This is a genomic window from Empedobacter stercoris (assembly GCF_025244765.1).
In the GTDB taxonomy this organism is placed as follows: Bacteria; Bacteroidota; Bacteroidia; order Flavobacteriales; family Weeksellaceae; genus Empedobacter; species Empedobacter stercoris.
The window spans coordinates 1,384,116-1,499,458 of sequence record NZ_CP104209.1 but is presented as its reverse complement, the minus strand read 5'-3'; the positions used below and the strand labels follow the sequence as shown (position 1 = coordinate 1,499,458).

Genomic DNA, 115,343 nt, shown 5'->3' with positions numbered 1-115,343 from the left:
TCAAACTGTAGATCCTACATTAGCAAAAGATGTTGAAGTGAGTAATGATAAACTTAAAGTTAAGTTTTCGCCAAAAGGAGCTCAGATTGCTGATGTTCAAATTATCGGTTATGATGCTTTTGATGCGAAAAAAGATGGAAACAAAGATCCTTTACATTTAGTAAAAAATGGATCAAGTAAATTCAACTTATCATTCAAAACGAAACAAGGAGCTGTTCTTAATGTTTCGGATTTGGTATTTGTACCACAGGTGCAAAAAAATGCGAACAATACAATTGTGACGTTTACAGCCAATGCGGAAAATAGTCAAATTCAATACATCTATACATTAGGAGATTCTTATGGGATTGATTTTGAAGTAAAAACTCAAGGTTTATCTAATATTACTTCAGAAAATAAAGTCGATTTAGCGTGGACGATGGACGGTTTCAGTACAGAGAAAGGGAAAGATCAAGAGAAATATTGGTCACATACTTATTTTCAGTTCAAAGGAAACAAAGACATCGAATACGAATTATTTGGAGCTGATGAATGGCAAGAAGAGGAAGCAATTTCTTGGGTAGCAAATAAACAACAATTCTTTGCGACAGTTTTATCTAATGACGAAGGGTTCAAGAATACAAAAGGTGGATCTATCAATTCGGCTGAAGAAGACTTAACGTATAGTAAACATTATAATTTAAGTTCTCAAATCGATTTAAAAAATAGTGAAATCAATTCAAAATTCACATGGGATTTTATTCCATTGGATTATAAAATGTTGAAAGATTACAACGACAAAGGATTCCAAAACTTAATCGATTTTGGTTGGGGATTATTTGGTTGGTTGAATAAATATTTCTTCTTGAATATTTTCAAATGGTTAGCTTCTGTAGGAATCACTTACGGATGGGTAATCTTCTTGATGACAATCGTTGTGAAATTGGTTTTATCTCCAATTATGTACAAACAATACCGTCAATCAGCATTGATGAAAGTTGTTCGTCCTGAATTGAATGAAATCAACGAAAAATACAAGGATCCGAAAGATGCAATGAAGAAACAACAAGAAACGATGGCTATTTATCGTAATGCAGGAATTAATCCATTAGCAGGATGCTTACCAGCTTTACTACAAATTCCTATTTTCTATGCGTTGTTCCGTTTCTTCCCAAACTTAATCGACTTAAGAGGTGCTCCTTTCTGGTTCGTAGAAGATTTAACAGCTTATGATGATATCATCAGTTTGCCAGAATGGGTTCCGTTCTTAAATGGTCACTTAAGTGTATTTGCTTTATTATATATCGTTGCAATGATGGTTTATTTTAAAGTATCAGGATCTATGGACAACTTCCAAATGCCACAACAAGAAGGAATGCCAAATATGCAATTCATGAAATACATGATGTATGTAATGCCAGTTTTCTTCTTTGTATTCCTTAATAATTACGCCTCTGGACTATCATGGTATTATTTAGTTTCTAATACGATTAACATCTTTATCGTCTTATACATTAAGAGGTTCATGATTCATGAAGCAAAAATTCATCAAATTATTGAAACGAATAAAACGAAACCTAAAAAACAAGGTAAATTTGCTACTCGTATGCAAGAAATGATGAAGCAAGCTCAAGAGATGCAAGAGCAACAACAAAAAAATAAAAAGAAATAATAATTTCTAAAAGATCATTCTAAAAATCCGTTAATAATAATTAACGGATTTTTTATTCATTAAAGACAGTAAGGTTTTTATATAATTAATCTATTGTTAATAAAATGGTTAGTGTCTTTGTAAAATGTTTGTAGTGTATAAAATACACTTTTTTTGAATAAAATGTTTTTTATTTATTATTTTCAGATTATTATTGTCTTTAAATAATAAATAAGATGAATAATATTTACTCAATTAAAGACCAAACAGCAAATCCTGGACCGCTTGGTTTGTATGGATTTGCCATGACTACAATTTTACTAAATATTCATAACGCAGGTTTTTTTCCCGTCAATAGTATGATTATGGGAATGGGAGTTTTCTTTGGAGGCGGAGCGCAGTTTGTAGCTGGAGTGATGGAATGGAAAAAAGGAAATAACTTTGGTAGCATTGCTTTTATGTCTTATGGAGCATTTTGGTTATCACTTGTTTTTACTTGGTTAGCACCAATGTTTGGAGTGGAAAAAGCCGACGGAAATTCGATGGGTTGCTATTTAGGAATGTGGGGATTTTTTTCCTTAATAAATTTTTTACAAACGTTAAAAGGTAGTTTGGTTGGTAAATTACTATTTGGATCATTAACCTTATTATTCTTTTTATTGGCTGCTGCAAACTTTACGGGTGACGAAGCTATCCTAAATTTTGCTGGTTGGACCGGAATTATTTGTGGATTTATAGCTTTTTACGAAGCATCGGCAATTATGATTAATCAGAAGTACGAAAAAACAATTCTTCCATTATAAAATAAACATAAAAAAAATCCTTTCGCAAAACTGCGAAAGGATTTTTTTATATAAAGAATAACGAATTATTTATTAAACATTGGTGCTAAAAATTTTTTCCAAATAAATAGTAAAATCAACGCTCCTAAAATAGAGAACATCCAATCAAATGGACTAAAGAAACTTACTTCTCCATCATGAGAAATTCCTAATATAGTTCGCATATAAGCTCCTAAATAAGCACCAACAATACCAATTAAAGCTGTTACCCAAAAACCTCCTGGATCTTTTCCTGGCATGATGGCTTTTGCAATTCCTGCACAAATAAGCCCGAAAACAAGGTAAACTAAGAAGCTCCACACTCCTGTAATAGTCAACATAATAAATGAAGTTGTCATCATAATTAATAATATTTTTAAAGGTTGTAAAATAATGTTAAGCAAAACTTAACTAAAATCGTTCCAAAAAGATAAGAAAACTTTTTTGTATTTTTGTATTACTTATAAAATAAATTATATGTCTTTAATAAAATCAATTTCGGGTTTTCGTGGAACAATCGGAGGAAAGCCAGGAGATAACTTAACGCCCATTGATGCAGTAAAATTTGCTGCTGCTTACGGAACATGGTTAAAAAATCAATCAACTCAATCAGAGTATAAAGTGATTGTTGGCCGTGATGCTCGTATTTCAGGTCAAATGGTTTCTCAATTAGTTTGTTCTACTTTACAGGGATTGGGTATAAATGTGGTTGATTTAGGATTGTCTACTACCCCGACAGTCGAAGTAATGGTAACACATTTACACGCAGATGGAGGAATAATCTTAACAGCTTCTCATAATCCAAAAGAATGGAATGCTTTGAAATTGTTAAATGCCAAAGGTGAATTTGTTTCTGCTGAAGATGGTGCACAAATATTAGCTTTTGCTGATAAAGACGATTATACATTTGCAGAAGTCGATAATTTAGGATCTTACGAAACATTTGATGATGCAATTGACTTACATATCGAGAAAATTTTATCTTTACCTTTAGTTGACGCAGAAGCTATCCGTAACAAAAATTTTAAAGTTGCAATTGATGCAGTAAATTCGACTGGAGGAATAGCAATTCCCAAGTTGTTACAACGCTTAGGAGTGATTCATTACGATATGTATTGTGAACCAAACGGACATTTTCCACACAATCCAGAACCGTTAAAAGAACATTTAGGCGACATCTGTCAAAAGGTGGTTGATGAACAAGCTGATTTTGGAATTGTGGTTGATCCAGATGTAGATCGTTTGGCGATTATAGATGAAAAGGGTGAAATGTTTGGTGAAGAATATACATTGGTTGCAGTGGCAGATTATGTATTGTCCAAAACACCTTCAGTAACGGTTTCTAATTTATCTTCTTCTCGTGCTTTACGCGATGTGACGGAGAAATATGGTCAAAAATATTCGCCTTCAGCAGTTGGAGAAGTGAATGTTGTGGTGGAGATGAAAAATGTTGAAGCTAAAATTGGTGGAGAAGGTAACGGAGGAATTATTTATCCAGATTTACACTACGGACGCGACTCTTTAGTTGGTATCGCTTTATTCATGACACATTTAGCTGAACGAAATATTCCAGTTTCTGAATTGAGAGCATCTTATCCTGCTTATTTTATGGCAAAAAAGAAAATCGAATTAACTCCAGAAATTAACGTAGACGAATTGTTAATGAAGATTCAAGAAGTTTACAAAAATGAAGAAATCAACACTGTTGATGGTGTTAAAATAGATTTTCCAACCGAATGGGTACACTTAAGAAAATCGAATACAGAGCCAATTATTCGTATTTACACAGAAAGTACTTCAGAAGAAAATGCGAATAAATTAGCAGATAAAATGATCGAAAGTATCAAAAATATTATTTAAAACAATCTGTTTTAATTGTTTAATAAATGTGCAAAACTCTTACAATTCGTTGTGAATTTTGCACATTTTATTTTGTAAATTAGTTTGATATTATGGACGAAGATTTTTTTAATAACGAACTGATTGAACGTTTTGAACAAATGCTTGAGAATCGTGAGTATAAATATTACGATTCGGAAGATTTGGTCGAAATAATTGAATTCTACATTGAAGTAAATGATAGCGAATATGCCAAACGTGCATTGGATTTTGCAGAGAAAATGCATCCTGAAAATATAGAAATCAAGATAAAGAAGATAGAATATCTACTTTTGATTAATGAGTTGAAACGTTCGGCGAAATTAATTCAAGAACTAAAAGTAATTGCGGCTAATGAATTGGATTATTTATTAGTACAAGCACGTTTTTGGGGAATGAAAAATATGTCTCGAAAAGCAATTCGTTTTTATGAAGAGGCGTTGTCGATAGATGATGATGAAACTGATTTTATTTGCAATTGTATCGGAAACGAATTTTTAAATTTAGATGAAGTTCAGTCAGCTTTAATCGCATTTAGAAAAGCTTTAAAATTTAATCCAGAAAATGACTATTCTTTTTATTCGATTATACAATGCTTCGAAGAAATTCATAATCCAGAAGAATGCATCGACTTTTTGAAAGATTTTATTGATGATAATCCTTATTCTGAAGTAGCTTGGTTGCAACTTGGGTTATTGTATAATCATAAAAAGATGTTTAAAGAAGCTATAAACGCATTAGATTATGTTATTGCAATTAACCCAAACTCTATAGTTGGTCATACGAATAAGGCGTTTTCTTTTGAAGAGTTAGGGGATTACAACAAAGCTATTGAAACGCTAGAAGAAACTTTAGAGTATGATGATTCTCCTGCGTTGACGCATTTTAAAATTGGGGAATTGTATGAAAAATTGAAAAAACCTCAAAAGGCATTAAAAGCTTATCATATTGCCATAAAAGAAGACCCGCAATTGGATAAAGTTTGGGCAAAATCTGCTGCATTGTATGATAAGATGGGAAATTTGGATGAGGCAGAGTATTATATTCAGCGTGCAATTGAGTTAAATGATGACAACTCTGAATATTATACCAATTCTACGTATTATTTCTTGAAACAAATGAAGTTTGAGGAAGCATTAAGTAGTTTAGTAAAATTGGTTGAATTGAAACCTTTGGTTTTTAATACTTGGTTTGCCTATGTAGAGACCTTAATTGCAATTGGCGAACATGAGCAAGCAATTGCAGTTTTGTTAACAGGGGCTTTGAAGAACTTTAACCGAGCCGAATTTTTTTATCAACTAAGTAATGTTTATTATTTGATAGATGAGGATAGACTTGGGAACGAAGCATTAAGAAATGCTTTGAGTATGGATATTACAATCAAAAAAATGATGTTTGAAAATTATCCGATTCTTCAAGATAAAATAAACGATATCTTTGAAAATGATGATTAATTAAATCAAAATAGGTGATCAAATTTGACCGCCTATTATATTATGTTTAAAATTTTTTGTTCTAGAAAAATAATGTGAATAGGAAGTAAAAACCACTAGCTATAAGTGCAGAAACAGGAATTGTCAAAATCCAAGCCCAAAGTAAACTTATTGTTACACCCCAACGAACAGCAGAAACTCGTTTTACCATTCCAACACCAATGATAGAACCTGTGATGACGTGTGTTGTTGATACAGGCATTTTGATGTGTTCTGTAAAGAATAATGTAATTGCTGAAGCTGTTTGTGCAGTAAAACCTTCGATAGGGGTTATTTTTGTAATTTTGTTACCCATTGTTTTAAGAATTTTCATTCCTCCTCCTAATGTTCCTAAAGCGATTGCGGAGAAACATAAAATTGGCACCCAATCATGAATATCAGTACTACTTGAAGTGATGAACCAATCTTTCCAATGAAAGATATCATTCAAAACCCAGTCATTCATATCAGTATTTGCAATGGCAGTTTGGTTTGCAAGTAAAGCGAACGTGATTACTCCCATTACTTTTTGCGAATCATTTAATCCATGACCAATACTTAGCATAGCAGAAGAAAGCAATTGCAATTTTTTGAACCATGCATCAGCTTTATGTGGTTTAGCATTTCTACAAAGATTAAGTGTGATAATGTAAATTACGTTTCCGGCAATTAAACCAATAATCGGTGCAACAAAGATGAAAGCAATTATGGTTAAAATAATTGTACTGTTAACAGCCGAAAAATCGAAACCAGTTGCAGCTAAAGCACCTCCAGCTAATCCTCCAATTAACGTATGCGAGGAAGAGGAAGGAATACCTAATTTCCATGTTAAAATATTCCAAGTAATTGCAGCAGATAGTGCGGCCATAACGACAACAGATGGATTAGATCCAAATGCTACAACGACATCTTCTTTAATAATTTTAGCGATTGTATCTGCGACTCCAAATTCTCCGATGATATATTTTGCTATGAAAAAGGCAACAAAGTTGAAAAATGCAGCCCAAATAACTGCTTGAATTGGAGTGAGTACTTTAGTTGTAACGACTGTTGCAATAGAGTTTGCGGCATCATGAAAACCATTCAAGAAATCAAATAAAATGGCTAAGCCGATAATGATAAATAATACAGTTAGTTGCATTGCGCAAATTTAACAATTTCTTAATTTTAAAATGTCGATTTTGTGAAAATATTTTAAATAAAAAAGGAGCTTAATTTTAAGCTCCTTTAGAAATATAATGTGTTATATAAATAATGTGACAACGTAGTAAATTAATGCAGCTAATAGCGCTGAAACTGGAATGGTTAGTACCCATGCCCAAAGTAAACTAATTGTTACTCCCCAACGTACTGCAGAAACACGTTTTGTTAAACCAACACCAATGATAGATCCTGTGATGGTATGTGTTGTAGAAACTGGGATTCCGAAATGTTCAGAAATGTAAAGTGTCATTGCACCAGAAGTTTCAGCAACTACACCTTCTAATGGTGTAACTTTTGTAATCTTAGATCCCATTGTTTTGATGATTTTCCATCCTCCACCCATCGTACCTAAAGCGATTACGATAAAAGATGTAATAGGAACCCATCCCCAATGCGCAACAAAATACTGAAATTTATCTTCAGCTTGCATGTATTCTGGATCAAAATCCACATTCATATGGTAAAAAATCACTGCAGCTCCAATGATACCCATTACTTTTTGCGCATCATTCATACCGTGTCCTAAAGAGAATAGGGCAGAAGAGACTAATTGTAATTTCTTGAACCACCATTCAGCTCTTGCGGGTTTTGCTTTTTTACAAATATGAAGTGTAAGAATGGTTAAAATCGATGCGATAATCATACCGATTAAAGGTGCTAAAACGATAAAGCAAATAATTGGAATTACTTTTTTGTAAACAATCACATCTTCTCCGCCTGCTGAAAAACCTCCTGCGTGCGCAAGTGCAGCACCAATAAATCCTCCAATCAATGTATGAGAAGAAGAAGATGGTATACCGAATTTCCAAGTCAAAAGATTCCATGAAATGGCAGCGATAATTCCAGCAAGAATAACTTCTAAAGTAATAAAGTTCTCATTTACTGATTTAGCAATCGTATTACCGATTTTAAATTCTCCAATCCAATATACTGAAATAAAGTAGGCAGCAAAGTTAAATGCGGCAGCCCATAAAACAGCTTGGAAAGGGGTTAAAACCTTAGTTGCAACAATTGTCGCAATAGAATTTGCAGCGTCATGAAAACCATTAATATAATCAAAAACAAATGCTAAGAAGATAATAGTAATCAATAAGATTCCTGGCGTAGACGTGAGCATGCTCGAAAACGCTGTGAAAAATTCAGTCATATCTTAATGTTTAAGATTTAATTTTACGAATGTTTAACTGCTACTGCTTCTAATACATTTGCAACACTCTTACATTTATCTGTAGCAGATTCTAAAGAAGATAAAACCTCTTTGTATTTGATGATGTTTTTAACATCTGTTTCGTTTTCGAAAATTTCTTGTACTGCTTTATCAAAAATACGATCAGATTTGTTTTCTAACTTATTGATACGTTCACAAATTTCATAAATACGATTCACGTTGCTCAAATCTTTCAACTGTTCGATTCCTTCACCGATTAATTGACAAGCTTCTAAGTTAACAGCCGTAATTTTACGAATAGACTTCGTGATTTTATCAACCTGATAAATATTGATGCGATTCGCTGCGCCATTCAAATTGTCAGCAACATAATCAATCGATTTTACCAATTGGTAAATATCTTCTCTGTCAAAAGGAGTAATAAAATTTTTGCTTAACTCTATATTTGTTTTTTGAGTTAAATATTCAATTTTACTTTCGATTTTAGATATTTGAGCAATGTAATCTTCGCGTTCCTCAATTGGAGCATTTACACATTCATGTAACAACTCAGCTAATTTGATTAAACTTTTTGAAGCCTCCTCAAACAAAGGATAAAATACCTTATCCTTTGGAGTAAATAATTTGAAAAATGAGTTTACCGACATTTAAATAATGTTTTGAGGTGCAAAATTAAAGTAATTAATGTTAAGTTAATGTAAAATTAATATGGTTTAAATCATTTAACTTATTAGTCATTAATTTGTTTGTCAATATCGATATATAAACGAACTAATTTTTCGATTCTGTCAACCGTATATTCTACTTCTGTAAGGATAGTAAAATATAATGTCGAACTTTTTTGACTAACATTTTCTTGCTGTATACGTTCAATTTGATTATTCAATGCAATCGAAATTTTATTGTCAATCGATTGGCGCAATTTATCAAATGATTCCAATTCATTCAAGTTGTTATTCGCAAAACTCTTAGAAGTATAATTTAATAATTTTTTGTACTCAATATTAATTGATTTTAAATCAATTAATTGTTCTTCGTTTAACTTACGATGATTGTTATAGATATAGGTATGAATGGATGTGTTGATAAAATTGATACTCGTCGTGATATTTTGTAAATAGCCAAAAGATTGCACGAATACTTTACACGAGTTAATATTCTCTCTATCCATATCACGCAAAATACGATAGAAATTAGATTTTAATTCTTCGATAGAACTGATTAATTTCTTGATTTTCTTTTTATTTTCTGCTGCGTGCGTTAGGTTTTCAAATTCGATTCCGCGAATACTTAATTCAAAACTATATGCTGATTTTGATAAAGCTTTGCTGATCTGTTTTTTGTTTTTCGTAAAGATTTTTTGAATAGAATCAATATCTTCTTCTGTAAAACTGATGATAATTTCCTCTTTTTCCTTCTTCTTTTTCTTGTAGCTTTGATTTGATTTGAATAAGATAAATCCTAATAACAAAATCATTCCGATAATACCGTACGCTTGTCCAAAGAACATAATTACGGCAACAATAGCAGCCATTGTGAATGCAGAAATTCCAGTTAAAAACCATCCTCCAATAACGTTGAATACTCCTGCTACACGGAAAACAGCACTATCTCTATCCCATGCACGGTCTGCAAATGATGAACCCATTGCAACCATAAAAGTAACGTAAGTTGTAGATAAAGGTAACTTCATCGATGTTCCGATCGAAATTAAGATTGAAGCGACAATTAAATTGATTGAAGCACGAATCATATCAAAAGCTTCTTCATCAGTTGTTTGATCTTTGATAGAAAGATTTTTTTTCGGATTTTCGAAACGTTTGTCTACTTTTAATTGCAATGATTTAGGTAAAATTTTATCAATCAAACCTCCTAATATAATTACAGCTCGAACAATTCCACGTGATAAGAAGTTGGGTTTAAATTTTTCTTCTCCGTCGCTTTGTTTACTTAAATTAAGTTCTGTTTCAATTACATTTCGTGCTTTCTTCGATGTCCAAAGTGTTACAATCATGATAAGACCTGCAATTACTAAATAGTAGGACGGAGCAACAATATCATTATTTGCTAAATCTCCCATCATAAATCCTGTTGGATCTGTAACGCCAGAGGCTGTGAAAATATCGTAAGACTGAATAGCGGCAATTGGTACACCAATAAAGTTAACCAAATCATTTCCAGCAAAAGCTAAAGCTAATGCGAATGTCCCGATGAGGATAATGATTCGTAAAATATTGACTTTAAAGTAGATTAAAGTTTGTGAAACAATTGTCCATAAAACAAAATTAATTCCGATTAATAAAATTTGATTAGCTGAAATCCAACTTTTAATATCTCCACTTAAGAAGGTTAAGTTTTTAGCTCCTTTGATTAATAAGAAAAATGAAATTGCTGTAATTGCAATTCCTCCAAAAATTCCTCCATATTTTTTGATGCGAGCTTCTGAGTTGAATGTAAAGATTAAACGTGTGATGTATTGTATAATCGAACCTAATAAAAAAGATAAAAAGACAGAAAGTATAATGCTAAAAACAATTTCAGATGCTTTTTCTGTATTGATATAATTAAGTATTGTAATGAATGAGTCGTCATTTGTAATAACTTTTATTAAAGCTAAGCAGGTTGCAGCGCCTAATAATTCGAAGATAATAGAAACGGTTGTTGAAGTAGGAAAACCAATGTAGTTAAATAAATCTAAAAGAATAACATCGGCAATCATCACTGCTAAGAAAATAATCATTACATCGTAAAATGTAAACATGGAGGGGGTGAAAATTCCACTTCGGGCAATTTCCATCATTCCACTTGAAAAAACTGCACCAATCAGTAAACCGAATGATGCGATTATCATAATTGTTCTAAAACTTGCAGCTTTAGATCCTATCGCTGAATTTAAAAAATTAACAGCATCATTACTAACTCCTACCATAATGTCTAAAATGGCTAATAGAACGACTGTGACAAGGATAATGATAAATATGAGTTCCATGAAAATGTTTTAAAAATACATAAAGTGCAAAATTCTATGTTTTATTTATATTTAATGTTAATTAATTGTTACTAATGTAAATTTAACTCTAAATGTTTTTTTAAAAGTATCAAAATCAATAGAAAAAAACGAATTATATTTTGTTTTTGAAAAATTAATTGTAGATTTGCATGCCCAAAAAATGGGTTTAATCCAAATTTAAAAGGAAATTTAATTAGTATGCCAACAATTCAACAATTAGTTAGAAAAGGTAGAAAAAAACTAACCAAGAAGAGTAAATCGGCTGCATTGGAATCATGTCCACAACGCCGCGGTGTTTGTACACGTGTTTACACTACAACTCCTAAAAAACCTAACTCAGCAATGCGTAAAGTTGCTCGTGTTAGATTAACAAACGGGAAAGAAGTTAACGCGTACATCGGTGGTGAAGGTCATAATCTTCAAGAGCACTCGATAGTATTGGTTAGAGGTGGTAGAGTTAAAGATTTACCAGGTGTGCGTTACCACATTGTACGTGGAGCGTTAGATACTGCGGGAGTAAACGGACGTACTCAACGTAGAAGTAAGTATGGAGCGAAACGTCCTAAAGATGCTAAAAAATAAATTTAAGGTAAGATGAGAAAGACAAGAGCTAAAAAAAGACCTTTACTTCCAGATCCTAAATTTAATGATCAGTTAGTAACTCGTTTCGTAAACAACTTAATGTACGACGGAAAAAAATCTGTAGCATTCAAAATCTTTTATGATGCGTTAGAAATCGTAGATTCTCGCAAAGAAGATGCTGAAAAAACTTCATTAGACATTTGGAAAGAAGCATTATCTAATGTAATGCCTCACGTAGAAGTACGTTCTCGCCGTGTAGGTGGAGCTACATTCCAAATTCCAATGGAAATTCGCCCAGATCGTAAAATTTCAACAGCAATGAAATGGTTAATCAAATATTCTCGTAACAGAAACGAGAAATCGATGGCTCAAAAATTAGCTGGAGAAATTATTGCAGCTGCTAAAGAAGAAGGTTCTGCCGTTAAAAAACGTCAAGATACTCACAAAATGGCAGAAGCAAATAAAGCATTCTCTCACTTTAGATTCTAATACACGATGGCAAGAGATTTAAAATACACAAGAAATATTGGTATTGCTGCTCACATCGATGCAGGAAAAACTACGACTACAGAGCGTATCTTATTCTATTCAGGTAAGAACCACAAGTTAGGAGAAACTCACGAAGGATCAGCTACAACTGACTGGATGGAGCAAGAAGCAGAAAGAGGGATTACAATTACTTCTGCTGCTGTTACTGTTGATTGGACTTTCCCAACAGAGCAAGGTAAACCATTACCAGATGCTAAAGGATACCACTTTAATATTATCGATACTCCTGGTCACGTTGACTTTACAGTAGAGGTAAACCGCTCTTTACGTGTTTTAGACGGTTTAGTTTTCTTATTTTCAGCAGTAGATGGAGTTGAACCTCAGTCTGAAACAAACTGGCGTTTAGCAGATAACTATAAAGTTCCTCGTTTAGGATTCGTTAACAAAATGGACCGTCAAGGAGCTGACTTCTTAAATGTTTGTCGTCAAGTACGTGAGATGTTAGGATCAAATGCTGTTCCTATCGTTTTACCAATCGGTGATGAAGCTGACTTTAAAGGAGTGGTTGATTTGATTAAAAACCGTGCAATTGTATGGCATGATGAGAATCATGGTTCTACATTTGATGTTGTTGAAATCCCAGCTGATATGGTTGACGATGTAAGACAATTCCGTGGTCAATTAATCGAAGAAGTAGCTGCGTACGATGAAAACTTATTAGAGAAGTACATGGAAGATGAAAATTCTATTACTGAAGAAGAAGTTCATGCTGCTTTACGTGCTGCAACATTAGATATGTCTATCATCCCAATGACTTGTGGATCTTCGTTCAAAAACAAAGGTGTACAGTTCATGTTAGATGCTGTTTGTCGTTACTTACCATCTCCGATGGACAAAGAAGCGATTCCAGGGACAGATCCAAAAACAGATGAGGAAATCTCTAGAAAACCATCTGTAGATGAGCCGTTCTCAGCATTAGCATTTAAAATTGCTACTGACCCATTCGTAGGTCGTTTAGCTTTCTTCCGTGCTTATTCTGGACACTTAGATGCGGGTTCATACGTGTTAAATACTCGTTCTGGTAATAAAGAACGTATTTCTCGTATCTTCCAAATGCACGCTCAAAAACAAGAGCCAATCGAATACATCGAAGCTGGTGACATTGGAGCTGCAGTAGGATTCAAAGATATCAAAACAGGAGATACTTTATGTGACGAAAAAGCACCTATCGTATTAGAGTCTATGGACTTCCCAGATCCAGTAATTGGTATCGCAGTTGAGCCTAAAACAAAAGCAGACGTTGATAAATTAGGTATGGCTTTAGCTAAATTAGCTGAAGAAGACCCAACATTCCAAGTAAAAACTGATGAGGCTTCAGGTCAAACAGTTATTTCTGGTATGGGTGAGTTACACTTAGATATCATCGTTGACCGTTTAAAACGTGAATTCAAAGTAGAGGTTAACCAAGGTGAGCCTCAAGTAGAGTACAAAGAATCATTCTCAAGACCAGCAGATCACCGTGAAGTTTACAAAAAACAATCTGGTGGACGTGGTAAATTTGCTGATATCGTTTTCACAATGGGACCAGCAGATGAAGGTAAAACAGGTTTAGAATTCGTTTCTGAGATAAAAGGTGGTAACGTTCCAAAAGAATTTATCCCTTCTATTGAGAAAGGTTTCAAAGCTGCAATGAAGAATGGACCTTTAGCAGGATTCGAAATGGATTCGTTAAAAGTTACTTTAAAAGATGGATCTTTCCACCCTGTGGATTCTGACCAATTATCTTTCGAGTTAGCTGCTCAAATGGGTTACAAAGCTGCTGCTAAAGCTGCAGGTGCTCAAATTTTAGAGCCTATCATGAAGTTAGAGGTTTTAACTCCAGAAGAAAACATGGGTGACATCGTTGGTGACTTGAACAGAAGACGTGGACAAGTTTCTGGTATGGATGATAGAAATAACGCAAAAGTTATTAAAGCTATGGTTCCATTAGCAGAAATGTTCGGATACGTAACATCATTACGTACATTATCTTCTGGTCGTGCTACATCGACTATGGAATTCGATCACTATGCTCCAGCGCCAACAAACGTGGCTGAAGCTGTAATCGCTAAAGCAAAAGGTAACGCTTAATTCAAGAAAAATGAGTCAAAAAATTAGAATAAAATTAAAATCTTACGATTATTCTTTAGTTGATAAATCAGCTGAAAAAATCGTAAAAACTGTTAAAGCGACAGGAGCTGTTGTGAATGGTCCTATTCCATTACCAACTCACAAAAGAATCTTTACAGTTTTAAGATCTCCACACGTAAACAAAAAATCTCGTGAGCAATTTCAATTATCAGCTCACAAAAGATTATTAGACATCTATTCATCTTCATCTAAAACAGTTGATGCTTTGATGAAATTAGAATTACCTAGTGGTGTTGAAGTAGAAATTAAAGTGTAGTTAAACAACGCTTTAAATAAATATAAGCCTCGAGACGTGCACATCTCGAGGCTTTTTTGTAAGATATATTTGGAATCAGTTTTTAACATCGTTTTTCTCGGTTTGTAATCTTTTGAAAAATAATTAATTGAAAGTTTGTGGTTTACAAAATAATTCTTACATTTGCATGCTAATTTTAGAGAAGATCTCTAGTGTTCGAAAGTGCACATTCTCTAAAATAATAAACAAATTATTAACATATTTTAATCAAATGTCAGGTATCATTGGTAAAAAAATCGCGATGACTAGCTTATTTGATGAGAACGGGAAAAATATTCCTGTGACTATCGTAGAAGCTGGGCCATGTGTGGTTACTCAAGTCAGAACCGTAGAGAAAGATGGGTACGTTGCTGCTCAGCTTGGTTTCGATGACGCAAAAGAAAAAAACACGACTAATGCTTTAAAAGGTCACTTTAAAAAAGCAGGAACTACTCCAAAACGTAAGTTAGTTGAGTTTTACGGTGAAGAATTCGTAAACTCTTTAACATTAGGAGGAGAAGTTAACGTTGAGTTATTCAACGAAGGAGAATTTGTAAGTGTTACAGGTACTTCAAAAGGAAAAGGTTTCCAAGGTGTAGTTAAACGTCATGGTTTCGGTGGAGTAGGTCAAGCTACACACGGTCAACATAACCGTTTAAGAGCTCCAGGTTCTATCGGTGCTGGTTCAGATCCATCTCGTGTATTCAAAGGAATGCGTATGGCTGGAAGAATGGGTGGTAAACAAGTTACTGTTCAGAACTTAAAAGTACTTAAAGTGGATACTGAGAAAAATCTTTTAATTGTTAAAGGTGCTATCCCAGGTCCTAAAAATTCATACGTAATCGTTAGAAGATGGAAGTAGTAGTATTAAACATCAAAGGTCAAGAAACTGGAAGAACAGTATCTTTAGACGAGGCAGTTTTCGGAATTGAGCCTTCTACACACACAGTGTACTTAGAAGTTAAGCAATATTTAGCCGCTCAACGCCAAGGAACTCACAAAGCAAAAGAAAGAGCTGAGATTGCGGGATCTACTCGTAAAATCAAAAAACAAAAAGGAACTGGTACAGCTCGTGCAGGTTCTATTAAATCTCCAGTGTTTAGAGGAGGAGGAAGAATTTTTGGGCCACGTCCAAGAAACTATTCTTTCAAATTAAATAAAGCACAAAAGAGATTAGCTAAAAAATCTGTGTTATCACAAAAATTAGCTGAGAACGAAATCAAAGTTGTTGAGAACTTCTCATTTGAAGCTCCAAAAACGAAAGAGTTCAAAACAGTTTTAGCTGATTTAGGATTAGAGAACACAAAATCTTTATTCGTTTTAGGAGAGTCTAATAACAATGTATATTTATCTTCTCGTAACTTGCAAAAAGTTAAAGTTGTTACAACTGAGGAATTAAATGTATTTGATTTAATCAATGCTTCTCAAATCGTATTTTTAGAAGGTTCTTTAGCAACAGTTCAAGAAAATTTAACAAAATAAGACGAAGAAAATGGGAATCATAATTAAACCAGTAATTTCAGAAAAAGCTACAAATAACAGTGAGTTATTAGGGCAATATTCGTTTTATGTAGACACAAAAGCTAACAAAATTCAAATCAAAGATGCTGTAGAAAAAACGTACGGTGTATCTGTGGTTTCTGTTAGTACTTTAGTTTCTGCTCCAAAAGTGAAAACTCGTTACACAAAAACAGGTTTTCAAACTGGAAAAACAAATAAGTTGAAAAAAGCGATCGTTAGCTTAGCTGAAGGTCAAGAAATAGAGTTGTTCGGATAATTTAAGAATTAAAAAATGTCAGTAAGAAAATTAAAACCTATCACCCCGGGACAACGTTTTAGAGTGGTTAATGAATTTGCGGCAGTAGACAAAGGTGCTAAGCCAGAAAAGACATTAGTTGAAGGAAAATCTAAATCGGGTGGACGTAACAACACTGGTAAAATGACAATGCGTTATATCGGTGGTGGACACAAACAAAAATATCGTATCATCGACTTCAAACGTGATAAAGAAGGTGCTGCAACTGTAGAATCTGTACAATACGATCCAAACAGAACTGCATTCATCGCTTTATTATCTTACGAAGATGGTGAAAAACGTTACATTATTGCTCAAAATGGTTTGAAAGCTGGACAAGTAATTGTTTCAGGAGATAACGTAGAACCAGAAGTAGGTAATGCTATGAAGCTTAAAAACATTCCATTAGGTACAGTAATCTCTTGTATTGAGTTACGTCCAGGGCAAGGAGCGGTTATGGCAAGAAGTGCAGGTACTTATGCTCAATTAGTTGCGCGTGATGGTAAATATGCTATCGTTAAGTTACCAAGTGGTGAATCAAGAATGATTTTAGTGGAGTGTAAAGCAACAGTAGGTGTTGTTTCTAACACAGATCATCAGTTAGAAGTTTCTGGTAAAGCAGGACGTTCAAGATGGCAAGGTCGTCGTCCAAGAACTCGTGCAATGGTTATGAACCCAGTTGATCACCCAATGGGTGGTGGTGAAGGTCGTGCGACAGGAGGTATCCCTCGTTCTCGTAACGGTATTCCAGCTAAAGGTTACAAAACTCGTGACAAAAAGAAAGCGTCTAACAAATATATTGTTGAAAGAAGAAAAAAATAATTTATGGCACGTTCATTAAAAAAAGGACCATTCATCCACTATAAATTAGAAAAGAAAGTTTTAGCTAACGTAGAAGCGGGTAGCAAAAACGTGATCAAAACATGGTCAAGAGCATCTATGATTTCTCCTGATTTTGTTGGTCAAACTATCGCAGTACACAACGGGAAACAATTTATCCCAGTTTATGTAACTGAGAATATGGTAGGTCATAAATTAGGTGAGTTCGCTCCTACACGTACTTTTAGAGGTCATGCCGGAGCTAAAAACAAAGGAAAAAAATAGTAGAAGGCCATGGGATCTAGAAAAAGATTAAGTAACGAAAAAATCAAAGAAGCTAACAAGCAGTTGGCTTTTGCGAAATTAAATAATGTTCCTACTTCTCCTCGTAAGATGAGATTAGTAGTAGATATTATCCGTGGAGTTGAAATTCAAAAAGCTTTAGGTATTTTAAAATATACTAAAAACCACGCTTCAATCCGTTTAGAAAAATTGTTATTAAGCGCTATCGCTAACTGGCAAATCAAAAACGAAGGAGCTGATGTAGAAGAAGCTGGATTATATGTAAAAGAAATCTCTGTTGACAGTGCACGTCAATTAAAAAGAATTCGTACTGCTCCTCAAGGTAGAGCACATAGAATCAGAAAACGTTCAAACCATGTGACTTTGGTTTTAGGAACTAAAGAAGATAAACAAAAAGTACAAGATTAATAGATATGGGACAAAAAACTAATCCAATCGGAAATCGTTTAGGAATCATCAGAGGATGGGATTCTAACTGGTACGGTGGAAATGATTACGGTGATAAAATTGCAGAAGATGCAAAAATTCGTACTTATTTAAGAGCGCGTTTATCTAAAGCCGGTGTTTCTCGTATTTATATCGATCGTACTTTAAAATTAGTTACAGTTACAGTAACTACTGCTCGTCCAGGTATCATCATTGGTAAAGGTGGACAAGAAGTTGACAAATTAAAAGAAGAGTTAAAGAAAATCACTGGTAAAGAGGTTCAAATTAACATCTTCGAAATTAAGAGACCAGAATTAGATGCAATCTTAGTAGGTGATAGTATCGCTCGTCAAATTGAGAATCGTATTTCTTACCGTCGTGCAATCAAAATGGCTATTCAATCTGCAATGAGAATGAACGCTGAAGGAATTAAAGTTCAAATCTCTGGTCGTTTAAACGGTGCAGAGATGGCACGTTCTGAAACTTATAAAGACGGACGTATTCCTTTGTCTACATTCCGTGCAGACATTGATTACCACATTTCAGAAGCTCATACAACTTACGGTCGTTTAGGGATCAAAGTATGGATCATGAAAGGTGAAGTATATGGTAAGAGAGAATTATCTCCATTAGTTGGTTTACAGAAAAAACAAAAAAAATCTGATAACAACAGAAAAGGAGGTGAGAGATCTAATAATAGAAAGCGATAATTTAGTTTAACAACTAACATAAAGAATTAAGTAGATATGTTATCACCGAGAAGAGTAAAGTTTAGAAAAACCCAAAAAGGTAAGATGAAAGGTGTTTCTCACAGAGGAACTCAATTAGCTTACGGGACTTTCGGGATCAAATCTTTAGACGAAGCGTTTATTACAGCACGTCAAATCGAGGCAGCTCGTATTGCTGCAACTCGTTTCATGAAGAGAGAGGGTCAATTATGGATTAAAATATTTCCAGATAAACCAATTACTAAGAAACCAGCAGAGGTACGTATGGGGAAAGGTAAAGGTGCACCAGAATATTGGGTAGCTCCTGTACAACCAGGTCGTATCTTATTCGAAGTAGGAGGTGTGCCAGTAGAGGTTGCATCTGAAGCATTGCGTTTAGCAGCTCAGAAGTTACCTGTTAAGACTAAGTTTATCGTTGCACGTGATTTCCAAAATTAATAATTTCAAAAATTAAGAAAAAATGAAAGCAGCAGATATTAGAAATCTAAGTGTAGAGGAGTTACAAGCTAAAATAGCTGAAGAACAAGCGAACTACGATCAATTAAAATTGACGAACGCTGTTTCTCCTGTAGCAAATCCAATCGGTATTAGAGACTTACGCAGAACAATTGCTCGTTTGAATACCGTGTTAAACGAAAAACAATCATAACAGTAATCTGTAACTGATGGAAAGAAAATTAAGAAAAGAAAGAGTAGGTTTAGTTACATCTAACAAAATGGAAAAAACCATTGTTGTAGCTGAAACGAAGAAACAAAAGCACCCATTTTATGGGAAATTCGTTTTAAAAACGAAGAAATATACAGCGCACGACGAATCTAACGAATGTAACGAAGGTGACACAGTGCGTATCATGGAAACTCGTCCTTTGTCTAAAAACAAAAGATGGAGATTAGTAGAAATCATTGAAAGAGCTAAATAATATAAGTTATGTTACAACAAGAATCTAGATTAAAAGTTGCAGATAACACAGGAGCTCGTGAAGCATTAGTAATCCGCGTTTTAGGTGGTACTAAAAAAAGATACGCATCAGTAGGTGACAAAATCGTAGTTGCAATCAAGGAAGCTACACCTGCAGGAAACGTTAAAAAAGGTGCTGTATCAAAAGCTGTTGTAGTTAGAACTAAAAAAGAAGTTCGTAGAAAAGACGGTTCATATATCCGTTTCGACGATAATGCATGTGTATTATTGAACACTCAAGGAGAAATGCGTGGAACTCGTGTATTCGGTCCAGTTGCTCGTGAGTTACGTGATAAAGAATATATGAAAATTGTATCATTAGCCCCAGAGGTATTATAATAGAACAACATGGCAAAGTTAAAAATTAAAAAAGGAGACAAAGTAGTCGTATTATCAGGTTCTTCAAAAGGACAAACTGGTACTGTGTTACGCGTATTCCCTGACAAAGCTAAAGCTATCGTTGAAGGGGTTAATATTGCAAAAAAACGTGTAAAGCCAAGCGCACAAAATCCACAAGGTGGAGTTGTTGAAAAAGAAGCTCAAATCTATTTATGTAAATTGGCTTTAGTAGATCCTGAAACTGGAAAAGCGACGAAAGTAGCAATAAAAGAAGAAGGAGGTAAAAAAGTAAGAATTGCTAAAAAATCTGGTAAAGCTATTTAAGAATGAGTACAACAACATACACACCTCGTCCGCAGGTTAAATATAAAGAAGAGATTGTAGCTGCTCTTAAAGAAGAGTTCGGGTACAAATCTATTATGCAAGTTCCTAAATTAGAGAAAATTGTATTATCTCAAGGTTTAGGTGCTGCTACAGCTGACAAAAAAATCGTTGATTACGCTATCGAAGAGTTAGAATTAATCACAGGTCAAAAAGCAGTAGGAACAATTTCTAAGAAAGACGAAGCAGCTTTCAAATTACGTAAAGGAATGCCAATTGGTGCTCGTGTAACTTTACGTGGTGAGAAAATGTACGAATTCTTAGATCGTTTAGTATCTGCAGCTTTACCTCGTGTACGTGATTTTAACGGTATTTCTTCTACAGGTTTCGACGGTAGAGGTAACTATAACTTAGGTATCAAAGAGCAAATTATCTTCCCAGAAATTAATATTGATAAAATCAAGAAAATTCAAGGTTTAGATATTACCTTTGTAACTTCAGCGAATACAGATAAAGAAGCGAAAGCTTTATTAGCTAAATTCGGATTACCATTTACAAAAGAAAAATAAGAAGTCATGGCTAAAGAATCAATGAAAGCGCGTGAGCGCAAAAGACAAGCATTAGTTGCTAAGTATGCTGCGAAACGTCAAGCTTTATTAGAAGCTGGTGACTATGAAGCATTACAAAAATTACCTAAAAACGCTTCTCCTGTACGTTTACACAACCGTTGTAAATTAACAGGTCGTCCAAAAGGATACATGAGAACTTTCGGGATCTCTCGTGTTACATTCCGTGAAATGGCAAACGAAGGGTTAATCCCAGGTGTTAAAAAAGCATCTTGGTAATCTACCAAACGCTTTAGAAATATTAAATCCTTACTCTTTTATTGAGTAAGGATTTTTTTTTAATCAATTTCTTTATAAGAAATATTTTTAATAACACTATAACAAGGTTTCGCTTATGCCTTAATGGATTAAAAATAAATTATTGAGATAAATAGTTTGTAATTAAAAAATATGCAATATATTTGCAACCCAAATGCATAGTGCATTTTGGTGAAACTTTAATTTTAAAAGTAGTGCATCAGCGCTATACTATAGAATTATATTATGTATACAGACCCAATTTCAGATTTTCTAACACGCGTTAGAAATGCAATGATGGCAGGACACAAAGTAGTGGAAATCCCTGCATCTAAAATTAAAAAAGAGATCACTAAGATCTTATTTGAACAAGGTTACATCTTGAACTACAAATTCGAAGGACAAGACAAACCTCAAGGAACAATAAAAATCGCTTTAAAGTACGACAAAGTAACTAAAGAGCCAGCTATCCGTAAAATAAAAAGAGCATCTACTCCAGGTTTACGTCAATACGCAGGATCTAAAGAATTACCTCGTGTTTTAAACGGATTAGGTGTTGCTATTATTTCAACTTCTAAAGGAGTTATGACAGATAAACAAGCTCGTCAAGAGAATGTAGGTGGTGAAGTTTTATGTTTTGTTTATTAATCTTTTAAAAAATTAAGAAATTATGTCAAGAATAGGACACGCACATATCAACATCCCTGCAGCAGCGACTGTTGAATTTAAAGATAACGTAGTTACGGTTAAAGGTAACAACATTACAATGACAAGAGAGTTAAACGAAGGATTTGATGTAACTATCGAAGACGGAGTTTTAACTGTAGTTCGTCCAAATGATTCTAAAGATAACAAAGCTTTACATGGTTTGTACCGTGCATTAATCAATAACATGATTATCGGTGTTACTGAAGGTTTCAAAAAACAATTAGAATTAGTTGGGGTTGGGTATAGAGCTTCTAACCAAGGACAAAAATTAGATTTGTCATTAGGTTTCTCTCACAACATCATTATCGAATTACCAACAGAAGTTAAAGTTGAAACTTTAACAGAGAAAGGTAAAAGCCCTATTATTACATTATCATCACATGATAATCAATTATTAGGAATGGTTGTAGCTAAAATCCGTTCTTACCGTAAGCCAGAGCCTTACAAAGGAAAAGGAATTAAGTTCGTAGGAGAAATTATTAGAAGAAAAGCAGGTAAATCTGCATAAAAATCATTGAAAAATGGCATTATCTAAAGTAGAAAAAAGACAAAAAATAAAAAGACGCGTGCGTCGAAATATTTTTGGAACAGAAACTAAACCTCGTTTGTCAGTTTACCGTTCTAACAAAGAAATTTACGCTCAAATTATTGACGATAACAATGGAGTAACTTTAGCTTCTGCATCATCTCGTGAAAAAGGTGTTGCTGTAGAAGGTACAAAATCTGAAGTTTCTGTATCAGTTGGTAAAGCTTTAGCTGCAAAAGCTATCGCAAAAGGAATTGAAACTGTCGTTTTTGATCGTAACGGTTTCGTGTATCATGGTAGAATCAAAGCTTTAGCAGACGGTGCTAGAGAAGGTGGATTAAAATTCTAAAAAAGAGAAAGAAATTATGTTAGGATTTAAAAACGTAGAAAGAGTAAAACCAACAGGTTTAGATTTAAAAGATCGTTTAGTTGGAGTACAACGTGTTACTAAAGTAACAAAAGGAGGTAGAGCATTTGGTTTCTCTGCAATCGTAGTAGTAGGTGACGGAAACGGAGTAGTAGGTTACGGATTAGGGAAATCTAAAGACGTAGCATCTGCAATCGCTAAAGCTATCGAAGATGCTAAGAAAAACTTAGTACGTATCCCATTATTTAACAATACAATTCCTCACGCTCAAGAAGCTCGTTTCGGTGGTGCACAAGTGTTCATCCGTCCAGCAGCAAAAGGTACAGGAGTAATTGCAGGTGGTACAGTACGTGCGGTATTAGAATCAGTTGGTGTACATGATGTATTATCAAAATCAAAAGGTTCTTCTAACCCTCACAATGCAGTAAAAGCTACATTCAGCGCTTTATTAAGCTTACGTTCTGTAGAAACTATTGCACGTCAAAGAGGTATTTCTGTAACTAAAGTGTTCAACGGATAAAAAAAAGTAAAATGAGCAAAGTAAGAGTAAAACAAACACGTAGTGCAATCAACCGTGATAAATCTCAAAAAGCTACATTAGTTGCTTTAGGTTTAAGAAAGTTGAATCAAGTAGTAGAGCACGAATCAACTCCTCAAATCGAAGGAATGATTCGTAAAATCTCACACTTAGTAGTAGTAGAAAGAGCTTAATCGCTTTAACCTTTTAAAAATTATTAAAAATGAATTTAAGTAATTTAAAACCAGCTGCTGGTTCAGTACAAAATAAATTCCGTAAAGGTAGAGGTGAAGGTAGTGGAAACGGTTTGACTGCAGGTCGTGGACACAAAGGTGCTAAATCTCGTTCTGGTTATTCAAGAAAAATCGGTTTCGAGGGAGGACAAATGCCTTTACAAAGACGTTTACCTAAATTTGGTTTCACAAACATCAACCGTGTTGAGTACACTGGAATCAATTTAGACACAATTCAACAATTAGTTGACAACAATAAAATTACAGATACTTTAAACAAAGAAACATTAGTAGAATTAGGTTTAGCTCACAAAAATGACTTAGTGAAAATTTTAGGTCGTGGAGAGTTAAAAGCTGCTGTTAATGTAACTGCTGATAAATTCTCTCAATCAGCTCAAGAAGCTATTGAGAAAGCAGGAGGTAAAGTAGAATTAGTTAACGCTTAAGAATATATTTTATAGATGAAAGGGTTTATACAGACCATAAAAAATATCTGGAGCATAAAAGAATTGAAGGATAAGTTACTTGTAACTATCCTTCTATTGTTGGTTTATAGATTCGGTTCTCATATTCCACTTCCAGGTGTCGATATTAACGAGGTTAATCGTTTTGTTGCAGACCAAACAAATGCAAATTCAGGAATTTTAGGATTATTAAACTCTTTTACCGGAGGTTCTTTTAGTAGAGCTTCCGTATTTGCGTTAGGGATTATGCCTTATATCTCTGCTTCAATTGTTGTACAATTGATGGGATTAGCAGTACCTTACATCCAAAAACTACAAAAAGAAGGAGAAAGTGGAAGAAATAAAGTAAATCAAATTACAAGGTGGTTAACGATAGGTATATGTTTGGTACAAGCACCAGCATATTTAACGTTAATTACTTCTCAGATTTTACCTTACGATCCAGCTTCGTCATACGCTATTTATGTTATTCCTCCAACAAACTTTTGGTTCTGGTTTCCTTCAACAATCATTTTGATTACGGGGACAGTCTTTGCCATGTGGATGGGAGAAAAAATTACAGACAAAGGTATAGGTAACGGTATTTCAATCTTAATTATGATTGGTATCTTAGCCGATTTACCTAAAGCAGTTTTCAATGCATTTGAAGTTGACGATTCAAATGGTATTTTCTTCTTGATAGAAATGGTAGGGTTAATCCTAGTTATTGCAATGTGTATTATGATTGTAGCAGCTGTGCGTAAAGTACCTGTGCAATATGTAAGAAGAGCGCAAACTTCTAGTAGTTCTTATATGAGATCTGTTACAGATTCTGTACGTTCTTATATTCCTCTAAAAGTAAATGCGGCAGGTGTAATGCCTATTATTTTTGCGCAAGCAATTATGTTTTTACCAGGAACATTAGCAAGTTATTTCTTAGACGAAGGAAGTGCCGTGAAAGCATTTTTTGCAAAAATGGCTGATCCATTTACATGGGAATACAATCTGATCTTCGGATTACTAATTATTATCTTCACATATTTCTATACTGCGATTACAATCCCAGTAAACCAAATGGCTGAAGATCTAAAACGTAACGGAGGAATTATCCCTGGAATACGTCCTGGAAAAGAAACTGCAAATTATTTAGACGAAATTTTATCAAAAATTACGTTACCTGGAGCAATTTTACTAACTTTGCTTGCTGTTTTGCCAGCGATTGTAAAATTATTAGGTGTAGAACAGAGCTTAGCAATGTTCTTTGGAGGTACATCAATGTTAATTATGGTGGGAGTTATCTTAGATACTGTACAACAAATTAATACATATTTATTAAATCACCGTTACGATGGTTTAATGTCTTCAGGTAGAACTTCAAGAGATATCTAATAAGATTTTATTAAAAAGATTTATGGCTAAACAAAAACATATTGAACAAGACGGTACGATTACAGAAGCATTATCTAATGCAATGTTTCGTGTCGAATTAGAAAATGGGCATGTTGTAACATGTAACATATCTGGTAAAATGCGAATGCACTATATCAAATTATTACCAGGTGATAGAGTTAAAATAGAGATGTCTCCTTACGATTTATCAAAAGGTAGAATATCTTATAGATACTAAAAGAAATAATAACGACTGGTGATAGAGTTAATGTAAATACGTTAACTCTATCGGATTATAAATAAATTTACAAAGATGAAAATTAGAGCATCCATTAAAAAGAGAAGTGCTGACTGTAAAATTGTGCGTCGTAAAGGACGTTTGTATGTGATCAACAAAAAGAATCCTAAGTTTAAACAAAGACAAGGTTAATTATTTAGAATTATGGCAAGAATTTCAGGTGTAGATTTACCTAAAAATAAAAGAGGGGTAATCGGACTTACATACATTTACGGGATCGGAAGAAGCAGTGCTTCTAAAATCTTAGCTGAGAACAATATCTCAGAAGATACTAAAGTTAGCGAATGGACTGATGAAGAAATCAACGCAATCCGTGCATCGATCAATGAAACTTTCAAAGTTGAAGGTGAATTAAGATCAGAAATCCAATTAAACATCAAACGTTTAATGGATATCGGATGTCAGAGAGGTATTCGTCACAGATTAGGTTTACCATTACGTGGTCAAAGAACAAAAAATAACTCACGTACAAGAAAAGGTAAAAAGAAAACAGTTGCTAACAAGAAAAAAGCCACTAAATAATAAATAGGATCATGGCAAAAAATCAGAAAGTAGTAAAGAAAAGAAAAGTAGTTATTGAAGCTACTGGACAAGCTCATATTCAAGCATCGTTTAACAACGTTATCGTTACATTAACGAACAAAAACGGTGAAGTTATCTCTTGGTCTTCAGCAGGTAAAATGGGATTCCGTGGATCTAAAAAGAACACGCCTTACGCTGCTCAAGTAGCTGCTCAAGATGCAACAACAGTTGCATACGAAGCAGGATTAAGAAGAGTTAAAGTATTCGTGAAAGGACCAGGTCAAGGTCGTGAATCTGCTATTAGAACAATTCATAACGGTGGTATCGAGGTTTCTGAAATCGTTGATGTTACTCCATTACCACATAATGGATGTCGTCCACCTAAAAAGAGAAGAGTTTAATCATTTTTCTCAATTTAATTATTTAATATATTTAATAGTAACAAATCATGGCAAGATATACAGGACCAAAAACTAAAATTGCAAGAAAATTTGGAGCACCAATTTTCGGAGACGATAAATCTTTTGAGAAAAAGAAATATCCTCCAGGGCAACACGGACCTAACAAAAGAAGAGCTAAAAAATCAGAATACGCTATTCAGTTAACTGAAAAACAAAAAGCGAAATATACTTACGGTATCTTAGAGAAACAATTTGCTAACTTATACAAAAAAGCAAATGCTTCTAAAGGAATTACAGGTGAAGTATTATTACAATTATGTGAATCTCGTTTAGACAACGTAGTATACCGTTTAGGTATTGCAAACTCACGTAGTGCTGCACGTCAATTAGTATCGCACAAACACGTAACTGTAAACGGAGAAATCGTGAACATCCCATCTTATCAATTGAAAGCTGGTGACGTTATCGCTGTTAGAGAAAAATCTAAATCTTTAACTGCAATCACAAACTCTTTACACGCACGTAGCGAGTACGATTGGTTAGTTTGGAATGATGAGCAAAAAGCTGGTACTTTTACAAAAGCTCCAGAAAGAGTTCAAATCCCAGAAGATATCAAAGAGCAATTAATCGTCGAGTTATATTCTAAATAAACCTTAAAATCAGACTAATAAAATGACTATTTTAAATTTCATCAAACCTGACAAAGTAATCTTAGTAGAGTCTGACTCGCAATTCGGACAATTTGAGTTCCGTCCATTAGAGCCAGGATACGGGATTACAGTTGGAAATGCTCTACGTAGAGTTTTACTTTCTTCTTTGGAAGGATATGCCATCACTTCGATCAAAATTGAAGGTGTTGAGCACGAATTTTCAACTATTCCAGGAGTAGTGGAAGATGTTACAGAGATCATTTTAAATCTGAAAAAGGTTCGTTTTAAGAAACAAATTGATGAATCAGATGCTGAAACTGTAACTGCTACTATCTCAGGGCAAGATCAATTAACAGCAGGTGATTTAGGGAAATTTATTTCTGGATTCCAAGTTTTAAACCCTGAATTAGTAATCGCTAACTTAGACGCTAAAGTTAATGTAACTATTACATTTACAATCGAAAAAGGTAGAGGATACGTACCAGCTGATGAGAATAAAAAGGCTTCTGCGCCAATCGGGACTATAGCAATTGATTCTATTTACACTCCTATTAAGAATGTAAAATACGCAATTGAAAACTATCGTGTAGAACAAAAAACAGATTACGAAAAATTAGTTTTCGAAATTACTACAGATGGATCTATAACACCTCAAGATGCTTTAACTGAAGCAGCTAAAATCTTAATTCACCACTTTATGTTGTTCTCAGATGAGAGAATTACATTAGAAGCGGAAGAAGTTGCATCTGGTGAAACTTACGATGAAGAAGCGTTACATATGCGCCAATTATTGAAAACAAAATTGGTAGATATGGATTTATCAGTAAGAGCATTAAATTGTTTAAAAGCAGCTGAAGTTGAAACATTAGGCGAATTAGTTTCTTTCGCTAAGTCTGACTTAATGAAATTCAGAAACTTTGGTAAGAAATCTCTTACAGAGTTAGAAGAATTGGTGGACAGCAAAGGTCTTAACTTTGGAATGGACATCGTAAAATATAAGTTAGACGTAGAATAATTTTATTAAAAAATGAGACACGGAAAAAAATTTAACCATTTAGGTAGAACTGCCTCTCATAGAAGAGCTTTATTATCTAATCTAGCTATAGCGTTGATTACTCACAAGAGAATCAACACAACAGTAGCAAAGGCGAAAGCATTACAAACATATGTTGAGCCTTTATTGACAAAGTCTAAAACAGACGATACGAACAACCGTCGCGTTGTATTTTCATACTTACAAGATAAAGAAGCTGTATCTGAATTATTCAGAACTGTAGCTCCTAAAATTGCTAATCGCCCAGGAGGATACACTCGTATCATCAAAACTGGTTTCCGTTTAGGTGATGGTGCTGATACAGCAATGATCGAGTTAGTAGATTTCAATGATATCTACACTAACACGAAAGTTGAAAAGAAAGCAACTACACGTCGTAGTAGAAAAAGTACGAAAACAGAAGAAGCTGCTCCAGCTGCTGAAACTGAAAGTACAGAAGAAGCATAATCTATTCGATTATAATATGAAAAGCCTCCCAAATTGGGAGGCTTTTTTTATATGGAAGATTAAAAAAATAAGTATATTTTTACTTTAAAATATTATTGTATGAAACAAATCTATACTTTATTAACTTTTTTAAGTTTTATTACTATTTCTCAAGCACAGACTACATTAGGAATGCGATTAGGAGCTAATTTGTCGAATGTTAATTTTTCGGACGATAATGATTTAATAGATTCCAAATTCAAATTTGGTCCTACAGTTGGAGTATATTTTAATATACCAGTTAATAAATCAGTTGCTATTCAACCAGAACTTTTATATTCTTCTCAAGGTTTCAAAACCAAAGAGACTATTCATCTTGATGGTTTAACTTATGAATCGGAAGGTAAATTTAAAACAGATTATATAACTTTACCAGTTCTTGCAAAGTATAAAATAGAAAACGGAATGACGTTCGAAGTTGGTCCTAAACTTTCTTATTTTTATTTAGGAAAATATACACGTCAAATTGATATCAGAAATAACCAAGGAATTATAGAAACAATTTCTGATAATATAGATTTGAAAAATGATACAGATGATTTTAAAGATTTAGATTTCTCTATTGTAGGTGGAATTGGTTATGATTTTAAGTTTGGTGCTTCTATTAATGTACGTTATACGTACGGAATTACAAATTTCAACAAAGCTGATGATTTAAAATCACGAAACAACTATTTTAGTTTGTCAGTTGCAGTACCATTTAATTAAATAAAGAAAAGTCATTCAGTTGAATGGCTTTTTTGTTTTTAAATAGAAAATACTGTAAATATTTATGTATGATAGTTTTAGAATCTTAGTGTTAAAAAATCAACTAAAATCCTTATTTTTGGATTGATTTTGGCAATAAACCAATTATCACATATAAATTTGATATGAAAAAATTACTATTCATGATGGCTGTCGCAATGACAGTAGTTTCATGCAAAAAAGAGGATAAAGTCGTAGGTAAAGATAAAGATGGTAAAGAATTAATTGTAAATGAAAAAGGTGATACTGTTACCAAAGCAGAAACAACAGATTCTTTAGTAGTCGAATCACCTGTAGTTGCAGAAGTTGTAGCTATAGCAAAAGGTGCTGATGACAAATATGCATACAAATATAATTTAGAGATCGGAAAAACGTATCCGATGACATTAGGTATTAAAACAACACATTCAGCTACTGACGGGAAGCAATCTCAGAAAATGTCAAGCGAAAGTAAAAAACAGATTGATTATACCGTAAAAGATTTTAAAAATGGTGTATATACATTAGAAGTAAAATCAAAACAGTATAGCGAAAAAATGACTGATCCATCTGGAAAATCAATTTCGTATGATACAAATGCTGCAAAACCTGCAAATAAAGATATTGCCGTTTCTTGGTCAATCTATAAAGCGATGACGGGAAAAACGTATACAATGAAAGTTGATGAGAAAGGAAAAGTTGTAAGTGTTGATGGATTAGAATCTATCAAAACGTCAATTCTTAATTCTGTAAAATCGCAAGTAAATGCAGAAGAATTTAAATTCTTTACGCAAGTCATCAATAATTCATTAAACAAAGAAGCGATTTCATCTCAATTTGAGGAAACGATGAATATTTTTCCGAATAAAACATTGGCTTTAAAAGAATCTTGGAGTGATAGCCAAAAAATTGATCAAGGTCCAATGAAAGGAAATATTTCGATGAAAAGAACTTTAGCAAGTGTAGAACCTACAAATACGACAATTACGGTGAATGGAACACAGAGTTTGAAAGGTAATGAGTCACAAGAAGGTGTTACAATGTTAGCGAATAGTAGTGCGAATGTCGATGGGAAAATTTTGTTGGACACTAAATCTGGTTGGATCAACAAAGTTAATTTAACGAAAAAGGAAACATTAAAACGTACAGTAGAAGCACAAGGTCAAAAACAAACAATGACGGAATCGGTTACTACTGTCACAACAGTCAACTAAAATGAAAACAATTCTTTGGATTTTAATTTTAAGTATTATTTTCTTATTCATTTTTAGATTTTTAAGAAAAGTATTTGCTGTTAAAAAAGTTTTTCAAGAAGCCATTAATCAGCAAAGAAATGCTTATAATCAAAGTCAAAATTCGAATGATTCGTACAACGAATCGAAACAAAATACGTCTTTCGATAAGCCGAAATACAATATAGACGCCGAAACGGTAGATTACGAAATAATCGAGGAAAAAAAGCATGAAAAATAAAAAGAATTTACTCTACATTCTTATCTCATTGCTACTTTTTGTGGTGATTGCATTGGTGTATTGTGCGCCAGTTTTATCGGGAAAATCTGTTATTCAACCCGATATTATCAATTACAAAGGTAGTGCGCAAGAAATGTTGACTTACCAAGAAAAAACGGGTGAGAATGTCTATTGGTCTGACGCTATGTTTGGTGGTATGCCAACCTATCAAACAGGTGCTAAATATAATTTTGATGTAATCAAAACGATTGATGGATTATTTAGATTTTTACCACGTCCAGCAGACTATATTTTCTTAGTATTTACTGGTTTTTTTATTCTGGGTTTAACTGTTTTTAAGAAGTGGAAATACGCTTTAGTTGGTGCAATTTTCTTTGCATTTGGTTCGTATTATTTCGAATTGATTGCAGCCGGACATAACGGGAAATTACATACAATAGGCTATTTTGCACCTTTAGTTGCTGGTATTCTTTTGTTGTATCGTAAAAAATATATCGCAGGTTTTGTTTTAACGACGCTATTTATGGGCTTGCAATTACAAGCGAACCATATTCAAATGACCTACTATTTGTTTTTGGCGATGTTAGTTTTTGCAATTGTTCAGTTTGTAGACAGTTTCAAGAGAAAAGAATTACCCGATTTCTTCAAATCATCTGCATTGGTTGTTGTAGCGGTTATTATTGCTGCGGGATTAAATGCAAATCGATTATTATCGACATACGAATACAGTAAAGAGACGACGCGTGGAAAATCTGAAATGACGTTGTTGAAAAAGAATTCTAACGGATTAGATCATGATTATATCACACAATGGAGTTATGGTAAATTAGAAACATTAAATCTATTTATTCCAAATTTAATGGGTGGTGGTTCACAAACTGATCCAGAGGATTTACAACATTATATATCCGAATTACAAAATACACAATATAGTTTAGGAGAAGACGAGTTTAATCAACAAGTTTTTCAAGCGGTAGCAAGTCAACCAAGAAGTGCTTATTGGGGAGATCAACCAGGAACCTCTGGTCCAGCGTATCAAGGAGCTGTTGTTGTATTTTTATTTATTATCGGAGTTTTTATGGTTCGTGGAAAATACTCGACCTATAAAAAATGGTTAGTAGGTGCAACGATTTTAAGTTTCATTTTGGCTTGGGGTAAAAACTTACCATTCGTTACCAACTTATTCATCGATTATTTCCCAATGTATGATAAATTCAGAGCAGTTTCTTCCATCTTGGTGATTGCCGAATTTACAATGCCTTTCTTAGCAATTTTGACGCTATATTATTTCTTTAATTCAGATGAATCTGACGACTTCAAAAAGAAAGTACTTTATATAGCTGGTGGTTCTACAATCGGAATTTTGATTATTTTCTTCTTATTTGGTGGAATGATTTTTCCATTTACATCAGAGAATGAAAAGTTCATGACTGAGCAATTAATCGGACAAATTCAACAAGCTAATCCAAATGCAGTTGGACTATGGGATGGCTTAATGAAACGTTTAGATGAAGCATTAATTCAGGATAGAATTTCAATGTTTAAAGCAGATACGTTACGAACACTAATTTTTGTGTTGTGTACAATGGGATTATTGTTAGCTTATTTATTCAAGTTGATCAAAAAACCAATTGTTGTGATATTAACGATAGGTGCTTTGGCATTTATTGATGGATTTACAGTGAACAAAAGATATTTGAACGAAGATAATTTTGTGTCAAAATATATTGTTGACAACCCTTTCCCAACGGAAATGTCACCACGTTTACAAACCGAAGCAGAAAATAACAATAATGTTGCACAAATAGCTTACAAGGTTCCGTTGAATAACTTATTGTCGAATATAGCAAAACAAGATCAATCACATTTCCGTGTGTACAATACGGTTTTGAGTACGTTTAACGAAGCTGGAACTTCATATTTTGTTCCTTCAATTGGTGGTTATCATGCCGCTAAATTAGGGAAATACCAAGACGTTGTAGATATCTATTTTTCGCAAGATCCGCAATTAAAAAAATACGGAATCAAAGATGAAACAGGTTTGATTAATGTATTGAATATGATGAATACGAAATACATTATTCATGGAAGTCCTACAGAACCGCAGGTTCAACAAAATCCAACTGCTTTAGGTAGTGCTTGGTTAGCTTCGAACATCAAATGGACAGATAATGCAAATGACGAAATCTTAGCCATAAATTCTACACCAATTAATAATACAGTTATTTTACGTAAAGATTTGGTTGAGAATAAAAACCTAAATGTTTCAGCTGATGCAAACGCGAAAATTGAATTGGTTGATTATTCACCAATGAAAATTACCTACAAATCGTCTTCTAATACAGATCAAATTGCAGTTTTTTCAGAAGTTTATTATCCACATGGATGGACTGCAACAGTTGATGGAAAGGAAGTTCCGATCGAAAAAGCGAATTACGTATTGCGTGCAGTACCAGTTCAGAAAGGAAATCATACGATTGTCATGGAATTTAAGCCACAAGTTATTTCTACAGGAAATATGATTGTGATAATTTCAAATATCTTACTTCTAATCATTGTGTTGGGAGGTGTTTATTTGGGATATAAAAAATGTTCACCAAAAGAGAATGTAAACTTAGCCACTCAAAAGGCTTAATTTTAGAATGAAAAAAATATTAATCATCACCTATTACTGGCCTCCTGCGGGAGGTCCTGGTGTTCAAAGATGGTTGAAATTCACAAAATATCTTCCTGAATTTGGATATGAAACCTATGTATATATTCCAGAAAATCCTTCTTATCCAATTCTCGACGAAACTTTAGCGAAAGACATTAATCCGAAAGTTAAAATCGTTAAAAACAAAATTTGGGAACCTTATCAGTTGGCTGAAAAACTGAATCCAAAAAATAAAGCTTATAAAGGTGGACATTTCGAGAAAAATGAAAACCAATCTTTTTTGTCGAAATTGTCAGTTTTTGTGCGAGGAAATTTCTTTATTCCTGATGCGCGTAAGTTTTGGGTGAATCCTTCTGCAGAATATTTAAAAGATTTTTTACAAAAAGAAAATATTGACACCATTGTAACTTCTGGTCCGCCTCATAGTTTACATTTGATCGGTTTGAAATTAAAAAAACAATTACCAAATCTTAACTGGTTGGCAGATTTTAGAGATCCTTGGACACAAATTAGTTATCACAAAGAATTGAAATTAACGTCTTGGGCTGCTAAAAAACACGAAGATTTAGAGCGAGAAGTGATGCAAAAAGCCGACGTTGTTTTAGCAACAAGTTATGCAGATGGTGAAAACTTTAAAAAAATTGGAGCAAAGCGAGTAGAAGTGATTACAAATGGTTTTGAAGAAGTAAAACAGCAAATAGAGAAAGAGCATAATCATTTTCATTTGACGTATTCTGGAGGTTTGGAAATGCTTCGAAATCCTGTTGCTTTGTGGAAAGCTTTAGCTGAAATTAGTAACGAAAATCAATCTTTCAGAGAAGATTTTAAACTTAATTTTTATGGTTCTTTAGCTGATGATGTCAAACAATCAATTGTTAAACAAGGTTTACAAACTAATTTAATTGTTCACGGATATGTTTCGCATCAAGAATCGTTGAACGCGATCAATTCAGCAAATATTTTAATTTTGACAAACTTTGATAATGTTGCTTCGAAAGGAATAATTCCTGGTAAATTATTCGAATATATGGCTACTGGAAATCCAATTTTAGCGATTGGACCTGCTGATGCAGATGTCGAAAAAATACTTCATAAAACTAAAGCCGGAAATTATTTTAGTCACGAACAAGTGGCGGAAATGAAAAATTATATTCTCTCGATTTATAATCAATGGTTAAAAAATCCAAACCAAAAATTTGAAACGAACGAAAATGAAGTTCAACAATTCAATCGTAAAAACTTGACTTCTAAATTAGTTGAAGTGGTCAATAGTTTGTAAAGTTGTTAAATTTAAAAAAATAGAAAACCATCTTTTGTATATCATGAAAGATGGTTTTATAATTTATTATCAATTCGAATTAATTTTATATTCTTTTACAATTCTATTATTATTCATTCCTGTTTCAATTTTAATAATAAATTCTGGATATTTAGTTTCATTAATTTCTACTATTTTCGGAAAAATTAGTTCATCTATTTTATATAATTTACTTGTTGTATAATAATCGCCGTCTGGAGATACAGATATTATTAGCGCTTGCAAAACTTCGTCAGTTTCGTTAAAAGAATCAGTAGAAGTTCCTTTAGAATCGTTTATCGAAAAAATATTCAAAAAAAGACTTCTGTTATAAATTTGGTAATTTAGGTAATCTGTTCGGTATATAGTTGCCAATATATAGTTGGAATAAGAATCAGAAATCTCTTTTATTTGTGCAGAACAAATAGAAGAGATTATGATTGTGTATAGAATTAATAACTTCTTCATAAAATCCTCATTGTTTTAATTAATATAAAGATAATCAAAATATTAGGTGCTATCCCTTATAATCCGCTATAATTGGAATGAATTTAATATAAATTATTCGTTTTTAATCACTTAAATTACTCAATGATTTGTTTTCTATTATTATTATTATTATTATTATTATTATTATTATTGATGTAATTAACGTTAAGACAACAATTATAGGTTGCAAACTATAATTGAAAATTAAAAACTAAAAATTACATTAAAATGAAGAAAATGTTATTAGCAAGTGCTTTTGCACTTACCGGAACGTTTGCAATGGCAAATGAAGTAGAGTTTGTAGATGAAGAATATAATAATAGGCAATGTACAGGAGTTAAAAATGATTGTGGAATTGCGCTTATTTATTGTTGGCAAGGAGAACTTGATCCTGATAAATTAAGTAATTTTAGAGATAAAGCTTGTGAAGATATAGAAAATGAGCAAGATGCACCAGAAATTGAAGATTAATTAAATATTAATAATTATAGTATATGACTTAGGAATTTTCTTAAATCATATCTATATAATTTATTCGTAAATGAAGTATTTAAATAAAATAGTATTAGTTATAAGTTTTATACTTATTAGTATAAATGGTTATTCTCAATATGAGTTTACATACTTATATGAATTTAAAAAAGATAGTGTCAGTAAAAAAAAGTATACTGATATTATGAATGTTATCATTGAAGGTGAACAACGGATTTACAGAGGGGAAAATCATATTATTTATGATTCTATAGCTTATACAAAGCGAAAAGTTGATGCAAGTAATATTAGTTCTGTCATGGAACAGACTATGGGTTTAAAAAATAATGTGGAAAATTATACTTTAGAAATTGATTTAGAAAAAGAAATACAAAAGCACTATATCTTTAATTTAGAGTTACCTTTTTATAATGAAGAAAAAATAGAACTACCAATATGGAACATTTCTAATGAAACATCTGAAATTGATGGAAAAAAAGTGACAAAAGCAACAACATTTTTTTTAGGTAGAAATTGGATAGCTTATTATTCAGAAGAATTACCTATTCAGGTTGCACCATACTTATTTTATGGTTTACCTGGAGTTATCATAAAATTAGAAGATGAGAATAGTAATTATAAATTCGAATTAACGAGTTATAAATCAAAAAAAGATTTCATTAATTTAAAAGAAACAACAATATCACAAAGAAGAAGAAATGATTTTGTTAAAATGAATAAAGATGAAGTTTATAACTTTGGTAAATCTTTTCAAGAAAATAAGACTAATATTCTTATGCAGGCAGGTTTGCAACTGACAGAACAAGAGATAAAAGAAAGACAAGAAAGAAATAAAAAAAGAAAGTATATTTATTTAAACCCATCCATACCATTTGTTTTATAATTTTTGAAAACCCAATTAACACTATTATTTGCTTTACTTTCTCACTTTATTTTTGCACAACTTACCATTTCTGGCGTTGTAAAAAATGAAGAGGGGAAACCTGTCTTTGCTATTAATGTAGAATATATTTAATATAAATTATTTGTTTTCTATTATTATTATTATTATTATTATTGATGTAATTAACGTTAAGACAACAATTATAGGTTGCAAACTATAATTGAAAATTAAAAACTAAAAATTACATTAAAATGAAGAAAATTTTATTTGCAAGTGCTTTTGCACTTATCGGAACGTTTGCAATGGCAAATGAAACTAAAAATTCAGAAGTAAAAGAAGAATATAAGTCTGAAAAAGCAGAGGCTTTAGAGATTATATGTATACCTATTGAACTTTCTTGTACAGAAGATTGTTTTAATGTGGATACAGGAATCAATTACACTCCAATTCAGATATTAATGGAATTAGCTGCTCAAGAAGCATATGTTTGTGGTGGTGGATAAAAATGGATAAAACAAGTAAGTAAGGGGACTAAATAAGTTCCCTTTTTTTTAAAAAAAAATTATGAGAAAAAATATTTTAATATTATTAATTAACTTTTGCTGTACTTTAATTTTTGCACAAAATGATAATTTTTTAGTAGAATATAAATATAATTATACAAATGATTCATTAAATAAATCAAATAAAAAAGAAGAAGAAATGGTCATGCGTATTAATGAAAAAGGATTTGTTTTTCTTCCAAAAAATGATTTTAAAAATGATACACTTAAAGGAAATATAAATGATTTAATGGTGGATGGAAAAATTATAATGAAAGATATTTTCGCAAAATACGGAAAGACAGATAATAATATAAGGATGTTCTTTTTAAAAGATAAAAAGATCTACTTGATTCAAACAAATGTAGCATTAACCATGATAGATTTTGAAGATGTTGTACCAAATATTTCTTGGAAATTATTAAAGGAAGAAAAAGAATTAAATGGTTATAAAGTAAAGAAAGCAACTACAAATTTATTTGGTAGAAATTGGGAAGCATGGTACACAGAAGATATTCCAGTTTCTTATGGTCCCTATAAGTTTAATGGTTTACCAGGATTAATTTTAGATATAAAAGATTCTGAAGATTTTTTTCATTTTGAATTTATATCTTTTGCAAAAAGTAAATCATCTATTCCAAAGGCTTTTGATTCTGGAAGAGTAAAAATGACAAGAATAGAATTTATGGATTATATAAAAAAGTATAAAGAAAATCCATTAATTGTTTTAGGAGAAAGTAATAGTGTTGTAAGAGATGATGAAACATTCTTTAAAAGGAAAAAAGCACTTTTAGAATTAAATAATAATTCTATAGAAAGAGGAATACAATTTAACTTAAAGTAATTTTTTGAAAACCCAATTAACACTACTATTTGCTTTACTTTCTCACTTTATTTTTGCACAACTTACCATTTCTGGCGTTGTAAAAAATGAAGAGGGGAAACCTGTTTCTGGTGCTAATGTTACTATTTCGCCAAGCATTTCAGATGAAACATTAGCATATTTTATCACAAAATCTGATGGTAAATATTCTATCAAAATAGATCATCCATCGCACGAAATGTATGAAATAAAAGTTCGTGCGATGAATTATGCGTTTACTTCAGATTTGGTTAACGAATCTTCTACAAATTTTGATTTCACTTTACAAGAAAAAGCAATCGAGCTAAAAGAAGTTAAACTAAAACAATCACCAATTCGAAAAAAAGGCGATACAATTGCATATGATGTCAGTAACTTTAAAGATATCCAAGATCGATCTATTGCAGATGTGATAAAAAAAATGCCTGGAATAGAAATCGAAAATTCTGGTCGAATCTTGTATCAAGGCGAACCAATCAATAAATATTATATTGAAGGAATGGATTTATTGGGCGGAAAATATGCTTTAGCAAACGAAAATCTTTCTGCCGATGCAGTGGATAAAGTGCAAATTTTAGAGAATCATCAACCCATCAAGATTTTAGACAGTTTGGTTTATAGCTCTAAAGCTGCATTAAATATCAAACTAAAAAGCAAAATTACCTATTCTGGTAAAGCAGAAGTTGGTCTTGGCGCTTCGCCTATGTTGTATCAAGCGAATATTACGCCTATGTTGTTCACAAAAAAGCAACAAATGATTGGTTCTTATCAAGGAAATAATCGTGGAAATGATGTTTCTCGACAATTAAGAACATTAAGTTTAGAAGATTTTTTAAATGAATCTGAAAAGTTTTCTAATGAAAGTTGGTTATCTATTGCTGGAGTACAAACACCCAATTTTGATAGCGAACGTTGGTTGGATAATGCTATAAATATTGGCTCTTGGAACCATCTTTTCAAGTTAAAAAAAGAGTTAGATTTACGTATTAATTTGTCTTATCACAACGATTTTCAAAAGCGATTCGGAGAAACAAACACACAATATTTTTTACCAACAGGAGATATATTTCTCAACGAAATCAAACAAAATTATTTGCAAATAGAAAGTCTTAATCTTAAAGCTACATTATCTCAAAATAGTTCGAAAAATTATCTTGAAAATGTCTTAGAGTTTAAAGGTGATTGGAATAGCTCGAGAGGAAATCTCAATCAAAATAATAATTTTATACAACAAAAATTAACTCAACCTAATCGAGAATTTTCAAATCAATTTAGAACCATTCGTAAGATTGGTAAACAATTGATTACTTTAAAGTCTACGTTAGCTTATAAAAATTACAATGAAAATTTAAGCGTTTCTCCGGGAGTTTTTACTGATTTTATTAACAACGGGACTGATTATCAAAATGCATTTCAACAAATTAATTTTGAGAAATTTTCGACAAATAATTTCGCTGAATTTTCAAAAGGAATAAAGGCTTTAACGCTACAATCAAAAATTGGAATTAAATATACCAATCATACAATGAAAAGTGATTTGTTAGCTGATGAACAACTTACAAATTCCACTTTTACTAACAATACACATTGGTCAACCTTTAATCCTTATGTAGAAAATAGATTTTCGTACAAAAAAAATCGACTTAGTTTGTCTTTTGGAATTTCGTTTCAGTGGTATAATTTAGAGAATAATTCTTTTGGAACTAAAAATTCGTACAATCGTTTTTACATCGAACCAAAATTTAACATAGGTTTAGAATTTTCAAAATTCTGGAAAGTTTCAACTTCGCATAATTTTAGCAATGATTTGGGTAGTTTAACACGATTACACGAAGGATTTATTTTGTATCGATACAACTCTATTCAACAAAATGATGGAAATTTCAATGAAGTAAAAAAATGGAATTCGTCTTTACGTTTTGAATATAAAAATCCAATTAAATCAAGGTTTTTTAACTTTGGATATTCATATAGTTGGAACGAAAACAACTTGTTGTATAATTACAAATACAATTCAGACGCAAGTGCCATTTTAGATGTTATCAATCAAAAAAATCATCAACAAACACATTCTGTTAATGCTAAAATAAGTCAATATTTCTCTAAAATTAAAACGACTTTTAATTTAGCTGGAGGTTATAATTTTACGACTTATGATCAATTGTTGAATAATGATTTAGTAGAAATTGACAACACTATTTTAACTTCAAATTTTGATGCTTCTTTCAGATTATTAAGTTGGATGACGTTTGAGTATAAATATGGTGTAACCAATTATAAAAATAAGTTTTCAGAAGAATCAAAATCTCGATCAATAACTAATCAAATTCACCAAATAGGATTACATTTTTTTCCAGCAGATCAACATTATGTAAAGTTTAATTTTGATTTGTATGTCAATGATGATAAAAGATTAAATCCTAATTCAACTTTCGGAGATTTGATGTACCGTTATTCATTAAAAAAGAAAAAAATAGATTTTGAATTGTCTGCTTATAACCTTTTTAATGAGAAATATTTTTCACAAAATAGCTTTTCATCTAATTTCGAACAACGATTTCTATATAAATTGAGACCAACTCAAGTAATGTTTACAACACGATTTAATTTTTAACACTAAAATTTATCAACTCAATAATTTATCATCATTAACTTGTTTAAGTTGATAATATTTAAATAGAAAAATCATCAAACTATATGATTTGTCATACTTTTATTAGTTTATTTTTACCTAAATTTATTTTGAAAAAATATATACCACAAAGAAATGAATGACAATCGTAAGAAAGATGCATTGAATTACCATTCGATGGGTCAACCCGGAAAGATTGCGGTAGTGCCAACAAAACCTACGAACACACAGCGCGATTTATCGCTTGCTTATTCGCCAGGTGTTGCAGAACCATGTTTAGAGATTGAAAAAGATCCAGAAAATGCGTATAAATATACGGCAAAAGGAAATTTGGTTGCTGTCATTAGTAACGGAACAGCCGTTTTAGGTTTAGGAGATATAGGTGCAGTCGCTTCGAAACCTGTGATGGAAGGAAAAGGTCTTTTGTTTAAGATTTTTGCGGATATTGATGTTTTTGATATCGAATTAGATACGAAGAATGTCGATGAATTTATCAATACTGTAAAAGCTTTAGAGCCAACTTTTGGAGGAATTAATCTTGAAGATATTAAAGCGCCAGAATGTTTCGAAATTGAAAAGCGCTTAAAAGCTGAAATGAATATTCCTGTAATGCACGATGATCAACATGGAACAGCCATTATTTCTGGTGCAGCATTAATCAATGCTTGTGAATTACAAGGAAAAGATATTTCTAAAGTTAAAATTGTTGTAAACGGAGCAGGAGCAGCCGCAATTTCTTGTACAGCAATGTACATTTCTGTTGGTGCAAAAAAGGAGAATATTGTGATGTTAGACAGTAAAGGAGTAATCCGTTCTGACCGTGATAATCTTGACGCTTCGAAAGCTGAATGGGCAACAGATCATGATATTTCTACGTTGGCAGATGCAGTAAAAGATGCTGATGTTTTCATCGGTTTATCCGCTGCAGATGTTTTATCTGCTGAAATATTGAATACAATGGCCGAAAATCCAATTGTGTTGGCAATGGCAAATCCAAATCCAGAAATTGCGTACGATTTGGCAATTTCTACTCGACAAGATATTATTATGGGAACAGGTCGTTCAGATTATCCTAATCAGGTGAATAACGTTTTAGGTTTTCCATACATTTTTAGAGGAGCGTTAGATGTTCGTTCGACAACGATTAACGAGGAAATGAAAATTGCGGCTGTTCGTGCGATTGCAGAATTGGCAAAAGAACCAGTTCCTGAAGTTGTGACGCAAGCGTATAATAATCATTCAATCAAATTTGGAAAAGATTACATTATCCCAAAACCAAACGATCCGCGTTTGTTGCCAGAAGTTTCGGCTGCAGTTGCAAAAGCTGCCATAGAAACTGGTGTTGCAAAGAATGAGATAACTGATTTCGAAGCCTATAAATTGTCATTAATGAAGCGAATCGGAAAAGAAAGTACGATTATGCGCAATTTGACACAAACAGCAAAATCAAATCCAAAACGAGTTGTCTTTGCAGAAGGGGATCGTTTCGAGATTCTACGAGCGGCACAAATTGTAAAGGAAGAAAAAATTGCAATTCCAATTATTTTAGGAAAGAAAAATAAAATTCAACAAATGATCAAAGATTATATGTTGGATTTAGAAGATGTGGAAATTGTTGATACAAATGCAGAAGAAGATTCGGATCGTTACAATCAATTTGTAGATTTTATTTACAATAAACGCCAACGAAAAGGTGTCTCTAAATCGGATGCGAAGAAGTTATTGAGAGATCGTAATTATTTTGGATCATGTATGGTTGAGTTTGGGTATGCAGATGCGATGATTTCTGGAATGACCAAAAACTATTCGCAAGCCATTCGCCCAGCTTTAGAATTGATTGGTGCCGAACAAGGACAGAAAGTAGCGAGTATGTATATGATGTTAACCGAAAAAGGTCCAATTTTCTTGGGTGATACAACGGTTAATTTAGATCCAACTTCTGAAGATTTAGTCAATATTACGTTGCAGTTTAATGAAACAATTAAGAAATTTAAAATTGAACCGAAAATTGCATTATTGTCGTATTCTAACTTTGGATCGAACAAAGGAGAAACAGCTTCTAAAGTTCAAAATGCAGTGAATTATTTACATCAAAATCATCCAGATATTTTAGTCGATGGCGATATTCAGGCAAATTTTGCCGTGAACAAAGAGAAGTTACAAAGTAATTTTCCGTTTTCTAAATTAGCAGGAACGTATGCCAATACATTGGTTTTTCCAAATCTTGAATCTGCGAATATTTCGTATAAATTATTACAAGAACTTGGAAAAATAGAAGCAGTTGGTCCTATTTTAATCGGAATGAAAAAACCAATTCATTTATTACAATTAGATAGTACAGTTCGCGAAATTGTGAATATGGTTACCATTGCTGTAATTGATGCGCAACAACATTAATAAAAATAGTATTTCAAATCGAAACTCCTCTCCATTTTGAGAGGAGTTTTTTTTATAAGATAATTAATTCGCAGTTTTATTAAATTTTAATTCATAAAATGATTATCTTGTTAACTTTTAATTAATATAATATGAAAAAATTTTACATTTTATTACTTACAGCCAGTACAATTTCATTTGCACAAACCAATACTTCATTTGAAGCGAAAGAAGGATATGAATTAGGAAGTATTCATGCACAAAATGGTTGGGAAGTTGCCGAAGGAAATGGAGAGCTTTTAAATAATCAACTTGTTTCTGATGAACAAGCGAGTGACGGAATTTATTCTTTTAAAAATGGAGATCAACCAGATTTTGGACCTAAATGGTTTCCTGTAATGGGTGTGACAAAAACGTTTGAAAAACCTGTCGATTATAAGAATTTTACAATTTCTTTTGATGTATTTGTAACAAAACGAAACGGTGCCGATTTCGAATTTAATTTGTATACAATTAATCCAGATACAGATGAATTTTACCCTGTTGCAGGTTTAGGTATGGAAAACAGAGGATATTTGTACATTACAAAGGATATCAATTATGGTTTTGATTACGCTGATGCGGCAGAAGGTTGGTCGATTAATAAATGGAATAATTTTAAAATTGAAGTCACAGAAAATGAAATCAAGTATTACTTGAACGATCAATTAGTTTACACTGGAGATAATTTTACGAAATTAGATGTTCATGGATTTACAATGTTGCATAATAATTACGGAGGTGATGCTTATTACGATAATTTCAAGTTTAGTACAGATGACTTAGCCGTTCATCAAATTGAAGGGAAAGAATTTAAAATTTATCCTAATCCAGTTAAAGATTATTTAACATTTGATGCGAATTTTCATGAGCAGATTTCAAGTGTTGAGGTATCAAATACAATTGGTCAAGTTGTTTTAAAATCAAATCAATCATTAAAAGGATTGAATACATCGTCTTTGAAATCAGGTGTTTATTTTGTGAAAATTAATCTGAAAGATGGAAAAACGATAACAAGAAAAATAATTAAAAAATAAATTTATTTCATAACAAAAAAACTGTCTTGTTGAAGACAGTTTTTTTGTTGTATAATTTTTCAGGTTTATTTCTATAAAGAAGTTTTTAGCCTTTTTTGTTGATATGCATCTCCGAGAACATTAAGTGTTACGCCTAAAATAATCATAAAAATTCCTAAACCTAAACTCCACGAAAAGTTTTCGCCAAATAACAAGACACTCACTCCAACTGCAACTACAGGCTCCGATGCGCCCAGAATAGATGTTGCTGTAGAACCAATCTCTTTAATTGCAAAAATTAAAGCAATACTCGAAATAACAGTTGTAACAAAGGCAAACGTAAAAAAGTTAAACGTTAATTCTAACGAAGGAAGAACAAATGATTCTTTTTGTATAATCATTTTTATAGCGTAATATATCGTTGTAAATAGGAATGAATAAAAGCTAAGTGTAAAACCTTTTATCTCTTTTGCTTTCGATTTGTTGACCGTGACAATGTAAAGTCCATAACCTAAAGCACTGATAAAAACAATGCCTAAACCAATTGGATTTAGTTCGAATTTACCATCTTTAAAACTCAATAAAATGACGCCAGCCAAAACAAATGCAATGGCTACGATAGCAGAAATAGTGAGTTTCTCTTTGAAGAATACAGCCATAATAATGGCGACGATTAGTGGATATACAAATAGTAAAGTAGAGGCAATACCAGCAGATAAATAATCGTAACCTAAAAATAAAGCATCAGCAGAAATTCCGTATAATAACCCAAGAGTGATCAATACAGGAATTTGTTTCAATTCGATTTTGAATGATTTTTTTTTGATTAATAAATAAACTCCAACAATCAACGCTGAGAAAAAGAATCGATAGAATAGAGTGGTGTCTATTGGGAAATTTGCTTGTTTTATAGGTAGGATAAATAGCGGAATTAATCCGTAAGATATGGAAGAAATTAATCCATATGCGTAACCTTTTAATTTCATAAATGTTTAGTTAACATCATTTAGAGTGATTTTTTATTTCGATAGAAATATAAAATTGTATCGAGAACTAAGACGAAAAATCATCTAAGCTCTCGATACAATTTTTTGAAGAATTACTCGAATTGGTAATTTTTATTTTCGTGTAAAATCTAAATCATGGAAATCGTAACTAAAATCTGTCATTGGTGAAATAGCTTTCATCGTAAATCCTGTCATTTTTCCATCTTTCATTTCAGCAAAAACAAAAGCATCTGCATGGAAATATCTGTTGTACCATTTTACCGCATATGTATTGTCTTTATAAAATGATATTTCTCCGGTTAATTGAGGTGAACGCTTCGATTCGAAAATTAATTTACCTTTTTTCTCATAGATTTCAACATCACCAAACCAATTATCTTTATAGGTTCCGATGAATGCATTTTTATTAACCTTAAGGGCTTTGTTTTTCTGATTTGCTTCAACTGTTTTCCAAACTTCATCTGTTATTCCGTCCGCTTCGGCCACACGAGATTTCATCAAATTATCGTAGAAAGCAACCCAATCTTTTTCGGGATTGCCTAAATAAAAATCTTTAATTGTATTAGAAACCGAGTTAAATGCGACACCTGCTTGTTGATTAGTAAGAACGACAATTCCTAAATTGATTTGAGGATACCAAATTGTTTGCGTTACAATTCCTTCTAAACCACCAGTGTGCGAAACTTCTAATTTTCCGTTATAATCTTGCAATTGCCAACCTAATCCATATGCTTTAAACAATGAATTATATGGAGGAGTAGTTCCAACTTTTTGCAAGGTAACAGGCGAAATCATTTCTTTCATTTGTTTTTCAGAAATAATTTGTTTTCCGTTTACTTTCCCTTTATTCAAATTAAATTGTAACCATTTTGCAACATCATCAACGTTAGAATATAATCCTGCTGCTGCGTCAAAAATCGTATTGGTATAACGATCGATTACTTGCAATTTACCATCAATTGGCACATGTGGATCAATTACATTTTTTTGATCTTTTAACAGATGAAAATTTGCCGCTGTATTTGTCATGCCAATCGGTTGGATTAATCGTTGAGTGACAAAATCCGTCCAAGATTGTCCAGAAATTCTTTCTACTACAACTCCAGCAATGATGTACAAAAGATTATCGTAATCATATTTCGAACGAAAATCTGAAACAGGTTTTAAATATTGAATATTGTTGATAATATCGGTTGGTGTGAAATTATGTCCATCAGGCCATACCATCAAATCGCCAGCACCTAAGCCTAAACCACTTCGGTGTGTTAACAAATCACGAATAGTAAATTCTTTTGTTACATATTCATTATACATTTTAAATTCGGGAATATGTTTGATGACTTTATCATCCCAATTCATTTTTCCTTCATCAACTAAAATCGCTAAAGCCGCTGCTGTAAAAGCTTTCGAATTAGAGGCGATTCCAAAATTTGTATTCGATTGTAATTTTTCTCCTGTTTTGATTGATTTTACACCATAACCTTTACTATGAATAATTGTTCCATCTTTAATTACGGCAACAGAAATTCCTGGAACATTGAATGTCTTCATGGCATTTTCTGTGACTTGATCTATAGTTTGATTTGAAATATTTTGACCAAAAGCAGAAATTGAAGCTAAGGTAATAGTTGTTGATAAAAATATATTTTTCATGTGTATGATTTGAATGGTAACGAAGTTAGGAAATTTATTTGTTTTACTGTTATTCCGAGCTTGTCAAAGAATCTTACATTTCGAAATACTTTATGTTAAAATTTTCGATTTTGGAATGGAGAAATTAGAAGAGAAATAATTAAAACAAAAAAAGCCACTTTATTAAGTAGCTTTGGTAATTATATTCCTTTATTTAAAGTTGAGAGAGGTTCGTTAATTTCAAAATATTCTGAAACAATGTTTGTGGCACCCATTTGTTCAACTCGCTTAGAATGCATTTCAGCATAATTTTTTGCATTTTCTAAGGTGTCAAAAATATAAATTCCACCACTTCGAGCAGTCTCTTTATTCTCGATCCAAATCTTAGAAATAAACCCTTTTTCTAAATTAATGCTTTCAGCCAATGGTTGTGCATTGTTAGTTAAATTTTCTCCCATATATTCAACAGGAAAATCAAAATTTATTTGAAGTAAAATCATGTTATAAAGTTTATTACAAATTTCTAAAATATTAATGAGTTGGATTGTAATAATTGTTACAAAAAAAGCCACTCATTGAGTGGCTTATAAAAATATATATAAAATTAATCTTAATCGTTCAATTTTAAAACAGCTAAGAAGGCAGATTGAGGAACCTCTACACGTCCAATTTGACGCATTTTCTTCTTACCAGCTTTTTGTTTTTCTAATAACTTACGTTTACGAGAAATATCTCCTCCGTAACATTTTGCTGTAACGTCTTTACGTAAAGCTTTAATGGTTTCACGTGCAATAATTTTAGCACCAATTGCTGCTTGAATTGGAATATCAAACTGTTGACGAGGAATTAATTCGCGTAATTTCTCACACATTTTTTTACCAATGTTGTAAGCATTATCAACGTGAATTAAGGCAGATAAAGCATCTACAACTTCACCGTTAATCATGATATCCACTTTAACTAATTTTGAAGCTCTCATTCCAGAAGGAGCATAATCGAAAGAAGCATATCCTTTAGAAATTGATTTTAATCGATCATAGAAATCAAATACAACTTCAGCCAAAGGCATATTGAAAATCATTTCAACTCGATGTTGAGTCAAATAATTTTGAGATTGTAATTCGCCTCGTTTCTCAATACATAAACTCATGACAGGACCAACAAATTCAGATTTTGTAATAATCGCTGCACGAATGTAAGGTTCCTCCACACGATTTAATCCAGAAGGATCAGGTAATTCAGAAGGATTATGAACGGCAATCATTTTATCGGGATCTTTTTCTAAATAAGCTTCGTACGAAACGTTAGGAACAGTTGTAATAACTGTCATGTTAAATTCACGTTCTAAACGTTCTTGAATGATTTCTAAGTGTAGCATTCCTAAGAAACCACAACGGAAACCAAACCCTAAAGCGGCAGAAGATTCTGCTTCAAAGGTTAAGGAAGCATCATTTAAACGCAACTTCTCGATAGAAGCACGTAAATCTTCATAATCTTCTGTGTCTACTGGATAAATTCCAGCGAAAACCATCGGTTTTACTTCCTCGAAACCATCAATAGCTTCAGCGGCAGGTCTATCAACTAAAGTAATTGTATCACCAACTTTTACTTCGGCAGCTTCTTTAATCCCAGAAATAATGTAACCAACATCTCCGGTTTTAATTACTTTTTTCTCTACTTGATTTAACTTTAAAGTTCCAATTTCATCTGCACCATATTTTTTATTGGTTGCCATGAATTTGACTTGATCCCCTTTTTTAATCTCTCCATTTACAACTTTATAAAAAGCTTCAATTCCACGGAAAGGATTGTAAACAGAGTCAAAGATTAAAGCTTGCAACGGAGCTTCAGGATCTCCTACAGGAGCAGGAACTTTTTCTATAATTGTATGCAACAATTCTAAAACTCCTTCACCTGTTTTTCCAGAACAACGCAATACATCTTCAGGTTCACAACCTAATAAGTCTACAATATCATCTGTTACCTCTTCTGGATTAGCAGAAGGTAAATCGATTTTGTTTAAAACTGGAATAATCTCTAAATCATTTTCTAATGCTAAATATAAGTTAGAAATGGTTTGAGCTTGGATGCTTTGAGCAGCATCTACAATTAACAAAGCACCTTCACAAGCGGCAATCGAACGAGAAACCTCATACGAGAAATCCACGTGTCCAGGCGTGTCAATTAAATTTAAAATATATTTTTCACCATCTTTTTCATATTCCATTTGGATAGCGTGTGATTTGATTGTGATACCACGTTCGCGTTCCAAATCCATATCGTCTAATGTTTGGTTTTGTAACTCACGATCAGAAATCGTTCCTGTTACTTGTAATAGGCGATCGGCCAAGGTACTTTTACCATGGTCAATATGGGCGATAATACAGAAATTACGGATATTTTTCATACTCTTCTTGTCGAATAGGCAAAAATAATCTTTTCCACTCAGACTACAAGTTTTTTGAAAAATATTTATAAAAAGTATTTTATTAAGACTTAAGCAATTATTTGATAAAAAAGAGAGTTGATTAATTGAAATATTTACTAAAAATAGTATTTAATGAATAATTTTTAACTGAAATAGTGCGTAAATAGTAACTACACCTTAACATAAATTTTCTTTTGATCTAACCAATAAGCCAAAGCCCAAAAGAATGCTAAGAAGATAAGCGAATAAACAAACGATCCGATTTCTGGAATTCCAGGAAGTTTCGCACAAATGTTTTCATAAAACCAAGTCAAAGGAGAAATGTATTTGATTTCGTCTTGATTGGTAAATCCATTTTCGATTCGGATTAATCCTAATAAACGTGGAAATAAACCACTAAATGCAAAAATGAATAATGGATTTTTTCCGAATACATCAAAGAATTTCATCACACCATTTTTGACGTTCAAAATTTCGATGAACCAAATCATTGTTGCAATTGTTAATAATGACAATCCTGTTGTATGAATAACGTATGAGCTACTCCAAATCTTTTTGTTGTACGGAAAATCTAATTGCCAAAAATAACCTAATAGCAAAGCAATTACCCCTAAAACAAATAAACCTGCTACTAATCTAAAATTGGGTTGATTGGTTTCGGGTAAAGATTTATTTAACCATTTCATATTACCTTGTTTATTGATGAAAATGCCAGTTAAATAGCCTAATAAAACTTGAGGAATCGCATTGATGGTACTGTAAATACCTTCTGGATCAAATGGAATCGATTCACCTTTGTAAATATGTGCTAAACCTAAAATATGGGTATCGATTTTTGTTCCGATTAACCCTTCGATAGAATAAGGGTCAATACCGCCTAAAAATTTTGTCAATAACCAATAGCCAACTAAGATGATACCTGAAATCCAAAGAACCATTTTTTCTTTAAAGTAAAAAGCAATAACAGAAGCAAAAAAATAGGCAATAGCGATTCGTTGTAAAACACCCATTATTCGAACGCCACTTTCTTCAGAATCTTTCCAGGCCTTAAAAATAAGTTCGTTATTCTCCCATTTAAAAAACGGAAACCAATTGATAAAAAGTCCAATTAGAAAGATAAGGATACTTCGTTTAATGACTTTTTTCCAGAATTCGCTTTGCGGTTGTTGTTTGAATCGTGGAATTACAAAAGCCATTGCATTGCCTACTGCAAATAAAAAGAAAGGAAAGACCAAATCGGTTGGTGTACATCCGTGCCATTGTGCATGTTCTAAGGGATCAAACATAAAGGACCACGTGCCAGGATTATTCACTAAAATCATTAAAGCGACCGTAGCGCCACGAAAAACGTCCAATGAATAATATCGAGTTGTTTTCATTTCTTTTGTATTAATATTTTTAAAGATATATATTTTTTGAAGTATTTAGTAATTCGAGTTTAGAATTTATCCTACAATAATCCTTACCTTTAATTTAAATTTAAAAAAAACAATCTAATAAGAATAAGTATGAGAACTGAGTCAGATTTATTAGGAGAGTTACAACTTCCTGAAACGGCTTATTATGGAGTACAAACACAACGTGCAATTAATAATTTTAAAATTTCGAACAACTATTTAGCACATTACCCTGAATTTATTAAAGCGTTAGGTGTAGTGAAATTAGGTGCAGCGCAAGCTAATCATGAGTTGGGAGTTTTATCAAAAGATATATATGATGCGATTTCTTTTGCATCGAACGAGCTGATTGCAGGAAAATATACGGATCAATTTCCGATTGACATGATTCAAGGTGGTGCTGGAACTTCTACGAATATGAATGCAAACGAAGTGATTGCAAATATTGCGTTAGAACATTTAGGAAAACAAAAAGGAGAATATCAATTTTGTTCACCAAATGATCATGTAAATTTATCACAATCCACAAACGACGCTTATCCTACTGCGTTGAAATTAGCTTTGTTTAACATGAATAAACCATTGGTTGAAGCATTAACAAAACTGGCAGAGTCATTTAATAAAAAAGCTAAAGAATTTGAACAAGTCATTAAGATGGGACGCACACAATTGCAAGATGCAGTTCCGATGACATTAGGTCAAGAATTTGAAGGTTTTGCAACTACATTAAACAAGGAAGTTCAGAATTTAGATCGTATCACTACTGATTTATTGGTCATTAATATGGGAGCAACAGCAATCGGAACTGGTTTGAACGCCGTTCCAGGTTATGCACAATTGTGTACAACAAAGATTGCAGAAATCATGAAGGAAGAGGTGATATTGGCAGATAATTTAGTGGAAGCAACTTCTGATACGAGTGCCTTTGTAGATTATTCTTCTGCTTTAAAACGTCTTTGTGTAAAATTATCTAAAATTTGTAATGATTTACGATTACTAACTTCAGGGCCAAGAGCAGGTTTATTCGAAATTAATCTACCTCCAAAACAGCCAGGATCTTCGATTATGCCAGGAAAAGTAAATCCGGTTATTCCAGAAGTGGTGAATCAGGTTTGTTTTAAAGTGATTGGAAATGATTTGACAATTACAATGGCAGCAGAAGCTGGTCAATTGCAATTAAATGTAATGGAGCCAATTATAGGTTTTTCGATTATGGAGTCAATTCAATATCTTACAAATGCAATGGATACATTGCGTGTGGAATGTGTGGATGGAATTACTGCAAATGCGGAACATCTGAAAAATGAAGTGCAAAATAGTATTGGAATTGTTACAGCACTAAATCCGTATATTGGATATAAAGCAAGTACAAAAATAGCGAAAGAAGCTTTAGAAACTGGTGGAAGTGTCTATCAATTGGTTTTAGATCATGGTTTGTTGTCTAAAGAACGATTAGATGAGATCCTTGATCCTAAAAATATGCTTGGACCACATACTTAGAAGTTGTGAGCCAAAAGTTATGAGTAATGAGTTTTGAAAAAGATAATAATGAAACCTTCGAATCTTCTAAAAATAGAAACATTAAACGATGAATGGTTAGATAAGGATATGGTTATTTTACATGCTTGTTTTCAGATTCTATCCGATTGTATTGAAAAAGAAAATTTGTTTACAGGGCATGTAGATTGGACATTTGATGATGAACATAAAAATGCAAAAAACGAAATCGAGAATTTATATAATTGGTGGAATAAACGTAAGCTTGATAACAATAATTTAGAAGATCTTCAATACGAGGAAGATAATAAAATGTTGAAGAAGTTAATAGAGTTTAGACAATATCTTTGGACTTAATTTTAATTAAAAATTATGAGTAATGAGTTTTGAAAAACTTATTACTCATAACCTAAAACTTATTTAAAATCCATGTAAGCTCACATCATCAGTCGAAAGTATGTTTACTTTCTTACCCATTTTTTTCTGAATAATTTTGAAATGATGCAAATCTTCTTCGGTGATTAAACTAATTGCTTTTCCGTTTGCATTTGCACGACCAGTACGTCCAATTCGGTGTACATAATCTAAAGGCGATCGAGGTAATTCGTAATTAATTACAATTGGTAAACCTTCGATATGAATTCCGCGTCCAATCAAATCTGTGGCAACCAAAACGCGAATATCTCCTAATTTAAAATCTTCTAAATTATCCATTCTCGCACCTTGCGATTTCTTGCTGTGAACAGCCATTGCAGGAATTTTATTCTTTTTTAGTTTTTCAACCAAATTGTCAGCTGTACGAGTCGAAGAAACAAAAATCAACACTTGTTCTAAGTTTTCAGATTTGATTAAATAGCGTAAAAAAGGACCTTTTGTTTCGGCATCAACTTTATAAGCTACTTGTTCTATTTGCTCTAAATCAACTTCTTGCTTTTTAATTTCAACAACAATTGGATTGATATTTAAAGTTGATTTGATTTCATCAATTTTATCATTTAAAGTTGCTGAAAAAAGAACCGATTGTTTCTTTTTCGGAACACTTTTTAAGATTCTATTCATTTCATCTCCAAACCCCATCTGAAACATTTTGTCCGCTTCATCAATTACCAAATATTGCAATTGGTCTAACGATAACGCATTATGATCCATTAAATCCAATAAACGACCAGGGGTTGCTATCAAAATTTCTGTTCCATACAAATTCTTCATCTGTGGATTAATCGAAGTTCCACCATATACAGCCTGTGTTTGTACTTCGCGGCGTAAAGCAGTTTGTAGACCAGCAAATGTTTGTTCAATTTGAACAGCTAATTCGCGTGTAGGAACTAAAATTAGAGCTTTTACAAAACGTGATTTTTCGTACGATTGATGTTGAATTTTTTGTAACAAAGGTGCAACAAAACACAATGTTTTTCCAGATCCTGTTTTTGCAATTCCCATTACATCTTTTCCTTTTAAAATAGACGGAATAGTCTCAGTTTGAATTTCAAAAGGTTTTAAAAATCCAAGTATTGTAATGGCTTTTGAGAGATATGGTGATAATCCTAAATTTTCGAATGACATAAATTGATATAAGGTTACAAAGGTAAAGATTAAATCTGAATGATATTTTAAGAATATATTGCTGTTTCATCATTTTTGATCAAGATGAAATTGAAGGATTTAAAATCAATTCTGAAATATTTCTATAAATGATTTTAGAATCGAATCTATTTATTGAAAATTAAATTAAAAACAGAAATAATTTCGGTTTAAAACTTGATAAAAATCTTTTAGCTTAATAAAACTATCTTTAAATTTGAATCTTATGAAAAAAGATCAGTCTAAGATAATTCGTGAGCAAGCGCCAAGATCTGCTACTCGCGAGCATTCAGTTCCATTATATTTAACCTCAAGTTTTATTTTTGATAGTGCAGAACAAGGTCGTGCTATTTTTGTAGAAGAGGAGGAAGGTATGGTTTATTCGCGTTATGCAAATCCAAATACAACAGAGTTTATTAATCGCGTTTGTGTGTTAGAAAAAGCAGATGCTGGTTTAGCGTTCGCATCAGGGATGGCAGCTGTTTTTGCTTCGTTTGCTTCTTATATTAAAAGTGGTGATCATATTGTGTCAAGTCGTGCTATTTTTGGTTCGACACATCAATTAATTACACAACTATTTCCTCGTTGGGGCGTAACCTATACCTATGTTGAAACGCCAAATATCGAAGATTGGGAAAAAGCAATTCAAGCGAATACCAAAATTGTCTTTTTAGAATCGCCTTCTAATCCTGGTTTGGAATTATTCGATTTAGAAGCTTTAGCAAAAATAAAAGAGAAACATCCACATGTTATTTTTGCCATTGACAACTGTTTTGCAACACCATATTTACAACAACCTTTAGAGTTTGGATTCGATTTATCTATTCATTCAGCAACAAAATATATGGATGGACAAGGTCGAGTTTTAGGTGGTGTTGTGATAGGAAAGCAAGATTTGATTAATGAAATGATGTTTTTTATTCGTCATACTGGTCCTGCAATGTCTGCTTTTAATGCGTGGACAATTTCTAAAAGTTTAGAAACGTTACCTCTTCGTATGGATCGTCATTGTGAAAATGCTTTGGCTTTGGCAGAGGCGTTAGAAAGTAACCCTGAAATTGAAGCTGTAAAATACCCTTTTTTACCCTCTCATCCGCAATATGAATTAGCGAAAAAACAAATGAAAGGAGGTGGTGGAATTGTAACCTTTGAAGTAAAAGGAGGAAAAGAACGTGCGTTCAAATTTATAGATGCATTGAAAATGATTTTGTATACTTCAAATTTAGGAGATTCGAGATCGATAGCGACACACCCGGCTACAACAACTCATGCGAAATTATCAGATGCCGAACGTGCAGAGTTAGGGATTATGCCAGGCTCGATACGATTATCTGTTGGATTAGAAGATAAAATAGATATTATCGAAGATATACTACAAGCATTAGAAAAAACGAAATAAGATTTGTTGATAGACAAAAAAAGCCTCGCAATGCGAGGCTTTCCTATTGATAAATGAAATTCTATTATTTAACTTCTTCGAAGTCTACGTCTTCAACACCATCATTTTTTGCTTGACCTTGATCAGCTCCTGGTTGCGCTTGTGCACCACTTTCTTGACCTTCGTTCATTGCAGCATAAATTTCTTGTGAAGCAGCATTCCAAGCTGTATTTAATTTTTCCATAGAAGCATCAATTGCAGCAACGTCTTGAGCAGCGTGAGCAGATTTAACCTCAGCTAAAGCTTCTTCAATTGGTTGTTTTTTGTCAGCAGGAATTTTATCTCCGTACTCAGTCAATTGTTTTTCTGTTTGGAAAATTAACGCGTCAGCAGCATTTACTTTTTCAATTTTGTTTTTTGCTTCTTCGTCTTTTGCAGCATTTTCTTGTGCTTCTTTTTTCATTCTTTCGATATCAGCATCAGATAATCCAGATGAAGCTTCAATTTTGATTGATTGCTCTTTTCCTGTTCCTTTATCTTTTGCAGATACACTTAAGATACCATTCGCATCAATATCAAATGTTACTTCGATTTGAGGAACACCTCTTTGTGCTGGTGGAATATCTACTAAGTCAAAACGTCCGATTTCTTTGTTATCGTTGAATAATGGACGCTCTCCTTGACCAATTCTTAATGTTACTGCTGGTTGATTGTCAACTGCAGTTGAGAAAACTTCAGATTTTTTAGTTGGAATTGTTGTATTCGCTTCAATTAATTTTGTGAATACTCCTCCTAAAGTTTCGATACCTAAAGATAATGGTGTAACGTCTAATAATAATACGTCTTTTACATCACCTGTTAAAACACCTCCTTGGATAGCTGCACCAATTGCAACAACCTCGTCTGGATTAACTCCTTTAGATGGTTTTTTACCGAAGAATTTTTCTACTTCTTCTTGGATTTTTGGCATACGTGTAGATCCACCAACTAAGATAACTTCGTCGATATCGTTGATTGATAAACCTGCATCAGATAACGCTTTTTTACAAGGTTCCATAGAACGACGTACTAAATCTTCTGTTAATTGATCAAATTTAGAACGAGTTAAAGTTTCTACTAAGTGTTTTGGTCCTGTTTCGTTAGCTGTAACGTATGGTAAATTAATTTCTGTTTGAGCAGAAGAAGATAATTCGATTTTAGCTTTTTCAGCAGCTTCACGTAAACGTTGTAAAGCCATTGCGTCTTTTTTCAAATCTACACCTTCTTTCGCTTGGAATTCAGAAGCTAACCAGTTGATGATTGCGTCATCAAAATCATCACCTCCTAAGTGTGTATCACCGTTTGTAGATAATACTTCGAATACACCGTCACCTAATTCTAGGATTGATACGTCGAAAGTACCACCACCTAAATCGTAAACAACGATTTTTTTATCTGAGTTTGCTTTGTCTAATCCGTAAGCTAATGCAGCAGCAGTAGGCTCGTTGATAATACGTTCTACTTTAAGACCTGCAATTTCACCAGCTTCTTTAGTTGCTTGACGTTGAGCATCGTTAAAATAAGCTGGTACAGTAATTACCGCTCTTGATACTTCTTGTCCTAAATAATCTTCAGCAGTTTTTTTCATTTTTTGTAAAATCATTGCTGAGATTTCTTGTGGAGTATAGTTACGTCCATCAATATCAACTGCTGGCGTATCATTGTTTCCTTTTACAACTGAATAAGGAACACGACCGATTTCATCTGCATCATTATTAAATTTAGTTCCCATGAAACGTTTAATAGAATAAATCGTTTTCTTTGGGTTTGTTACAGCTTGACGTTTTGCTGAATCACCAACTTTAATTTCACCTCCTTCTACGAATGCTACGATAGATGGAGTTGTTCTTTTACCTTCTGCATTTGGAATTACAACTGGCTCGCTTCCTTCCATTACAGAAACACAAGAGTTCGTTGTACCTAAGTCGATTCCGATTATTTTGCTCATATTGTTTAGTTATATTTTATATTATTAATTTATTTTAAACGTTTTTATACTTCATGATAGTGAAGTTATATCCGTAATAGTCAATCTTTGTGCCAACATAAAAAAGAATGACATCTGATAAAATCAAATGTCATGTTGTCAGATTATGAAGAATAAATTGGGTTGAAGCAGAATAAATCGTCAGTTTTAGGTTGATAAATTGTCAGCGTTCACAAAACTATAAACCGCAAGTTTTAGCACGATCTCTCTAATCTTTTTTATTGATAAGTTGCAAAATATTTTCTAAATCAGTTTTTTCATCCGCATATTTCGCTTTCATATCATTTGGCATTCGGTTGTAATACGTCAATGCTTTTTCACCAAATTGTTTAATGTAAAAATTACTTAATGTAGGAATGTTTGGAAACCGTTTATGAAAAATCATTTCTGTATAAGCTTGCCATTCGCGCTCTTCTCGCAATTCGATTTGATTATCACCTGAACGTTGATATATATGTATCATTTCGTGCATCAATAAATTGGAGATTAAACTCAAATCAAAATCTAAAATATTGCGTGGAACATGAATACTTATTCCTGTTGATTCGTTTCCTTCCGCTGTTAATAACAATCCTTTCGGTTCTATTTCTTCTCGAAAATTAAAACCAGTAAAAGCACTATGGTTTAAATTCAATTCATCCAAAATTTCGTACAAAGCTTCAACGATTAATTGATTATTTTTTAGATAATTTATTCTTTCCGTAAATTTTTCTGTAATCATAGATTTTTCGCTTATTTATCAAATATATAATCTTATTTTTGATATGTTTTAAAAATGACTATGAAGAAATTAGTACTATTGCTTGGCTTGATATCGATGACAACACATGCACAAGTTCTTAATCACAAAAAAGAGTTTACACGACAAGATTCCCTTCGCGGAACCAATAATGAGTTCAGAAATTGGTGGGATGTTAAACACTATAAAGTAAGCGTAGAACCCGATTTTAAATCGAAATTTATCAAAGGAAGAACAACCATTACTTTTGATAAAACGGCGCCTCAGAAATCAGATTTAATTCAAATTGATTTACAAGAACCAATGATTGTTTTGGCTGTAAAATTGAATGGAAAGAAAATTTCTGATTTTAAGCGTGATGGTAATGTGTACTTTATTCATGTCGGAAAAAACATCAAGAATACTTCGAATGATTTAGAATTAGAATATTCTGGACATCCAATTGTAGCAAAAAAAGCACCATGGGATGGCGGTTGGATTTTTGAAAAAGATAAAAAAGGTCGTGATTGGATGACTGTGGCTGTACAAGGTTTGGGTGCAAGTGCTTGGTTTCCGAACAAAGATTATTTAGGTGATGAGCCTGATAATGGAATGGAATTGGAAATTATCACACCTCATGATTTAGTTGGTGTAGGAAATGGACGATTAGTTTCTAAGCAAGAAAAAAATGGAAAAACGGCTTCTACTTGGAAAGTAGTTAACCCAATTAATAATTATAATATTGTCCCATACGTAGGGAATTATGTCAATTTTAAAGATACTTACAATGGCGAAAATGGTCAATTGGATTTAGATTATTATGTATTAGATTATAACATTGATAAAGCTAAATCACAGTTCGAACAAGCTAAAATGATGTTAAAAAGTTTTGAACATTGGTTTGGACCTTATGCTTTTTACGAAGATTCGTTCAAGATTGTAGAAACTCCACATTTGGGAATGGAACATCAATCTGGAATTGCGTACGGAAATAAATTCGAGAATGGGTATTTAGGGCGCGATTTATCAGGTTCTGGTTGGGGACTAAAATGGGATTTTATTATCGTTCACGAAGCTGGTCACGAATGGTTCGGAAATAATATAACAGAGAAAGATGTTGCAGATATGTGGATTCATGAATCGTTTACAGCTTATTCTGAAACCTTATTTACAGAAACATTTCATGGGAAAGAAGCAGGAAGCGAATATGTACGTGGAACAAGAAATGCAATCCAAAATGATAGTCCAATAATCGGAGTATATGGTGTCAATCAAGAAGGAAGTGGTGACATGTACTACAAAGGCGCAAATATGATTCATACGTTGAGAACTTGGATGAATGATGACGAAAAATTTAGACAACTATTACGAGGTTTGAACAAAGAGTTTTATCATCAAACGGTGACAACAGAACAAATCGAAAATTATATTGCCAAATATTCTGGATTAAATTTGACTGCTTTTTTCAATCAATATTTAAGAACTGTCAAAGTTCCTACGTTAGAATTAAGAGAAAATGGTAACAAAGTAGAATATAGATATACGAATGTGGTGGGTGGATTTGCAATGCCTTTGCGTTTGAAAGATTCTGACATTACAATCAATCCAACATCAAATTGGCAAACGATTAATCATTCAACAATTACAAAAACGAGTGATGTAACGATTAATCCAAATTATTATATTGAAGTTAGTAAATCGTAAATCGTACTTCGAAAAACTTAATTCATAAAATATTCCAATAAATATCATCGGTTATTGAACGATGATATTATAAATTTGTCACATGAAAAAATACATTGCATACGCAATCTTATCAGGATTATTGTTAACAGCAGGCTGGCCGTCACATGGTTTTCCATTGTTGTTATTTATAGGATTTGTGCCCTTGATGTTGGCAGAACATCAAATAACGCAGCGCGCAGAATTCAAGAAAAAAAGACGTAAGATTTTTGGACTTTCATATTTAGCCTTTTTTATTTGGAATGCAATTGTAATTTGGTGGTTGCATTATGCGCAAGAAACCAATGCGAATGGAGATTTACAAAATTCGTGGAGTGCTTATTTAATTCCAGTTTTCGCGAATTCGTTATTTATGTCAATTGTTTTTCAACTGTATCATGTTGTTAAAACAAAAGCAGGAAATTTGTATGGCTTAGTTTTTCTTCCAGCCATTTGGATGAGTTTTGATAAACTAACATTGAATTGGGAATTGACTTGGCCATGGTTTAACCTTGGAAATGGTTTTGCAAAATATCACGAATGGGTACAATGGTACGAATACACAGGAACTTTTGGTGGAGCACTTTGGATATGGATCGTAAATATTATTGTGTTCTATTATTTAACAGCTTACATCAATAAAAAAGAAATTAAATATTTAAACAAATTAGGTATTTATGCAGGATTATTAATTGCTGTTCCAATTGGTTTATCTTATATAATGTATGCAAATTACGAGGAAAAAGGAAAAGCGCTTGATGTGTTGATTCTTCAACCAGATCTTGATCCTTACAATGAAAAATACATGAAAGATGGATTACAGATTTATGACGAATTGAAGCAATTGGCACTGAAGAATATTCAACCAAAAACCCAATTTGTTGTTGCGCCAGAAACAGCTGTTCCAGGTTCTTCTGCACTTATTTTTGACAATATGTATGATGATTTAATTGTACAAGATATTCAACAATGGACAAGTACGAAGAACGATTTACATTTCGTAACAGGTGCATCAATCATGCGAATTTATCCTATGTCGTCTTTAGCATCAGAAACTGCATCAGTTATGAAAGATGGAATAACGTGGTATGATGCCTATAATTCGGCTTTACAGATAGGAGGAAACGACTCGATCGAAGTATATCATAAGAGTAAATTAGTGCCTGGAGTAGAAATTTTTCCATATCGTAACTATTTAATGCCAATTATTGGAGAATTTATGCTTAACTTTGGCGGCACAACAAAAACGTTGGGGGTTCAACCTCATCGTTCTGTTTTCAAGAATAATACAAACACCGCTACTGTTGCTCCGGTTATATGTTACGAATCTATTTACGGAGACTATACAACAGAATATGTGAGAGAAGGTGCTAATGTTATATTCACAATGACCAACGATTCTTGGTGGGGCTCTACCGATGGTCATCGTCAATTACTATTATATGGTAATTTGAGAGCTATTGAAAATAGACGCGCTATTGTTAGATCTGCAAACTCAGGTATTTCGGCTTTCGTTAATCAGCGAGGAGATATAATGAAGTCATTACCATATGGAGAGCAGGGTGCCTTAAATGGTACAATTTTAATGAATAGTGAATTAACGTTTTATACAAAGTATGGTGACGTCATCGCAAGAATAGCACTATTGGTAATGGGAATTATCTTAGCTTATACACTTGCGCAGAAGTTGTTATACAAACAAAATAAGAAGAAAATATAAAATTAATAACCTAAAGAGTTGTATAAGTAATATTTAATTTGTTACTTTGCACTCCGTTTAAAATAGGACAATACAAAATAAGATGTCAAACATTTGTCAAATTACAGGTAAGAGAAGATTAGTAGGAAACAATGTTTCTCACGCTAATAATAAAACAAAACGCACTTTTGAAGTGAATTTGTTCAAAAAGAAATTTTTTATGCCAGAAGCTGGTGAGTGGATTACTTTAAAAGTTTCTGCACACGGTTTAAAAACAATCAACAAGTTAGGAGTTGATGAGGCTGTTAGACGTGCACGTAAAGAAGGTTTAATCAAATAATTTAAGACACCATGGCAAAAAAAGGAAACAGAGTACAGGTTATTTTAGAATGTACAGAGCATAAAGAAAGTGGTATGCCAGGAATGTCTCGTTATATCACAACTAAAAACAAAAAGAATACTCCAGATCGTATTGAGTTGAAAAAATACAACCCAGTATTGAAAAAGTATACAGTTCATAAGGAGATCAAATAATAAAATTTTAGACGATGGCAAAAAAGACAGTAGCAACCCTACAAACAGGGTCTAAAAAAATGACCAAAGTAATCAAAATGGTAAAATCTCCTAAATCTGGAGCTTACGTATTTGTTGAAAAAGTAGTTAACGCTGACGATACTGATGCGTTCTTCGCAAAATAATTGTTAGCTTAATAGAAAATATTAAGGTTAATAGAGCTGCTCTTTTGGGCGGCTTTTTTATTTCCTTATATTTTATGTATCTTCGTACAAAATTTTAAAGAAATTTAGCTTTTAATGAGTTGGTTCAAAAAGATATTAGGTAAAGAAAGCAAAGAAAAATTAGATGAAGGTTTGGAGAAATCTAAAACTTCTTTGTTTGATAAAATTAGTCGTGCTGTTGTTGGGAAATCAAAAGTAGACGATGAGGTTTTAGACGACTTAGAAGAAGTCTTAATTTCTTCTGACGTTGGAGTAGAAACAACAATCAAAATTATTCGTCGAATAGAAGAACGAGTAGAACGTGATAAATATGTTTCGACTTCCGAATTAGATAAGATTCTACGCGAAGAAATTGCGGGTTTACTTTCTGAAAATAATATCGAAGATACAAATGGTTTTGCTATCCCTAAAAAAGACGTTCCCTATGTAATTATGGTAGTCGGCGTTAACGGAGTAGGTAAAACAACGACGATTGGTAAATTGGCTTCTCAATTCAAATCACAAGGCTTAAAAGTAGTACTTGGTGCGGCGGATACGTTTCGTGCGGCAGCTGTCGATCAGTTAGTGATTTGGTCAGAGCGTGCGGGTGTGCCAATTGTAAAACAAGCGATGGGTTCAGACCCTGCTTCGGTTGCATTTGATACCATTCAATCAGCAGTTGCGCAAAATGCAGATGTTGTGTTGATAGATACAGCTGGTCGTTTACACAATAAAGTAAATTTGATGAACGAGTTGACAAAAATTAAACGCGTCATGCAAAAGGTTATTCCAGATGCGCCTCACGAAGTTTTATTGGTGTTAGATGGTTCAACAGGTCAAAATGCTTTTGAGCAAGCAAAACAATTTACGCAAGCAACAGAAGTTTCTTCTTTAGCGGTAACCAAATTAGATGGAACAGCTAAAGGTGGAGTGGTGATAGGTATTTCGGACCAATTTCAAATTCCAGTAAAATACATCGGTGTAGGTGAAGGAATCAACGATTTACAAGCCTTCAATAAAATGGAGTTTGTCGACTCTTTTTTCAAACGTAACAATTAAAAGTCTTCGTTTTCGATACATTTTAAAATACTCAAACTGAACATAAAATATAAATCCTTCACGTTTTTCTTGAAGGATTTTTTAGTTATATACTTTTATTGTGAATACGTTATTTTTTAAAATAATTTGCGTTTAACGATTATTATTATTATTATTATTATTATTATTGATGTAATTAACGTTAATAGATAAAGTTATAGGTTGCAAACTATAATTAATATTAAAAAAAATCACATTAAAATGAAAAAAAACTTATTATTGAGTGCTTTTGCACTTTTTGGATCTTTTGCTATGGCAAATGAAAATGCACCTAGTAATACTGAATATGTAAAAGCTGAATCTATCGTGAAAGTTTTTGGTTGTACAGTTAGTATTACAACTATAACTTATGATGGATGTGGGAATAAAGTAGATAGTCATACAACTTCATATTGGTCAGATAGTAAAAGTTGTGAAGGGTTAGTGATGACTGTTAAGAATAATTATACAAATTCTCCTTGTATTGAATCATTTCCAGAACCTGAAAGGTAAAAAAATAGTAATAACAAAAGTAAACAAGTTTTGCTTGTTTACTTTTTTAAATTAATTTATGAAAAAATTATTTTTGTTAACATTTTTAATGTTTTTTGTTTTGTTAAATGGTCAATCTAATAATTTGGTTGAGTATAATTTTATTACAAAAAATGGAGTAAAAGAAGTTATGAAAGAATATTTAGTATTCAATGAAAATGAAATATTTTATGTAAATATAAAAAATGATGATAATCTGAATTATGAAGATGATAAATTAGCAAAAGAACGATACAATTATGAACCAATATATGTAAATCTAAAAACCGATAGTCTTTATCAGAATAAAATAGCAATTTTAAAGAAGAATAGTTCGGAGATGAAACGTATAATTATGGTTGAGAAGAGACCTACAGTTAATTGGAAGATTACAAAAGAATCACAAAAAATGTTAGGTTATACATGTTATAAAGCAACAACGAAATTTAGAGGACGAGATTATACCGCTTGGTTTACTCCTGAACTCCCATATAATTATGGTCCATGGAAGTTAGGTGGTTTACCAGGTTTGATATTGAAAGTGGAAAATGAGTTGTTTGATTATGATGCAACTCGAATTGTACTTAATTCTAATAAAATACCAACACTTCCTATTTTGAAATCATTTGTGAATGCCAAGTATAAATATCAATTGAAGCAAGCAATAGGGTTTGAAAATAATTGGTTGATATATAATCGTGCTAATATATACGCATCATTACCTTCTGGAGTAATAATAAAAGAAGAGCCATTAAGAAAAGACGTAAGAGAATTTTCTATTGATGAATAAAATCCTAATATGTTTAATTTTTATATTCATCTCATCAAATTTATTTAGTCAAATAAAAGGATTAGTAAAAGATGAGAAGGGTATTGTTATGGCAAATGCGAATATAATAATATTAGACTCTTTACAAGAAATAGAAGCTTTTGCCATTACTAATAAATTAGGAGGATTTGAAATAACGGATTTTAAGTTAGGAAATAAAACAATTCAAATAAAGAAACCAACTTTTTCTCAGTACGAAGAGGAAATAGTAATTGGTAAACAAGATTTTGACCTTGGGATTTTTACTTTAGTAAAAGATAATTCAATAATTCTGAAAGAGGTTATTGTAAAATCTACCGATAATTTTTATAAGAAAGATACTACGGAATTTGAAGCAGCAAAATATAGAACAGGAAAAGAATTAAATGTTGAGGATTTAATCAAAAGTATTCCAGGAGTTACAGTAGACAAAGATGGGAAAATAAAGATAGGTAAAAAAAATGTACAATCTGTTTTAGTAGAAGGTGATGATTTATTTGATAGAGGCTATGCACTTTTAACTCAAGCCATGAATGATCAATCTGTTGTAAAAATTCAAATAATTAACAATCACACCAAAAATCAATTAACAAAAGATATTTACAATTCTGACGCTTTGGCTATTAATTTAATTTTAGACGAAAAAGCAAAAAATCAGTGGAATGGAAATGCCTTAGTTTCATCAACAAGTTATGTGGAAAATCGTCAACAGCTTAGATTAAATCTGATGAATTTCTCTAAAAAAAGGAAAATAATCACCTTGTTTAATTATAATACAATTGGTTTTGATGAGATGAAAGGAGTTGATTATCTAATCAAAAATCAATTTTCGACTGCTTATAATTTCGACCAATTAAGTGATGTAAAGCATTTACCTAATTTGGCAAATTTGTATCAAGATAATTACCAATTTGAAGATAACCGAACAAATTTTAATAATGACAAAATCGGTGTTGTCAACTTTATAAATAATTTTAAGAAAAGTAAAATTCAAATTTTAGGTATTTATAATAGAATTGAGAAGAATAATTATATAGATGAAATCGAAAATTACAATGACAATGAAATTCAGTTTATAAATAATCAAAATAGCCAATGGAATAAAAAAATTGATAATTACTTTGTTAAAATTGAGTGGAATAAAGATTTGACAAAAAAATCGAATCTAAATATTACAAACCGTTCTTTTCTGTTGAATGAAAGAAATGCGAATAATTTTTTGTTTAATAATTCTTCAATTTTTTTAAAAGGATCTAACGAAACAAATTCTACAGATACACAATTGATTTATACAAATAAAATAGATAGTGTAAAATTAATTACAATTGTTGCAAAACATTTGTATCAAAATAGACCGTACGACTTTATAGAAACTAATCCTATTTTTAGAGATGTTTTTAACAATCAAGATTTATTAAATTTAAAGCAAAAGATTAATAATCGACAAAATTACATTGGATTAAAATCATCTTTTTTCAATAAAGTATCAAAAAAAGGAAATTACTTTGTCACTTTAGGAATGGATTATCAAAGTGTTAATTTAACTTCTAATTATAGAGGGTTTAATGAAAGTTTTTCGAAAATATTTTTATTAGATAATAGTGCAAATCATTTAGAGTACGATCAAAATAAAATGTATTTAATTCTTGGAATTGAAAGGAAATGGAAGAGTTTTGAATTTAAATCAAGTTTGCCAATTCTTTATTTTTCTACTTTAATTAAAGAAGATTTATCATCAAAGGAAAATAACTTTTTTGTATCTCCAAAAATTGAATTTTCTTACGAAAAAAGAAAATTTGGGAAAATCTCTTTTTCTTATAATTATCAAATAACGCCTACAAGTTTTGATGCTTATTATCAAGAATTAATATACAAAGGAAATCGTCAATTTAGTAAAAATAATATACTTGAATATAATATTTTTGGAGGTTCTCTATTTAATGTCAATTATAGTAAATCAAAAGGAATGAATAATGGATTTGAGTTTAGTTTAATGTATCAAATTCAAAATAAAACAATTGGGTATAATTCTACATTTAATTCTAATTATTCAGTTAACGAACAGATTATAGTTGATGGAATAGAAATAATCAATCCATCGTTCATGTATAAATATTTTATATATCCAATAAAAACGAAAATACAGTTTAATAGTAATTATTCAATAATTAAAAGTACTTCTATAGCTAATGAGAATTTAATTCGTAATCAGTTTTCGAGTTTAGTGTTTGGAATGGAAGTAAAATCGGGTTTTACAAGTTTTTTGAATTATGAATTGGGAGCTAAATTATCTATTAATAAAAGTAAAAATCAGTTAAATTCTTATAATTATAATAATATTGATGTCTATACAAATGTCTATTTTAATTTATCAAAGCAAATAACATTAGATATAAATTATGAGTATTACAATTTTGGAGGACAAAATCAAATGGATACTAACTTTTTGGATATGAAGTTGGTTTATCAATTAAAAAATTCTAAGATGAAGTTTTTTGTAAAAGGAAATAATTTATTCAATACAAAAGAAATAAAAAGAACATTAGTAACACCTGTGACAGAGCGTTATTTTACGCAGCGTTTACTTCCACTACATATTCTTTTGGGTATGAATATTAATTTTTAATACTCCACTTTCAAATACTCTTTATAAAACTTTTTGCTTTTGTTTTCTTGTTTAGAAACAGTTTTTAAAAATTCATTCAAATATTCTCTAAACGGTGAATCTTTGGCCAAAGCATCTTGTTTTTTACTTGTCAAAACTTGTACTGTTCCATACATTTCTTCCTCGTTTTCTATGCTTGATGCAATTAATGTAAACGACTCATTTGCTTCATTAATAATGTTTCGATTCGACCAAACCAACAATGCTTCGTTGTTTTCGGTGTACAATATATTATCCCATTTCCCAAACCAATCGAAAAGCATTTTTTTAGCAACCAACGATGTCTGAAAACTTTCTACACGATATTCTGTTAATGAACGCTGTGCTTGTTCTTGCGCATTCAGAATAGTGAAATTTAGAATTAGTGTAATAAAAAGAATAGTTTTTTTCAACTTTTAAAAATCTTGTTTGATGTAAAGTTATCAAAAATAAAATCAAAAGTAATGTAACTTATTTGTCATTCATGCGTCATATAAAAAAGACACTAACACTAAATAGTAGAATTAACCATGAAGAAAATTTTTGTACTTGCTGTTACATTATCAGGAATCTTTGCTTTTGGACAAGAAGAAACACAAGATTCTATTGATTATAATCCAATTGAAATAAAAGAAGTCTTAATACAGTCACAACGCAAAAAAATGTTTGCGGACAAAGCGGTTTATACATTTGATAAAGAAGCATTGGAGAAAGCACGTTATGCAAAAGATTTATTGAATACATTACCAGAGCTAAATGTAGATCCAATTTCTAATTCAATTCAGAGTATAAAAGGTGGAACAACATTGTTGTTGATAAACGGAATTGAAGCAACAGACAATCAAATTCGTGCTGTCAAACCGCAAGATGTAGTACGTGTAGAATATTTTGATATTCCACCAACGCGTTATGCAAATCGTGCAGATCAGGTGGTTAATTTGATTACGCGTAATCCAGAAAACGGATATGTTTTTGGTGTAGAGGGTATTACTTCTCCTTTGACCGGTTTTGTAGATGGTTCTGCTTATGCGAATTTCACAAAAGGTAAAAATAATTTTGGTGTGGAATATTCGCTTAGTTTAAGAGATTATGATAATCGTGAAAACACTAATTCGTATGCATACCAATTAAATAATAATCAATACAAAACAACCGAACATCGTTTTGATCATTTTGGTTATACCTTTCAAAATGCAATTTTACGCTATACCAATACAGATTCTGACAAATATACTTTTCAAGTAAAGTTAGATTTAGAAATTTTGACAAGTTTTACAGATGTTAATGGAAAAAGTATCTTTTTGATGAATAATGTTTCGGAGAATCATACGACCTATAAACATGGCAATAGTGGTTATACAAAACCTACAGTAGATTTGTATTATTCTCGAAAATTAGGAAAGAAAGATGAATTGAGTTTAAATTTCGTTGGTTCTATTTTCAATACCGATACATACGAATTATCGAAAGAATGGGTAACAAATACCGAAAATAGTGTTTTTAATAACGAAATGAAATTGAAAGCTGAACAAACTTCTATTGTTGGAGAAGTTGCGCATACGCATGATTTTAAATCAGGAAAATTGAGTTCAGGCTATCGAATTACGACAAACGATATCAACAATGATTTGGTAAATTTAGATGGATCTTCTCGTTACAAAGTAAATTATTTGCAACAGTATATGTACACGGAGTTTTCTGGAAAAACAAAAAAGTTGATGTATCGTTTGGGAATGGGATTGACAAATATCAATAATCAAAGTGCAGAAGATTCGCAAAATACATGGACTATTACACCAAAAATCGTTTTGGGTTATGAATTAGCGAAGAACCAAAGTTTACGTTTTACAAGTTCCTATACACCAAGAAGTCCTTGGAGCGATGCGTTGAGTAGTAATGTGGTGCAAATGGTTCCGAATATTGTACGCAAAGGAAATCCAGAATTAAATATTCAAAAAACGTTTAGTAATAATTTGATTTATTCATACAATTCAAAATATTTTGATTTAAATACAACTTTATTTTACTCTCACAGAAAAGACGCCATAAATCAACTGTATGTGTTAGACGGAAATCGATACGCGTTGACGTACGAAAATGCTCAAAATGCACAAAGTTTAGGTGTACAAGTTTCAGGTTCAATAAAACCTTTCGGAACAGATTTACTAACATTAAAATTAGTTCTAACACCAACATCAGAAAGTGTAAAACTAAATGATGGAAAAACAATTAAAAACGATTATATCGGAAATAATTTTGTTATTAATTCAGTGTACAAAAACTTTAGTTTGATGTATGCATTTAATATTCCAGTTTATTCATTGAGTGGACCGTTTTTAGACACGAACGAAAACAAAAGTCATTTGGTGTTAAGTTATAAATTAAACAATTGGTCATTTAAAACAGGTGCCTATTGGCTTGGAATGCCTTCGGAATATAAATCAAAATCCGTTGCAGAAAGTATTGTACAAACAACAAACCATACACAAATTTGGAACAACAAAAATATGTTTATCTTAGGGTTTAGTTACGATTTTGCTACAGGTAAGAAAACAAATATCAATCGTAAATTACAAAACCAAACTGCAGGTGCAGCAACGTTTTAATAAAATAGAAAAAGAGAATCCTAAGGATTCTCTTTTTCTATTTTATAATTTTTGATGCGATGTTGAAACGAGTTCAACAAGACATAAGGTAAATGTCATTCTGACGAATGGAGAAATCTATAGTTATATAAAGATAATTATTTTTGCATCTAACATCTAACATCTAACATCTAACATCTAACATCTAACATCTAACATCTAACATCTAACATCTAACATTTATAACTCAGCCAAAAACTTTAGTGTATCTATATTATCAGCGTAATCGGTTAATTTCGGGAATTGTGTTTGTCCAAAATCAACATAATTCGGATTGTCTTTCATATCATTTCCAACCACACATTGTATTTGATCTTCATTTTCTCTCAAAAAGTTTTTAACTTCATTTATGTCTTGATAAACTTCAAAATTTATCACAGCTATCGCAGAATGCAAAGAAGTGTCTTTTTTCATCATAACAAAATTATTGTCCAAGAATTCATCTTTTCCTAATAAATAAATGGCACGATTATAATCGTAATTATTCGCATACTTCGGATGATTGATGATGTCGCCCCAATGTAAAATAGCTTCATAAACTCTATGCAATTGTGCTTCATCTTTTATATAAAGTTTGGTTACATTACGACAGCCTAAACCAAAATAGATGAACAAATCGTTTCCTAATTCTTTTAATTCTTCTTCCGTTTCTGTACCATTCAAAACCGCAACAGAAGTTCTGTTTTTACGAATAATGTTCGGTACTTTTCCAAAATATTGCTCAAAATAACGTGCTGTATTGTTACTACCTGTCGCAATAACTGCATCGAAATCGACTAAACGTTCAATTGGTTGAATAATTGATTTGAAATTTTCGTTTAACGAATGAAGAAATTTAATCACAAATTTCATTAATTTATCATCTTTCGAAGATGTTTTAATCAAGGCATTATTTCCAGATACAACAACAGAAAGCAAATCATGAAAACCGACCAAAGGTAAATTTCCTGCCATGATAATTCCAACATTTTTTGGCGTATCCGTAAAGGGATAATTTTTTGTCCAAGCCAATAAATGATCAGTCGTCAAAGCTTCAGCCCAACTTTTCAAGGCTAACATAATATTTTCTTTTGTAAACCAATTGTTGTAGGCTTCTGCATCGCTAATTGTATAGTCTATTTCTTCTTTCCATTTTCCGAATTTTTCTGTTAGTTCGTTGTCTTTAATCGAATCATTATTTATAATAAAATTAAAAAACTGTCCTAATTCGCTAAATGCTGAAATCCTTTGTTCAAATGTCATTTTTTCTGAAAATTAAATGTAATTTTGTATTTGCAAATGTAGGAAATAAAAAAACAGATACAATGGCTATAATTATTACAGATGAATGTATAAATTGTGGAGCTTGCGAACCAGAATGTCCAAATAATGCAATTTATGAAGCTGCGGTAGATTGGAAATATTCTGACGGAACTTCTCTAACAGGAACTATTGTAAACGTAGACGGTGTTACTTTTGATGCTGATGCGGTACAAGATCCTGTGAGTGATGAGGTTTATTACATCGTTCCCGATAAATGTACTGAATGTAAAGGTTTCCACGAAGAACCACAATGTGCAGCGGTTTGTCCTGTGGATTGTTGTGTGCCTGATGATAACCACGTAGAAAGCGAAGAACGTCTTTTGAGTAAAAAAGCGTTTATGCACTTAGAGTAAAATCGTCACAACTTTACATATAAAAACCTCAAGTTATAAGCTTGAGGTTTTTTTGTTTGTATTTTTTTGGGTAATCCCTTCGGGTCGGGCTTTACGTTGCAATCTTTTTCTGAAGAAAAAGGATTTCCACTACAATCCCTATTGCGAATTTTGCTAAACGTATACTACCTACAATATCATTATGAATATCTTCTTTTTCTAATAAAGTAACCAATTCCACCTAAAAGCGCAATAATAAAAGTCGGAACAATTAAATTAATCATTTGCCAAGTCGATTTCTCTTGTAAAACAGTTGTTTCACTCAACAACGGAATTTCTAATTTACGATTTCGTAAAGCCAAGAAATCAGCATCGCCTAAAAGGTAATCCATCGCATTCATCACAAAAGTTTGGTTGGCGTATGTTTTTGGCTTTCCATCTGGATTGTCTGGACGAACCGAAAATTTATTTTCTCCCAATTGCATTGGAATGCCTCTCCATAAAGCATTTTTTAAGACATCTCCATCCGAAATAACAATCATTTTTCCATCTGTTGCTTTTGGTTTAAAATTCGGGAATTCTTTGCGTTCGTATCGTGATGCATAAGCCGAATTAAAGTTTCCTTCTACTAAAACAGCCATCGGAATTTTACCCATTTTAAATTCTTCGGGATTTTCGATGTCTACTTCATTTAGTTCAATGTAATTTAATGCAGGTTTCAAACTCGATTGTTCAGAAGTACTTAATAATACAGTCTGTTTAATATTCGGATTTTTTAACAATTCGATTGGATTCGCAAATTGAAATAAAACAGGATCAATTGAACTTGTAATGGGATTTTCTTCACCTTTTATTCCCAATTCGAAATAAGGCCAATTGTAATAATTGTAACTTGTGTTTCCTGCTGTTTCACCATCTGCCAAAACAATTTGCGCACCATTCATGTCTTTGATTACCGCAGAATGAATACGTACACCATAATTAAACAAGAAATCATTCAATTTTAAATCTCTTGGAAAGGCAACTATTTTTCCACTTCGAAAAATAGAATCCATTTCGGCATCAACTGTTTCAACAGCCATCATCATTTTTCCTCCATTCATGATATATTGATCCAAAACCAATTTATCCATATCAGAAAAAGGTAATGTTGGTTTAGCAACAATCAAGGCATCAAAACGTTTCAAGCTATCCAAGTCAGATGGTTGAAATGAGAACGTTTTATTTACAATCGGATTTAGGTAGACTTCTACGTCGTATTTCTCCGATAAAGCAGTTCCTAAACCCTGAATATGAACTTCTGGTAATTCGTCGTGATGAACGATAAAACCAACTCGTTTGCGTTCGAAATTTGTTGCTTTCTGAATTTTTTCAGCAAATAAATATTCTAATTTTTCTGTTGAAGCTAAGGCTAATTGCTCAAATGGAGTAGAAGGATCGTTGACCAAAACCTCCATATAAGTAGAATGATCATCGTATGTTAATTTGGCATAAGGATAAACATTCAATACACCTTTGTCCGTTTTAATCGGAACAGGCGTTAATCTATTTTGTTCCAATTCCGTTTGACCTAAATCGATAGGATCAACAAAAGAATAGGTAATATTGCTATTTTTTTCGCGAAGTTCGTCTAACAAAAATTGAATTTCGTTCTTCAAAATTCTGTAATCGCCTGTTAAATCTCCACCCAAAAGGATTTCAATTTTAAGCGGTTGTTTTACATTTTCTACTAATTTTTCGGTTGTAGAAGTTAAGGTAAAACGTTTGTCTTTCGTCATATCAATTCGTGTATAAACAAATTGAGCGATGACAAAAAGTGTGATTAATGCAACGAAAGTAATTAGATGTTGTTTGTTTAATTTTTTCATGGCACTATTTTTTATGTTCAAGATTAACAATTGAAATTTGATTTAGGATTCCAATTAAAATCAAAAAGTAAAGTAAATCTCGGGTGTCAATAATTCCTTTCAAGAATTGGTTGTAATGTGTAAAACTTCCAATTTTTTGAACATAAAAATCCATCGATCCAAGTAAATTATATGACGCTAAACTTTCGAATCCATAGAAAATGATGAAACAAAAGAAAACGGCTAAAACATACGCCATTACTTGATTTTTTGTGATTGATGAGGTGAATAAACCTATCGCAGCAAATAAACTTCCTATCAAGAAAAGCCCCAAATAACCAGCGTAAATAGTTCCGTAATCTAATTCTTGTTCAGGCATCAAAAACTCTTGTAACGTAATGGTGAACAAAAAAGTTGATAGTAAACAGAAAATAACAATTGAAACAACTGCTAAATATTTGCCCCAAATAATTTGATTGTTTTTTATAGGTAGTGTGAATAACCACAATAAAGTGCCGTTTGCGTGCTCTTCTGCAATTAGTTTCATCGTTAAGGCTGGAATCATAAATAAGAAAATCCAAGGCGCTATAAAAAAGAAACTACTTAATGAGGCATTTCCTGTATTAAAAACATTGAATTCGTTATCGAAAAACCAAAGAAATAATACCGAAACGATTACGAAAGTAGCGGTAGCTAAATAAGCAGTGAAGCCTAAATAAAAATTGGAAAATTCTTTTTTGAAGATTGTCCACATATTACTTTTTATTATTACGATTAATTAAACGCACAATAAGCATAAGTATTACACCAGAACCAAAGAAACTGATTATAGACCAATACCAATATTCTCCAAACATCGATTTTTGAATAACGGCAAATACGATAGAAAACAGTAAAATTGTTGCGACTTCATTCATCATTCGTAATTGAACAGAAGTGTATTTGAAAATGTTGTTCTGAATTTGTTTCAATGTTCGCCAACACCAAAAATGGTAAATTAATAAAACACTCACCATTCCCAATTTACTTTTCATCCATGGCAAGTGTAGTAAGCCTTGATTCTTGTAAAGCATATTTAGTCCCATTGTCACCAAAATTATCAAAGCTGGAACTGTAATTACATTCCATAGTTTTTTTTCCATGAATGTATATTGATCCTGCAAAATAGATTTTTTCGGTTCTTCCATTTGTTGTGTTTCGGTGTGATAAATCATCAAACGAACAACATAAAACAAACCAGCAAAGTAACTTACCACGAAGATAACGTGTATTGCTTTGTAAATAAAATAATTATAGGGTTCCATTTAATTTTCTAACTCTCTTTAATTTCTCTGCGTTAATTTTCAAATTCAATTGTAATTGTATCATTTTTCTTTAATCCCATTAATTGATTTGCTCCTCCCGAAATAGTTGGGTTACTTTTGTAAAGCGTAACTTCTAAGAAACCAGCCGAATTGAACAAACACAATGTACGACCAAAAGCTTGTACCTCTTTGTTGAAATCTTGTACCACTTCATGGTAATGCTCGTAAATGACCGTAATATCTGTCATCGAAAAATCTTTTTGACGTAATAAGATTTTGAATTTTCTATCTTGCGCCATTTCATCAAAAAACTCTTTCGAAATATTTGTCACAAGATTCCCAAAATGATCAATATAAATCACATTACCAATGATAAATTTATCATCGCGGTAAATAGGATTTAATTCGTTCAGTTGTTTCATTTCTGTTCGTTTATTCCCTAACAAAGCAGGAACACCACCGCGAGCCAAATGACAAGCAACAGGGACAAAACAGTTTTTCATTGGGAACAAACTATCAATTCCTTCAGGATAAGCTGTGATTTCGTAAATTTCTTCAGGTTGATTTTTTTGACAAATCAATGATAAAATTCCGTTATCTGCACAGATAAAATAATGATGATTTATCAAGGCGCAAATTGGTTTCTGAAAAGGTGTGCTTAATGCATTAATTCCAACAATATGAATGGTTCCTTCTGGGAATTCTTCGTAGGAATTACGAATGATGTAAGCTGCTTCAGCTAAATCGTATGGATTAACATGGTGTGAAATGTCTACAATTGTAACATCGGCCAATTCTTTTAGAATTGCGCCTTTAACGCTAGAAACAAAGTAGTCTTTGACTCCAAAATCCGATGTTAATGTAATAATTGCCACTATTCTGTAATAATTAGCAAATATATTGTTTATTATTCTTTATTTTTGTGTAAATGAACCAAAAAAACAATCTCATTTGACAGAAATTAACATAGAATTAGCGGAAATTAATGCGCAAGATTTTTATGGTGCTAATAATGAACATCTAAAAAGAATCAAAGAATATTATCCAAAACTGAAAATTGTTGCTCGCGGAAGAGAATTAACAGTCTTTGGAAATGAGGATGTTCTGAAAATTTTTGACCAAAAAATGCAACGAGTTATTCAGCATATTCACAAATATAATCGACTATCTGATCGTGAACTTGAAATTATCATGACCGAAGATAATAATGAAATGCTTCAAATGAAAAAAGAAGATGAAATCATTGTTCACGGTGTAAATGGTAAAATGATTAAACCTCAAACGCCTAATCAACACAAATTAGTGCAAACGGTTTATAATAAAGATATGGTATTTGCGATAGGTCCTGCCGGAACTGGAAAAACTTATACAGCAGTTGCCTTAGCTGTACAAGCGTTGAAGAATAAAGAAGTGAGACGAATTATCATGACACGTCCTGCAGTGGAAGCTGGTGAAAATTTAGGTTTTTTACCAGGCGACATGAAAGATAAGTTAGATCCATATTTACAACCATTGTATGATGCGTTAAAAGATATGATTCCGTTTGAGAAACTTTCTACTTACACCGAAAAAGGAGTGATAGAAGTTGCACCTTTGGCATTTATGCGTGGACGAACATTAGATGATGCTTTTGTAATTTTAGATGAAGCTCAGAATACAACTTATGCGCAGATGAAGATGTTTTTGACGCGTATGGGGAAAAATTCTAAGTTCATAATCACTGGAGATCCTGGTCAAGTTGATTTACCTCCAAAACAAAAATCTGGTTTACGTGAAGCGATTAATATATTGAAAGACGTAAAAGATATCGGTTTTATTTATTTAGATGATAAAGATGTTGTTCGACATAAAATTGTTCGTGAAGTCTTGAAAGCTTATAAAATAAGCGAAGACAAAGAACGCGAGAAAATAGATATCAAAAAGTAAATCAAAAAGCCAATTGTTTGCAAACGCAATTGGCTTTTTAATTTAATACATTCGTTTTTACTTACCGCTTCTTACATCCACTGATTTCGATCCAAACTTCGATATTGAATAGCTTCGCTGATATGTTTAGAAAGAATAGTTTCAGAATCGTCCAAATCTGCAATTGTTCGCCCAACTCTAATAATTCGATCATAGGCACGAGCAGAAAGATTTAATTTTTCCATCACCACTTTGATTAAATTTTTGGAATGTTCGTCCAACTCACAAAAAGCATCTAATTCTTTTGGTCCCATTTGCGAATTGTAATGAGTTTTTGAATTTATAAATCGTTTGGTCTGAATTTTTCGTGCATTAATCACACGATTTCGAATTGTAGCACTCTTTTCTCCACGTCGTTCTTGTGATAAATCATCAAATGGAACAGGATTAACTTCGATATGTAAATCGATTCGATCCAATAAAGGGCCAGAAATTTTGTTCATATAACGTTGCATTTCTGTTAGTGTTGAGGTGTTATTCGGATCATCCATGAAATAACCACTTGGGCTGGGATTCATCGAAGCGATTAACATAAAACTTGCAGGATAATTCACGGTGAATTTTGCTCTCGAAATAGTTACTTCTCGATCTTCTAAGGGTTGTCGCATAACCTCTAAAACTGTACGTTTAAACTCAGGTAATTCATCCAAAAATAAAACCCCGTTATGTGCCAAAGAAATTTCTCCGGGTTGAGGATAAGATCCTCCTCCAACCAAAGCTACGTCAGATATAGAATGGTGTGGAGATGAGAATGGGCGACTTACAATCAACGATTTGTTGGATAATTTTCCAGCTACGCTATGAATTTTGGTCGTTTCCAATGCTTCGTTAATTGTCATCGGTGGAAGAATCGAAGCAATACGTTTTGCTAACATTGTTTTTCCACTTCCAGGAGGTCCAATCAAAATAATATTATGACCACCAGCTGCGGCAATTTCCATGGCGCGTTTTACATTTTCTTGTCCTTTTACATCTGCAAAATCAAACGGATAATTTTCAATTTCATGAAAAAAAGCTGCGTTCAAATCAACTTGATGAGGTTGCAATTCGATCTCGTGATTGAAAAAGTGAACAACTTCCTGTATATTTTCAATGGCATAAACATGAATGCCTTCTACGACAGCTGCTTCATCGGCATTTTGTTTGGGTAAAATAATTCCGTCAAAACCTTCCTCTTTTGCTTGTATTGCAATCGGTAAAGCACCTTTTATAGGACGCAACGAACCGTCAAGAGAAAGTTCTCCCATCATAATGTAGTTTCCAACTTCTTCAGATTTTATTTGTTCCGATGCAGCTAAAATTCCAATTGCAATAGGTAAATCATAAGCAGAACCTTCTTTCTGTAAATCGGCAGGAGCCATGTTAATGGTGATTTTTTTTCCAGGTAACTTTAAGTTACAATTTTTTAATGCTGCATTAATTCTAAAATTACTTTCTTTGATTGCACTATCGGGTAGACCGACCAGATGATAACCAACACCTTGATCGATATTTACTTCGACAATAATGGTTTGAGCGGAAACACCGAAAATAGCACTTGCAAAAATTTTTACCAACATATCTTATTTTTTTATAAATTTACTTCCTTTTTCTAATTAATAAAATAGATAAAAGGACTTAAGTATTTAATAATTAATTAAATGAAAACACTTTAGTGTTTAATCTATATGAAAAAAGAAAAATATTCTTTTGAATTTGATCGATTCGAAAATAAAAATGAGCTTGAGGCTGAACAAAAAAAAGTAGTTGATCAAGCTTTAGAAATCTCTCATCAAGCCTATGCACCTTACTCTAATTTTAAAGTTGGTGCCGCGGTTCAATTAGAAAATGGAGAAATTTTTTCGAGTTCAAACCAAGAAAATGCTTCTTACCCTGTTGGTGCTTGTGCTGAAAGAGGTTTGTTGGCTTATGTAAATGCAAACTTCCCTAATATTAAAATAGAAAAATTAGCCGTTTCTACACCAAATGTCAACTATCCATTACCGCCCTGTGGAATGTGTCGTCAGTATATTTTAGAAATCGAAAAGAAACAAGCGCAACCAATCGAATTAATCTTATCCGGAAACGAAGGTGAAGTTTTAGTGGTTAATTCTGCTAAAGATTTGCTCCCATTGCATTTTACAGATGAATTTTTAGGGTAGCAATTTTGCACACTAAATAGATTAGTTTAAATTTGTTCCAAAGGAATTGTGCAATTATGGAAAAATTAACGCAGGAAACGTACCTACAATGGTATCGTGATATGACTTTTTGGCGTCGCTTCGAAGATAAGTGTCGTTCATTATATTTAAAACAAAAAATTAGAGGATTCTTACATTTATACAATGGGCAAGAAGCTTTACCAGCTGGTTTTATTCATGCGATGAAACCTGGTGTAGATCATGTGATTACAGCGTATCGTTGCCACGTTTGGCCAATGGCTTTGGGAGTAGATCCTAAGCGTATCTTAGCCGAGTTATGTGGAAAAGAAACAGGAACATCTCATGGTTTAGGAGGTTCTATGCACGTTTTCAGTAAAGAACATAATTTTTATGGTGGACACGGAATCGTAGGTGGACAGATTCCATTAGGAGCAGGTATTGCTTTTGGTGATAAATTCTTCAACCGCGATGGTGTAACAATTTGTTTGATGGGAGATGGTGCAACTCGTCAAGGAACATTACATGAAACATTTAACATGGCGATGAACTGGAAATTACCAGTAGTTTTTGTGTGTGAAAATAATCAATACGCGATGGGTACTTCTGTTTCTCGTACAGCTAACCACGAAGATATTTGGAAATTAGGTTTAGGTTATGAAATGCCTTGTATGCCTGTAGATGGTATGGATCCTGTAAAAGTTGCGGAAGCTGCTTACGAAGCGATTGAAAGAGCGCGTCGTGGTGATGGACCAACTTTCTTAGATGTTCGTACATATCGTTATAGAGGTCACTCAATGTCAGATGCAGAACCGTATCGTACAAAAGAGGAGGTGGAAGAATACAAACAAGAAGATCCAATCTTGAATGTAGAAAATCATATCTTAGTGAACAATTGGGCAACGAAAGAACAATTGGATGCAATTGTTGATGAAGTAAAAGTTTTAGTAGAAGAATGTGCAGAGTTTGCAGAAAAATCTGACTATCCTCAAGAAAACGTAATGTATGATTATATCTATTCTGAAGAAAATTATCCATTTTTAGATAAAATCGAAAACAACTAAAAACCATGGCAGAAATTATTACAATGCCTCGCTTAAGCGATACAATGGAGGAAGGAACTGTTGTAAAGTGGCACAAAAATGTAGGAGATAAAGTAGCTGAGGGAGACATCTTAGCAGAAATCGAAACAGATAAAGCAATCCAAGAATTCGAATCTGAATTTGATGGAGTACTATTATATCAAGGAATAGCAGAAGGTGTTTCAACAAAAGTTGATGAAATCTTGACTATTATTGGTCAAGAAGGAGAAGATATTTCAGGTTTAATTGCTGCTGGGAATTCTACAAATGAAAATAAAGTGGAAAAAGAAGAAATTAAAGAATCTCCCAGTTCTGAAAAATCAACCGCTCAACCTACTGCAGCAATTCCTGAAAATGTTGAAGTAATTACAATGCCTCGTTTATCGGATACGATGGAAGAGGGAACCGTAGTTGTTTGGCACAAAAATGTAGGAGATACAGTTGCTGAAGGAGATATTCTTGCAGAAATTGAGACTGATAAAGCAGTACAAGAATTCGAATCTGAATTTGACGGTGTTTTATTGTATCAAGGTGCGAAAGTAAACGAACCAGCTCCAGTGGATACGGTTTTAGCAATTATTGGTGAAGCAGGTACTGATGTTTCTGCTATTGTAGCAAATGGTGGTAAAAATGCAGCTCCTACTACTGAAATTGTAGAAGAAGATGAAAAACCAGTTGTTGTACAGTTGGATGTAAACAATAAAGTAGAAGAGACAACTTCTTCTGATAGAATTTTTGCATCTCCATTGGCAAAAACAATTGCAAAAGATAAAGGAATTAATTTAGCTGAGGTAAAAGGTTCTGGAGATAATGGACGTATCGTGAAAAAGGATATCGAAAATTATCAACCATCCGCACAACCAAAAGCTGAACCAAAATTTGAAGTAGTCAAACCTGCTCAAGCTTTTGTTTCTGGCGAAGATAAAGTGATTCCAAATTCTCAAATGAGAAAAGTTATCGCTAAACGTTTGGCTGAATCTAAATTTACAGCTCCTCATTATTACTTAAATGTAGAGTTGGATATGGATAATGCGATTGCTGCGCGCAAACAATTAAACTCGGTGCCTGATACGAAAATTTCATTCAACGATATGATTGTGAAAGCATGTGCAATGGCTTTACGCAAACATCCAGCTGTTAATTCTACTTGGACAGATACAGAAATTATTCAACATGGAGATATCAATATCGGTGTGGCAGTTGCTGTAGAAGATGGTTTATTGGTTCCTGTTGTTAAAAATACAGATCAAAAATCATTTGCTCAAATTTCTGCTGAGGTCAAAGATTATGCAGGTCGTGCAAGAGATCGCAAATTAAAAGCAGATGAAATGGAAAAATCAACATTCTCTGTTTCAAACTTAGGTATGTTTGGAATCGAATCATTCACATCGATTATCAATCAACCAAACTCTTGTATCCTATCAGTTGGTTCAATTATTCAAAAACCAGTTGTAAAAGACGGACAAGTTGTAGTTGGTAACACAATGAAATTATCTTTAGCTTGTGATCACAGAACAGTAGACGGAGCAACAGGTGCACAATTCTTACAAACATTAAGAATGTACATCGAAAATCCTGTTACAATGTTAGTGTAAGCTAAGATTTAATATATTTTTTTAAAGACCATTCATCGAATGGTCTTTTTTTTGTTATAGATTTTATGAATTTGTATCTTTAATCTCTAAAGTAATTAATTTAATGAAGCAACTAAAATTCTACTTTAATATTTTAAAACAGACAATTGTTGAATTTGGTGAGGACCGAATTATGAAATTGAGCGCTTCGTTAACTTATTACGCATTGTTTTCACTTTCACCATTAATTCTGATTGTAATTTCCAGTGCAAGTTTATTCTTTAAGAAAGATGCTATCGAAAACCGAATGTTTTATGAGCTTAAAAATATTGTTGGTCCAGATGTCGCTTTAGCTGTACAAAATTTTGTTACAAATTCTACCATTTCAGGAGATAGTTCGCTTGCTTTATATATAGGTATCGGAATTTTGATTTTTGGTTCTACAACAATGTTCACCGATATGCAAGATAGTCTCAATCTTATTTGGCGTGTCGAAGCAGTTCCTCGTAGAGCTTGGTTGAAATTTGTAATAAATAGAGGGCTTTCATTTTTGATTATCCTTTCATTAGGAATAGTTTTAATAGCAACAGTAATATTAAATAGTATATTAATGAGTTTTGGAGAAGAAATTTTCAGTCTTTTCGAACTCGATACCATTATGACGAAGACCACAGTTATTCTTCTTAATAATACATTGAGTATTTCAATCTCGATTTTGATATTTTATATTCTCTTCAAGATTCTTCCCGATGCACGTATCAAAGCAAAACAAGCTTTTGTAGGAGCGTTTTTTACGGCGATTCTATTCTTTATTGCAAAATATTTAATTGGTATTTATATCGCAAACTCCAAATATTCTACCATTTTTGGATCGGCAGGTTCGTTGGTTATTCTTTTGTTGTGGATTTATTATGTTGCAACAATTCTATATTTCGGCGCAAAATTCACAAAAGTTTTCGCTGAAGCCAAAGGTTACCCAATCATTCCGAAGAAAAATGCTAAACTTAGAAAAGTATCGTTTATTGATCATCAACTCGATAAAAAAGATTATGAAAGTATAGATTAGTGACTAATTTATTTCGCTTCGCGAAACCTTTCCCGAGTCCATAACCCAAAAGTAGCCGCTGCCCATTTGCTTGATTCAGCAAATCGTCACCGCCTAATCATGGCTTGTTGTGAAAATGCAAACCTCGCGCGCAATGAATTTCCTTTTTTTAAAACTATAAACCGACAATAAAATTAAAACTCTTGAAAACCACTTTTAATTTTCGTCATTTCGATTAATAAGAGAATATTATCATTAATTCAACTCCTTTATAATGGGTTGTTAGCCCGAATTTCTATTTGAATTTTTGATAAGATGTGTTTAAGTCTGAATCGAACTATAAGTTTTTAATTTTGAGTGATAATAGTGTACTTAAACACATTCTCTTTTTGTATCAATTTAAGAATTTCAAATCTAAAGGAGTGAAAATCTATTATTTTTGTATCGAGAATTTAGACGAATTTCCATCAACCTTCAACCGTCCAAAAAAAGTATTGTATACACTCTACTGCCTCTCTACTGCCACTATGTTGCCTTCATCTTGCCTTCATCCTGCCTTTAAGTAGGGAGTAAGCTGCAAGTACGAATTGAGGATATAGCTGATTTTCACGAAACTTAAATCAAAATTATGACTAAAAATATTAGTTCTATTTTTAAGTATCGTAGGCTATTTTACTTTCATTTCAATAGTGACTGGAACTCAAGGTTGGAAAAATATGTTTGATAGTCTAAAAAATATAAAAGAAAATCCACTCGATTTTTATATGTTTTTATGGCCAATTATAATTTCAGGAATACTCTTATTTGTTAACGTAAAACTTTATTTGAATTTAAAATCACACAAAAAAATCCATAAACAATTCTAAATACGCAATTAATTATCATATTTAATTAGCTTATTTACAACAAGTAATGTTTGTTTTAACTTTTTATTTGGTTTTTGTAGAAAGTTGCGTATATTTAAAAGTTAGCGATCAGGCTAAAAGAACGCTACGAACTTAAAATGAGTATTAACAAATAAAATAACAGTAAAATGAAAAAATTTCATCCATTTTTCACCATCGGAACAGTAGGAATGATTGTAACCGCCTGCCTTCATATGTTTTTAGCTTTAGGCTTATCATTGACCTCAATTCACTCTGTCTTTTTCACTCTTTATCCAGTATTCTTGACTTTCTTGATATTAGGAGTTGTTTTTACAGTTAAACATCAAAAGACTGTTGTATAAAGAAAAATGAATTGGGCTAGACAAAATTAGTTGGCACATATTTCATACTGACTATCAAGGAATATCTTTGCGGACAAAACAATTGAAGCACAGAATTGACATACTTAACTAAATTGATAGTATTCAAAAAAATACTGATAGAACTTCACAGGTTGCGTACAAATTCTATGAAAAGCAAGGTTTTGAACTGTTTGAAATTAAAAACAACTGTTAGGCAGACGGATTTGATATGTATGATATGAAACACAAACAACACTAAAAAAAAACTGACAAATGAAGCCCGAACCGCTAACAAGGTATTGCCAAAAGCGGGGCTGAACAGCTTCGATTGGACGTTTGTACAAGGTTCAACATTCGTTCTTCGATTGAACTTTAGTGCTAAAAATCCCCGCCTTCGGCAATGCCCAAAAACGTTAGCTGTAATTAATTATCCAATCTACATGGTAAAATTATTTGAAGAAGAAAGTAAATTCATTGCTATGGAATATTACGGGTTAATATTAAATCGTACATTTTTAATATGTTTTACTGAAAATTCATTAATAGGATTTAAAATAGCAAACCTAATTACAATAGAAACTGAATATGATTTTTTAATATATCCATTTATAAAAGTGATACAATCTAATTCAGATTTTGATTCTATCAATACATATATTGAAAATAAATACAAAAAACATATTCCTATTGGTAATATGAATATTAATAAAAGTAAAGCCAGTTTTATTATTGAATATTCAAAAATTAAAAATGTAAAATTTAACGAGAATAAAAAATTTGGAATGGGATATATTCCTCATCAAGGAAGGATAATAATTTCCTATGAAAAAAATCGTGAATTTATTATTTTAGGAAATCAAAATAGTAAAAGTATTTTTCAAAAATTAAAAGCAAAAATTAACTACAGCTAACATAGATTTTGCAATAACAATCAGTTAATTTCGTTATAACAAAGCAATTTGCTTGAACGTACGAGTCTGAACTGCCGTTCAAATTCTTACCGTTCTTCGCAAATCCTAAAAACGTTAGCTACAATTTCAAAAAAATCTGTCTTTCAATGAAGAATTCAATAAAATTAAGAACTTTAGTTTCTTTAAGCTTTTTACTTTTTACTCTTCCATTTTTAAGGACTTGCTCAGATAAAGCTATTGAAAATTTCACTCTTGAAATGATTCCAGCAGAAATTGCATTAGACAGTACAAACACATTGAAAAATAATCCTAAAATACAAGCTGAATTATTAAAATCAAAAAAAGATAGAGAAAAGAAGATTATCGAAAGTAAAAAAGAAAGCACATTCAATTTTTATCAAATACTTAAAAATACTTTCGGAGAAATTAACTTAAAAGAATTTAAGCAGAAATCAATTTTAACTGATAAAACTTTTTATCCGATATTTGCTTTACTCTTAATTTTTATTAACTCAATTATTTTACTCATTTCTGCTTTTGTCAAAAAGTATAATTTAACTTATAGATTGGGAATAATTAATTTATTATTACTAATTTATTCAACTATCGGATTATATGTTTCGGAAATAGTTGAAAACATAAATCAATTTAAAATAGGATATTATTTATTAGCAATAAACTGTATTTTAATAATTTTTACTTCAAAAAAAGAAATTGAAAAATAAAGAAACTGTAGCTAACATTGTATTTGCATAAAACGGGCTGAAAGTAAACTTTCACCACCGTTTTTTCCAGCGCAAAATTGCTTTTATGAAAACTTTCAACTAATTTAGTTTCATAAAAGGAGCAATTTGCTTGAACGCACGAACTTGAGCTTTCGCTCAATTTCTCTCCCGTTCTTCGCAAATACTCGGCTCGTTAGCTGTAATATTTAAAATCTTTATGTCCATAATCATCAGTATTTTTAAAATAATTCTAATACTAAATACTATAATATTGTTTATATATTCTTTATTTAATTTTAAAATTTACAACTCATTTGATAAATCCGTAGATAAAAATGAAGATTTTATAAAAATGGCTTCTAATAAATTATTTTACATACCATTTACATTAATCATTATGTCTTTTTTATCATTAATGGTTTTAAACTTTGTAAACAATAAAAATCAAACTGAATCATTAAAAAAATATCTAAGTGAAAATAATATAAATATAATTCCTAATACTAAATATAGTATTAAAAAAGAAGATATTAATTTTATTAAAGATAAGGGAAGAGTATTAGTTGACTCAATTTATTCATATGAAAAAGTTACATTTAAAAGAGATATAAACGATACTACTCTTTATTGGATATACTTTATCAGAAAAGATGAACCAATTGCAAATATCAATGTTAAATAAATACTACAGCTAACAAAGGTAACTGTTGCACAACTCTAATTTACAGTAAAAAACAGAATATATGACCTCGTTTAAGCCTTTTTAAGCGAGGTTTATTTTTTAAAAACATTCTGATTTCTATGACAAAACCAAGTTATTTTTATAAATATTTTGATTTTTAATTAGTGCATAAATCCGATGAATAATTTTATTTCTAACAGCATTTAAAACAGACATTTTATTTTTCCCTTCTTCTACCTTTCGATGATAATAAATAGCCAAGTCATTGTCTAAACGAATAGCACTCATTGCAGCTAAATGCAATAGTTTCTTCAAATCTTTATCAGCCATTGATGAAACTTTCGGTTTTCGCCTTATGGAAGTTCCAGATTGAAAATCAAATGGAGCTATTCCAGCATAGCAAGCCATTTGTCTTGGCGTATTTATGGTTGTAAAACCATCCGTTTTAATCAACATATTAAAAGCTAAAACTTTTCCTACTCCAGGGATTGATTGTATTCTTTTATAATGGTTATAAAGCTGTTCATCATTACAAATTAATTGATAGATTCTATCTTCGATCTCATTAATTTGTTTCGTTAATACATCGATTAGCTTAGTGTTTAAACGTAAAACAGCTTTGTCAACAATTGATTTTAAAAATAATTCATCTTGTTTTTGAGCTAGTAATCCAGCTCTTATTTTAACGCGATGTTTTCTTTCAGCATTCAATAATTTAATTTTTTCAATCACTTGAGAATTAGGTTTCCACTCTTGAAGATCCATATGGTTTTTCAGTAAAAATACAGCAATACGTTCGCTGTCAATTTTATCATTTTTACCTCTAACTAATCCCATACTTTTTTTCAAATGCAAAGGATTGATTACATAAACAGTAAAAGAATAGTTGACTAAAACGCTGTAAAGAATAGCGTTAAATCGCCCTGTATTCTCCATTCCAATCAGAATTTCTTGTTTTTTATCAAACTGTTTGAAAAAATCTTTGATAGCTTTTTCAGTATTAGAAATGTTCTCAAAACGATTCACTCCATTTTCTTGAATGCAGATGTCTAAAGTTAATTTACTCACATCAATACCAATAACAATTTTTTCCATAAATTTGAATTTAATGAGAAGAGAAACTTATCAATAACTCGATTCCTTACTAATGGGTTTTTAACCCGAATTTCTATTTGAGAATTTGATAAGAAAGAGTTGAGTCTTAATCAGAATATGAGATTATATAGCTCTGAACTCGTTATAGTGTACTCAAACTCTTTTCTCTTCTTTTTATACTACAATTTAAGATTTTCAAATCTAAAGGAATTTGATAAGAAAGAGTTGAGTCTTAATCAGAATATGAGATTATATAGCTCTGAACTCGTTATAGTGTACTCAAACTCTTTTCTCTTCTTTTTATACTACAATTTAAGATTTTCAAATCTAAAGGAATTCTAAAATTAGGATAGCTTAAAACAGCTCTTTTAAATTTCAAATAAACTTGTTTTATGAAAGCGTAGTTCTTTCCTTGTTTTAAGGAAAGAACTTGAGCTAAAACACTTGATTTTTTCACTGTAAAGCGCAGGTATTTCTTCAAGTTGTAGGATAAACTTGACATCAAAACGTGTTTATTGGCTTGTGATATTCCTCTGCTGTTGATCCGTTTTAGGTTAAAAAAGTTAATCAACGTTCCTAAAACGGGTTCTACTGTAGCACTTCGTCGTTTTACTAACCTGCGGTGATATGCTTTGTTTTGGGTGAGTTTTTCGTGCATTTTATCGTACAAAGGTTTTTGAATGCTTTCTTGACCTTGAGTGCCATAATATTTTTGAGTGGATTTGTACAAAAAATGTAAATCTAATGCTTGATTTACACGGCGATAAAAGTTATCGGGTGGTACTAACCGCTCTAAGCTTAGTTCGTAAAATAATTGTGGGGTAAATTCTTTTCGTCCTTGCATACAACAAGATCCGAATTTTTTTTATTTTTGAGTTGTGCAACAAGCACATGGTGTTGGCGCAATGGTGGGGTTTAGTCTTGATTGAAATTTCGTCAAAATATTTCGAAACTGCTTTTCCGTTATCTGCAACCAGATTTGACAAGTTTCTGCAAATAAATTTTGAATAAATACCAAAACTTGGTATATTTGATTTTGAAATTTAAATCAAATGGTTATGGCAAAAAATACTTCGATTTTATTGGGCGATTATTTCGACAATTTTATCAATTCACAAATAAAAACTGGAAAATATTCTTCGGCAAGTGAAGTTGTAAGAGCTGCTTTAAGAATGTTTGAGCATGAAGAAACAAAGAAAACTGAATTAATTAAAGAATTAAAAAAAGGAGAAAAATCTGGTTTTTCTTCAGATTTTAATCGAGAATCATTCAAACAAAATTTACATCAAAAATATTCTGCTAAATAATGAATTACAAAATCAGTAAGCAAGCTGAAATTGATTTAGAAAATATTTGGCTCTATACTTTTGAAGAATGGTCTTTGGAACAAGCTGATTATTATCTTGATTTAATAATAGATGAAATTGAATATATTTCTGAAAACCCAAAAACAGGGAAAAATTACAATGATTTTAGAAAAGGATATTTTAGATCTAGAGTAAAATCACATTTCATTTTTTACAGAATTAATATAAAGGAAGAAATTGTGGAAATTATTAGAATTTTACATCAACAAATGGATATTGAATCTCATATTAATGAATAATTAACCGTAATTCTGGCTGCAGCTAACAAGGGTAACTGTTGCACAACTCCAATTTTTATTTCAGTTAGACAAAAAAAACAAAGAATTGAGCTACATTGGAAACGATGAATAAAAAACTGCTTATAATATCTACTCATTTTCTGTAGTAAAAACGATGTTTTTGGGTCAGAAATCTACTATCTAGTTTTTCAAATCTAAAAATCTCAAAAAATATTTCCCGTCATAACAATCAGTTAGGGATAGAAAGTAAAATAAATGTAAAATGCGTTTGGAAGTTCGGAAAAATGGGTTGTATATTTGCAATCCCAATACGAAAGACGAGTAGTATTGTAGTTGACATAAAGTAAAACAAGCGACAAAAATTTTTAAAAATAAATTTTGTTGAATTAGAAATAAGTTTTACCTTTGCAACCGCAAATCACGAGAGTGATTTTGCTGCGAAGTAAATTGACTTATTGAAATAAAAACTTTAAAATTTTTAAAATAAAATTTGGTAGTTAAGAAATAAGTTTTACCTTTGCAACCGCTTACAGAAACAGCGATGTTTTGTAAGTTATAAACTGAGAAGTTCATTTGAAATTATAATATATACAGAAGAAAAAATAAGCCGAATAATAACGAAGTCAATCCTTGAATAATGGAGCTTAAGGAAATTCGAAGTTGTAAAAACATAAGTCTTATAGACTAAACAAAATAATTTACAATGGAGAGTTTGATCCTGGCTCAGGATGAACGCTAGCGGGAGGCCTAACACATGCAAGCCGAGGGGTATAATTCTTTCGGGAATTAGAGACCGGCGCACGGGTGAGTAACGCGTATGCAACTTGCCCTACTGAAAAGGATAGCCCTTCGAAAGGAGGATTAATACTTTATAATAGATTTCATAGCATTATGGAATTTTGAAAGATTTATCGCAGTAGGATAGGCATGCGTAAGATTAGATAGTTGGTGAGGTAACGGCTCACCAAGTCGACGATCTTTAGGGGGCCTGAGAGGGTGAACCCCCACACTGGTACTGAGACACGGACCAGACTCCTACGGGAGGCAGCAGTGAGGAATATTGGACAATGGGTGGAAGCCTGATCCAGCCATCCCGCGTGTAGGAAGACGGCCTTATGGGTTGTAAACTACTTTTATCTGGGGATAAACCTATCTACGAGTAGATAGCTGAAGGTACCAGAAGAATAAGCACCGGCTAACTCCGTGCCAGCAGCCGCGGTAATACGGAGGGTGCAAGCGTTATCCGGATTTATTGGGTTTAAAGGGTCCGTAGGCGGATTAATCAGTCAGTGGTGAAATCTCATAGCTTAACTATGAAACTGCCATTGATACTGTTAGTCTTGAGTAATGTTGAAGTTGCTGGAATGTGTAGTGTAGCGGTGAAATGCTTAGATATTACGCAGAACACCAATTGCGAAGGCAGGTGACTAAACATTAACTGACGCTGATGGACGAAAGCGTGGGGAGCGAACAGGATTAGATACCCTGGTAGTCCACGCCGTAAACGATGGATACTTGCTGTTGGATTTTCGGATTCAGTGGCTAAGCGAAAGTTATAAGTATCCCACCTGGGGAGTACGTTCGCAAGAATGAAACTCAAAGGAATTGACGGGGGCCCGCACAAGCGGTGGAGCATGTGGTTTAATTCGATGATACGCGAGGAACCTTACCAAGGCTTAAATGCATAATGACAGGACTAGAAATAGTTTTTTCTTCGGACAGAATGCAAGGTGCTGCATGGCTGTCGTCAGCTCGTGCCGTGAGGTGTTAGGTTAAGTCCTGCAACGAGCGCAACCCCTATCATTAGTTGCCAGCGTTTAAAGACGGGGACTCTAATGAGACTGCCGGTGCAAACCGCGAGGAAGGTGGGGACGACGTCAAGTCATCACGGCCCTTACGTCTTGGGCTACACACGTGCTACAATGGTAAGTACAGAGGGCAGCTACCTAGCGATAGGATGCGAATCTCGAAAACTTATCTCAGTTCGGATTGGAGTCTGCAACTCGACTCTATGAAGCTGGAATCGCTAGTAATCGCATATCAGCCATGATGCGGTGAATACGTTCCCGGGCCTTGTACACACCGCCCGTCAAGCCATGGAAGCTGGGGGTACCTGAAGTCGGTGACCGTAACAGGAGCTGCCTAGGGTAAAACTGGTAACTAGGGCTAAGTCGTAACAAGGTAGCCGTACCGGAAGGTGCGGCTGGAACATCTCATATTTAGAGAACGACGAATTTTCTTCTATTAATTAGAAGATTGATTTTGATTCGGCTTTTTATTCTGTATAAACTATAAATATAGACCACTCTTTAAGAGTATTAAAGAGTCTCATAGCTCAGCTGGTTAGAGCGCTACACTGATAATGTAGAGGTCGGCAGTTCGAGTCTGCCTGAGACTACTAAAGACGAAGTTCGATTTACGAATTTCGAAATACGACAAAGAGGGGGATTAGCTCAGCTGGCTAGAGCGCTTGCCTTGCACGCAAGAGGTCATCGGTTCGACTCCGATATTCTCCACGAAGCGATAAACGAATTTCGTTTAAAGCAGAAGAGTTCATTGACATTATTGAAAAAAACATACAATCAAAACAGATTTAGAAATAAATCAAAGTTTATATAAGGTATACAATTAATCAAGAAAACGAGTAAGATTAACATAACCGCTCAATAATATGACGGTTAAATCGAGAAAAAAGTTACAAAGGGCGTACGGCGGATGCCTAGGCTTTGAGAGGCGATGAAGGACGTGATAAGCTGCGATAAGCTACGGGGAGCGGCACATACGCATTAATCCGTAGATTTCCGAATGGGACAACCCGGCATGTTGAAGACATGTCACTCACGTAAGTGAGAGCGAACGTTGGGAACTGAAACATCTAAGTACCAATAGGAAAAGAAATCAATTGAGATTCCGTAAGTAGTGGCGAGCGAACGCGGATTAGCCCTAAAGACTTTATAAGGATAACAGAATAACCTGGAAAGGTTAACCGTAGAGGGTGATAGTCCCGTAAGTGAAATTTTTATATAGTTGATAACGAGTAAGGCGGAACACGAGAAATTCTGTCCGAATATGGGAGGACCATCTTCCAAGGCTAAATACTCCTCAAAGACCGATAGTGAACTAGTACTGTGAAGGAAAGGTGAAAAGCATTTCGAATAGAAAGTTGAAATAGAACCTGAAACCGTACGCCTACAAGCGGTCGGAGCTCTTCGGAGTGACGGCGTGCCTTTTGCATAATGAGCCTACGAGTTAATGTTGCTGGCAAGGTTAAGCACTTCAGGTGCGGAGCCGTAGCGAAAGCGAGTCTGAATAGGGCGTTAGAGTCAGTAGTATTAGACGCGAAACCTTGTGATCTACCCATGGGCAGGTTGAAGCTTTGGTAACACAAAGTGGAGGACCGAACCGGTTGACGTTGAAAAGTCTTCGGATGACCTGTGGGTAGGGGTGAAAGGCCAATCAAACTGGGAAATAGCTCGTACTCCCCGAAATGCATTTAGGTGCAGCGTTTAGTTAAGTATATTAGAGGTAGAGCTACTGATTGGATGCGGGGGCTTCACCGCCTACCAATTCCTGACAAACTCCGAATGCTAATATATGTTTCTAGGCAGTGAGGGCATGGGTGCTAAGGTCCATGTCCGAGAGGGAAAGAACCCAGACCATCAGCTAAGGTCCCCAAATATATGCTAAGTTGAAAAAACGCGGTTGGATTGCATAGACAGCTAGGATGTTAGCTTGGAAGCAGCTATTCATTTAACGAGTGCGTAACAGCTCACTAGTCGAGCGATCCGGCATGGATAATAATCGGGCATAAGCATATTACCGAAGCTATGGATTAGTACATTAGTACTACTGGTAGGGGAGCATTCTAACGGCGCAGAAGTCATCTGGTAATGGATGGTGGAGCTTTTAGAAAAGAAAATGTAGGCATGAGTAACGATAAAATAAGTGAGAAACTTATTCGCCGTAAGACTAAGGTTTCCTCAGCTATGCTAATCAGCTGAGGGTTAGTCGGGACCTAACACGAACCCTAACGGGGTAGTGGATGGCAAACGGGTTAATATTCCCGTACCTGCACTCAATAAAAGTGACGAATGATTGTAGGAGGTGCGTACTGACGGAATAGTACGTTGAACCTACGTAAAGTAGGGATAGTACACGAAGACTTCGGTTAGAGTGATAATCCTCTGAAAATTGTTCCAAGAAATAGCGAGATGTGCAGCCCGTACCGTAAACCGACACAGGTGGTCGAGGAGAGTATCCTAAGGCGCTCGAGCGATTCATGGTTAAGGAATTAGGCAAAATAGACCTGTAACTTCGGGAGAAAGGTCGCTGACAGCAATGTCAGCCTCAGTAAAAAGGCCCAGGCGACTGTTTATCAAAAACACAGGACTCTGCAAAATAGAAATATGACGTATAGGGTCTGACACCTGCCCGGTGCTGGAAGGTTAAGGAAGGAGCTTAGAAGTAATTCGAAGGTTTTGACTGAAGCCCCAGTAAACGGCGGCCGTAACTATAACGGTCCTAAGGTAGCGAAATTCCTTGTCGGGTAAGTTCCGACCTGCACGAATGGTGTAACGATCTGGGCACTGTCTCAACCATGATCTCGGTGAAATTGTAGTATCGGTGAAGATGCCGGTTAATCGCAACGGGACGAAAAGACCCTGTGAACCTTTACTATAGCTTTGTATTGACTTCGGGTAAATAATGTGTAGGATAGGTGGGAGACTATGAAGCAGTATCGCTAGGTATTGTGGAGTCATTGTTGAAATACCACCCTTTATTTACTTGGAGCCTAACTTCCTTTTAGGAAGGACAGTGCATGGTGGGTAGTTTGACTGGGGTGGTCGCCTCCAAAAGAGTAACGGAGGCTTTCAAAGGTACCCTCAGCACGCTTGGTAACCGTGCGTAGAGTGTAATGGCATAAGGGTGCTTGACTGTGAGACCAACAAGTCGATCAGGTGCGAAAGCAGGACATAGTGATCCGGTGGTTCCGTATGGAAGGGCCATCGCTCAAAGGATAAAAGGTACTCCGGGGATAACAGGCTAGTCTCCCCCAAGAGCTCACATCGACGGGGAGGTTCGGCACCTCGATGTCGGCTCGTCACATCCTGGGGCTGGAGAAGGTCCCAAGGGTTGGGCTGTTCGCCCATTAAAGTGGCACGCGAGCTGGGTTCAGAACGTCGTGAGACAGTTCGGTCTCTATCTGTTGTGATCGTTAGAAGTTTGAGCGGACTTGACTCTAGTACGAGAGGACCGTGTTGAACAAACCTCTGGTGTATCAGTTGTGCCGCCAGGTGCACCGCTGAGTAGCTACGTTTGGAAGAGATAAGCACTGAAAGCATATAAGTGCGAAACTCGCCGCAAGATTAGACTTCTTTAAAGGGTCGTTGTAGACTACAACGTTGATAGGCTATAGATGTAAAGGCAGCGATGTCATAGTCGAGTAGTACTAATTACCCATAGACTTTTTCTTAAAAGTACAACGAATCAAAGATAGTTGGTAGCGATACCAATAACAATAAAAAGATTAAATACTAAGATTGATTTAATCGTCATAGAGAAGGTTAGTTAATCTTATTTGGATTAAACATGTAATACCAGATTGTAAAAGTTTGTAAAATGTATTATGTATAAAGTATTAAGTAATCACTTAATACAATAAAACATAAGACTTAATACAACATTTAATAATGTCAAGATATACTAGGAACTAATACCTAATTAAAAATATTAGGGTGACTATAGCTGCAGGGCTCACCTCTTCCCATTCCGAACAGAGAAGTTAAGCCTGCCTGCGCCGATGGTACTGCTATTGCGGGAGAGTAGGTCGTCGCCAGTTTTTATCAAAAGCCTCAAGAAATAATCTTGAGGCTTTTTTTGTGGTTATACGTCGCGCTTTAGGCAGAACGTTTTAAGCTTTACGCATCTCCAGACTATGTTCTATAAAACAAGAGGCTTCTAATTATTCAACGAGGAGCTTCTTCTTGATAAAAAGGAAGCTTCCTTTTTAAAATTAACTCAGAACTCGATAACACTCCTAGTTTGTTTAGATTTTTATTGGCAGTCTTAAATCTTATGTCTTATAACTTATTACTCAAAACTCAGAACTTAAAAACTCGCGTTAGGGATAGTAGTGGAAATCCTTTTGTTTGACGAAGGATTTTGTTTTTAGGTACCTATGATACTCCAAACAAAAGATTGCAACGGATAGCCCGACCGAGCGTAGGAAATTTTTACTATTTAATTATAATTTTGTTGGCGAGGGAACGCCCAGAAAGAAATTATTTAAGTTTAATTGTTGTTGTAAAGTTTAATACAATATTGCTGAAACTAAATTATATAAAAAATCCTGATAATATAAATTACCAGGATTTGTATAGCGTGTAAGAAAAATTTTTATTCTAAAATTTTAAGAACTTTTGTTGTTCTAGCGCGAGAAGCTTCGATTAAATCGGCTTGACCTAAATCTTCACCGTAAGAAGGAATCATTGTTTTGATTGCGTCATTCCAATCGTTTTTCATTAAATCAGGGAAACATTGTTTCATTAAGTTTAGCATTGCACTTACTGAAGTAGATGCTCCTGGAGATGCGCCTAATAAGGCTGACATTGATCCGTCTTGAGAGGTTACGATTTCAGTACCAAATTTTAAAGTACCTTTTCCGTCTTGTTGCTCGATTACTTGAACACGTTGACCTGCAGTTTGCTCAAACCAATCATCTAATTTCGCTTCAGGTAAATATTCTTGTAAAGATTCAACCTTTTTAGCTTTTGATAACATCACTTGTTCGATCAAGTATTTTGTTAAGTCGATGTTGTTTAAACCACAATTCATCAAGAAACCTACGTTACCTAAATTTACAGATTTAAATAAATCTAAGTTAGATCCGTATTTTAAGAATTTAGTTGAGAATGTGGCAAATGGACCAAATAACAAAGATTGTTTACCATCAATAACGCGTGTATCTAAGTGAGGAACAGACATTGGTGGTGCACCAATTTTTGCTTTTCCGTATACTTTTGCATGATGTTGTTTGATGACTTCTTCGTTTTGACAAATCAACCATTGTCCACCAACAGGGAAACCGCCAAATTTTTTCGATTCTGGAATTCCAGATTTTTGCAACAATAAAATTGCTCCTCCACCAGCACCTATAAATACAAAGTCTGCATTTACAGCTTTATTATTCCCCGATTTTAAATCTTTTACTTTTACTGCCCATTTACCGTTGCTAAGACGAGTTAAGTCTTTTACTTCATGTTCAGTTTCAAGTGTGATTTCGTTTTTGTTTTTTAAACCTTGGAAAATTTGACGAGTTAACTCACCAAAATTAACATCAGTTCCTAAATTCATGTGCGTTGCCGCAACTTTTTCAGATTCATTTCTACCATTTACAATCAACGGAGCCCATTCTTTGATTTTTGCAAAATCTTCAGAATATTCCATGTCTTTGAATAAAGGGTGTTGAGATAGTTTTTCGTAACGTTTTCTCAAGAAATTCACATCATCTTCTCCCCAAACAAAAGACATGTGTGGAGTTGGACGTAAGAATTTTTCTGGAGAAGAAACATAATTATTTTCAACTAAGTAAGACCAAAATTCTTTCGAAGTTTCAAATTGTTTTGCAATGTTAATTGCTTTGTCAATGTTTACATTACCATTTTTGTCAATTGGTGTATAATTCAATTCACAAAAAGCAGAATGACCTGTACCAGCATTATTGAAAGCGTCAGAACTTTCAAATCCAATTTTATCTAATTTTTCGAAAACAGAAATCTTAATAGCCGGATTTATTTTTTTAAGAAGTATGCTTAATGTAGCACTCATTATTCCAGCACCAATTAATACTACCTCTTGAGGTTGTTTTTCCATTTTTCAAAAATATATTTACGTTGCAAAGGTATTAATAAATAGCCTTTTTCACGAAATAATATGCAGTAAAAACAATGATTTATTACATAAATTATTTTGTATATGATAATTTGTTGCTTAATATTTTATAGAAATAACTTTTCTATCATTAATTGAGTTACGTTATAAGTGTCTTTAATTAATAAATAACATCAAATATTTTAGCTTAATAGTGCTAAATTTTATTGTTCTAAGTGGAATAGATTTTATTTTTTTTCTTTTTTCTTTGTTTTCCTCTTTTTATAATTACTCAGATTTAACCAATAAAAAAGAAATTAGTCAGATATGATGTTGATAAGAGTCGAATAAAAGAGAGGTTGGAAAGGTTTTGGGTTGACGTTAGTAACCAGTTATTTATAATACATTGATGTTAATTGGAAAAAAGCAGCGCAGAAGTTGAATAAAACCTGCGGTGCTTTTTTTCAATTTCTCAGCAGGTTTTCCTAAAAAGACGTGCCGGTTTTCGTAAAGTTGTTGTGATGAATAAAAAAAACCTTGCTTAAGTATAAAGACTTAAACAAGGTTTGTGTATTATTTTATGAGTTGATGATTACATCATTCCTGGCATTCCACCACCCATTGGTGGCATAGCAGGCTCATCTTTTTTAATTTCTGTCACAACAGCTTCAGTAGTAATTAACATACCAGCAACAGAAGCAGCGTTTTCTAATGCAACACGAGCAACTTTAGTTGGATCAATCACTCCAGCTTCGATCATGTTTACATATTCATCTGTTTTTGCATTGTATCCGAAATCACCTGTTCCTTCTTTTACTTTAGCAACAACTACAGAACCTTCACCACCAGCATTGTGAACAATTTGGCGTAATGGTTCTTCGATAGCGCGCGTTACAATTTTAACACCTGTAGCTTCGTCAGCATTAGTTGTTTCGATTGATAAGTTAGCTAAAGCTCTAACAAAAGCAACACCACCACCAGCAACGATACCTTCTTCTACAGCAGCACGAGTTGCATGTAAAGCATCGTCTACACGGTCTTTGATTTCTTTCATTTCAACTTCAGAAGCAGCACCAACGTATAATACAGCAACACCTCCAGCTAATTTAGCTAAGCGTTCTTGTAATTTTTCGCGGTCATAATCAGAAGTTGTTGTTTCGATTTGAGCTTTGATTTGGTTTACACGAGTTTTAATTTGTTCTGCATCACCAGCACCGTTAACAACTGTTGTGTTGTCTTTGTCGATAACTACTCTTTCAGCAGTTCCTAACATTTCTAAAGTAGCCGTTTCTAACGTGATTCCTTGCTCTTCAGAAATAACTGTACCACCTGTTAAGATTGCGATATCTTGTAACATTGCTTTACGACGATCACCAAAACCTGGCGCTTTAACAGCAGCAATTTTTAATGAACCTCTTAAGCGGTTAACCACTAAAGTAGCTAAAGCTTGGCCTTCTACTTCTTCAGAAATGATTAAAAATGGACGACCTGATTGAGCAACTGGCTCTAATAGAGGTAAGATTTCTTGTAGGTTAGAGATTTTTTTCTCACATAATAAAATGTAAGGATTCTCTAATTCAGCAATCATTTTATCTGCGTTTGTAACGAAGTAAGGCGATTGGTATCCACGGTCAAATTGCATACCTTCTACAACGTCAACATACGTTTCAGTTCCTTTTGCTTCTTCAACAGTGATAACACCTTCTTTTCCTACTTTAGAGAAAGCTTCTGCGATTAATGATCCGATTGTATCATCGTTATTTGCAGAGATAGAAGCAACTTGTTTGATTTTTTCTGAAGAATCACCAACTTCTTGTGATTGTTCTCTTAAGTTTGCAACGATTCCAGTAACAGCTTTGTCGATACCACGTTTCAAGTCCATTGGATTTGCACCAGCAGCAACGTTTTTCAACCCTTCGCGAACGATAGCTTGCGCTAAAACTGTAGCAGTAGTTGTACCGTCACCAGCAACGTCGTTAGTTTTAGAAGCTACTTCTTTTACCATTTGAGCACCTAAGTTTTCGATTGGATCTTCCAATTCGATTTCTTTCGCAACAGAAACTCCATCTTTTGTTACGTGTGGAGCACCGAAAGATTTTTCTAAAACTACGTTACGACCTTTTGGTCCTAAAGTTACTTTAACTGCATTTGCTAATGCATCAACACCTCTTTTTAAAGCGTCTCTTGATTCAATATCGAATTTAATATCTTTTGCCATTTTTTATAAGTTTTGTTGTCTTAAGTCTTAAGTCTTAAGTCGAATATGATTAAAAATTAAAAATAAGTTACTTTGTACTTAATACATTTTACTAATTACAACTAAATTTAGATGATAGCCAAAATATCAGCTTCACGCATAATTAAGTAGTCTTTACCTTCTAATTTTAATTCAGTTCCTGAATATTTTCCGTAAAGAACTTTGTCTCCAACTGCAACAGTCATTGGTTCATCTTTTTTACCATTACCAACTGCTACAACGATTCCTTCTTGTGGTTTTTCTTTTGCTGAATCTGGGATAATAATTCCTGATGCTGTTTTAGTTTCTGCAGGAGCAGGCTCAATAACCACTCGATCTGCTAATGGTTTAATGTTTAATTGTGACATATTTGTATTTTTATTTTAATAATTGATGGTTTTAATTCAACGAAAAACGTGCCAATAGATAATTTCTGCCATTATGGATAGGTTAATTTCATTCCTTAAAACAAAAATGCCAAGCTGTCAGACAACTTGGCATTTTAAGCAATTTTATATGCGATTATTTTTTAATAATAATTTTCTTTGAGAATTGCTCACTTCCAGTTTCGATAGAAACAATGTACACACCGTTTGGTAGATTAGTTAAATCTAATTGCTGAGTTTTAGCTGATTTTAAGTTATTTGTATAAACTGTTTTTCCAGTTAAATCTGCAACGGTAACTTTCGCTGATACAATTGATTTTGCAAAGTTAACATTAACATTACCATTTGATGGATTTGGAGAAATTGTAGCAAGGTCTTTTGTGTTAAGATCTAATGTTGCTAATTTGTCCGAAACTTCGAAATTCGCTGTATTTACAGCTAAGAATACATTATCAATTGCTTTGATCATAATGCGAGCTTCTTTTGTTAACTGGATATCCGAAGGAACTGTAAATTCGTATGTACCATTATTTGGTGTTGTTTCTGCTAAGACATAATCAAAGTTTTTACCACCATCTACAGATAATAAAATTTTCACATTTTGTGTGTCAATTCCATTTGCATCAGTTCCTGCTACATCCCAAGTAATAGTTGCTGGTAAATTATGTGTCCAATGATCTGTTTCAGATTGAGAAGTTACTTTAAATGGTCCAACATTTTTCACGTTTAAAGTAATATTTTCACGTGCTGTTTGTCCGCCTTTAGGATTATTATCTCTAACTAAAATAGAGAATCTTAACGAACGAGATACACTTGGAATTACTTCCCAAGTCATTGGTGTTGGATTTGTTTCAAAAGTTAACTTTCCTTCAACGATGGATTTTAAATTAGGGAAATATCTATAACTTTCTGTTGTAGGATTAAGTGATCTAAAAGTAGGTCCTGCTGTATTAGTTGATACTGGCGGTTGTGTTGCGATTTGAGTATCTATTTGTTCCCAGTTATACGTGATGGCATCTCCGTCTTGATCTGTAGCTTTAGCGTCTAATACAAATGCAGTAGAATGTGGTATACCGTACGATAGTTTATCGATTTGAATTACAGGTTCATTATTTCCTGAATCTGTGTTTACCGAACAACTTCCTGCTGCTGAAGTGATAAAAGTGTAGATGTTATTTACACTAACTGTTGAGAAATATGGATCACTATTGTTTTGTATATTAGGAGGACAAATACCTGCATAAGCCATAATTGTGCTTCCACTTCCAGGTTCTACAGCTGTTGCTCCAGAACGATTTCCACCACACGAATTATTGAAAGTATGAGGAGCACCAAATTGATGTCCCATTTCATGTGCTACATAATCAATATAAAAAGGATCGTTGATAGGAGAATTTAAACCAGTAACTCCACCAGCTTTATAAGAACCGCAAGGGCTTTTTAGATAGGCTACTCCGCCACCTCCAGTTGAAAAGACATGACCTACATCGTAATTCTCTACACCAATTTCTCTATCGATAACAGTTTGGTTTTGCCCCAACATAGTTGATCCGTTATTGTTTGTGTATTCATCAGTAGTAATAAAAACAATTTTATCATTGTTTTCTACCAATTCCATTGTTACACCAAATTCTCTTTCATAAACACCATTTACTCTGGTCATTGCTACATTCATAGCAGACATTACAGCAGCTCTTTTTTCTTCTTCTGTTCCTCCTGCTAATCCAGCTCTATTAAAATGATATCTCGAGTATTCTATTGTCGTAGCAAGCGCTAAGCGGTATTTTCTTAATTTACCATCGTTTGCAATTTTATTTACAGGTAGATCATTTGTTATTTGATTGATCAAATTCTGTTGATATACATTATCTGTATGACAGACGAAGTTTGTGTTATCATCAACATTTTTTCTGCTGTAAGAAATATAAGTAGATAAATCTTCTGTGTATGCATCGATATAAGAAATTTCATTTCCTTTGTTTATCATTGCACTCAAACCATGATAAGGCGAATAACTAAATCGGATAGTAGATTTTCCGTCAACAGATTTTCCAACATACGATTTAATCATGTTATATTTTTCTTGTAGCTTAGGAGCCATGATTGATGATTCTTCTACAAGATATTTCGTCAATTCACCCGATTCATTCGGAATGTAAACTAAATTTGGTTGATTACTTCCCTTATTTGCTACAGAATTTAAATCGTTTACTAAACTGCTAACATCTAATTTAAATAATTTAAATTCTTTTGGAACAGTAGATCTTTCTACTAAATTGGTTGGTTGATAATTCTTATTCTTCAATTCTTGCCAGTGATTAACTTGTGCAAAAACAGAAGTTCCTCCCATAAGTAGAGATAAGATAATAAATTTTGATTTCATAAATTTTTAATATTCAAGTGTTAAATAATTAATTTCTTTTGGAATTTCTATAAATAATAAGTTGACAGATTTGTCAGCTTCATCTTTAATTTTCTCTAATTTTAAAATTTTTTTTTTAGAAACATTTTTTAACTCTAAGATTTCATAACGTTCAATATCTGCTTTACAAATAACGGCTACGTTTTTAGAAGTAAAGTCTATAATTTCTAAAGGCGAATTTCTTTCTCCAGGAACAATTAATGATTTTTGAAACGTGTCAAAATCTTTCATGTTTGTAAAAACGTTAATTTCATTTTTACAGCCATTTCTGTCAAAAGCAATTCTAAAAACATTTAATTCATCTTTAGAAATTGTTTTTAAAACCTTTTGTTGTCCGCAACCAATAAAAAAAATAGATATTAATATTATAAGAAAGTAATAGTGCTTCATATTGAATGTTTAAAACTAAATTAAGAATAATAATTTAATTTGAAGTAAAAAAAAAGCGAATCAGTTATCTGATTCGCTTTTTGATCTATGTTTTTTCTAAAAAAAATTACTTCACTGGTTGAGCTGGTAATTGATTTTGACTTGCTCCGTCTTGTGTTGGTTGCGTTGGTAAATTATTAGCTGGTGCCGTTACATTTGGCTTAATAGGTTTTATTGCATTTGGATTTTCGTGTGTAATTCCTGCTCCAATTATTAAAACAATAACAGCGATAAATAATCCCCAAGTTGTATTGTCTAAGAATTTATTTGTTCTTTGAACTCCAAACATTTGGCTTCCTCCTCCGCCACCAAAAGTAGAAGATAATCCACCTCCTTTAGGGTTTTGAGATAATACAATTAATACTAATAATATACATAAAATCATGATCATAATCATGAAAAACTGAAATAGTCCCATTTTATTATTTAGAGTTTTTTAAATTTTCAATTTCTTTAATTCGATTTGCAAATAAACTATTTTTTTCTGGATATTTCAAAATTAATATCTTATAAGCTTTAATTGCCTTATCATATTTTTTTTGCTCAATGTAAATTTGAGCCAAGGTTTCGGTCATCAAATCCGAATATTCTTCTGTGTTTTGAACAAAATTTGATGGGGTATTAGCTGGCGTAATATCTGTTTTTTTCATCGGAACGATTTTTGGATTTTTTTCCAAAAAGTCGTCAATCAACTTATATTTTATTTCTCGTTCAGCAATTTCTTGTTCTTCTTCAATCTCTTTTTGAGTTTTTGATTGAGAAGGAACTTTTTTTAACCAATCGGTAAAAGAAAACGTTGATTCTGAGTTATTATTTTCTCCAATTTGAACTTTCTGATCATTTACCTCTGGTTTCGATTCTTCGATAACTTCGATTGTTTCAGCTAAAATTTCTACCTCATTTTTGACAGAATTATTTTCAATTAGTTCTATTTCAGAAGTATGTTGTACAGCATTTGCAATATCATTTATTGAAGTTTTATCTTCTTTAGAAGTCGAAATTTCTACCACTTCGTTTGTGATTTCAGCGACTTCGTTTAGTTCATCTTCCGAAATAATATCAACCACATGATCTGTTCTCAATTCAGATTCTTCGGTATCATTTTCGATCATTTCATCAACAATATCTTCATTGACATCGTCGGAATTATCTTTAGAAATGATTTCAGTATTATTGACAAATTGCTCTCTGTTTTCTTCTATATTCTCATCAGTTACTTCGGTTGTATCGTTGTTTTGTTCAACAATTTTAGCTGTAGATTCATCTGAACTAACTTCAGAATTGATTTTATTTTCAACTAATTCTTCTACTTTTTCGTCTTCAATAATCAAAGGGATTGTTTCTGTTTCTTTTTTTATTGGTTCAGAATTGATGTAATGATATAAATCGACACGATTACTACTTTGAATTGATGTTTTGTTTAAATAATCTTCAAAAGATGGATGATTTTCTTTTTTTAAACCATAAAGTAACAAAGCACGTAAAGTATAAAAATAAGGATATTTTTCCACTTCTTTTTTTAGAAGAGGAATGTCCGATTTCTCAACTTCGTACGGATGTGCTACTAAATATTCAATTCTAGTCATTGCTCAAATATAAGGTTATTTTTTTACCAATCCATCGCAATCGACGCAAAAACTTGGTCGCGAATATCATCAATAATTAAAGGAACAATTGACGATTCTACTGCACTTAGCATTGCGTTTCCGTCATATAATTGGAAAGCAGAAAATGTTCTGTCGTAGCTTTTTGATTCGTCTTTATTGTTGATGTATCGTACTTTTACATAAATCGTCAAACGGTTTTTCGCTGCAATATCATTCGATTGAATTGCTTCTGGAACAACGTCATATCCCGTAATTTCACCTTCGATAATTAAATCAGAATTTTCGTTCGAATTTAATTTTAATTTCGTTCTACTTCTGAAAATATCTTGAATAGCAATTGTTAAATCTTGACTTAACGTGGGGTTTTGTTGCGGTGCATAATTCGGAAAAGTAGCGACGTAAATTGTGTTCCAATCTGGTTGAATTGCAGCTCCTGAAAGCGAATATTTTATACAACCTGTTAAACTAAAAATAGCAAAAATGCTAAGAATAACTTGTTTTAATTTGTTCATATTACAAATGATATTGTTTGATTTTACGGTACAATGTACGCTCAGAAATTCCTAATTCGTCAGCAGCCATTTTGCGTTTGCCTTTGTGTTTTTCTAATGCCAATTTGATCATTTCTTTTTCATTATCTTGTAAAGAAAGCGATTCTGGCTCCTCAATTGGACTTACATCATACACGTCGTTCGAATAATCGTATTGTGGTTGTTGATATGCAGGTGCTTTTGAAGCTGAATTTGTTGGAACTAAATTATAGTGATTTGGAACAAAATCTTCTTCCGTATCGCTTTGATCTTGGTAAACACGTTGAATCAATTCTTGTGTGTTGCCATTAAAATCATCGACATCTTTGTGTTTAATCAAATCTAAAGTTAATGCACGCAAATCGTTCAAATCTTTTTTCATATCCAATAAAACCTTGAACAATAATTCACGTTCCATAAAATCAGAAGAACTTCCGTCTTTTGATTTACTTGTAACCGTTAACATATTTGAATTATTAGGTAATAATTCGATGATTTTCTCTAACGAAATCACGCGTTCTTTTTCTATGACCGAAACCTGTTCAGCAAAATTTCGTAATTGACGAACATTTCCTGGCCATGGATAATTTGCTATATAATTTTGAGCTTCTGGCGATAGCTCGATGTGTGGCATTCTATATTTATTCGCAAAATCTGAAGCAAATTTTCGGAACAATAAATTGATATCTTCTTTGCGTTCGCGTAAAGCAGGAATATCAATTTGAACAGTATTTAATCGATAATATAAATCTTCTCGAAATTTTCCTTTTTCAACTGCTTCTTTTAGTTTTACATTGGTTGCTGCAACAACACGAACATTGGTTTTCTGCAATTCAGAAGAACCAACTTTCATAAATTCACCAGACTCTAAAATACGTAACAAACGTACTTGCGTTGCTAAAGGTAATTCACCAACTTCATCTAAGAAAATTGTTCCACCATCAGCAACTTCAAAGTACCCTTTTCTCGTTTGAGTAGCTCCAGTAAACGCTCCTTTTTCATGCCCAAATAATTCAGAATCGATTGTTCCTTCTGGAATTGCACCACAGTTTACAGCAATATAATTGTTGTGTTTTCGAGCAGACTGATTGTGAATAATTTTTGGAATAAACTCTTTACCAACACCACTTTCTCCGATTACAAGAACAGAAATGTCGGTAGGTGCAACCTGAACGGCCTTTTCTAAAGCGCGATTCAAGGCTACATTATTTCCAATGATTCCAAAACGTTGTTTGATTGTTTGTAAAGAATCCATGTTTTATTTTTTTAGGTTTTTGAAAAATGATCTATCAAATTTCAATTATTGTCTTATTAAAACCGTCATTTCGGGTAAAAATCTATTCTCGATACAATTTTTAATCATTTCATTAATAAAAATCACTCGAATTGACGAATTTTATTGTTGTATATAGACAGATTGATTGTTAAAAAGAATTAATTATCCTTCAATCATTTCACCAATTAAGGTTGCAGTTGTACAGCTATTTGCTTTTACGTTGACAAAATCTCCAACTTTAGTTCCTTCGACTTTAGGGAATACTAAAACTGCATTTTGGGTATTGCGTCCGTACCAGAAATTTTCGTCACGTTTAGAATTTCCTTCAATTAATACTTCATGTACTTTTCCTACATAAGCATTCATACGTTCAGCAGAATGTTTTTGTTGCATTTCGATGATTTCTTGTAATCGACGTTTTTTATCTTCTGGTAGAACATCATCTGGCATTTTTTTGTGTGCAGGTGTTCCTGGACGTTCAGAATAAGCGAACATATAACCGAAATCATATTTCACATATTCCATTAACGATAAAGTATCTTGATGTTCTTCCTCTGTTTCTCCACAGAAACCTGCAATCATATCATGAGATAAAGCACAATCTGGAACGATGCGTCGAATTTTATCAATTAATTCGAAATACTCTTCACGCGTGTGTTGACGATTCATACGTTCTAAAACAGTTGTAGAACCTGATTGAACAGGTAAGTGAATGTATTTACAAATATTCTTATGTTTCGCCATCATTTCTAATACGCCTTCTTCCATATCTTGTGGATTAGAAGTAGAAAAACGTAAACGAATGTTAGGAAATTGCGTTGCAACCATGTCTAATAATTGTGCAAAATCTACTGCTGTTGCTTTCTGAATGTCTGTTGCATTTTTGAAATCTTTTTTTGGACCTCCACCATACCATAAATATGAATCGACGTTTTGACCTAAAAGTGTGATTTCTTTGTATCCATTTTCTGCTAATTCTTTACACTCATTTAAGATAGAATGTGGATCACGAGATCGTTCACGACCACGAGTAAAAGGAACAACACAGAATGTACACATGTTATCGCAACCACGAGTAATCGTAACGAAAGCAGTTACGCCGTTTCCTCCTAAACGAACAGGAGAAATTTCTGCATACGTTTCTTCTTTTGATAATTGTACATTTACTGCATCACGACCATCTTCTACATCATTCAATAAATTTGGTAAATCACGGTATGCATCTGGTCCAACAACGATATCAACTAAATGTTCTTCTTCAAGAAATTTATGTTTTAATCGTTCTGCCATACAACCTAAAACACCAATTTTAAGACTTGGATTTTGTTTTTTGATGGCGTTCAAAGTTGCCAAACGTTTACGAACAGTTTGTTCTGCTTTCTCTCGAATAGAACATGTATTTAATAAGATTAAATCTGCTTCGTCAACTTTTTGTGTTGTTTGGTAACCTTCGTTATTTAGAATAGAGGCAACGATTTCACTATCTGAGAAATTCATTTGACATCCGTAACTTTCTAAGAATAATTTCTTTGTAGCATTACGTGTAGGAGCAGTCATCAAAGCTTCTCCTTGTCTTGCTTCATCTATATGTTTTTCTTCTGTATGCATTCTAAAATGGATATTTTATCGTGCAAAAATAATAAAACTATGTGACATATTGGCAGTAAATTTTTCTTTTGCATTTTATTAACATTTTGTAGATTTGAGAAAACGAAATACTTAAAAAAAAAATATGGATAAGAGAGTACAAGATCGAATAGAAGAAAAGCTTCAGAATGGTTTTCAGCTAAAAGCTGGTCAAGTTGTTGAAAAAGCGGGAGATATTTTTAAAGGAATTGCAGGTTATGCGATTTTAGCGGTGTTAATTTATTTTATCACTTTGTGGATTTTGAATATGTTGGTAGGACTTGTTTTTCCTATTTCTATGGATGAAGAGGAGATTCAAGCAATTGCAAGTAGTGGTGATCCGGAAGCTGTAATGGAAATGTACCAAGAAATTTTTTCGAGCACTTCTGCAATGGTGTCTATTTTCTTGACGAATATTTTATCAGCTGTTTTGTATCCAGTATTATATAGTATTTATACAATGGCTTATAAATATGATTATAAAAAGAATCCAGAATTGAGTGATATTTTTATTCATTACAAAGATGGAAAGTTCTTGAATCTTTTTCTTGTTACATTAGTCGTTCAAATTGTAGGTAGTATTGGGTTAACGTTATGTTTAGTTCCAGGTTTTATTGTTTATACGATGTGGATGTTAGCAGTTCCATTAATTATTTTTGCATCAGCTGATGTAAAAGAAGCCTTAAATTATAGTATGAAGTTAGCTTTCAAAAACTTTGGAAGTTTCTTTGTTGTCTTATTATTAGGAATAGCAATTATAATTCTTGGCTTTATTTTATGTTGTGTAGGACTTATTCCAGCAATTCCATTTGTGTACGTGATGATGTATATACTGTATAGGGAAGTGGTTGGTTTTGACGATCAACAATCAGAAATAGAACAAATCGGAACAGATATTTATAAGGACAATCCTTATATGAAATAGATAAAATTATGGAGCAGTTGAAAATCATTTTTGGCTGCTTCATTTTTTTGTTATTAATTTTGCAGAAATTTTTTAAGAAAACAATATGTCTAAAAATCTCGTTATTGTTGAGTCCCCAGCAAAAGCTAAAACCATTCAAGGTTTTTTAGGTGATGATTTTATCGTGGAGTCAAGTTTTGGTCACGTAGTCGATTTACCAAAGAAAGGAATGGGAATCGAAATCGAGAATCATTATAAGCCAATCTACGAAGTAACACCTGATAAAAAGGATGTTGTAAGTAAACTAAAAAAATTGTCTTCTAAAGCCGAAACAATTTGGTTAGCATCCGATGAGGACCGTGAAGGAGAGGCTATTTCTTGGCACTTATATCACGTTCTTGGGTTAGAAAAAAAGGATACAAAACGTATTGTTTTTAATGAGATTACGAAAAAAGCTATCCAACGTGCAGTAGATAATCCACGTGAAATTGATGAGAATTTGGTAGATGCACAACAAGCTCGTCGTGTTTTGGATCGATTAGTTGGTTTTGAGATGTCACCAATTTTATGGAAAAAAATCAAACCAGGTTTATCAGCAGGACGTGTTCAATCGGTTTCTGTTCGATTGATTGTGGAGCGCGAAAAAGAAATTCAAAACTTTGTTCCAGTTTCATCATACAAATTCATCGCAATTTTCGAAACAAATGAAGGAAGAACATTAAAAGCAGTTTTAACAAAAGAATTTTCAACGTTAAAAGAAGCTGAAGATTTCTTAGCAACATGTGTTGGAGCAGATTTTAAAGTAAATGATTTACAGAAAAAACCTGCAAAACGTACGCCTTCAGCACCATTCACAACATCTACATTGCAACAAGAAGCTTCTCGTAAATTAGGTTTTTCTGTTTCGAGAACAATGCGTGTAGCGCAACAGTTGTATGAATCTGGGCATATTACCTATATGAGAACGGATAGTGTGAATTTATCTGATGATGCATTAACTGCAGTTAAAGCAGAGATAGAATCTGCTTACGGGAACAAATATGTTGAGATCAGAAAGTATAAAAATAAAAACTCTTCCGCACAAGAAGCGCACGAGGCAATTCGTCCTACGCATTTCGAAAATCATTCGATAAATGCAGACGATTCGATGCGTAAACTATACGAATTAATTTGGAAACGTACAGTTGCTTCTCAAATGGCAAATGCCGAATTAGAGCGAACAATCATTGATATTGATAACAACAAAAACAACTTTATTTTTCAAGCAAAAGGAGAAGTGATTGTTTTTGATGGTTTCTTAAAAGTCTATCAAGAATCGCATGATGACGAAGATACGGATGATGACAAAGTATTGTTGCCAAGCGTAAAAGTAAATGAGCAATTGAAAGCGGATGAAATTAACGGTACGGAACGATTTTCTCGTCCTGCTGCTCGTTATACAGAAGCATCTTTGGTAAAAAAATTAGAAGAATTAGGAATCGGTCGACCTTCAACTTATGCCCCAACAATCTCTACAATCCAAAATAGAGGTTACGTAGAAGTTGGTGAATTGGATGGACAAGAACGAATATACAATACGTTAACATTAGTTGATAATCAAATCAAAAAAGCACAACAAAAAGAAATTTTTGGTGCAGATCGTCGCAAATTAATCCCAACTGATATTGGAATTGTGGTAAATGATTTCTTGGTAGATTATTTTACAAACGTGTTGGATTATGATTTTACTGCTCGTGTTGAAAATAGTTTTGATGAGATTGCAGAAGGTAAATTGAATTGGACAAAAATGATTGATGAGTTTTATACAAAATTTCATCAAACGGTAGAAGATGTTCAAGAAAATGCAGATCGTGCAACAGGAGAACGAGAGTTGGGAATCGATCCAACTTCAGGTAAAAAAGTACATGCACGTATTGGGCGTTTTGGACCAATGATTCAGATAGGAGAAGCAGAGGATGAGGAAAAACCACGTTTTGCGAGTCTTCAAAAACATCAATCGATTCATAATATTACATTAGAAGAAGCATTAAAATTATTCGAATTACCAAAAACTTTGGGTGAGTATAAAGCGCACGAAGTTGAGGTGAATATTGGACGTTTCGGCCCTTACGTAAAGTTTGATGATAAATACATTTCGATTCCGAAAGAAGAAGATCCAATGGATTTATCATTTGAACGTGCGGTAGAACTAATCGAAGAAAAGTTAAAAGCCGATGCGCCGATTGCACAATACGAAGGATATGATGTAACAAAAGGTAAAGGACGTTTTGGACCATTTATCAAATGGAACGAATGGTTTATCAATGTTCCAAAAAAATACGATTTCGATCATTTATCACAAGCGGATATTATCGAATTGATTGAAGATAAAAAACGCAAAGAATCTGAGCGTGTTGTTCGCGAATGGGCAGAACAAGAAATTCGTTTAGAAAAAGCGCGTTGGGGACGTTTCAATTTAATTCAAGGAAAAATTAAAGTTGAATTACCAAAAGAAACAAATCCAGAAGCGTTGACTTTGGCTGAGGTAGAAAAATTGATAGAAGCAGCTAAACCTGTAAAGAAAACTGCTACAAAGAAAGCTCCAGCTAAAAAAGCAACTGCCAAGAAAACGACAACTAAAAAACCAACGACTAAAAAGTAATGTACAACGACTTTTTAAAACCCGTTTCTGAAGAATTACAAGATTTTGCGAAGTGTTGTAATTCTTTTGCGTTAGGTACATCAATTAAATTTCGTAAAGATGTTCTTGAAACAGCAGAAAATACGAATGATAAAATTGCAATAATTGGTGTGACTGAATCTCGTTCGAAACAAAAAGATTTGATCGAAGACGTAGATTTTAGCTTAATTCGAACTCAATTGTACGAATTACAAATGGGCAATTGGTCGATAGATTTGTACGATTTTGGTGATGTTAATTACTATGAAGATAAACATGAAACCGAGAAAGTTTTTAGAGAAGTAACAAAAGGATTGATCCAAGACGGATTTAGTGTAGTTATTTTGGGAGGAAATCCAAGTTTAGGATACCAGCAATATCGTGCTTATGATGAACTTGTTGATAAAATAAATTATTTAACTATTGATCACAAATTACGTTTAGGCAAAGATGAAGCGCAAACAACAGAGACTAATTATTTAACTAAAATTATTTCGAACGAACCTTTCAATTTATTAGATTATACAAATATTGGTTTTCAGACGTATTTCGTAGCGCAAGAAAAATTGGATTTGTTGGATCAGTTAAATTTTGAAGCTGTTCGTTTAGGAGTTATTTCAGAGAATCTAAAAGAAATAGAACCTTATTCAAGAGATATTCATGCCGCTTTGCTTAATCTTTCAAGTTTGCAAGGTTCAGATTTTTCTTCTTCAAAAAATATGACACCAAATGGTTTTACATCGCGAGAAATTTGTGCCTTAACAAGATATTTAGGCTTCAGCAATAAATTGTCTTCACTTTACGTTTGTGACTATATCGAGAACTATAAAAAATTAGATCATTTGCTTATAGCACAGATGATTTGGTATTTTATTGATGGAAAAAATCATCGCCCAGAGATAAAAAGTTTTGACGATACACAATATTTTGAAAAAATTTTTGTTCCTACAGAAGGATATAATTATATTTTTTATCGAAATACAGTAACTAATCAATTGTGGATTGAAGTTGACAACACAATTGATGGAGAACGAAAATTTGAAATTATTTCGTGTTCAGAAAAAGATTATGAACAAGCCTTGAATGGAGAAATACCTAATAGATGGTGGAAGTATTTCAAAAAATTTTATTAAAAATAAAGAATAATTGTAAAAATCAATTAATAAAATGCCTTAATTTGTAGCCTTATTAATTGAGAACTAAAAGTATAAAACCTGTATAAAAATAAATCTATAGCAGAATGAATAGAATTTTGGTAAGTGCATTGTTGCTATCTCTTTCTTTATCATCATGTAAAATGTTGAAGAACAGAGGGAGTAGTGATAGAAATGATGGACAGATAGTTTCGAAAACCTCTTCAGCCTGGACGCCAGTTCGTCCAAAAGGGATGGTTCCGATTCCGAGTGGATCGTTTGTTTTAGGACAAACAGATTATGATTTTACAAAAACAAATGACGCTCCAGTGAAAACTGTTACTGTTACAGGTTTTTTTATGGATGATACAGAAATTACAAATTCTGAGTATCAAATTTTTGTGAATTATGTAAAAGATTCTATCGCTCGTACAGCTTTGGCAGATAAAGCAGAATCTTTAGGTTTTGATCCTATGAATCCTAGTACTGATAACGATGGAATTGGAGCTTATGCGTACGTTTCTGGATCTGAAGATGGAGAAGGAACACCATATGATGAATATCTTAAAAATAGTAATACAGGTAGAGATGGACATTCATTGGACGCAAAAAAAATAAACTGGAAACAACGCTTAGAGTGGGATAAATACAAGTATCCAGATGTAGATTACGCAGAAGTAATGGAAGGACTTTACTATCCACCAGAAGAGCGTATGAATGGAGAGAGACGTATTGATACGCGTAAATTAAATTATTCTTATGTAACAGTTGACCAGGCTGCTGCTGCGAAAAAACGTGGTACGTTTCGCGTAGATTTTAGAAAAGAATTTAGTTTAAATATTTATCCAGATACAACAGTTTGGGTAAGAGATTTCAACTATTCGTACAATGATCCAATGCACCAAGATTATTTCTGGCACAAAGCTTATGCAGATTATCCTGTAGTTGGAATTAATTGGAATCAGGCGACTGCTTTCTGTGATTTCCGTACAAGATATCACAATACAGCTCTAAATAACAAAAAGAAAAGAGGAAGCCAAGTTAAAGTAATAAGTTATCGTTTACCAACAGAAATTGAATGGGAATACGCAGCGAAAGGTGGTTATGAAAATGCCCCTTATCCTTGGGGTGGACCGTATTTGGTAGATGATAGAGGATGTTATTTAGCGAATTTCAAACCAAAACGTGGAGATTATTTAGAAATTAACGATGGTAAGAAAACAGGTTATATGTACACAGCACCAATCAAAACTTTCAAAGCGAATGGATATGGTCTGTACGATATGGCGGGTAACGTTGCAGAATGGACAAGTTCTCCTTATAACAGATCTTCTTACACTATGTCTTCAACGCTTAATCCTTCAATTACAATGTCAGGAGAAGTAAATAGAAGTGTACGTGGTGGATCATGGAAAGATGTCGGTTATTTATTAATGACTTCATCAAGAGATTGGGAACACAAAGATTCAGCTAGAAGTTTTATTGGCTTCCGTACAGTTCAATCTTTCCCAGAAGGATCTAAAGTAAATTACAGAAAAACTAAATAACCTATTTAAAAAAAATAAAAAGCATCATATGGCATTACAAGCTTCAAAACAAGAACGTCTTACAAATTTTTTGTATAATTTCTTTGCCGCAGTAGTAATTATCGGGGCATTATGTAAAATTACTCATACAAATTTAGGGCCAATTTCAGCCAATTTAATCTTAACCATTGGATTAGTAGCTGAAGCATTCGTTTTCTTTTATTCAGCATTTTTTGATAAACCTCAAGGTAGCTATGAATGGGAAAAAGCGTATCCAGAATTATTAAGTGGTGAGCCAGTAGAAAGAAAGACAGCTGCAGTTGCAACAGCAGGAAACAACTTAACAGCTGAATTAGATAAAGTTTTAGCTGATGCTAAATTAGACAAAGAAGTGTTTGAAAGATTACGTGGATCATTAGATAAATTTGGATCTGCAGTAAACGAATTAAATACAACGACAACAGCTGTAGCTTCTACAGAACAATACAGCAACGAAATTGCAAAAGCATCTAATAACATTAGCCAATTGAATGCAGTCTATGCTGAGCAAATTTTAAATAGCCAAAAACAAGTAGAATTAAATAAACAATTTATCGAAGAGATGCAAAAATCTTCAGGTAGTTCAGAGCAATTCTTAAAAGAAATGCAAGAGCTTTCTGCGAATATTAATGCATTGAACAAAGTATATGGAGGTATGCTTTCTGCAATGAAAAATAACTAATTCATTGATCCGATAAATTAAACTAATTATTCATTAATTCTATAAATTATTATGGCAGGAGGTAGACTAACCGGACGTCAGAAGATGATTAACCTGATGTATCTCGTGTTCATTGCAATGATGGCTTTGAACGTGGATCGTGAGGTTTTGAGATCGTTCGAAACGATAAATACTTCTTTAGAGTCAACAACGACTTTAACGAAAACAAATAACGATACCTTCTATGATCAAATTGATCTAAAAGTGAAGGATGATTCAACGTACGCAAAAACTCAAGCTCAAGCTGCTGAGGTAAAAAGACAAACAAATGAGTTTGTAGCTTACATTGATGGTTTGAAAAAAGAATTAAAAGGGTCTGATTATGTCTCAGGATCAGAAGAAACTGATTATAATGCTTTATCAAACACGGAACCAGTTGTATCTCTATTTTTTAAAGGAAAAGGAGGTGATTCTGGAAATGAGAAAGCCAAAGAATTCACAGGAAAAGTTGACGCATTCAGAAATTTTTTAATGACTTTTGCAAAACAAAGTCCAGATGCTAAAAATGCTGAAGCTCGTATCAACGAATTTTTTGGAACGAAATCAAAAACTAAAAAACAAACTTGGGTAGAGGAAAAGTTTAATGATCAACCAATGATTGCATCGTTAACAAATTTATCTAAGATGCAAATGGATGCTCGCACAGAAGAAGGTAACTTGGTAAGAGCATTATTATCTGGTAAATTAGAGGAGAAAATTGAATTGGATGCGTTCCAAGGTTTATTCTTATCTCCAGGAGTTGTTAAAGTTGGGGACGAAGCTGTTCTTAATGTTGTCTTAGGAGCTTATGATAATTCGATTAAAGGTTCTGTTTCTACAAGTGTTGGAAACGCAGAAGTAGTAGATGGTAAAGCATCAATCAAATTAAATACAGGATCTGTAGGTATGCATCAATTAACTGGTAGCATTACTTATGTATCGAATGGGCAAACTAAAAAGGTTGATATCGCACCTTCAACATATCAAGTTGTTGCGCAAACTTTAGATAAAAAAGCTGCTGAAATCATTGAGAAAGATCCAACAGGAGGTTCTATTGTTGCCGATAATTTACGTGTTGTTTACCGTGGAGTATCCAACCCAATCTCTGCAACAATTAATGGAGCAAATGGACCAGTAAGCTTAAATGCTTCATCAGGTTCTGTTTCTGGAGCAGGAGCTAACAAATGGAATTACACGCCAGGTGGAGGAAGTGAAGTAATATTTACTGCTACAACGAAAGCAAGTTCAGGTAAAACATTATCTGTTCGTGAAACGTTCCGTATCAAACCAGTTCCACCAGCACGTGGTGTTAT

112 protein-coding genes, 2 tRNA genes, 3 rRNA genes and 1 pseudogene (2 of these 118 cut by a window edge) are annotated in these 115,343 nt (G+C 32.8%); 85 read left to right on the top strand and 33 right to left on the bottom strand.

The window, feature by feature from the left end; genetic code table 11:
• Window positions 1-1,651: the 3' portion of a membrane protein insertase YidC gene (gene yidC / locus NZD85_RS07105; RefSeq protein ID WP_225539830.1), read on the top strand. Its footprint begins 194 nt before the window's first position; only the last 1,651 of its 1,845 coding nucleotides appear in the window; its start codon lies off the left edge, out of view; its stop codon occupies window positions 1,649-1,651.
• A 215-nt stretch (window positions 1,652-1,866) separates the two neighbouring features.
• The gene (locus NZD85_RS07100) at window positions 1,867-2,433 is read left to right on the top strand and encodes an acetate uptake transporter (protein WP_171623131.1); all 567 of its coding nucleotides are present in this window, start codon (window positions 1,867-1,869) and stop codon (window positions 2,431-2,433) included.
• Between the two features lie 65 nt (window positions 2,434-2,498).
• On the opposite strand, the gene NZD85_RS07095 is transcribed toward NZD85_RS07100, so the two are convergent.
• Window positions 2,499-2,813, bottom strand: a complete 315-nt coding sequence (locus NZD85_RS07095) for a GlsB/YeaQ/YmgE family stress response membrane protein (RefSeq protein WP_260544502.1) — start codon at window positions 2,811-2,813, stop codon at window positions 2,499-2,501.
• Between the two features lie 115 nt (window positions 2,814-2,928).
• On the opposite strand from NZD85_RS07095, the gene glmM reads away from it, so the two are divergent.
• Window positions 2,929-4,311, top strand: a complete 1,383-nt coding sequence (gene glmM / locus NZD85_RS07090; protein WP_260544500.1) for a phosphoglucosamine mutase — start codon at window positions 2,929-2,931, stop codon at window positions 4,309-4,311.
• Window positions 4,312-4,403: 92 nt separating this feature from the next.
• The gene (locus NZD85_RS07085; RefSeq protein WP_260544498.1) at window positions 4,404-5,783 is read left to right on the top strand and encodes a tetratricopeptide repeat protein; all 1,380 of its coding nucleotides are present in this window, start codon (window positions 4,404-4,406) and stop codon (window positions 5,781-5,783) included.
• 61 nt (window positions 5,784-5,844) lie between these two features.
• On the opposite strand, the gene NZD85_RS07080 is transcribed toward NZD85_RS07085, so the two are convergent.
• The 4 genes from NZD85_RS07080 to NZD85_RS07065 form a co-directional block, all read right to left on the bottom strand.
• Complete coding sequence (locus NZD85_RS07080; protein ID WP_260544496.1) at window positions 5,845-6,942, bottom strand: inorganic phosphate transporter; 1,098 nt, start codon at window positions 6,940-6,942, stop codon at window positions 5,845-5,847.
• A gap of 102 nt (window positions 6,943-7,044) precedes the next feature.
• Window positions 7,045-8,151 (bottom strand): inorganic phosphate transporter, encoded by a 1,107-nt coding sequence (locus NZD85_RS07075; protein ID WP_260544494.1) that lies wholly within the window; start codon window positions 8,149-8,151, stop codon window positions 7,045-7,047.
• A gap of 23 nt (window positions 8,152-8,174) precedes the next feature.
• Entirely contained in the window at window positions 8,175-8,819 is a 645-nt protein-coding gene (locus NZD85_RS07070) for a DUF47 domain-containing protein (RefSeq protein ID WP_171623136.1), read from the bottom strand.
• Between the two features lie 83 nt (window positions 8,820-8,902).
• A complete protein-coding gene (locus NZD85_RS07065; RefSeq protein ID WP_260544492.1) occupies window positions 8,903-11,161 on the bottom strand; it encodes an inorganic phosphate transporter in 2,259 nt (752 codons plus the stop codon).
• A 219-nt stretch (window positions 11,162-11,380) separates the two neighbouring features.
• Here NZD85_RS07065 and rpsL point away from each other — a divergent pair, with 219 nt between their 5' ends.
• From rpsL to NZD85_RS06880, 37 genes are all read left to right on the top strand, one after another.
• Window positions 11,381-11,764 (top strand): 30S ribosomal protein S12, encoded by a 384-nt coding sequence (gene rpsL / locus NZD85_RS07060; protein ID WP_019974211.1) that lies wholly within the window; start codon window positions 11,381-11,383, stop codon window positions 11,762-11,764.
• 12 nt (window positions 11,765-11,776) lie between these two features.
• Window positions 11,777-12,253, top strand: a complete 477-nt coding sequence (rpsG, locus tag NZD85_RS07055; protein ID WP_019974210.1) for a 30S ribosomal protein S7 — start codon at window positions 11,777-11,779, stop codon at window positions 12,251-12,253.
• Window positions 12,254-12,259: 6 nt separating this feature from the next.
• Window positions 12,260-14,383, top strand: coding sequence for an elongation factor G (gene fusA / locus NZD85_RS07050; RefSeq protein WP_260544489.1), 2,124 nt, complete (start codon window positions 12,260-12,262; stop codon window positions 14,381-14,383).
• 10 nt (window positions 14,384-14,393) lie between these two features.
• On the top strand, window positions 14,394-14,699 hold the full coding sequence (gene rpsJ, locus NZD85_RS07045; RefSeq protein WP_019974208.1) for a 30S ribosomal protein S10: 306 nt from the start codon (window positions 14,394-14,396) through the stop codon (window positions 14,697-14,699).
• Between the two features lie 250 nt (window positions 14,700-14,949).
• Window positions 14,950-15,579 (top strand): 50S ribosomal protein L3, encoded by a 630-nt coding sequence (rplC, locus tag NZD85_RS07040; protein ID WP_026357390.1) that lies wholly within the window; start codon window positions 14,950-14,952, stop codon window positions 15,577-15,579.
• Window positions 15,570-16,199 (top strand): 50S ribosomal protein L4, encoded by a 630-nt coding sequence (rplD, locus tag NZD85_RS07035; protein ID WP_171623139.1) that lies wholly within the window; start codon window positions 15,570-15,572, stop codon window positions 16,197-16,199. The genes rplC and rplD overlap by 10 nt, the downstream gene beginning before the upstream one ends.
• A gap of 10 nt (window positions 16,200-16,209) precedes the next feature.
• A complete protein-coding gene (gene rplW / locus NZD85_RS07030) occupies window positions 16,210-16,494 on the top strand; it encodes a 50S ribosomal protein L23 (RefSeq protein WP_171623140.1) in 285 nt (94 codons plus the stop codon).
• A gap of 15 nt (window positions 16,495-16,509) precedes the next feature.
• Window positions 16,510-17,334, top strand: coding sequence for a 50S ribosomal protein L2 (gene rplB, locus NZD85_RS07025; protein ID WP_225541310.1), 825 nt, complete (start codon window positions 16,510-16,512; stop codon window positions 17,332-17,334).
• Window positions 17,335-17,337: 3 nt separating this feature from the next.
• The gene (rpsS, locus tag NZD85_RS07020) at window positions 17,338-17,616 is read left to right on the top strand and encodes a 30S ribosomal protein S19 (protein WP_171623142.1); all 279 of its coding nucleotides are present in this window, start codon (window positions 17,338-17,340) and stop codon (window positions 17,614-17,616) included.
• 9 nt (window positions 17,617-17,625) lie between these two features.
• Complete coding sequence (rplV, locus tag NZD85_RS07015) at window positions 17,626-18,042, top strand: 50S ribosomal protein L22 (RefSeq protein ID WP_171623143.1); 417 nt, start codon at window positions 17,626-17,628, stop codon at window positions 18,040-18,042.
• A gap of 5 nt (window positions 18,043-18,047) precedes the next feature.
• Window positions 18,048-18,770 (top strand): 30S ribosomal protein S3, encoded by a 723-nt coding sequence (gene rpsC, locus NZD85_RS07010; protein ID WP_019974200.1) that lies wholly within the window; start codon window positions 18,048-18,050, stop codon window positions 18,768-18,770.
• 36 nt (window positions 18,771-18,806) lie between these two features.
• Window positions 18,807-19,226: a 50S ribosomal protein L16 gene (rplP, locus tag NZD85_RS07005; RefSeq protein WP_171623144.1), complete on the top strand. Its 420-nt coding sequence runs from the start codon at window positions 18,807-18,809 to the stop codon at window positions 19,224-19,226.
• Between the two features lie 22 nt (window positions 19,227-19,248).
• The gene (gene rpmC, locus NZD85_RS07000) at window positions 19,249-19,437 is read left to right on the top strand and encodes a 50S ribosomal protein L29 (protein ID WP_038335494.1); all 189 of its coding nucleotides are present in this window, start codon (window positions 19,249-19,251) and stop codon (window positions 19,435-19,437) included.
• A 16-nt stretch (window positions 19,438-19,453) separates the two neighbouring features.
• Complete coding sequence (gene rpsQ / locus NZD85_RS06995) at window positions 19,454-19,708, top strand: 30S ribosomal protein S17 (protein ID WP_171623145.1); 255 nt, start codon at window positions 19,454-19,456, stop codon at window positions 19,706-19,708.
• An 8-nt stretch (window positions 19,709-19,716) separates the two neighbouring features.
• Entirely contained in the window at window positions 19,717-20,085 is a 369-nt protein-coding gene (gene rplN, locus NZD85_RS06990) for a 50S ribosomal protein L14 (protein ID WP_171623146.1), read from the top strand.
• Window positions 20,086-20,094: 9 nt separating this feature from the next.
• A complete protein-coding gene (gene rplX / locus NZD85_RS06985; protein WP_171623147.1) occupies window positions 20,095-20,409 on the top strand; it encodes a 50S ribosomal protein L24 in 315 nt (104 codons plus the stop codon).
• Window positions 20,410-20,411: 2 nt separating this feature from the next.
• The gene (gene rplE, locus NZD85_RS06980; protein ID WP_188319624.1) at window positions 20,412-20,975 is read left to right on the top strand and encodes a 50S ribosomal protein L5; all 564 of its coding nucleotides are present in this window, start codon (window positions 20,412-20,414) and stop codon (window positions 20,973-20,975) included.
• A gap of 6 nt (window positions 20,976-20,981) precedes the next feature.
• Window positions 20,982-21,251, top strand: coding sequence for a 30S ribosomal protein S14 (gene rpsN / locus NZD85_RS06975; RefSeq protein WP_135835265.1), 270 nt, complete (start codon window positions 20,982-20,984; stop codon window positions 21,249-21,251).
• A 264-nt stretch (window positions 21,252-21,515) separates the two neighbouring features.
• Window positions 21,516-21,917, top strand: coding sequence for a 30S ribosomal protein S8 (gene rpsH / locus NZD85_RS06970; protein WP_135835489.1), 402 nt, complete (start codon window positions 21,516-21,518; stop codon window positions 21,915-21,917).
• A 22-nt stretch (window positions 21,918-21,939) separates the two neighbouring features.
• Window positions 21,940-22,485 carry a 50S ribosomal protein L6 gene (rplF, locus tag NZD85_RS06965; protein ID WP_171623149.1) on the top strand — a complete coding sequence of 182 codons (546 nt, stop codon included), beginning with the start codon at window positions 21,940-21,942 and terminating at the stop codon, window positions 22,483-22,485.
• A 13-nt stretch (window positions 22,486-22,498) separates the two neighbouring features.
• The gene (gene rplR, locus NZD85_RS06960) at window positions 22,499-22,852 is read left to right on the top strand and encodes a 50S ribosomal protein L18 (protein WP_114999013.1); all 354 of its coding nucleotides are present in this window, start codon (window positions 22,499-22,501) and stop codon (window positions 22,850-22,852) included.
• Between the two features lie 16 nt (window positions 22,853-22,868).
• The gene (gene rpsE / locus NZD85_RS06955) at window positions 22,869-23,390 is read left to right on the top strand and encodes a 30S ribosomal protein S5 (protein ID WP_171623150.1); all 522 of its coding nucleotides are present in this window, start codon (window positions 22,869-22,871) and stop codon (window positions 23,388-23,390) included.
• 11 nt (window positions 23,391-23,401) lie between these two features.
• Window positions 23,402-23,581: a 50S ribosomal protein L30 gene (gene rpmD, locus NZD85_RS06950; RefSeq protein ID WP_135835261.1), complete on the top strand. Its 180-nt coding sequence runs from the start codon at window positions 23,402-23,404 to the stop codon at window positions 23,579-23,581.
• 29 nt (window positions 23,582-23,610) lie between these two features.
• On the top strand, window positions 23,611-24,066 hold the full coding sequence (gene rplO, locus NZD85_RS06945) for a 50S ribosomal protein L15 (protein ID WP_171623151.1): 456 nt from the start codon (window positions 23,611-23,613) through the stop codon (window positions 24,064-24,066).
• 15 nt (window positions 24,067-24,081) lie between these two features.
• Window positions 24,082-25,452 carry a preprotein translocase subunit SecY gene (secY, locus tag NZD85_RS06940; protein WP_260544478.1) on the top strand — a complete coding sequence of 457 codons (1,371 nt, stop codon included), beginning with the start codon at window positions 24,082-24,084 and terminating at the stop codon, window positions 25,450-25,452.
• 22 nt (window positions 25,453-25,474) lie between these two features.
• Entirely contained in the window at window positions 25,475-25,690 is a 216-nt protein-coding gene (infA, locus tag NZD85_RS06935; protein ID WP_171623153.1) for a translation initiation factor IF-1, read from the top strand.
• 75 nt (window positions 25,691-25,765) lie between these two features.
• Window positions 25,766-25,882 carry a type B 50S ribosomal protein L36 gene (gene ykgO, locus NZD85_RS06930; RefSeq protein ID WP_013598490.1) on the top strand — a complete coding sequence of 39 codons (117 nt, stop codon included), beginning with the start codon at window positions 25,766-25,768 and terminating at the stop codon, window positions 25,880-25,882.
• A gap of 12 nt (window positions 25,883-25,894) precedes the next feature.
• Window positions 25,895-26,272, top strand: a complete 378-nt coding sequence (gene rpsM, locus NZD85_RS06925; RefSeq protein ID WP_038335547.1) for a 30S ribosomal protein S13 — start codon at window positions 25,895-25,897, stop codon at window positions 26,270-26,272.
• 11 nt (window positions 26,273-26,283) lie between these two features.
• Window positions 26,284-26,673 (top strand): 30S ribosomal protein S11, encoded by a 390-nt coding sequence (rpsK, locus tag NZD85_RS06920; RefSeq protein WP_019974178.1) that lies wholly within the window; start codon window positions 26,284-26,286, stop codon window positions 26,671-26,673.
• 47 nt (window positions 26,674-26,720) lie between these two features.
• Window positions 26,721-27,323: a 30S ribosomal protein S4 gene (rpsD, locus tag NZD85_RS06915; protein ID WP_171623154.1), complete on the top strand. Its 603-nt coding sequence runs from the start codon at window positions 26,721-26,723 to the stop codon at window positions 27,321-27,323.
• Window positions 27,324-27,345: 22 nt separating this feature from the next.
• Window positions 27,346-28,338 (top strand): DNA-directed RNA polymerase subunit alpha, encoded by a 993-nt coding sequence (locus NZD85_RS06910; RefSeq protein WP_171623155.1) that lies wholly within the window; start codon window positions 27,346-27,348, stop codon window positions 28,336-28,338.
• 12 nt (window positions 28,339-28,350) lie between these two features.
• Window positions 28,351-28,824 (top strand): 50S ribosomal protein L17, encoded by a 474-nt coding sequence (rplQ, locus tag NZD85_RS06905; RefSeq protein ID WP_260544476.1) that lies wholly within the window; start codon window positions 28,351-28,353, stop codon window positions 28,822-28,824.
• Window positions 28,825-28,923: 99 nt separating this feature from the next.
• Window positions 28,924-29,571, top strand: coding sequence for a porin family protein (locus tag NZD85_RS06900; protein ID WP_260544475.1), 648 nt, complete (start codon window positions 28,924-28,926; stop codon window positions 29,569-29,571).
• Between the two features lie 164 nt (window positions 29,572-29,735).
• Window positions 29,736-30,803: a DUF6263 family protein gene (locus tag NZD85_RS06895; RefSeq protein WP_260544474.1), complete on the top strand. Its 1,068-nt coding sequence runs from the start codon at window positions 29,736-29,738 to the stop codon at window positions 30,801-30,803.
• A 1-nt stretch (window position 30,804) separates the two neighbouring features.
• Window positions 30,805-31,062 carry a hypothetical protein gene (locus NZD85_RS06890; RefSeq protein ID WP_171623158.1) on the top strand — a complete coding sequence of 86 codons (258 nt, stop codon included), beginning with the start codon at window positions 30,805-30,807 and terminating at the stop codon, window positions 31,060-31,062.
• A complete protein-coding gene (locus tag NZD85_RS06885) occupies window positions 31,052-33,697 on the top strand; it encodes a YfhO family protein (protein WP_260544473.1) in 2,646 nt (881 codons plus the stop codon). Before NZD85_RS06890 ends, NZD85_RS06885 begins: the two co-directional genes overlap by 11 nt.
• Before the next feature lie 7 nt (window positions 33,698-33,704).
• Window positions 33,705-34,997, top strand: a complete 1,293-nt coding sequence (locus NZD85_RS06880; protein ID WP_260544471.1) for a glycosyltransferase — start codon at window positions 33,705-33,707, stop codon at window positions 34,995-34,997.
• Window positions 34,998-35,066: 69 nt separating this feature from the next.
• Here NZD85_RS06880 and NZD85_RS06875 read toward each other — a convergent pair whose 3' ends face one another.
• Window positions 35,067-35,483 carry a hypothetical protein gene (locus NZD85_RS06875; protein WP_225541315.1) on the bottom strand — a complete coding sequence of 139 codons (417 nt, stop codon included), beginning with the start codon at window positions 35,481-35,483 and terminating at the stop codon, window positions 35,067-35,069.
• Window positions 35,484-35,732: 249 nt separating this feature from the next.
• On the opposite strand from NZD85_RS06875, the gene NZD85_RS06870 reads away from it, so the two are divergent.
• From NZD85_RS06870 to NZD85_RS06835, 8 genes are all read left to right on the top strand, one after another.
• Window positions 35,733-35,975, top strand: coding sequence for a hypothetical protein (locus NZD85_RS06870; RefSeq protein WP_260544467.1), 243 nt, complete (start codon window positions 35,733-35,735; stop codon window positions 35,973-35,975).
• A 70-nt stretch (window positions 35,976-36,045) separates the two neighbouring features.
• Window positions 36,046-36,879, top strand: a complete 834-nt coding sequence (locus tag NZD85_RS06865; RefSeq protein ID WP_225539820.1) for a GLPGLI family protein — start codon at window positions 36,046-36,048, stop codon at window positions 36,877-36,879.
• Between the two features lie 3 nt (window positions 36,880-36,882).
• Entirely contained in the window at window positions 36,883-37,011 is a 129-nt protein-coding gene (locus tag NZD85_RS06860; RefSeq protein ID WP_260544463.1) for a hypothetical protein, read from the top strand.
• Between the two features lie 119 nt (window positions 37,012-37,130).
• Window positions 37,131-37,382, top strand: a complete 252-nt coding sequence (locus NZD85_RS06855; RefSeq protein WP_260544461.1) for a hypothetical protein — start codon at window positions 37,131-37,133, stop codon at window positions 37,380-37,382.
• A gap of 61 nt (window positions 37,383-37,443) precedes the next feature.
• Entirely contained in the window at window positions 37,444-38,265 is an 822-nt protein-coding gene (locus NZD85_RS06850; protein ID WP_260544459.1) for a GLPGLI family protein, read from the top strand.
• Between the two features lie 4 nt (window positions 38,266-38,269).
• The gene (locus tag NZD85_RS06845; RefSeq protein ID WP_260544457.1) at window positions 38,270-40,897 is read left to right on the top strand and encodes a carboxypeptidase regulatory-like domain-containing protein; all 2,628 of its coding nucleotides are present in this window, start codon (window positions 38,270-38,272) and stop codon (window positions 40,895-40,897) included.
• Between the two features lie 153 nt (window positions 40,898-41,050).
• Entirely contained in the window at window positions 41,051-43,312 is a 2,262-nt protein-coding gene (locus NZD85_RS06840; RefSeq protein WP_260544455.1) for an NADP-dependent malic enzyme, read from the top strand.
• Window positions 43,313-43,443: 131 nt separating this feature from the next.
• Entirely contained in the window at window positions 43,444-44,367 is a 924-nt protein-coding gene (locus NZD85_RS06835; protein ID WP_260544453.1) for a T9SS type A sorting domain-containing protein, read from the top strand.
• A 71-nt stretch (window positions 44,368-44,438) separates the two neighbouring features.
• Here NZD85_RS06835 and NZD85_RS06830 read toward each other — a convergent pair whose 3' ends face one another.
• The 5 genes from NZD85_RS06830 to NZD85_RS06810 form a co-directional block, all read right to left on the bottom strand.
• Entirely contained in the window at window positions 44,439-45,332 is an 894-nt protein-coding gene (locus tag NZD85_RS06830; protein WP_260544451.1) for a DMT family transporter, read from the bottom strand.
• Between the two features lie 132 nt (window positions 45,333-45,464).
• Complete coding sequence (locus NZD85_RS06825; protein WP_260544449.1) at window positions 45,465-47,006, bottom strand: serine hydrolase; 1,542 nt, start codon at window positions 47,004-47,006, stop codon at window positions 45,465-45,467.
• Window positions 47,007-47,185: 179 nt separating this feature from the next.
• The gene (locus tag NZD85_RS06820) at window positions 47,186-47,485 is read right to left on the bottom strand and encodes a monooxygenase (RefSeq protein ID WP_225541321.1); all 300 of its coding nucleotides are present in this window, start codon (window positions 47,483-47,485) and stop codon (window positions 47,186-47,188) included.
• A 110-nt stretch (window positions 47,486-47,595) separates the two neighbouring features.
• Window positions 47,596-49,392: a translation elongation factor 4 gene (gene lepA / locus NZD85_RS06815; protein ID WP_171623521.1), complete on the bottom strand. Its 1,797-nt coding sequence runs from the start codon at window positions 49,390-49,392 to the stop codon at window positions 47,596-47,598.
• 191 nt (window positions 49,393-49,583) lie between these two features.
• Complete coding sequence (locus NZD85_RS06810) at window positions 49,584-50,792, bottom strand: acyltransferase family protein (protein WP_260544445.1); 1,209 nt, start codon at window positions 50,790-50,792, stop codon at window positions 49,584-49,586.
• 129 nt (window positions 50,793-50,921) lie between these two features.
• On the opposite strand from NZD85_RS06810, the gene aspA reads away from it, so the two are divergent.
• Window positions 50,922-52,310: an aspartate ammonia-lyase gene (gene aspA, locus NZD85_RS06805; RefSeq protein WP_260544443.1), complete on the top strand. Its 1,389-nt coding sequence runs from the start codon at window positions 50,922-50,924 to the stop codon at window positions 52,308-52,310.
• 48 nt (window positions 52,311-52,358) lie between these two features.
• Window positions 52,359-52,664, top strand: coding sequence for a hypothetical protein (locus NZD85_RS06800; protein WP_260544441.1), 306 nt, complete (start codon window positions 52,359-52,361; stop codon window positions 52,662-52,664).
• 63 nt (window positions 52,665-52,727) lie between these two features.
• On the opposite strand, the gene NZD85_RS06795 is transcribed toward NZD85_RS06800, so the two are convergent.
• A complete protein-coding gene (locus NZD85_RS06795; RefSeq protein WP_260544439.1) occupies window positions 52,728-53,870 on the bottom strand; it encodes a DEAD/DEAH box helicase in 1,143 nt (380 codons plus the stop codon).
• Window positions 53,871-54,114: 244 nt separating this feature from the next.
• Here NZD85_RS06795 and NZD85_RS06790 point away from each other — a divergent pair, with 244 nt between their 5' ends.
• Window positions 54,115-55,287: a trans-sulfuration enzyme family protein gene (locus tag NZD85_RS06790; RefSeq protein WP_260544437.1), complete on the top strand. Its 1,173-nt coding sequence runs from the start codon at window positions 54,115-54,117 to the stop codon at window positions 55,285-55,287.
• Between the two features lie 64 nt (window positions 55,288-55,351).
• Here NZD85_RS06790 and dnaK read toward each other — a convergent pair whose 3' ends face one another.
• Together dnaK and NZD85_RS06780 are read right to left on the bottom strand one after the other, a co-directional pair.
• Complete coding sequence (gene dnaK / locus NZD85_RS06785) at window positions 55,352-57,253, bottom strand: molecular chaperone DnaK (protein WP_114999032.1); 1,902 nt, start codon at window positions 57,251-57,253, stop codon at window positions 55,352-55,354.
• A 247-nt stretch (window positions 57,254-57,500) separates the two neighbouring features.
• Complete coding sequence (locus tag NZD85_RS06780; RefSeq protein ID WP_260544433.1) at window positions 57,501-58,013, bottom strand: hypothetical protein; 513 nt, start codon at window positions 58,011-58,013, stop codon at window positions 57,501-57,503.
• 60 nt (window positions 58,014-58,073) lie between these two features.
• Here NZD85_RS06780 and NZD85_RS06775 point away from each other — a divergent pair, with 60 nt between their 5' ends.
• The 9 genes from NZD85_RS06775 to NZD85_RS06735 all read left to right on the top strand — a co-directional run bounded on the left by NZD85_RS06775 (window position 58,074) and on the right by NZD85_RS06735 (window position 67,189).
• On the top strand, window positions 58,074-59,714 hold the full coding sequence (locus tag NZD85_RS06775; protein WP_260544431.1) for a M1 family metallopeptidase: 1,641 nt from the start codon (window positions 58,074-58,076) through the stop codon (window positions 59,712-59,714).
• Window positions 59,715-59,796: 82 nt separating this feature from the next.
• On the top strand, window positions 59,797-61,452 hold the full coding sequence (gene lnt / locus NZD85_RS06770) for an apolipoprotein N-acyltransferase (protein WP_260544429.1): 1,656 nt from the start codon (window positions 59,797-59,799) through the stop codon (window positions 61,450-61,452).
• 82 nt (window positions 61,453-61,534) lie between these two features.
• Window positions 61,535-61,771 carry a 50S ribosomal protein L28 gene (gene rpmB / locus NZD85_RS06765; RefSeq protein ID WP_171623530.1) on the top strand — a complete coding sequence of 79 codons (237 nt, stop codon included), beginning with the start codon at window positions 61,535-61,537 and terminating at the stop codon, window positions 61,769-61,771.
• Between the two features lie 11 nt (window positions 61,772-61,782).
• The gene (rpmG, locus tag NZD85_RS06760) at window positions 61,783-61,965 is read left to right on the top strand and encodes a 50S ribosomal protein L33 (RefSeq protein WP_171623531.1); all 183 of its coding nucleotides are present in this window, start codon (window positions 61,783-61,785) and stop codon (window positions 61,963-61,965) included.
• A 14-nt stretch (window positions 61,966-61,979) separates the two neighbouring features.
• Window positions 61,980-62,129 carry a DUF4295 family protein gene (locus tag NZD85_RS06755; protein WP_171623532.1) on the top strand — a complete coding sequence of 50 codons (150 nt, stop codon included), beginning with the start codon at window positions 61,980-61,982 and terminating at the stop codon, window positions 62,127-62,129.
• 114 nt (window positions 62,130-62,243) lie between these two features.
• Complete coding sequence (ftsY, locus tag NZD85_RS06750; RefSeq protein ID WP_171623533.1) at window positions 62,244-63,206, top strand: signal recognition particle-docking protein FtsY; 963 nt, start codon at window positions 62,244-62,246, stop codon at window positions 63,204-63,206.
• A 258-nt stretch (window positions 63,207-63,464) separates the two neighbouring features.
• Window positions 63,465-63,737: a hypothetical protein gene (locus NZD85_RS06745; protein ID WP_260544423.1), complete on the top strand. Its 273-nt coding sequence runs from the start codon at window positions 63,465-63,467 to the stop codon at window positions 63,735-63,737.
• Between the two features lie 58 nt (window positions 63,738-63,795).
• Complete coding sequence (locus NZD85_RS06740; RefSeq protein ID WP_260544421.1) at window positions 63,796-64,545, top strand: GLPGLI family protein; 750 nt, start codon at window positions 63,796-63,798, stop codon at window positions 64,543-64,545.
• Window positions 64,546-64,633: 88 nt separating this feature from the next.
• A complete protein-coding gene (locus NZD85_RS06735; protein WP_260544419.1) occupies window positions 64,634-67,189 on the top strand; it encodes a hypothetical protein in 2,556 nt (851 codons plus the stop codon).
• Here the strand turns inward: NZD85_RS06735 and NZD85_RS06730 are convergent.
• Window positions 67,186-67,620, bottom strand: a complete 435-nt coding sequence (locus NZD85_RS06730; RefSeq protein WP_260544417.1) for a hypothetical protein — start codon at window positions 67,618-67,620, stop codon at window positions 67,186-67,188. The two genes, NZD85_RS06735 and NZD85_RS06730, sit on opposite strands and share 4 nt — an antisense overlap.
• Window positions 67,621-67,737: 117 nt before the next feature.
• Here NZD85_RS06730 and NZD85_RS06725 point away from each other — a divergent pair, with 117 nt between their 5' ends.
• A complete protein-coding gene (locus NZD85_RS06725) occupies window positions 67,738-69,813 on the top strand; it encodes a TonB-dependent receptor plug domain-containing protein (RefSeq protein WP_260544415.1) in 2,076 nt (691 codons plus the stop codon).
• Between the two features lie 219 nt (window positions 69,814-70,032).
• Here the strand turns inward: NZD85_RS06725 and NZD85_RS06720 are convergent, their stop codons facing one another.
• Window positions 70,033-71,094 carry an acyl-CoA reductase gene (locus NZD85_RS06720; protein ID WP_260544413.1) on the bottom strand — a complete coding sequence of 354 codons (1,062 nt, stop codon included), beginning with the start codon at window positions 71,092-71,094 and terminating at the stop codon, window positions 70,033-70,035.
• Between the two features lie 62 nt (window positions 71,095-71,156).
• Here NZD85_RS06720 and NZD85_RS06715 point away from each other — a divergent pair, with 62 nt between their 5' ends.
• On the top strand, window positions 71,157-71,507 hold the full coding sequence (locus NZD85_RS06715; protein WP_171623537.1) for a 4Fe-4S dicluster domain-containing protein: 351 nt from the start codon (window positions 71,157-71,159) through the stop codon (window positions 71,505-71,507).
• A gap of 179 nt (window positions 71,508-71,686) precedes the next feature.
• On the opposite strand, the gene gldG is transcribed toward NZD85_RS06715, so the two are convergent.
• From gldG to NZD85_RS06695, 4 genes are read right to left on the bottom strand one after another with little or no spacing between them, the layout of a single operon-like run.
• On the bottom strand, window positions 71,687-73,354 hold the full coding sequence (gene gldG / locus NZD85_RS06710) for a gliding motility-associated ABC transporter substrate-binding protein GldG (protein ID WP_260544410.1): 1,668 nt from the start codon (window positions 73,352-73,354) through the stop codon (window positions 71,687-71,689).
• Window positions 73,355-73,358: 4 nt separating this feature from the next.
• Window positions 73,359-74,087 carry an ABC transporter permease subunit gene (locus NZD85_RS06705; RefSeq protein WP_188319639.1) on the bottom strand — a complete coding sequence of 243 codons (729 nt, stop codon included), beginning with the start codon at window positions 74,085-74,087 and terminating at the stop codon, window positions 73,359-73,361.
• A gap of 1 nt (window position 74,088) precedes the next feature.
• Window positions 74,089-74,637: a CopD family protein gene (locus NZD85_RS06700; protein WP_171623540.1), complete on the bottom strand. Its 549-nt coding sequence runs from the start codon at window positions 74,635-74,637 to the stop codon at window positions 74,089-74,091.
• A 32-nt stretch (window positions 74,638-74,669) separates the two neighbouring features.
• Window positions 74,670-75,512 (bottom strand): SAM hydrolase/SAM-dependent halogenase family protein, encoded by an 843-nt coding sequence (locus NZD85_RS06695; RefSeq protein ID WP_171623541.1) that lies wholly within the window; start codon window positions 75,510-75,512, stop codon window positions 74,670-74,672.
• A gap of 76 nt (window positions 75,513-75,588) precedes the next feature.
• On the opposite strand from NZD85_RS06695, the gene NZD85_RS06690 reads away from it, so the two are divergent.
• On the top strand, window positions 75,589-76,563 hold the full coding sequence (locus NZD85_RS06690; RefSeq protein ID WP_171623542.1) for a PhoH family protein: 975 nt from the start codon (window positions 75,589-75,591) through the stop codon (window positions 76,561-76,563).
• A gap of 71 nt (window positions 76,564-76,634) precedes the next feature.
• Here the strand turns inward: NZD85_RS06690 and NZD85_RS06685 are convergent, their stop codons facing one another.
• Window positions 76,635-78,161, bottom strand: coding sequence for a YifB family Mg chelatase-like AAA ATPase (locus NZD85_RS06685; RefSeq protein ID WP_171623543.1), 1,527 nt, complete (start codon window positions 78,159-78,161; stop codon window positions 76,635-76,637).
• Window positions 78,162-78,269: 108 nt separating this feature from the next.
• Here NZD85_RS06685 and NZD85_RS06680 point away from each other — a divergent pair, with 108 nt between their 5' ends.
• The 8 genes from NZD85_RS06680 (at window position 78,270) to NZD85_RS06645 (ending at window position 85,987) form a co-directional block, all read left to right on the top strand.
• Entirely contained in the window at window positions 78,270-78,743 is a 474-nt protein-coding gene (locus tag NZD85_RS06680) for a cytidine deaminase (protein ID WP_171623544.1), read from the top strand.
• A gap of 56 nt (window positions 78,744-78,799) precedes the next feature.
• Complete coding sequence (gene pdhA / locus NZD85_RS06675; RefSeq protein WP_171623545.1) at window positions 78,800-79,804, top strand: pyruvate dehydrogenase (acetyl-transferring) E1 component subunit alpha; 1,005 nt, start codon at window positions 78,800-78,802, stop codon at window positions 79,802-79,804.
• 5 nt (window positions 79,805-79,809) lie between these two features.
• The gene (locus NZD85_RS06670) at window positions 79,810-81,417 is read left to right on the top strand and encodes a pyruvate dehydrogenase complex dihydrolipoamide acetyltransferase (protein WP_260544396.1); all 1,608 of its coding nucleotides are present in this window, start codon (window positions 79,810-79,812) and stop codon (window positions 81,415-81,417) included.
• A gap of 103 nt (window positions 81,418-81,520) precedes the next feature.
• Window positions 81,521-82,462: a YihY/virulence factor BrkB family protein gene (locus tag NZD85_RS06665; RefSeq protein WP_260544394.1), complete on the top strand. Its 942-nt coding sequence runs from the start codon at window positions 81,521-81,523 to the stop codon at window positions 82,460-82,462.
• A gap of 1,012 nt (window positions 82,463-83,474) precedes the next feature.
• Window positions 83,475-83,669, top strand: coding sequence for a hypothetical protein (locus NZD85_RS06660; protein ID WP_260544392.1), 195 nt, complete (start codon window positions 83,475-83,477; stop codon window positions 83,667-83,669).
• A 440-nt stretch (window positions 83,670-84,109) separates the two neighbouring features.
• Complete coding sequence (locus NZD85_RS06655; RefSeq protein WP_260544390.1) at window positions 84,110-84,580, top strand: hypothetical protein; 471 nt, start codon at window positions 84,110-84,112, stop codon at window positions 84,578-84,580.
• A 146-nt stretch (window positions 84,581-84,726) separates the two neighbouring features.
• Complete coding sequence (locus tag NZD85_RS06650; RefSeq protein WP_260544388.1) at window positions 84,727-85,305, top strand: hypothetical protein; 579 nt, start codon at window positions 84,727-84,729, stop codon at window positions 85,303-85,305.
• Window positions 85,306-85,657: 352 nt separating this feature from the next.
• Entirely contained in the window at window positions 85,658-85,987 is a 330-nt protein-coding gene (locus tag NZD85_RS06645; RefSeq protein WP_260544386.1) for a hypothetical protein, read from the top strand.
• Window positions 85,988-86,104: 117 nt separating this feature from the next.
• Here the strand turns inward: NZD85_RS06645 and NZD85_RS06640 are convergent, their stop codons facing one another.
• Window positions 86,105-87,082 carry an IS110 family RNA-guided transposase gene (locus NZD85_RS06640; protein ID WP_221854447.1) on the bottom strand — a complete coding sequence of 326 codons (978 nt, stop codon included), beginning with the start codon at window positions 87,080-87,082 and terminating at the stop codon, window positions 86,105-86,107.
• A 268-nt stretch (window positions 87,083-87,350) separates the two neighbouring features.
• Window positions 87,351-87,773 (bottom strand): annotated as a pseudogene (locus NZD85_RS06635) (transposase); the annotation flags it as partial.
• A 367-nt stretch (window positions 87,774-88,140) separates the two neighbouring features.
• Between NZD85_RS06635 and NZD85_RS06630 the strand changes: the two are divergent.
• From NZD85_RS06630 to rrf, 7 genes are all read left to right on the top strand, one after another.
• Window positions 88,141-88,389 carry a type II toxin-antitoxin system ParD family antitoxin gene (locus NZD85_RS06630; protein WP_171624019.1) on the top strand — a complete coding sequence of 83 codons (249 nt, stop codon included), beginning with the start codon at window positions 88,141-88,143 and terminating at the stop codon, window positions 88,387-88,389.
• Window positions 88,389-88,688 carry a type II toxin-antitoxin system RelE/ParE family toxin gene (locus tag NZD85_RS06625; protein WP_260544381.1) on the top strand — a complete coding sequence of 100 codons (300 nt, stop codon included), beginning with the start codon at window positions 88,389-88,391 and terminating at the stop codon, window positions 88,686-88,688. Before NZD85_RS06630 ends, NZD85_RS06625 begins: the two co-directional genes overlap by 1 nt.
• A 700-nt stretch (window positions 88,689-89,388) precedes the next feature.
• Window positions 89,389-90,907, top strand: a 16S ribosomal RNA gene (locus tag NZD85_RS06620).
• A gap of 105 nt (window positions 90,908-91,012) precedes the next feature.
• Window positions 91,013-91,086 (top strand) — tRNA-Ile (locus NZD85_RS06615).
• A gap of 44 nt (window positions 91,087-91,130) precedes the next feature.
• Window positions 91,131-91,204: transfer RNA gene (locus NZD85_RS06610), tRNA-Ala, on the top strand.
• A 172-nt stretch (window positions 91,205-91,376) separates the two neighbouring features.
• Window positions 91,377-94,161, top strand: a 23S ribosomal RNA gene (locus NZD85_RS06605).
• 258 nt (window positions 94,162-94,419) lie between these two features.
• Window positions 94,420-94,527, top strand: a 5S ribosomal RNA gene (gene rrf / locus NZD85_RS06600).
• Together the 16S, 23S and 5S rRNA genes with 2 tRNA genes alongside form the textbook arrangement of a ribosomal RNA operon.
• Before the next feature lie 557 nt (window positions 94,528-95,084).
• Here the strand turns inward: rrf and mqo are convergent.
• From mqo to miaB, 10 genes are all read right to left on the bottom strand, one after another.
• Window positions 95,085-96,560, bottom strand: coding sequence for a malate dehydrogenase (quinone) (gene mqo / locus NZD85_RS06595; RefSeq protein WP_188319642.1), 1,476 nt, complete (start codon window positions 96,558-96,560; stop codon window positions 95,085-95,087).
• 589 nt (window positions 96,561-97,149) lie between these two features.
• Window positions 97,150-98,775 carry a chaperonin GroEL gene (gene groL, locus NZD85_RS06590; RefSeq protein WP_188319648.1) on the bottom strand — a complete coding sequence of 542 codons (1,626 nt, stop codon included), beginning with the start codon at window positions 98,773-98,775 and terminating at the stop codon, window positions 97,150-97,152.
• 107 nt (window positions 98,776-98,882) lie between these two features.
• On the bottom strand, window positions 98,883-99,161 hold the full coding sequence (locus NZD85_RS06585) for a co-chaperone GroES (protein ID WP_019975019.1): 279 nt from the start codon (window positions 99,159-99,161) through the stop codon (window positions 98,883-98,885).
• Between the two features lie 154 nt (window positions 99,162-99,315).
• On the bottom strand, window positions 99,316-101,562 hold the full coding sequence (locus NZD85_RS06580; RefSeq protein WP_260544374.1) for a zinc-dependent metalloprotease: 2,247 nt from the start codon (window positions 101,560-101,562) through the stop codon (window positions 99,316-99,318).
• A 6-nt stretch (window positions 101,563-101,568) separates the two neighbouring features.
• On the bottom strand, window positions 101,569-101,991 hold the full coding sequence (locus NZD85_RS06575; protein ID WP_260544372.1) for a hypothetical protein: 423 nt from the start codon (window positions 101,989-101,991) through the stop codon (window positions 101,569-101,571).
• A gap of 106 nt (window positions 101,992-102,097) precedes the next feature.
• A complete protein-coding gene (gene secG / locus NZD85_RS06570) occupies window positions 102,098-102,448 on the bottom strand; it encodes a preprotein translocase subunit SecG (protein ID WP_171623173.1) in 351 nt (116 codons plus the stop codon).
• Window positions 102,449-102,452: 4 nt separating this feature from the next.
• A complete protein-coding gene (locus NZD85_RS06565) occupies window positions 102,453-103,616 on the bottom strand; it encodes a tetratricopeptide repeat protein (protein WP_260544370.1) in 1,164 nt (387 codons plus the stop codon).
• Between the two features lie 23 nt (window positions 103,617-103,639).
• On the bottom strand, window positions 103,640-104,149 hold the full coding sequence (locus tag NZD85_RS06560) for an LptE family protein (RefSeq protein WP_260544368.1): 510 nt from the start codon (window positions 104,147-104,149) through the stop codon (window positions 103,640-103,642).
• 1 nt (window position 104,150) lies between these two features.
• Window positions 104,151-105,422 carry a sigma-54 interaction domain-containing protein gene (locus NZD85_RS06555; RefSeq protein ID WP_260544366.1) on the bottom strand — a complete coding sequence of 424 codons (1,272 nt, stop codon included), beginning with the start codon at window positions 105,420-105,422 and terminating at the stop codon, window positions 104,151-104,153.
• A gap of 183 nt (window positions 105,423-105,605) precedes the next feature.
• On the bottom strand, window positions 105,606-107,051 hold the full coding sequence (gene miaB / locus NZD85_RS06550) for a tRNA (N6-isopentenyl adenosine(37)-C2)-methylthiotransferase MiaB (RefSeq protein ID WP_171623177.1): 1,446 nt from the start codon (window positions 107,049-107,051) through the stop codon (window positions 105,606-105,608).
• A 124-nt stretch (window positions 107,052-107,175) separates the two neighbouring features.
• Here miaB and NZD85_RS06545 point away from each other — a divergent pair, with 124 nt between their 5' ends.
• The 6 genes from NZD85_RS06545 to porM form a co-directional block, all read left to right on the top strand.
• The gene (locus tag NZD85_RS06545; protein ID WP_171623178.1) at window positions 107,176-107,994 is read left to right on the top strand and encodes a hypothetical protein; all 819 of its coding nucleotides are present in this window, start codon (window positions 107,176-107,178) and stop codon (window positions 107,992-107,994) included.
• Between the two features lie 85 nt (window positions 107,995-108,079).
• A complete protein-coding gene (gene topA / locus NZD85_RS06540; protein WP_260544362.1) occupies window positions 108,080-110,614 on the top strand; it encodes a type I DNA topoisomerase in 2,535 nt (844 codons plus the stop codon).
• Window positions 110,614-111,765, top strand: coding sequence for an arginase family protein (locus NZD85_RS06535; RefSeq protein ID WP_260544360.1), 1,152 nt, complete (start codon window positions 110,614-110,616; stop codon window positions 111,763-111,765). Before topA ends, NZD85_RS06535 begins: the two co-directional genes overlap by 1 nt.
• Window positions 111,766-111,872: 107 nt before the next feature.
• Window positions 111,873-113,312 (top strand): T9SS ring complex lipoprotein PorK/GldK, encoded by a 1,440-nt coding sequence (porK, locus tag NZD85_RS06530; RefSeq protein WP_225540187.1) that lies wholly within the window; start codon window positions 111,873-111,875, stop codon window positions 113,310-113,312.
• A gap of 28 nt (window positions 113,313-113,340) precedes the next feature.
• Complete coding sequence (gene porL / locus NZD85_RS06525; protein ID WP_188319651.1) at window positions 113,341-114,012, top strand: type IX secretion system motor protein PorL/GldL; 672 nt, start codon at window positions 113,341-113,343, stop codon at window positions 114,010-114,012.
• Between the two features lie 51 nt (window positions 114,013-114,063).
• A protein-coding gene (porM, locus tag NZD85_RS06520) for a type IX secretion system motor protein PorM/GldM (protein ID WP_260544356.1) crosses the window boundary here: on the top strand, window positions 114,064-115,343 show its 5' portion. It continues 286 nt past the right edge of the window; 1,280 of the gene's 1,566 nt are visible here — the first part of the coding sequence; the start codon lies at window positions 114,064-114,066; its stop codon lies off the right edge, out of view.

Excerpts from the sequence above, each read along its gene's own strand:
- NZD85_RS07100 (WP_171623131.1), top strand. The coding sequence starts at position 1,867 with ATGAATAATATTTACTCAATTAAAGACCAAACAGCAAATCCTGGACCG.
- NZD85_RS07095 (WP_260544502.1), bottom strand. The coding sequence starts at position 2,813 with ATGATGACAACTTCATTTATTATGTTGACTATTACAGGAGTGTGGAGC.
- glmM (WP_260544500.1), top strand. The coding sequence starts at position 2,929 with ATGTCTTTAATAAAATCAATTTCGGGTTTTCGTGGAACAATCGGAGGA.
- NZD85_RS07085 (WP_260544498.1), top strand. The coding sequence starts at position 4,404 with ATGGACGAAGATTTTTTTAATAACGAACTGATTGAACGTTTTGAACAA.
- NZD85_RS07080 (WP_260544496.1), bottom strand. The coding sequence starts at position 6,942 with ATGCAACTAACTGTATTATTTATCATTATCGGCTTAGCCATTTTATTT.
- NZD85_RS07075 (WP_260544494.1), bottom strand. The coding sequence starts at position 8,151 with ATGACTGAATTTTTCACAGCGTTTTCGAGCATGCTCACGTCTACGCCA.
- NZD85_RS07070 (WP_171623136.1), bottom strand. The coding sequence starts at position 8,819 with ATGTCGGTAAACTCATTTTTCAAATTATTTACTCCAAAGGATAAGGTA.
- NZD85_RS07065 (WP_260544492.1), bottom strand. The coding sequence starts at position 11,161 with ATGGAACTCATATTTATCATTATCCTTGTCACAGTCGTTCTATTAGCC.
- rpsL (WP_019974211.1), top strand. The coding sequence starts at position 11,381 with ATGCCAACAATTCAACAATTAGTTAGAAAAGGTAGAAAAAAACTAACC.
- rpsG (WP_019974210.1), top strand. The coding sequence starts at position 11,777 with ATGAGAAAGACAAGAGCTAAAAAAAGACCTTTACTTCCAGATCCTAAA.
- fusA (WP_260544489.1), top strand. The coding sequence starts at position 12,260 with ATGGCAAGAGATTTAAAATACACAAGAAATATTGGTATTGCTGCTCAC.
- rpsJ (WP_019974208.1), top strand. The coding sequence starts at position 14,394 with ATGAGTCAAAAAATTAGAATAAAATTAAAATCTTACGATTATTCTTTA.
- rplC (WP_026357390.1), top strand. The coding sequence starts at position 14,950 with ATGTCAGGTATCATTGGTAAAAAAATCGCGATGACTAGCTTATTTGAT.
- rplD (WP_171623139.1), top strand. The coding sequence starts at position 15,570 with ATGGAAGTAGTAGTATTAAACATCAAAGGTCAAGAAACTGGAAGAACA.
- rplW (WP_171623140.1), top strand. The coding sequence starts at position 16,210 with ATGGGAATCATAATTAAACCAGTAATTTCAGAAAAAGCTACAAATAAC.
- rplB (WP_225541310.1), top strand. The coding sequence starts at position 16,510 with ATGTCAGTAAGAAAATTAAAACCTATCACCCCGGGACAACGTTTTAGA.
- rpsS (WP_171623142.1), top strand. The coding sequence starts at position 17,338 with ATGGCACGTTCATTAAAAAAAGGACCATTCATCCACTATAAATTAGAA.
- rplV (WP_171623143.1), top strand. The coding sequence starts at position 17,626 with ATGGGATCTAGAAAAAGATTAAGTAACGAAAAAATCAAAGAAGCTAAC.
- rpsC (WP_019974200.1), top strand. The coding sequence starts at position 18,048 with ATGGGACAAAAAACTAATCCAATCGGAAATCGTTTAGGAATCATCAGA.
- rplP (WP_171623144.1), top strand. The coding sequence starts at position 18,807 with ATGTTATCACCGAGAAGAGTAAAGTTTAGAAAAACCCAAAAAGGTAAG.
- rpmC (WP_038335494.1), top strand. The coding sequence starts at position 19,249 with ATGAAAGCAGCAGATATTAGAAATCTAAGTGTAGAGGAGTTACAAGCT.
- rpsQ (WP_171623145.1), top strand. The coding sequence starts at position 19,454 with ATGGAAAGAAAATTAAGAAAAGAAAGAGTAGGTTTAGTTACATCTAAC.
- rplN (WP_171623146.1), top strand. The coding sequence starts at position 19,717 with ATGTTACAACAAGAATCTAGATTAAAAGTTGCAGATAACACAGGAGCT.
- rplX (WP_171623147.1), top strand. The coding sequence starts at position 20,095 with ATGGCAAAGTTAAAAATTAAAAAAGGAGACAAAGTAGTCGTATTATCA.
- rplE (WP_188319624.1), top strand. The coding sequence starts at position 20,412 with ATGAGTACAACAACATACACACCTCGTCCGCAGGTTAAATATAAAGAA.
- rpsN (WP_135835265.1), top strand. The coding sequence starts at position 20,982 with ATGGCTAAAGAATCAATGAAAGCGCGTGAGCGCAAAAGACAAGCATTA.
- rpsH (WP_135835489.1), top strand. The coding sequence starts at position 21,516 with ATGTATACAGACCCAATTTCAGATTTTCTAACACGCGTTAGAAATGCA.
- rplF (WP_171623149.1), top strand. The coding sequence starts at position 21,940 with ATGTCAAGAATAGGACACGCACATATCAACATCCCTGCAGCAGCGACT.
- rplR (WP_114999013.1), top strand. The coding sequence starts at position 22,499 with ATGGCATTATCTAAAGTAGAAAAAAGACAAAAAATAAAAAGACGCGTG.
- rpsE (WP_171623150.1), top strand. The coding sequence starts at position 22,869 with ATGTTAGGATTTAAAAACGTAGAAAGAGTAAAACCAACAGGTTTAGAT.
- rpmD (WP_135835261.1), top strand. The coding sequence starts at position 23,402 with ATGAGCAAAGTAAGAGTAAAACAAACACGTAGTGCAATCAACCGTGAT.
- rplO (WP_171623151.1), top strand. The coding sequence starts at position 23,611 with ATGAATTTAAGTAATTTAAAACCAGCTGCTGGTTCAGTACAAAATAAA.
- secY (WP_260544478.1), top strand. The coding sequence starts at position 24,082 with ATGAAAGGGTTTATACAGACCATAAAAAATATCTGGAGCATAAAAGAA.
- infA (WP_171623153.1), top strand. The coding sequence starts at position 25,475 with ATGGCTAAACAAAAACATATTGAACAAGACGGTACGATTACAGAAGCA.
- ykgO (WP_013598490.1), top strand. The coding sequence starts at position 25,766 with ATGAAAATTAGAGCATCCATTAAAAAGAGAAGTGCTGACTGTAAAATT.
- rpsM (WP_038335547.1), top strand. The coding sequence starts at position 25,895 with ATGGCAAGAATTTCAGGTGTAGATTTACCTAAAAATAAAAGAGGGGTA.
- rpsK (WP_019974178.1), top strand. The coding sequence starts at position 26,284 with ATGGCAAAAAATCAGAAAGTAGTAAAGAAAAGAAAAGTAGTTATTGAA.
- rpsD (WP_171623154.1), top strand. The coding sequence starts at position 26,721 with ATGGCAAGATATACAGGACCAAAAACTAAAATTGCAAGAAAATTTGGA.
- NZD85_RS06910 (WP_171623155.1), top strand. The coding sequence starts at position 27,346 with ATGACTATTTTAAATTTCATCAAACCTGACAAAGTAATCTTAGTAGAG.
- rplQ (WP_260544476.1), top strand. The coding sequence starts at position 28,351 with ATGAGACACGGAAAAAAATTTAACCATTTAGGTAGAACTGCCTCTCAT.
- NZD85_RS06900 (WP_260544475.1), top strand. The coding sequence starts at position 28,924 with ATGAAACAAATCTATACTTTATTAACTTTTTTAAGTTTTATTACTATT.
- NZD85_RS06895 (WP_260544474.1), top strand. The coding sequence starts at position 29,736 with ATGAAAAAATTACTATTCATGATGGCTGTCGCAATGACAGTAGTTTCA.
- NZD85_RS06890 (WP_171623158.1), top strand. The coding sequence starts at position 30,805 with ATGAAAACAATTCTTTGGATTTTAATTTTAAGTATTATTTTCTTATTC.
- NZD85_RS06885 (WP_260544473.1), top strand. The coding sequence starts at position 31,052 with ATGAAAAATAAAAAGAATTTACTCTACATTCTTATCTCATTGCTACTT.
- NZD85_RS06880 (WP_260544471.1), top strand. The coding sequence starts at position 33,705 with ATGAAAAAAATATTAATCATCACCTATTACTGGCCTCCTGCGGGAGGT.
- NZD85_RS06875 (WP_225541315.1), bottom strand. The coding sequence starts at position 35,483 with ATGAAGAAGTTATTAATTCTATACACAATCATAATCTCTTCTATTTGT.
- NZD85_RS06870 (WP_260544467.1), top strand. The coding sequence starts at position 35,733 with ATGAAGAAAATGTTATTAGCAAGTGCTTTTGCACTTACCGGAACGTTT.
- NZD85_RS06865 (WP_225539820.1), top strand. The coding sequence starts at position 36,046 with ATGAAGTATTTAAATAAAATAGTATTAGTTATAAGTTTTATACTTATT.
- NZD85_RS06855 (WP_260544461.1), top strand. The coding sequence starts at position 37,131 with ATGAAGAAAATTTTATTTGCAAGTGCTTTTGCACTTATCGGAACGTTT.
- NZD85_RS06850 (WP_260544459.1), top strand. The coding sequence starts at position 37,444 with ATGAGAAAAAATATTTTAATATTATTAATTAACTTTTGCTGTACTTTA.
- NZD85_RS06840 (WP_260544455.1), top strand. The coding sequence starts at position 41,051 with ATGAATGACAATCGTAAGAAAGATGCATTGAATTACCATTCGATGGGT.
- NZD85_RS06835 (WP_260544453.1), top strand. The coding sequence starts at position 43,444 with ATGAAAAAATTTTACATTTTATTACTTACAGCCAGTACAATTTCATTT.
- NZD85_RS06830 (WP_260544451.1), bottom strand. The coding sequence starts at position 45,332 with ATGAAATTAAAAGGTTACGCATATGGATTAATTTCTTCCATATCTTAC.
- NZD85_RS06825 (WP_260544449.1), bottom strand. The coding sequence starts at position 47,006 with ATGAAAAATATATTTTTATCAACAACTATTACCTTAGCTTCAATTTCT.
- NZD85_RS06820 (WP_225541321.1), bottom strand. The coding sequence starts at position 47,485 with ATGATTTTACTTCAAATAAATTTTGATTTTCCTGTTGAATATATGGGA.
- lepA (WP_171623521.1), bottom strand. The coding sequence starts at position 49,392 with ATGAAAAATATCCGTAATTTCTGTATTATCGCCCATATTGACCATGGT.
- NZD85_RS06810 (WP_260544445.1), bottom strand. The coding sequence starts at position 50,792 with ATGAAAACAACTCGATATTATTCATTGGACGTTTTTCGTGGCGCTACG.
- aspA (WP_260544443.1), top strand. The coding sequence starts at position 50,922 with ATGAGAACTGAGTCAGATTTATTAGGAGAGTTACAACTTCCTGAAACG.
- NZD85_RS06800 (WP_260544441.1), top strand. The coding sequence starts at position 52,359 with ATGAAACCTTCGAATCTTCTAAAAATAGAAACATTAAACGATGAATGG.
- NZD85_RS06795 (WP_260544439.1), bottom strand. The coding sequence starts at position 53,870 with ATGTCATTCGAAAATTTAGGATTATCACCATATCTCTCAAAAGCCATT.
- NZD85_RS06790 (WP_260544437.1), top strand. The coding sequence starts at position 54,115 with ATGAAAAAAGATCAGTCTAAGATAATTCGTGAGCAAGCGCCAAGATCT.
- dnaK (WP_114999032.1), bottom strand. The coding sequence starts at position 57,253 with ATGAGCAAAATAATCGGAATCGACTTAGGTACAACGAACTCTTGTGTT.
- NZD85_RS06780 (WP_260544433.1), bottom strand. The coding sequence starts at position 58,013 with ATGATTACAGAAAAATTTACGGAAAGAATAAATTATCTAAAAAATAAT.
- NZD85_RS06775 (WP_260544431.1), top strand. The coding sequence starts at position 58,074 with ATGAAGAAATTAGTACTATTGCTTGGCTTGATATCGATGACAACACAT.
- lnt (WP_260544429.1), top strand. The coding sequence starts at position 59,797 with ATGAAAAAATACATTGCATACGCAATCTTATCAGGATTATTGTTAACA.
- rpmB (WP_171623530.1), top strand. The coding sequence starts at position 61,535 with ATGTCAAACATTTGTCAAATTACAGGTAAGAGAAGATTAGTAGGAAAC.
- rpmG (WP_171623531.1), top strand. The coding sequence starts at position 61,783 with ATGGCAAAAAAAGGAAACAGAGTACAGGTTATTTTAGAATGTACAGAG.
- NZD85_RS06755 (WP_171623532.1), top strand. The coding sequence starts at position 61,980 with ATGGCAAAAAAGACAGTAGCAACCCTACAAACAGGGTCTAAAAAAATG.
- ftsY (WP_171623533.1), top strand. The coding sequence starts at position 62,244 with ATGAGTTGGTTCAAAAAGATATTAGGTAAAGAAAGCAAAGAAAAATTA.
- NZD85_RS06740 (WP_260544421.1), top strand. The coding sequence starts at position 63,796 with ATGAAAAAATTATTTTTGTTAACATTTTTAATGTTTTTTGTTTTGTTA.
- NZD85_RS06735 (WP_260544419.1), top strand. The coding sequence starts at position 64,634 with ATGGCAAATGCGAATATAATAATATTAGACTCTTTACAAGAAATAGAA.
- NZD85_RS06725 (WP_260544415.1), top strand. The coding sequence starts at position 67,738 with ATGAAGAAAATTTTTGTACTTGCTGTTACATTATCAGGAATCTTTGCT.
- NZD85_RS06720 (WP_260544413.1), bottom strand. The coding sequence starts at position 71,094 with ATGACATTTGAACAAAGGATTTCAGCATTTAGCGAATTAGGACAGTTT.
- NZD85_RS06715 (WP_171623537.1), top strand. The coding sequence starts at position 71,157 with ATGGCTATAATTATTACAGATGAATGTATAAATTGTGGAGCTTGCGAA.
- gldG (WP_260544410.1), bottom strand. The coding sequence starts at position 73,354 with ATGAAAAAATTAAACAAACAACATCTAATTACTTTCGTTGCATTAATC.
- NZD85_RS06705 (WP_188319639.1), bottom strand. The coding sequence starts at position 74,087 with ATGTGGACAATCTTCAAAAAAGAATTTTCCAATTTTTATTTAGGCTTC.
- NZD85_RS06700 (WP_171623540.1), bottom strand. The coding sequence starts at position 74,637 with ATGGAACCCTATAATTATTTTATTTACAAAGCAATACACGTTATCTTC.
- NZD85_RS06685 (WP_171623543.1), bottom strand. The coding sequence starts at position 78,161 with ATGTTGGTAAAAATTTTTGCAAGTGCTATTTTCGGTGTTTCCGCTCAA.
- NZD85_RS06680 (WP_171623544.1), top strand. The coding sequence starts at position 78,270 with ATGAAAAAAGAAAAATATTCTTTTGAATTTGATCGATTCGAAAATAAA.
- pdhA (WP_171623545.1), top strand. The coding sequence starts at position 78,800 with ATGGAAAAATTAACGCAGGAAACGTACCTACAATGGTATCGTGATATG.
- NZD85_RS06670 (WP_260544396.1), top strand. The coding sequence starts at position 79,810 with ATGGCAGAAATTATTACAATGCCTCGCTTAAGCGATACAATGGAGGAA.
- NZD85_RS06665 (WP_260544394.1), top strand. The coding sequence starts at position 81,521 with ATGAAGCAACTAAAATTCTACTTTAATATTTTAAAACAGACAATTGTT.
- NZD85_RS06660 (WP_260544392.1), top strand. The coding sequence starts at position 83,475 with ATGAAAAAATTTCATCCATTTTTCACCATCGGAACAGTAGGAATGATT.
- NZD85_RS06655 (WP_260544390.1), top strand. The coding sequence starts at position 84,110 with ATGGTAAAATTATTTGAAGAAGAAAGTAAATTCATTGCTATGGAATAT.
- NZD85_RS06650 (WP_260544388.1), top strand. The coding sequence starts at position 84,727 with ATGAAGAATTCAATAAAATTAAGAACTTTAGTTTCTTTAAGCTTTTTA.
- NZD85_RS06645 (WP_260544386.1), top strand. The coding sequence starts at position 85,658 with ATGGCTTCTAATAAATTATTTTACATACCATTTACATTAATCATTATG.
- NZD85_RS06640 (WP_221854447.1), bottom strand. The coding sequence starts at position 87,082 with ATGGAAAAAATTGTTATTGGTATTGATGTGAGTAAATTAACTTTAGAC.
- NZD85_RS06630 (WP_171624019.1), top strand. The coding sequence starts at position 88,141 with ATGGCAAAAAATACTTCGATTTTATTGGGCGATTATTTCGACAATTTT.
- NZD85_RS06625 (WP_260544381.1), top strand. The coding sequence starts at position 88,389 with ATGAATTACAAAATCAGTAAGCAAGCTGAAATTGATTTAGAAAATATT.
- mqo (WP_188319642.1), bottom strand. The coding sequence starts at position 96,560 with ATGGAAAAACAACCTCAAGAGGTAGTATTAATTGGTGCTGGAATAATG.
- groL (WP_188319648.1), bottom strand. The coding sequence starts at position 98,775 with ATGGCAAAAGATATTAAATTCGATATTGAATCAAGAGACGCTTTAAAA.
- NZD85_RS06585 (WP_019975019.1), bottom strand. The coding sequence starts at position 99,161 with ATGTCACAATTAAACATTAAACCATTAGCAGATCGAGTGGTTATTGAG.
- NZD85_RS06580 (WP_260544374.1), bottom strand. The coding sequence starts at position 101,562 with ATGAAATCAAAATTTATTATCTTATCTCTACTTATGGGAGGAACTTCT.
- NZD85_RS06575 (WP_260544372.1), bottom strand. The coding sequence starts at position 101,991 with ATGAAGCACTATTACTTTCTTATAATATTAATATCTATTTTTTTTATT.
- secG (WP_171623173.1), bottom strand. The coding sequence starts at position 102,448 with ATGGGACTATTTCAGTTTTTCATGATTATGATCATGATTTTATGTATA.
- NZD85_RS06565 (WP_260544370.1), bottom strand. The coding sequence starts at position 103,616 with ATGACTAGAATTGAATATTTAGTAGCACATCCGTACGAAGTTGAGAAA.
- NZD85_RS06560 (WP_260544368.1), bottom strand. The coding sequence starts at position 104,149 with ATGAACAAATTAAAACAAGTTATTCTTAGCATTTTTGCTATTTTTAGT.
- NZD85_RS06555 (WP_260544366.1), bottom strand. The coding sequence starts at position 105,422 with ATGGATTCTTTACAAACAATCAAACAACGTTTTGGAATCATTGGAAAT.
- miaB (WP_171623177.1), bottom strand. The coding sequence starts at position 107,051 with ATGCATACAGAAGAAAAACATATAGATGAAGCAAGACAAGGAGAAGCT.
- NZD85_RS06545 (WP_171623178.1), top strand. The coding sequence starts at position 107,176 with ATGGATAAGAGAGTACAAGATCGAATAGAAGAAAAGCTTCAGAATGGT.
- topA (WP_260544362.1), top strand. The coding sequence starts at position 108,080 with ATGTCTAAAAATCTCGTTATTGTTGAGTCCCCAGCAAAAGCTAAAACC.
- NZD85_RS06535 (WP_260544360.1), top strand. The coding sequence starts at position 110,614 with ATGTACAACGACTTTTTAAAACCCGTTTCTGAAGAATTACAAGATTTT.
- porK (WP_225540187.1), top strand. The coding sequence starts at position 111,873 with ATGAATAGAATTTTGGTAAGTGCATTGTTGCTATCTCTTTCTTTATCA.
- porL (WP_188319651.1), top strand. The coding sequence starts at position 113,341 with ATGGCATTACAAGCTTCAAAACAAGAACGTCTTACAAATTTTTTGTAT.